98 protein-coding genes and 1 pseudogene (2 of these 99 only partly in view) are annotated in these 112,076 nt (G+C 67.4%); 56 read left to right on the forward strand and 43 right to left on the reverse strand.

All coding sequences use genetic code 11. The features are described 5' to 3' along the window. The 3 genes from ACSQ3D_RS15665 to ylqF form a co-directional block, all read right to left on the reverse strand. Positions 1-1,770: the 5' portion of a putative bifunctional diguanylate cyclase/phosphodiesterase gene (locus ACSQ3D_RS15665; protein ID WP_436127531.1), read on the reverse strand. The gene continues 513 nt to the left of window position 1, outside the view; 1,770 of the gene's 2,283 nt are visible here — the first part of the coding sequence; it begins with the start codon at positions 1,768-1,770; its stop codon lies beyond the left edge, outside the window. 214 nt (positions 1,771-1,984) lie between these two features. Then, positions 1,985-2,992: a Bug family tripartite tricarboxylate transporter substrate binding protein gene (locus tag ACSQ3D_RS15670; protein WP_396503987.1), complete on the reverse strand. Its 1,008-nt coding sequence runs from the start codon at positions 2,990-2,992 to the stop codon at positions 1,985-1,987. A 363-nt stretch (positions 2,993-3,355) separates the two neighbouring features. Continuing rightward, the gene (ylqF, locus tag ACSQ3D_RS15675) at positions 3,356-4,324 is read right to left on the reverse strand and encodes a ribosome biogenesis GTPase YlqF (protein WP_396503986.1); all 969 of its coding nucleotides are present in this window, start codon (positions 4,322-4,324) and stop codon (positions 3,356-3,358) included. A 179-nt stretch (positions 4,325-4,503) separates the two neighbouring features. On the opposite strand from ylqF, the gene ACSQ3D_RS15680 reads away from it, so the two are divergent. Then, positions 4,504-4,755 carry a hypothetical protein gene (locus ACSQ3D_RS15680; RefSeq protein WP_056419210.1) on the forward strand — a complete coding sequence of 84 codons (252 nt, stop codon included), beginning with the start codon at positions 4,504-4,506 and terminating at the stop codon, positions 4,753-4,755. 65 nt (positions 4,756-4,820) lie between these two features. Next, positions 4,821-4,994, forward strand: coding sequence for an oxidoreductase-like domain-containing protein (locus tag ACSQ3D_RS15685; protein WP_056419213.1), 174 nt, complete (start codon positions 4,821-4,823; stop codon positions 4,992-4,994). Between the two features lie 155 nt (positions 4,995-5,149). Here ACSQ3D_RS15685 and gshA read toward each other — a convergent pair whose 3' ends face one another. Then, the gene (gene gshA / locus ACSQ3D_RS15690) at positions 5,150-6,676 is read right to left on the reverse strand and encodes a glutamate--cysteine ligase (RefSeq protein ID WP_436127532.1); all 1,527 of its coding nucleotides are present in this window, start codon (positions 6,674-6,676) and stop codon (positions 5,150-5,152) included. Between the two features lie 71 nt (positions 6,677-6,747). Next, complete coding sequence (locus ACSQ3D_RS15695; RefSeq protein ID WP_056418955.1) at positions 6,748-7,656, reverse strand: SDR family NAD(P)-dependent oxidoreductase; 909 nt, start codon at positions 7,654-7,656, stop codon at positions 6,748-6,750. 382 nt (positions 7,657-8,038) lie between these two features. Here ACSQ3D_RS15695 and ACSQ3D_RS15700 point away from each other — a divergent pair, with 382 nt between their 5' ends. From ACSQ3D_RS15700 to tolA, 12 genes are all read left to right on the forward strand, one after another. Beyond that, the gene (locus tag ACSQ3D_RS15700) at positions 8,039-8,320 is read left to right on the forward strand and encodes a DUF427 domain-containing protein (protein ID WP_056418957.1); all 282 of its coding nucleotides are present in this window, start codon (positions 8,039-8,041) and stop codon (positions 8,318-8,320) included. 518 nt (positions 8,321-8,838) lie between these two features. Continuing rightward, a complete protein-coding gene (locus ACSQ3D_RS15705; protein ID WP_436127533.1) occupies positions 8,839-9,489 on the forward strand; it encodes a DUF938 domain-containing protein in 651 nt (216 codons plus the stop codon). A gap of 44 nt (positions 9,490-9,533) precedes the next feature. Beyond that, positions 9,534-9,827, forward strand: coding sequence for a 2Fe-2S iron-sulfur cluster-binding protein (locus ACSQ3D_RS15710; RefSeq protein ID WP_436127534.1), 294 nt, complete (start codon positions 9,534-9,536; stop codon positions 9,825-9,827). A gap of 124 nt (positions 9,828-9,951) precedes the next feature. Further along, positions 9,952-11,700 carry a DUF2235 domain-containing protein gene (locus ACSQ3D_RS15715; RefSeq protein WP_436127535.1) on the forward strand — a complete coding sequence of 583 codons (1,749 nt, stop codon included), beginning with the start codon at positions 9,952-9,954 and terminating at the stop codon, positions 11,698-11,700. A 145-nt stretch (positions 11,701-11,845) separates the two neighbouring features. Continuing rightward, positions 11,846-12,967, forward strand: a complete 1,122-nt coding sequence (gene ribBA, locus ACSQ3D_RS15720; RefSeq protein ID WP_056418965.1) for a bifunctional 3,4-dihydroxy-2-butanone-4-phosphate synthase/GTP cyclohydrolase II — start codon at positions 11,846-11,848, stop codon at positions 12,965-12,967. A gap of 15 nt (positions 12,968-12,982) precedes the next feature. Beyond that, positions 12,983-13,447, forward strand: a complete 465-nt coding sequence (ribH, locus tag ACSQ3D_RS15725) for a 6,7-dimethyl-8-ribityllumazine synthase (RefSeq protein WP_056170136.1) — start codon at positions 12,983-12,985, stop codon at positions 13,445-13,447. Continuing rightward, the gene (gene nusB / locus ACSQ3D_RS15730) at positions 13,444-14,034 is read left to right on the forward strand and encodes a transcription antitermination factor NusB (protein ID WP_436127536.1); all 591 of its coding nucleotides are present in this window, start codon (positions 13,444-13,446) and stop codon (positions 14,032-14,034) included. The genes ribH and nusB overlap by 4 nt, the downstream gene beginning before the upstream one ends. A 146-nt stretch (positions 14,035-14,180) precedes the next feature. Beyond that, the gene (locus ACSQ3D_RS15735) at positions 14,181-15,377 is read left to right on the forward strand and encodes a pyridoxal phosphate-dependent aminotransferase (RefSeq protein ID WP_056418969.1); all 1,197 of its coding nucleotides are present in this window, start codon (positions 14,181-14,183) and stop codon (positions 15,375-15,377) included. 28 nt (positions 15,378-15,405) lie between these two features. Further along, entirely contained in the window at positions 15,406-15,825 is a 420-nt protein-coding gene (gene ybgC / locus ACSQ3D_RS15740) for a tol-pal system-associated acyl-CoA thioesterase (protein ID WP_056170144.1), read from the forward strand. Then, the gene (tolQ, locus tag ACSQ3D_RS15745; RefSeq protein WP_056170148.1) at positions 15,822-16,538 is read left to right on the forward strand and encodes a protein TolQ; all 717 of its coding nucleotides are present in this window, start codon (positions 15,822-15,824) and stop codon (positions 16,536-16,538) included. Before ybgC ends, tolQ begins: the two co-directional genes overlap by 4 nt. A gap of 4 nt (positions 16,539-16,542) precedes the next feature. After that, entirely contained in the window at positions 16,543-16,971 is a 429-nt protein-coding gene (locus ACSQ3D_RS15750) for an ExbD/TolR family protein (protein ID WP_056418982.1), read from the forward strand. A gap of 34 nt (positions 16,972-17,005) precedes the next feature. After that, entirely contained in the window at positions 17,006-17,989 is a 984-nt protein-coding gene (tolA, locus tag ACSQ3D_RS15755) for a cell envelope integrity protein TolA (protein ID WP_056418985.1), read from the forward strand. 250 nt (positions 17,990-18,239) lie between these two features. On the opposite strand, the gene ACSQ3D_RS15760 is transcribed toward tolA, so the two are convergent. Then, entirely contained in the window at positions 18,240-19,580 is a 1,341-nt protein-coding gene (locus ACSQ3D_RS15760) for an MFS transporter (RefSeq protein ID WP_056418988.1), read from the reverse strand. A 250-nt stretch (positions 19,581-19,830) separates the two neighbouring features. Here ACSQ3D_RS15760 and cyoA point away from each other — a divergent pair, with 250 nt between their 5' ends. From cyoA to ACSQ3D_RS15795, 7 genes are all read left to right on the forward strand, one after another. Further along, positions 19,831-20,895: a ubiquinol oxidase subunit II gene (gene cyoA / locus ACSQ3D_RS15765; RefSeq protein WP_436127537.1), complete on the forward strand. Its 1,065-nt coding sequence runs from the start codon at positions 19,831-19,833 to the stop codon at positions 20,893-20,895. A gap of 24 nt (positions 20,896-20,919) precedes the next feature. Further along, positions 20,920-22,929 carry a cytochrome o ubiquinol oxidase subunit I gene (cyoB, locus tag ACSQ3D_RS15770; RefSeq protein ID WP_436127538.1) on the forward strand — a complete coding sequence of 670 codons (2,010 nt, stop codon included), beginning with the start codon at positions 20,920-20,922 and terminating at the stop codon, positions 22,927-22,929. After that, positions 22,922-23,566, forward strand: coding sequence for a cytochrome o ubiquinol oxidase subunit III (cyoC, locus tag ACSQ3D_RS15775; protein ID WP_436127539.1), 645 nt, complete (start codon positions 22,922-22,924; stop codon positions 23,564-23,566). Before cyoB ends, cyoC begins: the two co-directional genes overlap by 8 nt. Further along, the gene (gene cyoD, locus ACSQ3D_RS15780) at positions 23,567-24,013 is read left to right on the forward strand and encodes a cytochrome o ubiquinol oxidase subunit IV (RefSeq protein ID WP_436127540.1); all 447 of its coding nucleotides are present in this window, start codon (positions 23,567-23,569) and stop codon (positions 24,011-24,013) included. Continuing rightward, entirely contained in the window at positions 24,010-24,894 is an 885-nt protein-coding gene (locus ACSQ3D_RS15785; protein WP_436127541.1) for an SURF1 family protein, read from the forward strand. The genes cyoD and ACSQ3D_RS15785 overlap by 4 nt, the downstream gene beginning before the upstream one ends. A 12-nt stretch (positions 24,895-24,906) precedes the next feature. Continuing rightward, positions 24,907-26,256 carry an ATP-binding protein gene (locus tag ACSQ3D_RS15790; protein ID WP_436127542.1) on the forward strand — a complete coding sequence of 450 codons (1,350 nt, stop codon included), beginning with the start codon at positions 24,907-24,909 and terminating at the stop codon, positions 26,254-26,256. Between the two features lie 170 nt (positions 26,257-26,426). After that, complete coding sequence (locus tag ACSQ3D_RS15795; protein ID WP_436127543.1) at positions 26,427-27,029, forward strand: response regulator transcription factor; 603 nt, start codon at positions 26,427-26,429, stop codon at positions 27,027-27,029. A 115-nt stretch (positions 27,030-27,144) separates the two neighbouring features. On the opposite strand, the gene ACSQ3D_RS15800 is transcribed toward ACSQ3D_RS15795, so the two are convergent. Continuing rightward, positions 27,145-28,221, reverse strand: coding sequence for a purine-nucleoside phosphorylase (locus ACSQ3D_RS15800; protein WP_436127544.1), 1,077 nt, complete (start codon positions 28,219-28,221; stop codon positions 27,145-27,147). 167 nt (positions 28,222-28,388) lie between these two features. Further along, entirely contained in the window at positions 28,389-28,832 is a 444-nt protein-coding gene (locus tag ACSQ3D_RS15805) for an ankyrin repeat domain-containing protein (RefSeq protein WP_436127545.1), read from the reverse strand. Between the two features lie 93 nt (positions 28,833-28,925). Between ACSQ3D_RS15805 and ACSQ3D_RS15810 the strand changes: the two genes are divergently transcribed. The 4 genes from ACSQ3D_RS15810 (at position 28,926) to ACSQ3D_RS15825 (ending at position 35,328) form a co-directional block, all read left to right on the forward strand. Further along, a complete protein-coding gene (locus tag ACSQ3D_RS15810; RefSeq protein ID WP_436127546.1) occupies positions 28,926-29,606 on the forward strand; it encodes a TetR family transcriptional regulator in 681 nt (226 codons plus the stop codon). A 207-nt stretch (positions 29,607-29,813) separates the two neighbouring features. Further along, entirely contained in the window at positions 29,814-31,721 is a 1,908-nt protein-coding gene (locus ACSQ3D_RS15815; RefSeq protein WP_436127547.1) for a hypothetical protein, read from the forward strand. Further along, on the forward strand, positions 31,721-33,094 hold the full coding sequence (locus ACSQ3D_RS15820; protein WP_436127548.1) for an alpha/beta hydrolase family protein: 1,374 nt from the start codon (positions 31,721-31,723) through the stop codon (positions 33,092-33,094). The genes ACSQ3D_RS15815 and ACSQ3D_RS15820 overlap by 1 nt, the downstream gene beginning before the upstream one ends. Before the next feature lie 95 nt (positions 33,095-33,189). Further along, entirely contained in the window at positions 33,190-35,328 is a 2,139-nt protein-coding gene (locus tag ACSQ3D_RS15825) for a UvrD-helicase domain-containing protein (RefSeq protein WP_436127549.1), read from the forward strand. Between the two features lie 177 nt (positions 35,329-35,505). Here ACSQ3D_RS15825 and ACSQ3D_RS15830 read toward each other — a convergent pair whose 3' ends face one another. Beyond that, positions 35,506-36,291 carry a sulfite exporter TauE/SafE family protein gene (locus tag ACSQ3D_RS15830; protein WP_436127550.1) on the reverse strand — a complete coding sequence of 262 codons (786 nt, stop codon included), beginning with the start codon at positions 36,289-36,291 and terminating at the stop codon, positions 35,506-35,508. Positions 36,292-36,509: 218 nt separating this feature from the next. Here ACSQ3D_RS15830 and ACSQ3D_RS15835 point away from each other — a divergent pair, with 218 nt between their 5' ends. Further along, positions 36,510-37,415, forward strand: coding sequence for a LysR family transcriptional regulator (locus ACSQ3D_RS15835; RefSeq protein WP_436127551.1), 906 nt, complete (start codon positions 36,510-36,512; stop codon positions 37,413-37,415). Positions 37,416-37,572: 157 nt separating this feature from the next. Here the strand turns inward: ACSQ3D_RS15835 and sbmA are convergent, their stop codons facing one another. The 6 genes from sbmA to ACSQ3D_RS15865 all read right to left on the reverse strand — a co-directional run bounded on the left by sbmA (position 37,573) and on the right by ACSQ3D_RS15865 (position 46,987). Next, positions 37,573-38,568: a peptide antibiotic transporter SbmA gene (gene sbmA, locus ACSQ3D_RS15840; protein WP_056170194.1), complete on the reverse strand. Its 996-nt coding sequence runs from the start codon at positions 38,566-38,568 to the stop codon at positions 37,573-37,575. Positions 38,569-38,759: 191 nt separating this feature from the next. Continuing rightward, a complete protein-coding gene (locus ACSQ3D_RS15845; RefSeq protein ID WP_436127552.1) occupies positions 38,760-41,294 on the reverse strand; it encodes an ankyrin repeat domain-containing protein in 2,535 nt (844 codons plus the stop codon). Positions 41,295-41,482: 188 nt separating this feature from the next. Continuing rightward, complete coding sequence (gene acnB, locus ACSQ3D_RS15850) at positions 41,483-44,092, reverse strand: bifunctional aconitate hydratase 2/2-methylisocitrate dehydratase (protein WP_436127553.1); 2,610 nt, start codon at positions 44,090-44,092, stop codon at positions 41,483-41,485. A gap of 163 nt (positions 44,093-44,255) precedes the next feature. Then, a complete protein-coding gene (locus tag ACSQ3D_RS15855; RefSeq protein ID WP_436127554.1) occupies positions 44,256-44,885 on the reverse strand; it encodes a hypothetical protein in 630 nt (209 codons plus the stop codon). 39 nt (positions 44,886-44,924) lie between these two features. After that, on the reverse strand, positions 44,925-45,986 hold the full coding sequence (locus ACSQ3D_RS15860) for an HpcH/HpaI aldolase/citrate lyase family protein (RefSeq protein ID WP_396503965.1): 1,062 nt from the start codon (positions 45,984-45,986) through the stop codon (positions 44,925-44,927). A 14-nt stretch (positions 45,987-46,000) separates the two neighbouring features. After that, a complete protein-coding gene (locus ACSQ3D_RS15865) occupies positions 46,001-46,987 on the reverse strand; it encodes a malate dehydrogenase (protein ID WP_056419023.1) in 987 nt (328 codons plus the stop codon). A 215-nt stretch (positions 46,988-47,202) separates the two neighbouring features. Between ACSQ3D_RS15865 and ACSQ3D_RS15870 the strand changes: the two genes are divergently transcribed. From ACSQ3D_RS15870 to ACSQ3D_RS15905, 8 genes are all read left to right on the forward strand, one after another. Further along, a complete protein-coding gene (locus ACSQ3D_RS15870; protein WP_056170208.1) occupies positions 47,203-47,991 on the forward strand; it encodes a GntR family transcriptional regulator in 789 nt (262 codons plus the stop codon). Between the two features lie 134 nt (positions 47,992-48,125). Continuing rightward, complete coding sequence (gene sdhC, locus ACSQ3D_RS15875; RefSeq protein WP_056170211.1) at positions 48,126-48,560, forward strand: succinate dehydrogenase, cytochrome b556 subunit; 435 nt, start codon at positions 48,126-48,128, stop codon at positions 48,558-48,560. Between the two features lie 80 nt (positions 48,561-48,640). Further along, positions 48,641-49,006: a succinate dehydrogenase, hydrophobic membrane anchor protein gene (sdhD, locus tag ACSQ3D_RS15880; protein ID WP_056170214.1), complete on the forward strand. Its 366-nt coding sequence runs from the start codon at positions 48,641-48,643 to the stop codon at positions 49,004-49,006. 32 nt (positions 49,007-49,038) lie between these two features. Beyond that, positions 49,039-50,844: a succinate dehydrogenase flavoprotein subunit gene (gene sdhA / locus ACSQ3D_RS15885; protein WP_056419025.1), complete on the forward strand. Its 1,806-nt coding sequence runs from the start codon at positions 49,039-49,041 to the stop codon at positions 50,842-50,844. 28 nt (positions 50,845-50,872) lie between these two features. Beyond that, on the forward strand, positions 50,873-51,574 hold the full coding sequence (locus tag ACSQ3D_RS15890; protein WP_056170220.1) for a succinate dehydrogenase iron-sulfur subunit: 702 nt from the start codon (positions 50,873-50,875) through the stop codon (positions 51,572-51,574). A gap of 22 nt (positions 51,575-51,596) precedes the next feature. Continuing rightward, positions 51,597-51,917, forward strand: coding sequence for a succinate dehydrogenase assembly factor 2 (locus ACSQ3D_RS15895; protein ID WP_056419026.1), 321 nt, complete (start codon positions 51,597-51,599; stop codon positions 51,915-51,917). A gap of 66 nt (positions 51,918-51,983) precedes the next feature. Then, positions 51,984-53,294: a citrate synthase gene (locus ACSQ3D_RS15900; RefSeq protein ID WP_056419029.1), complete on the forward strand. Its 1,311-nt coding sequence runs from the start codon at positions 51,984-51,986 to the stop codon at positions 53,292-53,294. A gap of 188 nt (positions 53,295-53,482) precedes the next feature. Beyond that, positions 53,483-53,884 carry a hypothetical protein gene (locus ACSQ3D_RS15905; RefSeq protein WP_436127555.1) on the forward strand — a complete coding sequence of 134 codons (402 nt, stop codon included), beginning with the start codon at positions 53,483-53,485 and terminating at the stop codon, positions 53,882-53,884. A gap of 21 nt (positions 53,885-53,905) precedes the next feature. Here ACSQ3D_RS15905 and ACSQ3D_RS15910 read toward each other — a convergent pair whose 3' ends face one another. Beyond that, positions 53,906-54,949, reverse strand: coding sequence for a GlxA family transcriptional regulator (locus tag ACSQ3D_RS15910; protein WP_436127556.1), 1,044 nt, complete (start codon positions 54,947-54,949; stop codon positions 53,906-53,908). Positions 54,950-55,167: 218 nt separating this feature from the next. Between ACSQ3D_RS15910 and ACSQ3D_RS15915 the strand changes: the two genes are divergently transcribed. From ACSQ3D_RS15915 to ACSQ3D_RS15925, 3 genes are all read left to right on the forward strand, one after another. Next, entirely contained in the window at positions 55,168-56,283 is a 1,116-nt protein-coding gene (locus tag ACSQ3D_RS15915) for an S-(hydroxymethyl)glutathione dehydrogenase/class III alcohol dehydrogenase (RefSeq protein WP_436127629.1), read from the forward strand. 329 nt (positions 56,284-56,612) lie between these two features. After that, positions 56,613-57,479 carry an S-formylglutathione hydrolase gene (gene fghA / locus ACSQ3D_RS15920; protein WP_436127557.1) on the forward strand — a complete coding sequence of 289 codons (867 nt, stop codon included), beginning with the start codon at positions 56,613-56,615 and terminating at the stop codon, positions 57,477-57,479. A gap of 34 nt (positions 57,480-57,513) precedes the next feature. Then, on the forward strand, positions 57,514-59,271 hold the full coding sequence (locus tag ACSQ3D_RS15925) for a phosphoethanolamine transferase (protein WP_436127558.1): 1,758 nt from the start codon (positions 57,514-57,516) through the stop codon (positions 59,269-59,271). A gap of 472 nt (positions 59,272-59,743) precedes the next feature. Here the strand turns inward: ACSQ3D_RS15925 and ACSQ3D_RS15930 are convergent, their stop codons facing one another. The 7 genes from ACSQ3D_RS15930 to ACSQ3D_RS15960 form a co-directional block, all read right to left on the reverse strand. Continuing rightward, complete coding sequence (locus ACSQ3D_RS15930; protein ID WP_436127559.1) at positions 59,744-61,378, reverse strand: ABC transporter ATP-binding protein; 1,635 nt, start codon at positions 61,376-61,378, stop codon at positions 59,744-59,746. 1 nt (position 61,379) lies between these two features. Further along, positions 61,380-62,267, reverse strand: coding sequence for an ABC transporter permease (locus tag ACSQ3D_RS15935; protein WP_436127560.1), 888 nt, complete (start codon positions 62,265-62,267; stop codon positions 61,380-61,382). Positions 62,268-62,291: 24 nt separating this feature from the next. After that, positions 62,292-63,248: an ABC transporter permease gene (locus ACSQ3D_RS15940; protein WP_056419047.1), complete on the reverse strand. Its 957-nt coding sequence runs from the start codon at positions 63,246-63,248 to the stop codon at positions 62,292-62,294. Between the two features lie 36 nt (positions 63,249-63,284). Then, a complete protein-coding gene (locus ACSQ3D_RS15945; protein ID WP_436127561.1) occupies positions 63,285-64,904 on the reverse strand; it encodes an ABC transporter substrate-binding protein in 1,620 nt (539 codons plus the stop codon). A 77-nt stretch (positions 64,905-64,981) separates the two neighbouring features. Next, positions 64,982-66,274: an NAD(P)/FAD-dependent oxidoreductase gene (locus ACSQ3D_RS15950; protein WP_436127562.1), complete on the reverse strand. Its 1,293-nt coding sequence runs from the start codon at positions 66,272-66,274 to the stop codon at positions 64,982-64,984. Between the two features lie 55 nt (positions 66,275-66,329). Beyond that, positions 66,330-66,995, reverse strand: a complete 666-nt coding sequence (locus tag ACSQ3D_RS15955) for a haloacid dehalogenase type II (RefSeq protein ID WP_056419054.1) — start codon at positions 66,993-66,995, stop codon at positions 66,330-66,332. A gap of 240 nt (positions 66,996-67,235) precedes the next feature. Further along, entirely contained in the window at positions 67,236-68,717 is a 1,482-nt protein-coding gene (locus ACSQ3D_RS15960; protein ID WP_436127563.1) for an aldehyde dehydrogenase family protein, read from the reverse strand. Between the two features lie 230 nt (positions 68,718-68,947). On the opposite strand from ACSQ3D_RS15960, the gene ACSQ3D_RS15965 reads away from it, so the two are divergent. The 8 genes and pseudogenes from ACSQ3D_RS15965 (at position 68,948) to ACSQ3D_RS16000 (ending at position 76,779) form a co-directional block, all read left to right on the forward strand. Beyond that, positions 68,948-69,844 (forward strand): GNAT family N-acetyltransferase, encoded by an 897-nt coding sequence (locus ACSQ3D_RS15965; RefSeq protein WP_056419059.1) that lies wholly within the window; start codon positions 68,948-68,950, stop codon positions 69,842-69,844. 51 nt (positions 69,845-69,895) lie between these two features. Next, positions 69,896-70,849 carry a 2-hydroxyacid dehydrogenase gene (locus ACSQ3D_RS15970; RefSeq protein ID WP_436127564.1) on the forward strand — a complete coding sequence of 318 codons (954 nt, stop codon included), beginning with the start codon at positions 69,896-69,898 and terminating at the stop codon, positions 70,847-70,849. A 215-nt stretch (positions 70,850-71,064) separates the two neighbouring features. Beyond that, positions 71,065-72,468 carry an aminotransferase class III-fold pyridoxal phosphate-dependent enzyme gene (locus tag ACSQ3D_RS15975; protein ID WP_436127565.1) on the forward strand — a complete coding sequence of 468 codons (1,404 nt, stop codon included), beginning with the start codon at positions 71,065-71,067 and terminating at the stop codon, positions 72,466-72,468. 58 nt (positions 72,469-72,526) lie between these two features. Beyond that, on the forward strand, positions 72,527-73,021 hold the full coding sequence (locus tag ACSQ3D_RS15980) for an Lrp/AsnC family transcriptional regulator (protein ID WP_056419236.1): 495 nt from the start codon (positions 72,527-72,529) through the stop codon (positions 73,019-73,021). 26 nt (positions 73,022-73,047) lie between these two features. Further along, positions 73,048-73,401, forward strand: a pseudogene (locus tag ACSQ3D_RS15985) ((2Fe-2S)-binding protein); the annotation flags it as partial. A 116-nt stretch (positions 73,402-73,517) separates the two neighbouring features. After that, positions 73,518-74,966, forward strand: coding sequence for an FAD-dependent oxidoreductase (locus ACSQ3D_RS15990; protein ID WP_436127566.1), 1,449 nt, complete (start codon positions 73,518-73,520; stop codon positions 74,964-74,966). After that, the gene (locus ACSQ3D_RS15995; protein ID WP_436127567.1) at positions 74,963-76,129 is read left to right on the forward strand and encodes an NAD(P)/FAD-dependent oxidoreductase; all 1,167 of its coding nucleotides are present in this window, start codon (positions 74,963-74,965) and stop codon (positions 76,127-76,129) included. The genes ACSQ3D_RS15990 and ACSQ3D_RS15995 overlap by 4 nt, the downstream gene beginning before the upstream one ends. Positions 76,130-76,425: 296 nt before the next feature. Beyond that, entirely contained in the window at positions 76,426-76,779 is a 354-nt protein-coding gene (locus ACSQ3D_RS16000; protein ID WP_436127568.1) for a cupin domain-containing protein, read from the forward strand. 297 nt (positions 76,780-77,076) lie between these two features. On the opposite strand, the gene ACSQ3D_RS16005 is transcribed toward ACSQ3D_RS16000, so the two are convergent. After that, the gene (locus ACSQ3D_RS16005) at positions 77,077-78,252 is read right to left on the reverse strand and encodes a PA0069 family radical SAM protein (protein ID WP_436127569.1); all 1,176 of its coding nucleotides are present in this window, start codon (positions 78,250-78,252) and stop codon (positions 77,077-77,079) included. A gap of 101 nt (positions 78,253-78,353) precedes the next feature. Next, positions 78,354-79,253 carry a LysR family transcriptional regulator gene (locus ACSQ3D_RS16010; protein ID WP_200912445.1) on the reverse strand — a complete coding sequence of 300 codons (900 nt, stop codon included), beginning with the start codon at positions 79,251-79,253 and terminating at the stop codon, positions 78,354-78,356. Positions 79,254-79,319: 66 nt separating this feature from the next. On the opposite strand from ACSQ3D_RS16010, the gene mdlC reads away from it, so the two are divergent. The 4 genes from mdlC (at position 79,320) to ACSQ3D_RS16030 (ending at position 83,048) form a co-directional block, all read left to right on the forward strand. Then, the gene (mdlC, locus tag ACSQ3D_RS16015) at positions 79,320-80,915 is read left to right on the forward strand and encodes a benzoylformate decarboxylase (RefSeq protein ID WP_436127570.1); all 1,596 of its coding nucleotides are present in this window, start codon (positions 79,320-79,322) and stop codon (positions 80,913-80,915) included. Between the two features lie 90 nt (positions 80,916-81,005). Then, complete coding sequence (locus tag ACSQ3D_RS16020) at positions 81,006-82,004, forward strand: Bug family tripartite tricarboxylate transporter substrate binding protein (RefSeq protein WP_436127571.1); 999 nt, start codon at positions 81,006-81,008, stop codon at positions 82,002-82,004. 106 nt (positions 82,005-82,110) lie between these two features. Then, on the forward strand, positions 82,111-82,524 hold the full coding sequence (rnk, locus tag ACSQ3D_RS16025; RefSeq protein WP_056419082.1) for a nucleoside diphosphate kinase regulator: 414 nt from the start codon (positions 82,111-82,113) through the stop codon (positions 82,522-82,524). Between the two features lie 95 nt (positions 82,525-82,619). Continuing rightward, on the forward strand, positions 82,620-83,048 hold the full coding sequence (locus ACSQ3D_RS16030) for a hypothetical protein (protein ID WP_436127572.1): 429 nt from the start codon (positions 82,620-82,622) through the stop codon (positions 83,046-83,048). A 16-nt stretch (positions 83,049-83,064) separates the two neighbouring features. On the opposite strand, the gene ACSQ3D_RS16035 is transcribed toward ACSQ3D_RS16030, so the two are convergent. Next, positions 83,065-84,183 (reverse strand): acyltransferase family protein, encoded by a 1,119-nt coding sequence (locus tag ACSQ3D_RS16035; protein WP_436127573.1) that lies wholly within the window; start codon positions 84,181-84,183, stop codon positions 83,065-83,067. A gap of 234 nt (positions 84,184-84,417) precedes the next feature. On the opposite strand from ACSQ3D_RS16035, the gene ACSQ3D_RS16040 reads away from it, so the two are divergent. Genes ACSQ3D_RS16040 through ACSQ3D_RS16050 form a run of 3 tightly spaced genes read left to right on the forward strand, consistent with a single transcriptional unit; the run spans position 84,418 to position 87,404 of the window. Then, positions 84,418-85,002, forward strand: a complete 585-nt coding sequence (locus ACSQ3D_RS16040) for a GbsR/MarR family transcriptional regulator (RefSeq protein WP_436127574.1) — start codon at positions 84,418-84,420, stop codon at positions 85,000-85,002. A 4-nt stretch (positions 85,003-85,006) separates the two neighbouring features. Further along, positions 85,007-86,386, forward strand: a complete 1,380-nt coding sequence (locus ACSQ3D_RS16045; RefSeq protein WP_436127575.1) for a cytochrome ubiquinol oxidase subunit I — start codon at positions 85,007-85,009, stop codon at positions 86,384-86,386. Between the two features lie 16 nt (positions 86,387-86,402). Further along, on the forward strand, positions 86,403-87,404 hold the full coding sequence (locus ACSQ3D_RS16050; protein WP_396504135.1) for a cytochrome d ubiquinol oxidase subunit II: 1,002 nt from the start codon (positions 86,403-86,405) through the stop codon (positions 87,402-87,404). Between the two features lie 170 nt (positions 87,405-87,574). On the opposite strand, the gene ACSQ3D_RS16055 is transcribed toward ACSQ3D_RS16050, so the two are convergent. The 8 genes from ACSQ3D_RS16055 to ACSQ3D_RS16090 all read right to left on the reverse strand — a co-directional run bounded on the left by ACSQ3D_RS16055 (position 87,575) and on the right by ACSQ3D_RS16090 (position 97,224). Then, positions 87,575-88,711, reverse strand: a complete 1,137-nt coding sequence (locus ACSQ3D_RS16055; RefSeq protein ID WP_436127576.1) for an ABC transporter substrate-binding protein — start codon at positions 88,709-88,711, stop codon at positions 87,575-87,577. A 244-nt stretch (positions 88,712-88,955) separates the two neighbouring features. After that, the gene (locus tag ACSQ3D_RS16060; RefSeq protein ID WP_396503946.1) at positions 88,956-89,909 is read right to left on the reverse strand and encodes an NAD(P)H-dependent flavin oxidoreductase; all 954 of its coding nucleotides are present in this window, start codon (positions 89,907-89,909) and stop codon (positions 88,956-88,958) included. 158 nt (positions 89,910-90,067) lie between these two features. Continuing rightward, on the reverse strand, positions 90,068-91,858 hold the full coding sequence (locus ACSQ3D_RS16065) for an acyl-CoA dehydrogenase (RefSeq protein ID WP_436127577.1): 1,791 nt from the start codon (positions 91,856-91,858) through the stop codon (positions 90,068-90,070). Between the two features lie 77 nt (positions 91,859-91,935). After that, positions 91,936-92,868, reverse strand: coding sequence for an electron transfer flavoprotein subunit alpha/FixB family protein (locus ACSQ3D_RS16070; protein WP_056170308.1), 933 nt, complete (start codon positions 92,866-92,868; stop codon positions 91,936-91,938). A gap of 12 nt (positions 92,869-92,880) precedes the next feature. Continuing rightward, complete coding sequence (locus ACSQ3D_RS16075; protein ID WP_436127578.1) at positions 92,881-93,630, reverse strand: electron transfer flavoprotein subunit beta/FixA family protein; 750 nt, start codon at positions 93,628-93,630, stop codon at positions 92,881-92,883. A 207-nt stretch (positions 93,631-93,837) separates the two neighbouring features. Further along, a complete protein-coding gene (locus ACSQ3D_RS16080) occupies positions 93,838-95,175 on the reverse strand; it encodes a mechanosensitive ion channel family protein (RefSeq protein WP_436127579.1) in 1,338 nt (445 codons plus the stop codon). A gap of 5 nt (positions 95,176-95,180) precedes the next feature. Then, a complete protein-coding gene (locus ACSQ3D_RS16085; protein ID WP_436127580.1) occupies positions 95,181-95,972 on the reverse strand; it encodes an enoyl-CoA hydratase in 792 nt (263 codons plus the stop codon). A 298-nt stretch (positions 95,973-96,270) separates the two neighbouring features. Beyond that, positions 96,271-97,224 carry a histone deacetylase family protein gene (locus ACSQ3D_RS16090; RefSeq protein ID WP_396503942.1) on the reverse strand — a complete coding sequence of 318 codons (954 nt, stop codon included), beginning with the start codon at positions 97,222-97,224 and terminating at the stop codon, positions 96,271-96,273. Positions 97,225-97,277: 53 nt separating this feature from the next. On the opposite strand from ACSQ3D_RS16090, the gene ACSQ3D_RS16095 reads away from it, so the two are divergent. The 4 genes from ACSQ3D_RS16095 (at position 97,278) to mltB (ending at position 102,499) form a co-directional block, all read left to right on the forward strand. Continuing rightward, the gene (locus tag ACSQ3D_RS16095) at positions 97,278-98,198 is read left to right on the forward strand and encodes an AAA family ATPase (RefSeq protein ID WP_056417005.1); all 921 of its coding nucleotides are present in this window, start codon (positions 97,278-97,280) and stop codon (positions 98,196-98,198) included. A gap of 3 nt (positions 98,199-98,201) precedes the next feature. Further along, positions 98,202-99,245: a DUF58 domain-containing protein gene (locus ACSQ3D_RS16100; RefSeq protein WP_056417004.1), complete on the forward strand. Its 1,044-nt coding sequence runs from the start codon at positions 98,202-98,204 to the stop codon at positions 99,243-99,245. 102 nt (positions 99,246-99,347) lie between these two features. Next, positions 99,348-101,381, forward strand: a complete 2,034-nt coding sequence (locus ACSQ3D_RS16105) for a transglutaminaseTgpA domain-containing protein (protein WP_436127581.1) — start codon at positions 99,348-99,350, stop codon at positions 101,379-101,381. Between the two features lie 17 nt (positions 101,382-101,398). Then, positions 101,399-102,499, forward strand: coding sequence for a lytic murein transglycosylase B (mltB, locus tag ACSQ3D_RS16110; protein WP_436127582.1), 1,101 nt, complete (start codon positions 101,399-101,401; stop codon positions 102,497-102,499). Here the strand turns inward: mltB and ACSQ3D_RS16115 are convergent. From ACSQ3D_RS16115 to ACSQ3D_RS16155, 9 genes are all read right to left on the reverse strand, one after another. Beyond that, positions 102,439-102,699, reverse strand: coding sequence for a hypothetical protein (locus ACSQ3D_RS16115; RefSeq protein WP_436127583.1), 261 nt, complete (start codon positions 102,697-102,699; stop codon positions 102,439-102,441). The two genes, mltB and ACSQ3D_RS16115, sit on opposite strands and share 61 nt — an antisense overlap. A gap of 186 nt (positions 102,700-102,885) precedes the next feature. Further along, positions 102,886-103,830, reverse strand: coding sequence for an ABC transporter substrate-binding protein (locus ACSQ3D_RS16120; protein WP_436127584.1), 945 nt, complete (start codon positions 103,828-103,830; stop codon positions 102,886-102,888). Positions 103,831-103,854: 24 nt separating this feature from the next. Then, positions 103,855-104,790: an ABC transporter substrate-binding protein gene (locus ACSQ3D_RS16125; RefSeq protein WP_436127585.1), complete on the reverse strand. Its 936-nt coding sequence runs from the start codon at positions 104,788-104,790 to the stop codon at positions 103,855-103,857. Between the two features lie 162 nt (positions 104,791-104,952). After that, on the reverse strand, positions 104,953-106,839 hold the full coding sequence (locus tag ACSQ3D_RS16130) for an amino acid ABC transporter permease/ATP-binding protein (protein ID WP_436127586.1): 1,887 nt from the start codon (positions 106,837-106,839) through the stop codon (positions 104,953-104,955). Between the two features lie 76 nt (positions 106,840-106,915). After that, positions 106,916-107,500: a GNAT family N-acetyltransferase gene (locus ACSQ3D_RS16135; protein WP_436127587.1), complete on the reverse strand. Its 585-nt coding sequence runs from the start codon at positions 107,498-107,500 to the stop codon at positions 106,916-106,918. Positions 107,501-107,526: 26 nt separating this feature from the next. Beyond that, positions 107,527-108,732, reverse strand: coding sequence for a M20 aminoacylase family protein (locus ACSQ3D_RS16140; protein WP_436127588.1), 1,206 nt, complete (start codon positions 108,730-108,732; stop codon positions 107,527-107,529). Continuing rightward, complete coding sequence (locus ACSQ3D_RS16145; protein WP_436127589.1) at positions 108,732-110,090, reverse strand: LLM class flavin-dependent oxidoreductase; 1,359 nt, start codon at positions 110,088-110,090, stop codon at positions 108,732-108,734. The genes ACSQ3D_RS16140 and ACSQ3D_RS16145 overlap by 1 nt, the downstream gene beginning before the upstream one ends. A gap of 36 nt (positions 110,091-110,126) precedes the next feature. Continuing rightward, positions 110,127-111,128: an LLM class flavin-dependent oxidoreductase gene (locus ACSQ3D_RS16150; RefSeq protein ID WP_436127590.1), complete on the reverse strand. Its 1,002-nt coding sequence runs from the start codon at positions 111,126-111,128 to the stop codon at positions 110,127-110,129. Positions 111,129-111,259: 131 nt separating this feature from the next. Next, on the reverse strand, positions 111,260-112,076 hold the 3' portion of the coding sequence (locus ACSQ3D_RS16155) for a branched-chain amino acid ABC transporter substrate-binding protein (protein WP_436127591.1). The gene runs 530 nt beyond the window's last position; 817 of the gene's 1,347 nt are visible here — the last part of the coding sequence; its start codon lies beyond the right edge, outside the window; it ends in the stop codon at positions 111,260-111,262.

Consider the following 112,076-nt stretch of genomic DNA (forward strand, 5'->3'; position numbering starts at 1 on the left):
CCGCTCCTGCATCGCAGGCTGGGCCAGCAGCGCGCAGGCGTGGGTGAGCACCCAGGTGCCCAGCCCCACGATCAGGTCGGACTCTTCCGCGATGGAGATGAAGGCCGCGGGCGACAGCAGGCCGTCGCGCGGATGCTGCCAGCGCACCAGCACCTCGGCCCCGGTCAGCCGGCCCTGCGCATCCACCTGCGACTGCAGGAACAGGCGCAGCTCATCGGCCGCAATGGCCTGGCGCAGCGACCGCTCCACCTGGAACCGTTGCTCCGCCGCCTCGCCCATGCCTTGTTCGAAAAAGGCGGATCGCCCGCCCCCTGCCTGCTTGGCGCGGTGCAGCGCCGTGCCCGCGCGGCGCATGGCCTCGTGGGGCGAGTCGGCGGCGGTTTGGGGGTACAGGGTGATGCCGATGCTGGCCCCGAGCTGCGCCTCTTCGGCGCAGCCTTCGAGCCGCATGGGCTGCAGCAGCAGGGCCTGCAACTGTTCGGCAAAGGCCAGCGCGCGGCGGCTGGCCTGTGGCGGCAGCAGGCCCAGGTCGTGCAGCACGATGGCGAATTCATCGCCGGCCACGCGCACCAGCAGGCCGTGCGCGGGCAGCATCTGCGACAGGCGCAGCGCCACGGCGCACAGCAGGCGGTCCCCCATTTCGCTGCCGCGCGCATCGTTGAAGATGGTGAAGCGGTCCAGGTCCAGCAGCACCAGCACATGCAGCGGCTGCGACCCCACACCGCCGCGCCAGCGCAGTGCGGTGAGGCGCTCGACCAGCATGGTGCGGTTGGGCAGGCTGGTCAGGGCGTCGAAATGCGCCAGGCGGTGGATCTCGGCGGCCGCGCGGCGCCGCTCGGTGACGTCCTGCTTGATCTCCACATAGTGGCTGATGTGGCCGTCGGGCTGGCGGATGGGGGCCACCACCACGGCCTCGACGATTTCGGCGCCGTCCTTGCGGCGGTTGACCTGCTCGCCCACCCAGTTCTCGCCGCGTGCCAGGGTGTCGCGCAGGCTCACCCACTGCACCAGCGTCATGCCGTTGTTCGACACGTACGACGAGGACTGGCCGATGACCTCGTCCTGTGCGTAGCCGGTGCGGGCCAGGAAGGCCGCGTTGACGTATTCGATGCGGCCTTCGAGGTCGGTGATGGCGATGCTCTCGGGGCTTTGCTCCACGGCGCGCAGCAGCTTGCGCAGCTCTGCGTCCCGCGTGGCCAGGCTGGAGGCCGTCTGCTGCGCCTCGCGCACGCGGCGCAGGTAGCTGCGGCGCGACAGCAGCGTGGCGGCGGCCGTCACTGCCAGCACGCCGCTGAGGTAGGCCACGTACGCGGCCAGGTTGCCGTAGCGGGCCGGGGGCATGTAGTTGTTGAGGTCGGCCCACACGAACACGATGAACAGCAGGCCCGTGGCCCCCGTGAGCCACAGGGTGTAGCGCGCCCCCAGCACCCAGCCGGCGACCACGATGATGACCGGGAAGTTCAGCAGGCTGGGCCCGCGCAGGCCGCCGTTGCTGGCCGACAGCGCCGCCACCACGGCCCATACGCCCCACACCAGCACCAGGCCCGCCTGGTGCCAGCGCCGCAGATGGCCCAGCAGCACAGCCACCGCGCCCATGACGCCCACGCCCAGGTTCAGCAGCACGCGGGCCCAGGGCAAGGGCTCGTCGAGCAGCAGCAGCGCGGCGATCATGGTGCCTGTGATGGCGACCGTCCACGAGCCGGCCCGCACCAGCTGCTGGCTGGTGACGTCGTCGTGGGCGCGGGTGGAGGAATGGGCGGCGGGGGGCATGGTCAATACAGTGACAACCTGTGCGGCATGGTAACGCTATCCATGGGCCGCAACGAGTCAGCCACCGCCGTCAGATTTGAGAGGTACCGCGTCGGCCTCCCTGGGCCCGCACGCCTCCGCCGCGTCATGCGCCCGTGCGGCACGGCCGCACTGCGGCAAGGGAAAACCCTTGATGCACCAGGCACCACGGGGCCTTGAAACACATTCCAGGGCGCTACGGGGGCGTCTGAACGCCCGCCACCTTCACCACCCGGCGCCAGCGCTCGATTTCCTTGCGGATGAAGTCGGTGTAGTCCGCAGACCGCGAGACCACCACCACCAGGCCCTGCGCCTCCAGTTGCTTGCGGGTCTCGGACGCCTTGAAGGCGTTTTCCATTTCTTTCTCGAGCCGCGCCACCACGGCGGCAGGCGTGCCCGTGGGGGCCGAGATGCCCACCCACGACACGGCCTTGAACCCCGGGTAGCCCACCTCCGAGATGCTGGGCACGTCGGGCAATTGCGGGTTCCTGAACAGGCTGGTGACCGCCAGGGCACGCAGCTTTCCGCTGCGCACATGGGGGGCCACGGCGTCGAGGTTGGTGAACATCATGCCGGCCTTGTTGTCCATCACCGCGTCCAGCGCGGGCTTGGCCCCGGTGAACGGCACCCCGGTGAGTCCCAGCGTCGTGCAGTTGCGGCTGCCCGAAGCTCCGCCCACGCAGGTGCTGATGGTTTGCTTGAGGAGTTCCATCGCCAGGTGCCCCGACGAGGCATGCACCTGCGCGTAGGTCAGCTTGCCCGGCTGGGCCTTGCCGACCGCAATCAGCTCCTGCAGCGACTTGAGCGGCGAGGCGGCGCCCACCACCAGCACGTTGGGGCCTTCGGACAGCTGGGAGATGTGCACGAAGTCCTTGAGGGAGTCGTAGTCGAGCTGCGGGTTCAGCGCGTGGCTGATGGCATTGGTCCCGACGCCGGACAACACCAGGGTGTACCCATCGGGCGTGGCGCCGGCGGCGGCCTTGGTGCCTTTGGCGTCGGTGTTCTCCACCTGCACCGGCTGGCCCAGCTTTTGCCCCAGCTCCTTGGCCATCAACCGGCCAAGCTGGTCGCTGCTGCCGCCGGCCGGAAAGGGAATGATCAGGCGCAAAGGCTTGGTGGGCCAGTTCTCCTGCGCCAGGGCCGGCGCCGAAAAACACAGGGACAAAGCGGCTGCCACGCACGCCACGGCACTCGAAGTTCGCATGAAAAAATCCCGGTCGTTGTTATCGTCACCGCGGCCGCATGGCCTGCGGGTCGGCGGTGCACACCGCTGCGGCACCGGCGCGTGGCGCCCCTGGTCCTCAGCGCAGGAGTCAGGGCATCACGCGGCGGGCGAGCAGATGTACGATGTCATATCTCATGACCAACGACCAGCAGGTTTTCCCTATATCGGCTGGTGCGGGAGTGAATGCAGAGGTTCAGGGGTGGAGAGGACAAGCACCGCCCTGCCCTGGCTCACCACCGGTTTGACCGGCCTTGGGCGGCTGAGGCAGCTGCCCCGTGGAAGTCCTGCGGACCGGCCCCATCCGCTACAGGGCCTTCGCAGCCTCTGCGCGGTGCAACCGCTTCAAGGTGCATCGCCCGAAGACGGCTCGCGCACGCCCGAGCCTTTGCCCTTGGCCTTGGCACGCGCGTCCTTCTTGGCCTGGCGCTTGGCATCTTCCGCCAAGCCCGCGGCGCGCCAGGCCTCGAACTCGTCGGGCGTCTCCAGCGTGATGCGGCCCAGGATGGCGGTGCGGAAGTCGGTCATCACGATCTCGGCGGTCTTTTGCAGGTTCACGCGGCCCCCGCCCAGCATCGCGCCGCGCTTTCGGCCGATGGCTTCGAGCAGCTCGTCGTCCTGCATCGTGGCCATGGTGCCGGCGGGCAGCCCGAGCTTGTAGCGCGCCTCCAGCAGCGGCGCGTAGTGTGTCTGCAGGCGGCGCAGCAGCTCCAGCGCCACCAGTTCCTCGTCGTAGGCATTGCGGCCCACGGCGCCGCTGGCGGCCAGGTTGTAGCCGCTCTCGGGCACGATGATGCGCGGCCACAGCATGCCCGGGGTGTCCCACAGGTAGAAGTCGTCGGCCAGCGTGATGCGCTGCTCGATCTTGGTGATGCCGGCCTCGTCGCCCGTCTTGGCCTGGCGCTTGTTGGACAGCGTGTTGATGAGCGTGGATTTGCCCACGTTCGGCACGCCGCAGATCAGCACCCGCATGGGCTTGGCCATGCCGCCGCGGTTGGGGGACAGCAGGTGGCAGGCATCGATGAGCTTGCGCGCGGGGGCTGGATCGGACGCATCGAGCGGCACGGCGCGCGTGTCGCTCTGGGCGTTGTACCAGTCCACCCACAGCGGGGTGCGCGCCGGGTCGGCCACGTCCTGCTTGTTGAGCACCTTGACCGTGGGCTTGTGGCCGGTGAGCTCGGCCAGCAGCGGGTTGCTGCTGGAGCCCGGCAGGCGCGCGTCCAGCACCTCGATCACCACATCGATGTCCTTGATGCGCTCGGTGATGGCTTTCTTGGTCAGGTGCATGTGACCGGGGAACCACTGGATGGCCATGCGGGTTTCTTTCTTCTCTGGGGTTGTCTGTCAGTGCAGCGGGGGCGATTGCCCGGGGCTGCCACTGGGGAATTGTCGGGCCGCGCCGGGGCGGTCTGCGCCCTGCCCACGCGGTGGGCGCCAGGCGCCAAGGATAATCGCGGTCTTTCCTGCTTCTGGCCGCCGCGCTTTTGACCACCATGTCCGCCCCCACACCCGCTCCCCGCAAAGCCCCCGTCAGCAAGGCCGACAAGGAAGTGCTGTTCAAGGGCGTGACCTGCGCCCTGATCGGCCTGGTGATCCTGCTCGCGCCCTATGTGGCCCGCGCCAGCAGCGTGCGCGACCTGATGTCCCAGGCGTCGCTGGTGGGCTGGTTCGCCTTGGTGCTGGGACTGGCGTTCATCGCGCAGTACGGCCTGCGCCGGGCCAAGGCCAGCCGCCACCGGCCGTGACGCAGCGCATCACCCCGCCGGCCGCCCTGCCCGCCCGTGCGGTGGACGGCGCCTCTGCCCAGGCCATGTTCCAGGCGCTGCAGGAGCAGGCCCAGTCTGCCGGCATCACCCTGCGCAACCCGCCGCCGGAGCCCACGACCTGCTGCGGCCGGGGCTGCAACGGTTGCGTGTGGGAGGGGTTTCTGGAAGCCGCCGAGTACTGGCGGCAGGAGGCGCTGCTGCAGCTGCCGGGTGGATGAACCGATGGACCGGTGGGGTGGATGCGATGGGGCGGATACAAAGGTTTTGAGCCCCTGCCGCTTGCTGGACGGGCGCCAGCAGCTATCGATTCAGGAGCATCCGTTCCCAGACCGGGCCGCTGCACACGCTGCAGCGGCGCAGCGCTGCCGCCGTATCAGCCCAGTTCCTTGACCGCCATGTACTGCTCGCGCCACGCCTCGAACGGCAGCGTGTCGGCTGCCTCGATGGCCTTTTGGGCGGCCACGGATTCGTCGGCCAGCGCCAGGTAGCGCGCCTGCTGCTCGGCCGTCCAGGGCAGGCTGAGCAGCGCATCGCGGGCGGCCACGGACTGCTCGCGCGCAAAGTTCTCGAAGCTGTTCTGGTGCACCGAGCGGATCGCGTCGAGCACACGGGCCGAAGGCGTGTCGGCCGGCGCGGCCATGAGCGCCCGCGCATCCTGCAAAGCGGCGCTGTAGTCACCCGTGCCATGCGTGGCATCGAGCGCGGCGGCCAGCGGCACGCACTCGGCCAGCACCTCGGCACCCCAGTCGGCCAGGGCCACGCTCCGGCCGTTGCGCGCCAGTTGCAAGCCCGGCTCGCGGCCCCGCTCGGCCGTAAGGTGCTGGTTGTGCTTGAGCTCGGCGATCTCGGCCGGCGTGTCGGGCGGGCTGTCGGACAGCAGGCAGTGCAGCAAAAACACGTCCAGCAGGCGCATGGTGGACGCGGTGATGCCCACGGGCACGAACGGGTCCAGGTCCATCAGGCGCACTTCCACGTACTCCACACCACGCTCGCGCAGCGCGTGCAGCGGGCGTTCGCCGGTGCGCACAGTGCGCTTGGGGCGGATGGTGCCGTAGAACTCGTTCTCGATCTGCAGCAGGCTGGTGCCCAGCTGGTTGTAGTCGCCGCCGGGGTTGCGCACGCCCAGGGTTTCGTAGGCGGGATAGGGTTTGGTCAGCGCCTCGTGCAGCGAGTTGGCGTAGCCCTTGAGGCCGTTGTAGCTCACGGCCAGCGTGGCCTGGGCGTCGCTCTGGTAGCCCAGGCGGCCCATGCGCAGCGAGGTGGCATGCGGCAGGTACAGCGCCTGCCCGCCCGGCAACTGCTGCAGGCCGTGCTCGCGCCCCGCCACGAAGCAGGGGCACAGCGCGGGTGACGCGCCGAACAAATACAGCAGCACGAACGCGTGGCGGCGGAAGTTGCGGATGAGCGAGAAGTACTGCTCGCTGTCCACCCCCGGCAGCGACCAGTTGTAGTGGATGCCCGAGATGGTCTGCATGCGCCGGCCATAGCGGTGGCCCAGGCCCATGCGGTAGATGCTCTTGGCCCGGCCCACGTTGGAGCTGCCGTAGCGGCCGATGGGGATGGTCTCGTCGGTGGGCAGGCCGCAGGGCATGCTGGAGGCCCACAGCAGCTCGCCGCCGCTGTCGGTCAGGGTGCGGTGCACGAACTGGTGCACTTCGGTCAGCTCGTTCAGGCATTCATCCACGCCCTTGCGGGCGCTGGTGATGAGCTCCAGCTGCGACTCGCTGTAGTCGGTGGTGATCAGCGGGTGCGTGAGCGCCGAGCCCAGCGCCACAGGGTGCGGCGTCAGGGCCAGGCCATCGTGGGGCAGCACCCGAAGGCCTTCCTTTTCGATGCCGCGGCGAATCCCCCCCAGGGCATCCGCCGGATAGGCGGCCAGTCTTTCGTGCAATTTGCTCATATGTTTATACCGATCCAACTTCTGTCGGCCCGGAACTTAGCACGGAGCAGGCTGGCGTGCCCGGACACAACTCAAGCCCTTGCGGCCAAAGCCTTTCCTACTTCGTTGGTTCCCTGTGCTGCGCCGCTTTGTGGTACCTGCTCGCCGGCGCGCTCCGTCACCTCGGCCAGGCGGGCCGCCAACTGCTCGGGCACGTCGGCGCCGATGCCCACATGGATGCCCTCGGTCAGGGTGATGTGGGCCGCCTCGAACGTGCCCGCACCGGCGCACAGGATGGTGCGGGTGGGCGCGCTCTCGTGCGCCAGCACCAGCATGGCGGGCACCACGGCTTCGGGCTTGAGGGCGTCGAGCACTTCCTGCGGCATCAGGCCTTCGGTCATGCGCGTGGCGGCCGTGGGGGCCAGGGCGTTGACGCGGATACCGTACTTGGCGCCTTCGATGGCCAGGGTCTGCATCAGACCCACCTGGGCGAGCTTGGCCGCGCCGTAGTTGGCCTGGCCGAAATTGCCGTACAGGCCGGTGGACGAAGTCGTCATCACGATGCGGCCGTACTGCTGCGCCACCATGTGCGGCCACACGGCCTTGCAGCAGTGGGCGGCGCCCATCAGGTGCACATCCACCACCAGGCGGAAGTCGGCCATGTCCATCTTGGAGAACGACTTGTCGCGCAGGATGCCGGCGTTGTTGACCAGGATGTCCACCCGGCCCCAGGCATCGATGGCCTGCTGCACCATGGCTTCGACCGCGGCGAAGTCGGTGACGGACGCGCCATTGGCCAGCGCCTGGCCGCCCGCTGCGCGGATCTCGTCCACCACGGCCTGCGCGGCCGACACCGTGCTGCCGCTGCCGTCCACCGCGCCGCCCAGGTCGTTGACCAGCACCTTGGCGCCGCGCGCTGCCAGGGCCAAGGCATGCTGGCGGCCCAGGCCGCCGCCCGCGCCGGTCACGATGGCCACGCGGCCGTTGAAGTCGATAGCCATGAATGGGTCTCCTGTGGTGTCTGAAAGATGAAGGAAGGAAGGACGGAAGGAAAGTAGGAAAGAAAGGCAGGGAAAGACGGCCCGCGCCCCGGATGGAGCCACAGGCGCTGCGCGTGGGACTTTAAGCCAGATGCGGGTGGGCGACGGTTGCGCACGCGACTGGCATGGCGCAGCGCCGCCCCTCACAAAAACACGCACAGCAGTGGGCCCCAATCAGGTATCGTGCCGAGGCCCGCGCCCGGCCGTGAACCCGGCGGCGCCGGCACTCCCGCACAACACCGCATTCAGCACCGACCCGCAGCATGGCGCAACGCTCTCTTTTTGATAGCTACTGCCGCTTGTCAGTTGAGCGCTGCGGGCCTATTTGACTCAAGGAAACCCCATGAAAGCAACCTGGAACGGCGTCACCGTCGCCGAAAGCGACGACACCGTGGTGGTCGAAGGCAACCACTACTTCCCCGAAGCCGCGCTCAAGCGCGAGTTCTTCACCTTCAGCAACCACAAGACCACCTGCCACTGGAAGGGCCAGGCCAGCTACCTGTCCCTGCTGGTCGACGGCGAGATGAACACCGATGCCGCGTGGTTCTACGCCGACCCGAAGCCCGAAGCCGAAGAGATCCGCGGCCGCGTGGCCTTCTGGAAAGGCGTGAAGATCGAGGCCTGACCACCCGCCCTGCGGGTTATCCCTGCAGGCACTGGACAATCATGTGGATAAGTGTGGACAAGCCCTGTATGACAACCTCAAGTGCTTGATTCATAAGGAAAGCCACTGCGCTGCACAATTTCTAAGCAGTCCGGAAAAAACGCCCCCCGGTTATCCCTGCCAGCACTGGACAATCCTGTGCATAAGTTTGAACAAGCTTTGTATGGCATTGCCAAGTCATTGATTTCAAAGGCTTATCCTTGCATTGCTTAAAAATGATGCAGGCCTTTCATGGTTCTGCGACCGCCCGGCCCACCCCGCGCAGCCGGCCCCCAAAGCCCCGGTTATCCAGCCCCGCACTGGACAATCATGTGGATAAGTCTGCACAACCCTTGTATGACAGATATAAGTCATTGATTTACAAGGCATATCCTTGCATTGCTTAAAAATCAGGCAGTTCGGGGGGCCACAGACCACCGGGAACCGCCTCCTGATCGATAGCATTGCGCATTGCCCCACCGGCTCTTTCCTTTCACACAATGCTTCTTCCTGCCCTTCAGCACAGCCCTGCCGCCGAACGCAACCGCGCGCCCATCCTGGAGTGCCTGCGCAGCCTGCTGGCCACGCAGGGCCGGGCACTGGAAATCGCCAGCGGCACCGGCCAGCATGCGGCACACTTCGCGGCGGCCTTGCCGGGCTGGAGCTGGCAACCCACCGACCTGCACAGCACCCACTTCGACTCCATCGCAGGCTGGGCCGCGCAAGCGGGCGCCACGCAGGTACAGCCTGCGCGGCGGCTAGACGTGCTGCAGCCGCACTGGCCGGACGAAGGCCAGACCTGGGGCGCAGAGTTCGACCTGATCTACTGCGCCAACATGCTGCACATTGCCCCATGGGCATGCTGCGCCGGGTTGATGCAGGGCGCAGCACGGCACCTCGCCGCAGGCGGGCGGCTGGTGACCTACGGGCCCTACCTGGAAGACAACGTGCCCACGGCCCCCGGCAACCTGGCTTTCGACGCCAGCCTGCACGCCCAGGACAGCACCTGGGGCATCCGCCGCCTGGAGGACGTGGCCGCCACGGCGGCCGACGCCGGGCTGGCACTGCAGGCGCGCCACGCGCTGCCGGCCAACAACCTGCTGCTGGTGTGGGCGCGCGCTGATTCCACGGCGGGGACCGCGGCGCCCTGAGCCATCCACCGACCGACCCGACTGACCGACTCCCTCTCCTTCCCATGAACACTCCCACCGTCCCCTTCTTCATCGCCAGGATCGATCCCGACGGCCAACAATGCGACGCCTGGCCCGAGCAGCCCCTGCTGTTGTCCATCGAGCAAGGCGGCATCGACTGGCCCAGCTCCTGCCGCAACGGCACCTGCCGCACCTGCATCGGCATGCTGGCCGAAGGCGAGGTGCGCTACGCCATCGAGTGGCCCGGGCTCACTGCCGAAGAAAAGGCCGAGGGCTGCGTGCTGCCCTGCGTGGCCTACCCGATGAGCGACGTGCGCCTGGAAGCACCGGGCATCTGATACCGGCTGCAAAGGCCTGACCCCACGCCGGGCCGGCGCCACGCATGGCACTTTCGCGCTTGCTGCGCCCGGCGGTCCTCCCCAGAATCCCGTGCACATCGATTGCCCAGGGAGGAAGGACACCATGACCACCACTGTCGCGCCGCCAGCGCCTGCCGCCGCCGCACCCAACGCCACCGCACCCAACGCCACCGCACCGGACGCCACCGACCGCACCCCCACCCGAGCGGACATCCTGGCCCAGTGCATCGCCGCAGACGCGCAATGGGCCGAGAAGCCCGGCCGCAACCTCGTGCTGCTGTTCGACGGCACCGGCAACATCCTGGGCAACCAGCAGGACACCAACGTGGTCAAGCTGCTGCGCATGCTCGGCAAGGGGCGAGACCCTGCGGGCCGCGAACCCACCCAGCTCGTCTACTACGACCCCGGCGTAGGCACCACCAACGAATTCCCGGCGGACGGCATCGTGTCCAAGGCCAGGAACCAGCTGCGGCAGCTGGCCGGGCTGGCGCTGGGCAGCGGCGTGTTCCCCAACATCGCCGAGGCCTACCGGTTCCTGGTCAACACCTACCAGCGGGGCGACCGCATCTACCTGTTCGGCTTTTCGCGCGGCGCCTTCACCGCGCGGGCGGTGGCCGGCATGCTCAACATGTACGGGCTGATCCACACCGAGGGCCTGCCGCTCATCGAAACCCTGGTGCGTACCTACTTCGCGCCCAGCGACCACAAGAACCAGGCCGGCACCAAGAGCCGCAAGGCCTTTGCGCAGGACGTGATCGACAACTTCTCGCTGGGCCGCACGCCGCTGGTGCACTTCGTCGGGGTGTGGGACACGGTGGAGGCCATCGGGCTGGGCGGGGTGGGCGGCATCAAGATCAGCAACTCCGCCGACTTCGACCGCAAGCGCTTCGCCCACGTGCGCCATGCCATGTCGCTGTTCGAATCGCGCAGCAAATACGCACCCCGCCGCTACGAGGACCCGCACTTCACCGGCGAGGAACAACCCTGGCGCAGCTACGACCAGCGCTGGTTCCGCGGCGTGCACAGCGACGTGGGCGGCTCGTACGCGCGCGACGGGCTGTCCAACCTCACGCTCGCCTGGATGGTGGACGAGGCCCAGGCCCACGGCCTGCGCGTGGACAAGAGCCGGCTGCAACCCGGCAACCCGCTCACCGCCATGCACGACCAGGCCTACGACTGCCCCTATTGGGTGTGGACGGGCCTGAACGCTCGCAAACGCGAGGCCAGCGACTTCATCGACCCTACGGCCCGCCCGGTGGACGGCGCCGTGCCCGCAGAGACCGTGCCGCGCACGCAGCCCTGGCACCGGCTGGGCATCGCGCTCGCGATCACCACGGCCGTGCTGTTCACCATCACCGCCCTGGCGGGCCGGGCCGCCTGCGACCTGGGCGCCGCGCCGGGGTGGCTGCAGGGCCTGCCGTCGGGCTTTCAGGCGTCTGCCCACTGGCATGCCACATGGGGCGTGACATGCAGCGACACCGATGCCGTGCGCCGCGCCATCGCCTGGGACTGGGCCCTGCTCGCCAGCTACGCCCTGTGGCTGGCCTACCCGGTGGCCTGGTCCCTGCGGCGGCTGGTGGCGCGGGCCGTGCCGCCGGGCCGGGGGCTGGGCTGGCTCTATCGCCATGCGCACTGGGTGATGGGCCTTCTGGTGGTGTCGGACATCGTGGAGAACTGCATCACGCTGCATCTGCAATCTCCGCATCACCCGGACTGGCCCACGGTGCTGACGGTGGCCACCAGCAGCAAGCTGCTGTCCCTGCTGCTGCTGGGCTGGGTGATGGTGGCCGGAGCCCTGGCCGGGCGCGAGGGCGGCCGCGCGCGCGCGTCGCGCGCGCCCCAACTGCACTAAAATCGCTGCTTTTGGGGCGCAGAGCGCTCCCGCACCGTGCGGCCAACGCCGCGCTGCCCGCTCTTTGGAATCGGCCCTACCGGGCCGTGGCCGGATCAGCGTGCGGTGCCCGCCACCCGCGCTGCCCACCGAAAGCCAGCCTTCCATGACCTCCCCCCTGACCCCCGTGCCGATCTCGCCCGTCGAGGACATCGTGGCCGAGATGCGCGCCGGGCGCATCGTCATCCTGGTGGATGAAGAAGACCGTGAAAACGAAGGCGACCTCGTCCTGGCCGCCGACCACGTGACCCCCGAGGCCATCAACTTCATGGCCCGCTTCGGCCGCGGCCTGATCTGCCTGACCCTGAGCCGCGAGCGCTGCGAGCGCCTGCGCCTGCCGCCCATGGTGGCGAGCAACGGCACCAAGATGGGCACGGCCTTCACCGTGTCGATCGAAGCCGCCGAAGGCGTGACCACCGGCATCTCCGCCGCCGACCGGGCGCGCACCGTGCAGGCCGCCGTGGCGCCCAACGCCGTGGCCGCCGACCTGGTGCAGCCCGGCCACATCTTCCCGCTGCAGGCCGTCGAAGGGGGCGTGCTCATGCGCGCAGGCCACACCGAAGCCGGCTGCGACCTGGCGGTGATGGCCGGCTGCAGCCCCGCGTCAGTGATCTGCGAGATCATGAAGGACGACGGCACCATGGCGCGCCTGCCGGACCTGCAGATCTTTGCCGCCGAACACGGCCTCAAGATCGGCACCATCGCCGACCTCATCGAATACCGCAGCCGCAACGAATCGCTTGTCGAAAAGGTGGGCACGCGCGTGCTGCAGACCGCCTTCGGCGCCTTCACCGCCCACGCCTTCCGCGACAAGCCCAGCAAGGAGCTGCACCTGGCCCTGGTCAAGGGCCAGTGGGGCGCCGACGACGTGGTGCCCGTGCGCGTGCACGAGCCGCTGTCGGTGCTGGACGCGCTGGAGGTCAACCGCTCCATGCATTCGTGGAGCCTGGACACCAGCCTGCAGTACCTGTCCGAGCAGGGCAAGGGCGTGGCGGTGCTGCTCAACTGCGGCGAGACGGCCGACCAGCTGCTCGCCCAGTTCGAAGGCACGGCCCGCGCGGCGCAAGCCCCCGAGCGCGGCCGCATGGACCTGCGCACCTACGGCGTGGGTGCACAAATTCTGCGCGAGTGCGGCGTGCACCGCATGGCCCTCATGGGCCAGCCGCGCCGCATGCCCAGCATGGCAGGCTACGGCCTCGAGATCACCGGTTTCATCCCCAAAGAGTAAAAGTACAGGATCACTATGTTTGGCGCAGAAAAAGGAACGGCGGACAAGCTCGATGGCAAGAAACTGCACATCGGCATCGTGCAGGCCCGCTTCAATGAAGGCATCACCAACGCCCTGGCCGCCGCATGCCGCGCCGAGCTGCTGGCGCTGGGCGTGCAGGAAAAGAACATCAAGCACGTGCTGGTGCCCGGCGCCCTCGAAGTGCCCGTGGCCCTGCAGGCCATGGCCGAGGCCGACGAGTACGACGCGCTGATCGCACTGGGCTGCATCATCCGCGGCGAGACCTACCACTTCGAGCTGGTGGCCAACGAGTCCGGCGCGGGCGTCACGCGCCTGACGCTCGACTACCAGATCCCGATCGCCAACGCCATCATCACCACCGAGAACATGGAACAAGCCATCGCCCGCCAGACCGACAAGGGCGTGGACGCGGCCCGCGTCGCGGTGGAGATGGCCAACCTGCTGGACGAACTGTCATGAGCGAAAGCAACACCCCCTCCAGCAGCCGCCCGCCCAAGCAGGTGCGCACCGGCCTCAAGACCACGGGCGCGCGCAAGGCGGCCTCCAAGTCCAACCGCAGCCGCGCCCGCGAATTCGCCCTGCAGGCGCTGTACCAGCACCTGGTGGGCGGCAACGACGCCCATGCCATCGACGCCTTCACGCGCGACCTGGCGGGTTTTCACAAGGCCGACTCGGTGCACTACGACGCGCTGCTGCACGGCTCCATCGCCACCGCGGCCGACATGGATGCGCTGATCACCCCGCTGCTGGACCGCAAGATGGCCGAGATATCGCCCATCGAGCATGCCGTGATGTGGATCGGGGTGTACGAGTTCCAGCACTGCCTGGACGTGCCGTGGCGCGTGGTGCTCAATGAATGCATCGAACTCGCCAAGGAGTTTGGCGGCACCGACGGCCACAAATACGTGAACGCGGTGCTCAACGGCCTGGCGCCCAAGCTGCGCGCCGTCGAAGTGGCCGCCGACAAGGCTGCAGGCAAAGGCAGCAGCATCGCCGCCGACGACGACACCGGCAACCACACCGACGACGAAACGCCCGCGGCCTGAGCGCCCGGCCTTCATCGCGCACCACTGCCGGCACCTGCATTGCACGCTGTCGGCGGACGCCACCCTGGCGCTCTTTCTTTTGGCGGCAGAGCATCGCCGCTGCCCAGGACCGACGGGCACCACGGACCTTTTGCCATGAGGTTTCCATGAAGTTTTCCACGCGCGCCGAGCGCATCGAACCGTTCTATGTGATGGAAGTCGCCAAGGCCGCACAGGCCCTGGCACGCGAGGTGGCGGGCACGCGCGAGCCCATGATCTTCTTGAACATCGGCGAGCCCGACTTCACCGCACCGCCGCTGGTGCAAGAGGCCGCCGCCCGCGCCGTGCACAGCGGCGCCACGCAGTACACCAACGCCCTGGGCCTGGACGCGCTGCGCGAGCGCATCAGCGGCTGGTACCAGAGCCGATTCGGTGTTCAGGTCCCCGCACGCCGCATCGTGGTCACGGCGGGTGCATCGGCCGCGCTGCAGCTGGCGTGCCTGGCGCTCATCGAGTCGGGCGACGAGATCCTCATGCCCGACCCGAGCTACCCCTGCAACCGCCACTTCGTGAGCGCGGCCGAGGGCAAGGCCGTGCTGCTGCCCACCACGGCCGCAGAGCGCTACCAGCTGAGCGCGGACAAGGTGCGCGCCGCCTGGACCGACAAGACCCGCGGCGTGCTGCTGGCCTCGCCGTCGAACCCCACGGGCACGTCGATTGCGCCCGGCGAGCTGCGGCGCATCCATGAGGTGGTGCGTGCGAACGATGGCATCACGCTCATCGACGAGATCTACCTGGGCCTGTCGTACGAGGAAGAATTCGGCCACACGGCCCTGGCCATCGACGACAGCATCATCAGCATCAACAGCTTCAGCAAGTACTTCAACATGACCGGCTGGCGCCTGGGCTGGATGGTGGTGCCCGACGCGATGGTGCCGGTGGTCGAACGCCTGGCGCAAAACTTGTTCATCTGCGCGAGCACGGTGGCGCAGCATGCGGCGCTGGCGTGCTTCGAGGCCGAAAGCATTGCCGAGTACGAACGCCGCCGCGCCGAGTTCAAGGCCCGGCGCGACTTCTTCATCCCGGCACTGCAGTCACTGGGCCTGGCCGTGCCGGTGATGCCCGACGGCGCGTTCTACGCCTGGGCCGACTGCACCGAGGCCGCGCAGCGCCTGGGCGTCGCCTCGGGCAAGAACTGCAGCTGGGACTTCGCCTTCGAGGTCATGCGCCGCGCCCACATCGCGGTGACGCCGGGGCGCGACTTCGGCACGGCAGAGCCCGAGCGCTTCATCCGCTTCTCGACCGCCAACTCCATGGCGCAGCTCGAGGAGTCGGTGGAGCGGCTGCGCAAGCTTCTCGGCTGAACGATGACAGACAGCGAGCGGACCCACGATGGCGTTTGAATTTCCGATCCGCATCTATTGGGAAGACACCGATGCAGGCGGCATCGTGTTCTATGCCAACTACCTCAAGTTCTTCGAGCGCGCCCGCACCGAGTGGCTGCGCTCGCTGGGCGTGGGCCAGCAGCTTCTTCGGGAACAAACCGGCGGCATGTTTGTCGTAACCGATGCGCAGCTGCGCTACCACCGCCCCGCACGGCTGGACGATGAACTCATTGTTACCGCCGGCCTACAGGCCGCAGGCCGGGCATCGTTGACAATAGTGCAGCGCGCGCTCCTGAAACCAGAGCAGATGACCGACCCGAGCACCACCTTGCTGACCGAAGGCACCATCCGCATCGGATGGGTGGATGCTGCCACCCTGCGCCCTGCAAGAATACCGAGCACCCTTCTGGAACAACTCACACCATGAACTCCCAAAACATGTCCATCATCTCCCTGGTGCTCCACGCCAGCTGGGTGGTGCAACTCGTCATGCTGCTGCTGCTGGGCGTGTCGGTGGCCAGCTGGGCGGCCATCTTCCGCAAGCTGTTTTCCTTGAAGCGCGTGAAGACGCTCAACGACGACTTCGAGCGCGAGTTCTGGTCGGGCACCAGCCTCAACGACCTGTACGCCAGCGCGGCCCAGAACGCCAAGCAGGCCGGCCCCATGGAACGCATCTTTGCCAGCGGCATGCGCGAATACCAAAAGCTGCGCGAGCGCCGCATCGTGGACCCCGGCACCCTGCTCGACGGCGCACGCCGCGCCATGCGCGCGAGCTTCCAGCGCGAGATGGACGTGGTCGAATCGAGCCTCTCCTTCCTGGCATCGGTCGGCTCCGTGTCGCCGTATGTCGGCCTGTTCGGCACGGTGTGGGGCATCATGCATGCGTTCACCGGCTTTGCCGGCATGGAGCAGGTGACGCTGGCCACGGTGGCACCCGGCATCGCCGAAGCCCTGGTGGCCACCGCCATCGGCCTGTTCGCCGCCATCCCCGCCGTGATCGCCTACAACCGCTTCGCCCGCGACATCGACCGCGTGGCCACGCACCAGGAAACCTTCATCGAAGAGTTCTCCAACATCCTGCAGCGCAACCTGGGCGCCCAGCCAGCGCCCACCACCGGCCACACGGCCTCGGGGCACTGACACCATGCCCGCCATGGCATCCCGCGGCCGAGGCCGCCGCACCATCAACGAGATCAACATGGTGCCCTTCATCGACGTGATGCTGGTGCTGCTCATCATCTTCATGGTGACGGCGCCCATGCTCACGCCCGGTGTGGTCGACGTGCCCAGCGTCGGCAAGGGCAAGAACATGCCCAAGGTGGTGGCCCAGGTGATCGTGAACAAGGACGGATCGCTCCAGTTCAAGACCCCCGAGGCCACGCGCAGCCTGAGCCAGCGCGAAATCGGCGACGCCGCCAGCCGCTGGCAAAAGGCCCAGGGCACCGACAGCGCCAGCGCGGTGGTCATCAGCGCCGACAAGGGCGTGCAGTACGAAAACGTGGTGAAAGCGATGGACGCTCTGCAGAAGGCCGGCGTGCAACGCGTGGGCCTGTCCGTCAAGCAGGGCGGTTGAACCGAACCCGCTCCAGACGCTCTCACCTACGCCCATGCAAGCCCACAACGACCGCGACCAGTTTGCCCCGCCGCGCCCGCCCGCGCGGCTGCGCGCCATCACGCTGGCGGTGCTCGTGCATGCGGCGCTGATTGGCGCCCTCACCTGGGGCGTGAACTGGAAGAACACCGCAGACCAGCCGGCGGTGGAAGCCGAAATCTGGGCTAACGTGCCCGTGCAGGCTGCGCCCCGCGCCGTGGAGCCCCCACCGCCGCCCCCTGCACCGCCTGAAGTCCGCCCGCCAGCCCCGCCGCCACCCCCCGCCCCGCCGCCACCGCGGGCGGTAGAGCCGCCCGACACGCGCGAGGCCGACATCGCCATCGAACGCGAGAAGAAACGCCTGGAGCAGGAGAAGAAGGCCCGCGAACAGCAGCAGGAGCGCGACAAGCGCGAACGCGAGCGCAAGGAAGAAGAACGCAAGGACCGCCTGGAGCAGGAGAAGAAGGACCGCCTGCAGAAAGAAAAAGAACGCGAGAAGGAAAAGGAACAGCGCGAGAAGCAGTTGGCCGAGCAGAAGAAGGCCGAGCAGGACAAGCAAAAGAAGCTGGCCGAGGACAAGCGCAAGGCGGACGAAGCGGCCAAGCGAAAGGCCGAGGCGGAAGACAAGCAACTGGCCAAATTGCGCGAAGACAACCTGCGCCGCATACAAGGCATGGCGGGCGCTACCGGCGGTGAAACCGCCACCGGTACCGCACAGCGCAGCGCAGGCCCGTCGGGCAGCTACGGCGGCAAGGTCGCGGCCAAGGTCAAGCCCAACATCGTGTACCCCGATGCCATATCGGGCAACCCGCGTGCCGAGGTGGAAGTGCGCCTGTCGCCCGACGGCACCATCGTGGGCAAGCGGCTGGTGCAATCGAGCGGCAACAAGGCCTGGGACGACGCGGTGCTGCGCGCCCTGGACAAGACCGAGACGCTGCCGCGCGATGTGGACGGTCGGGTGCCCTCGTCCCTCACGATCGGTTTCCGGCCCCAGGACTGACGCCTGGAACTGAGAGCAAGGGTCCAATCAAGCCCGCGGCTTCATCGGACTACCGCTTGTCCTCTGCGTGCCACCCGTGCCACCCGTGCCAGCGTACCGACTGCGGCGGCGCCATGGATCTCAGGACCACGCAAACCCATAGCGCCCCATGTCAAGCAAAAAACCCGGTGGCTGCGCAGGCAGCCACCGGGTTTTTGTTGTGCATCAGGTGGGCTGAGCGCAGGTCGCGCACCACCTGCCCACAGGTCGCCTACCGATCCCGCCGCTCCATCCGGCGGTTCAGGTTCAGCGCCCCCAGCGTGCAGGCCACACCCGAGAGCAGGTACACCGTCAGGGCCAACAGCCCGAACTGCGACGACAGGTACAAGGCAACCAGAGGCGCGAACGCGGCGCCGATGATCCAGGCCAGGTCGGCCGACAGCGCAGCGCCCGTGTAGCGGTACTGCGGCGAGAAGTTGGCCGTGACCGTGCCCGAAGCCTGGCCGTACGACAGGCCCAGCAGCACAAAGCCCAGCAGCAGGAACATGGTGCTGCCCACTTCGCCCGAGTTGAGCAGCACGGGCGCCATGAAGCTGAACACACCGATCAGCACCGCCATGCCGCCCAGCAGCTTGCGGCGGCCCAGGTGGTCCGACAGCCAGCCCGACACCATGATGGCGCCAGCGGCCAGGAAGGCCCCGACGATCTGCACACCCAGGATCTGCGTCACCGGCTGGTCCGAGTACAGCGTGATCCACGACAGGGGAAACACGGTGACCAAGTGGAACAGCGCAAAGCTGGCCAGCGCCGCAAACGCACCCAGCAGCACGTTGCTGCCCTCGTCGCGCATCACGCGGCTCACGGGCACGGGCTGCAATTCACGCTCTTGCAGCAGCTCGGCGTAAGACTGGCCCACCACCAGGCGCAGGCGGGCGAACAGCGCCACCACGTTGATGGCAAACGCCACGAAGAACGGATAGCGCCAGCCCCAGGCCAGGAATTCCTGCACCGAGAGGTTGCTGTACAGGTAAGTGAACAGGCCGGCCGCCAGCACGAACCCGAGCGGTGCGCCCAGTTGGCCGATCATGGCGTACCAGCCGCGGCGGTCCTTGGGGGCCGACATCGCCAGCAGCGACGGCAGGCCGTCCCACGAACCGCCCAGCGCCAAGCCCTGGCCGATGCGCAGGATCAGCAGAGCGACGATGGCCACCACGCCGGCATCCTTGTAACCCGGCAAGAAGGCCATGCCGACCGTGCACACACCCAGCAGGAAGAGCGCAATGGTCAGCTTGGTGCCACGCCCCCAGCGACGCTGGATGGCCATCGAGATGGCGGTGCCGATCGGGCGGACCACGAAGGCCACCGCCAGCAGCGCAAACGCCATCAGGGTGCCGTCCAGGCGCGACAGGAATGGGAACAGGAACGACGGGAAGACGAGAACGCAGGCGATCCCGAAAACGAAGAAGTCGAAATACTCGGACGAGCGTCCGATGATCACGCCCACAGCGATTTCGCTGGGGGTGACGTCCTCATGCGTATCAGCCCGCGAGAGAGAGGCGGCGCTTTCTTCAAAGCCGGCCGCAGGGAAAGTGGCAGTGGCGGGGCTGCTCATGAACAGGGCTCCTTCGTTGTGTGAATAAGACAGCCTTGTTCTACACCCAAGTTCGGCTGCCGACAAGTGCGGTTTCACTATGACGGATGCAGGACAAAGCCGTAACCATGTGCTTTTGCACCAGTTTGGGGCAAAATTTTTTGACCTTGGACAAAATGTCCAATGTACAAAAAAGCTAGAGCTATTACATTCGACGGCACTCCGTTATCCGCGTTTACCCTTAAACAAACGCCCCGATTGCGCTCATCCCATGCCCAAAATCCCTCTGACCCGCGTGCCTGTCTGGCTCGCCGCGCTGGCTGCCGTGGGCAGCCTGGCCGGCTGCAGCAAGGCGGTCGTCCTCAACCCTGCCGGTGACATTGCCGCGCAGCAAGGCCACATGGTCATCCAGGCCACGCTGCTGATGCTGATCATCATCGTGCCGGTCATTGCGCTGACCCTGTGGTTCGCCTGGAAGTACCGGCACAACAATGCCGCCAACACCGAAGACGACTACGACCCCGACTGGCACCATTCCACCACGCTGGAGCTGGTCATCTGGACGGTGCCGCTGATCATCATCATCGCCCTGGGTGCGCTGACCTGGATCGGCACGCACAAGCTCGACCCCTACCGTCCGCTGGACCGCATCTCGTCGTCCAAGCCGCTTGATGCGCAATCGACGCCGCTGGAGGTGCAGGTGGTGGCCATGGACTGGAAGTGGCTGTTCTTCTACCCTGAACTGGGCATTGCCACGGTGAACGAACTGGCAGCGCCGGTGGACCGCCCCATCCTCTTCAAGCTCACCGCCACGTCCACGATGAACGCGTTCTACGTGCCTGATCTGGCGGGCATGATCTACGCGATGCCCGGCATGCAGACCGAGCTGAACGCCGTGATCAACCAGCCCGGCGTGTACAAGGGCATGTCCTCGCACTACAGCGGTTCGGGCTTCTCGGGCATGACGTTCAAGTTCCATGGCCTGAGCCAGGGCGACTTCGACCAGTGGGTTGCCAAGAACAAGTCCGAAGGCAAGCCGCTCACGCGCCAGACCTACCTGGACCTGGTCAAGCCCAGCGAGCGCGACCCCGTGCAGCGCTTCGCCAGCGTGGAAGACGGCCTGTACGACAAGGTGCTGAACCGCTGCGTCGAGGACGGCAAGATGTGCATGCACCACATGATGTCCATCGACGAGCGCGGTGGCGAGGCCTTCATGAAGGCCCAGGGCCTGAACCTGCCCCAGGAAGTCTGCACCGTGGGCAACGCCGCCCAGGTGGTGGCCGCCCTCGAAGCGCGCCACGCCGCGGTCTACGACCGCACCCTCTCCCGCCAATGATCCGCGCATAAGAGACCGACGAACATGTCCACCTCACCCGTTGTAACCGAACCGCACTGGGCCCTGGGCCGAATCACCTGGGACTCCGTGCCCATGGCGCACGAGCCCATCGTGCTGTGGACCTTCATCGCCACCATGCTGGGCGGCCTGGCCGTGATGGCCGGCATCACCAAATTCCGGCTCTGGGGCCCGCTCTGGCGCGACTGGATCTGCAGCATCGACCACAAGCGCATCGGCATCATGTACATGATCCTGGGCCTTGTGATGCTGCTGCGCGGCTTTGCCGACGCCGTGATGATGCGCCTGCAGCAGGCCATGGCCTTCGGCGACAACCTGGGCTACCTGCCACCGCACCACTACGACCAGATCTTCACGGCCCACGGCGTGATCATGATCTTCTTCGTGGCGATGCCGCTGGTCACGGGCCTGATGAACTACCTAGTGCCGCTGCAGATCGGCGCGCGCGACGTGTCGTTCCCGTTCCTGAACAACTTCAGCTTCTGGATGACCACGGCCGGTGCCGTGCTGGTCATGGTGTCGCTGTTCCTGGGCGAGTTCTCCACCGCCGGCTGGCTGGCGCTGTCCAACCTGGGGGCGCAGAACCCGGGGGTGGGGCTGGACTACTACATCTGGGCGCTGCAGATCGCGGGGGTGGGCACGACGCTGTCGGGCATCAACTTGATCGTCACCATCATCAAGATGCGCGCCCCCGGCATGAACCTGATGCGCATGCCCGTCTTCACCTGGACGGCCCTGTGCACCAACGCGCTGATCGTGGCGTCGTTCCCCGTGCTGACGGCAGCCCTGGTGCTGATGTCGCTCGACCGCTATGCGGGCACCAACTTCTTCACGAACGACCTGGGCGGCAACCCCATGCTCTACGTGAACCTGATCTGGATCTGGGGCCACCCCGAGGTCTACATCCTGATCCTGCCCTGCTTCGGCATCTTCTCCGAAGTGGTGGCCACGTTCTGCAAGAAGCGCCTGTTCGGCTACACCTCCATGGTGTACGCCACGGTCGTGATCACCATCCTGTCGTACCTGGTGTGGCTGCACCACTTCTTCACGATGGGCTCGGGCGCCAGCGTGAACACCTTCTTCGGCATCACGACGATGATCATCTCGATCCCGACGGGCGCGAAGATCTTCAACTGGCTGTTCACCATGTACAAGGGCCGCATCCGCTTCGAGCTGCCCATGATGTGGACCGTGGCCTTCATGGTGACGTTCGCCATCGGCGGCATGACCGGCGTGCTGCTGGCCGTGCCACCGGCCGACTTCGTGCTGCACAACAGCCTGTTCCTCATCGCCCACTTCCACAACGTGATCATCGGCGGCGTGCTGTTCGGCCTGTTCGCCGGCATCAACTACTGGTACCCCAAGGCCTTCGGCTACAAGCTCGACCGCACCTGGGGCCTGCGCTCCTTCTGGCTGTGGGTGGTGGGCTTCTGGGTGGCCTTCGGCCCGCTGTACGTGCTGGGCCTGATGGGCGTCACGCGCCGTGCCAACCACTTCGAGGACGCATCCCTGCAGCCCTACTTCGTGGTGGCCGCCTTCGGCGCTGCGATGATCGCCGCCGGCATCGCCTGCTTCCTGATCCAGATCGTGGTCAGCTACCTCAAGCGCGAAGAGCTGCGCGACGTGACCGGCGACCCCTGGGATGCCCGCACGCTGGAGTGGGCCACGTCCTCGCCCCCGCCCAACTACAACTTCGCCTTCACGCCTGTGGTGCATGAAATCGATGCGTGGTGGGACATGAAGAAGCACGGCTACCAGCGTCCTTTGAGCGGCTACGCGCCCATCCACATGCCAGCCAACACCAGCTCGGGTGCGGTGATATCGGCACTGTCGCTGGTGCTGGGCTTTGCGCTGATCTGGCACATGTGGCTGCTGGCCGGTGCGTCGTTTGCCGCCGTGATCCTGGTCGCCATCATCCACACGTTCAACTACAAGCGCGACTTCTACATCCCCGCCTCTCAAGTGACGGAGACGGAAAACCTTCGCACCCAACAACTGCGCGCCAGCCATGTCTGATATCCGTACCACCCCCGGCGCAGCAGGCGCCGCGACCGCAGCGCTCCCGCTGCGCCAGTACCACCCCGCGCACGAGCCGCATCCCGAAAACGGCACGGCCCTGGGCTTCTGGCTCTACCTGATGAGCGACTGCCTCATCTTCGCCGCCCTGTTCGCCACCTACGGCGTGCTGGGCCGCAGCTACGCGGCGGGCCCCACGGGCGCGCAGTTGTTCGACCTGACGCTAGTGGCCATCAACACGGCCTTCCTGCTGCTGTCGTCCATCACCTTCGGCTTTGCCATGCTGCGCAAGCAGGTGGGCGACGTCAAAGGCACGCTGGTGTGGCTGGCCGTGACCGGCTTGTTCGGTCTGTGCTTTCTGGGCCTGGAGCTGTACGAGTTCCACCACCTGATCCACCAGGGCGCCACGCCCCAGCGCAGCGCCTTCCTGTCGGCCTTCTTCACGCTGGTGGGCACGCACGGCCTGCACGTCACCTTCGGCCTGATCTGGCTGGTGGTGCTGATGGTGCAGATCGGCAAGCACGGCCTGATCCACGCAAACCGCCGCCGCCTGATGTGCCTGTCGATGTTCTGGCACTTCCTGGACGTGGTCTGGATCGGCGTCTTCACCTTTGTGTACCTGATGGGAGTGCTGTAAATGAGCGCACAACACACACACGCACAAGCAACTGCACACCCTGCGCACGGCGATCATGGCCACGGCCATGACGACCACCATGGCGATGTGGGCCCCCACAGCAGCCTGCGCGAATACGCGATCGGCTTCTTGCTGTCGGTCATCCTCACCGCCATCCCCTTCTGGCTGGTCATGGCCAAGGTGATCGCCGACCGGAACACCGCCGTGCTGGTGCTGGGCGCCTTCGCGGTGGTGCAGATCCTGGTGCACATGGTGTACTTCCTGCACATGAACGGCAAGGTCGAAGGCGGCTGGACGCTGCTGTCCACCATCTTCACCGTGGTGTTCGTCGCCATCGCGATCAGCGGCACCTTGTGGGTCATGTTCCACATGAACAGCAACATGATGCCCGACCACCCCACGCCCACGCCGCCCAAGCACGAGGCGACCGGGCACAACACGCCTTGACGACCGCCGCGCCGCCCGCCACCGCACGCCCTGCCGCCCACCGCGCGCTGCGCCGGGCAGTGCTGCTGGTGGTCGGCATCGCGCTGTTCGTCGGCTTTGTGTCCCTGGGGACGTGGCAGGTACAGCGGCGGGTGTGGAAGCTCGATCTCATCGAGCGTGTGGACCAGCGGGTCCATGCCGCACCGGTGCCCCTGCCCTCGGCAAGCGAATGGCCCGGCATCGACGCTGCGCGCCATGAGTACCTTCCGGTCACCGTCCGCGGCCAATGGCTTCCTGGCAAGACCGTGTTCACCCAGGCCGTGACGGCCCTGGGGTCGGGCTTCTGGGTCGTCAGCGCCCTGCAGCAGGACGACGGCACCGCGGTGCTGGTGAACCGCGGCTTCATACCGCAAAAGCAGCGCGCCGAGTGGGCCCCGCCTGCCCCCGCGGCGCCGACCACAACCCCTCTTGCACCGCCCTCCCCCGTCACCGTGCAGGGCCTGATCCGCATGACCGAGCCCAAGGGCGGCTTCCTGCGCACCAACGACCCGGCACAGCAACGCTGGTTCTCCCGCGATGTGGCGGCCATCGCGCAGGCCCTGCAACTGAACCACGCGGCACCCTTTTTCATCGATGCCGGCCTGCCCACCGCCGGCACGCGAGCGCTGACCGCCGAGGCCGTCGAGGTGGCAGGCGCCGCGGCAACGGCCAGCACCCCATGGCCCCGCGCAGGCATGACCACCATCCGCTTTCCGAACAGCCACCTGGTCTACGCCATCACCTGGTACGGCCTGGCCCTGATGGTCGTGGGCGCAGCCTGGCTGGTGGTGCGCTACGAGCGCCGTGCAGGCCTGAACGGTGGCGACGCCGCCCACGCAGGCCCGGGCGGCACAGGCCGGTAGACTCCGCCCACCATGCCCCTGCAACGCATCGCGAAAGGCGGTGGACTCCTGCGCAGCAGCCCGCGCGCTGCCGATGCCGCCGCCGGCATCAAGAACCTGCAGCAGCTCATCCAGCTGCGCTGGATGGCCGTCATCGGCCAGATCTTCACCATCGAGGTGGCGCACCACAGCCTGCGGCTGAGCATTCCGCTGGTGCCGATGCTGCTGGTGGTGGCCTGCCTGGCCGTGTTCAACGTGGTCAGCCTGCTGCGGCTGCGCATGGGCGTGCAGGTGCGCAATGTGGAGGTGTTCCTCGCGCTGCTGGTGGACGTGGCCGTGCTCACCACCCAGCTGTACCTGAGCGGCGGCACCAGCAACCCGTTCGTCTTCTTGTACCTGCTGCAGATCGCGCTAGGCGCCATCCTGCTGCGCGGCGCCTACATCTGGACCATGGTGGCGATCACGGCCGTGTGCTTTGGCGCGCTGGCCACCTACCACCTGCCGCTGGAGCTGCCGCAGGACCTGCACCAGGGCCTGTCCAGCCTGTACGTCATCGGGCTGCTGGTGTGCTTCGTGCTCAACGCCACACTGGTCGTGGTGTTCATCACCCGCATCAACCTGAACCTGCGCGAGCGCGACGCCCGCCTGGCCGCCGCGCGCCGCCGGCGGGTGGAAGAGGAACACATCGTGCGCATGGGCCTGCTGGCCTCCGGCGCCGCGCACGAGCTGGGCACGCCCCTGTCCACGCTGGCCGTGATCCTGGGCGACTGGCAGCACGACGCAGAACTCATGGCCGACCCGGTGCTGCGCGAAGACATCGACGAGATGCGCACCCAGGTGCAGCGCTGCAAGGGCATCGTCAGCGGCATCCTGCTGTCGGCCGGCGAGGCGCGCGGCGAGCATTCGGAGCAGACCACGGTGTGCAAGTTCGTGGACGCGCTGGCCGAAGAATGGCGCACCACGCGCTCCATCCCCGCGTTCTCGTACCGCAACGACTTCGGCGACGACACGCCCATGGTGTCGGACACCACGTTGAAGCAGATGGTTTTCAATGTGCTGGACAATGCACGGGACGCCTCGCCCCAGTGGGTGGAACTGCTCATCACCCGCGACGACGCAGCGGAAGCGCCCGCGCTGTGCATCACCGTCAACGACGCAGGCCCCGGCTTTGCACCCGGCATGCTCGACCACCTGGGCGAGCCCTACCAGTCCACCAAGCAGCGGCCGGGCAGTGGCCTCGGCCTGTACCTGGTGATGAACGTGGCCCGCACGCTCGGCGGCAGCGTAGCGGCCCGCAACCGCACGGCTGCGGGCGGCGCGCAGGTGAGCATCCGCCTGCCCCTGGCAGCCATCGCGCTGCCCAAGGCGCACCGCCCCGCCTGAGCGGCAAATACGCCTGCGGCCAGCAGCCACTGCGGCGCGGGAGGACAATGACGGCTGCACCAGCCAACGCCTCCAGAGCCCGCCCAGACAAGACCGCAGAGACGCAGACAGACACCACAAAGAAACAAAGAAACAAAGAAAAGAGAGGAAGGACCACCCGGACCACCGCCATGGACACCAGCAGCCCCCGCCCCCCCCCCAGCGCCCCCGCCGCCCCACCTGGCGCCAACGCCCAGGCCGCCGACAAGCCCCTGCTGCTGATTGTGGAAGACGACGAGGCCTTTGCGCGCACGCTGGCCCGCTCCTTCGAGCGGCGCGGCTACCGCGTGCTGCAGGCCGCGAGCCTGCCCGAGGTCGAGGCCGTGCTGACCCAGCACACGCCGGGCTACGCCGTGGTGGACCTGAAGCTCAAGGGCGACGCCTCAGGCCTGGCCTGCGTGCAGAAGCTGCACGCCGCCAGCGCAGGCATGCTCATCGTCGTGCTCACCGGCTTTGCCAGCATCGCCACCGCCGTGGAGGCCGTGAAGCTGGGCGCCTGCCACTACTTGGCCAAGCCCTCGAACACCGACGACATCGAGGCCGCCTTCGGCTTGAAGGCGGGCGACACCGAGGTGGACGTGACCAACCGCTCCAGCTCGCTCAAGACGCTGGAGTGGGAGCGCATCCACGAAGTGCTGGCCGAGACGGGGTTCAATATCTCGGAGACCGCGCGGCGGTTGGGCATGCACCGCCGCACGCTGGCGCGCAAGCTGGAGAAGCAGCAGGTGAGCTGAACAAGACGTCTACAGTTTCCCAGTCCGTTCTGTCGCCGCGCCGGAACATTGAGCAAGGGAGGCCGCGCAGTCATAGCCAGCCCTCCAAGCTGGTTGAGAACATACGGCACGGGCCTTACCGCGCCGGCACCCCACCCTGCCACTGCCCCCAATTCCGCACGATGTGGTCCACCACCCGCGTGCCCACCAGCGCGACGTTCTCCACCGTCTCGGCAAAGCCCCCTGCCGTCTCCCCCGGCGCAGGGTCCAGGTGCTGCAGCGTGGTCTCGTTCGGGTTGCCCTGGTCAAAATTGACCGCCCCGCGCAGGCTCATGATCCGGTCGGTGCCGTGGGTGCGCTTGACCACCAGGGCAATGGCGGCGGCCTCCATCTCGGTGATCACATAGTCATCCGCCCCATAGAGCTTGGCGATGTACTGGGCTTGCTTGGACATGCCGGGGCCGTGGAAGAACGTGTCGCCCGTCATGTGGGTGCCGCTGGTCACGGCGGGGCTGCGGCGGGCCGCTGCGTCGGGGTAGCGCAGGCGGTAGGTGCGGGCGCTGTCCGAGTCCTTGAGGGGCATGTCCACCGTGAGGTTCATGGCCCAGTCCACCAGCAGCGGGTTCAGCTGAAAGCGGCGGTATTCCTCGTAGCCCTTGCGCGGCATGAAGGTGGGGGCGCCGGGGGTGTTCTCTTCAGGCGCCCAGCGGTGGCCCAGGTCGTAGTCCACCAGCCAGGTGCCCCAGCTCACATCGGCGATGGTGCCGCGCTGCGGCGGTGTGCCGGCCACGCCGGAGATCACGTAGTACGACTGCGCGAAGTCGAACTTCGGGTTCAGCAGGATGGCCTGCATGGACGATGACGAGTTGACCTTGCCCATGCCCAGCACGGCACCGCAGACACCGTCGGTGTTGCAGTACACGGGGCCGAGGGCGCCGGGCACGGTGATGGGGGTGGCGTCTTTCCAATACCGCTCGTACCAGTGCTGGAACTCGCCCGCGCGGTCGCCGGTGTTCTTGCCGATCTCGAACATGGCGGCGACGAAGACCTTCACGCGGATGGGGGCGCTCCCCGCATGGGCGCCGGTGGTGGCAGACGAAGGGGGCGCGCTTGCGCAGCCTGCCAGGGTGGTGGCGGCCAGCACCGGCAGCAGCCAGCGCGTGGGTTGGAAAGAGGGGCGGGAGGGTAGGGAGAAAAGGGAGATGGAGCGCATCGAAGACACCTTGGCAAGAAGAGAGAACGTTGCCGCGCCGGGTTTGGCACGCACATGGATGGCTACTTGCAAGCAAGCAATCAACAAAGCAGGCCACCCGGCAGCGCAAGAAATGCGCCATTGTGCGCCGCGATGCGACGGCATTGCCGTGCTGGTGCAGTGTGGGATCAGCGGGGCCGGTAGCGCAGGAGCAGGGCTGCAATCGCCTTGCCGTCTTCGTCCTGGCGGCGCTCTGCACGCATGCGGGCGGTGTGACCCATCCAACCCGTGATGTCGGGGTCGGCACCATGGGCGAGCAGCAGTTCCACCATCTCGGGGTATCCGCGCCGCACCGCCAGGCACAGCGGGGTCTCGCCAATCGTGGGCTCGTCGTTGGCATTGACGACCGCGCCCTGCTGGATCAGCCACTCTGCCGCGCGGTAGTGGTCGCCCTCCACCGCGTAGTGCAGCGGGGTGCGGCCCAGGTCGTCGAAGGTGTGCAGCGCATGGCCGTCCGCGGCCAGCAGGCGGCGCATTTCGTCGTGGTTGCCTTCGGCGGCGGCGCGGTGCAGGCGTTCACGCTCGAACCAGGCGTCGTCTTGGTCGTGGTCGTTGTGGTTCAGGTGGCCCATGGTGAAGCGTACCGGGTGAACGGGGGTGTGCTGGCACTCCATTGAGGGCAAGCCCTAATGCATGTGAATTAATTCAAATGCATTATCCACCCCATGAACTCTGTCCTTGTCTCGGCTGTTACCCATCTGCCAGCCCCATCCGCCACCGACCCGCAAGCCACCCGCACCCGCCTGATCGAAGAGGCCCTGCAGCTCATGGCGCGCGAGGGGATGAATGCGGTGTCGCTGCGGCGCATCGTGATCGCGGCGGGGGCGCAGAACCCTTCGGCGCTGCACTACCACTTTGGTGGGCGCGATGAGCTGGTGGCGGCCATTGCCAGCTATCTGCAGCAGTGGCTGGAGCCTCGGGCCTGTGCGCGGCTGCAGGCCCTGGAGAGCCAGGCGCAGCCCTACACCGTGCGCGATGTGGTGGAGGCCGCCTTCGGCCCTGTGATCGCCATGCTGAGCGCGCCCGCGCTGGGGCGCGATGCGGTCAACTTCATCGGGCGGCTGGGGTGGGACTATGGCGAAAAGGGGCAGGAGATCTCGGCCGCCCTGCACCGCCGCACGCTGGAGCTGACGCTGGCGCGGCTGCAAACGCTGATGCCCGCCGTGGGGCCCGAGACGATCCAGTTCCGCCTGCTGCTGACCATGAACGCCGTGTACTACGGCATCTCGTACCGCAGCTACATGCGGCGCTCGCCCTTTGGTGCCATGGACCTGTCGCTGCCCGGCAACGAGGCGCGCGAGCAAGAAGAATTCCTCGACTACCTGGTGGCGGGGTTGAGCGGCTAACAAAGCCTCCCTGGCGCCGTTGCTCTGCCCTGCAGTACGGGCAGCACTGTCTGCGGCACAAGCGCCTGGCCAGAGAGGCTTTCTTAACGGCTTTGACCCCCCTGTGATGAACCACGCGTGTGCGTTGCCTGGGCAACGCACCTGCAGCGCCAGCCTGCGCCCATTTTTTCCTTGCCAGTTTCAACCACCACCACGGAGACAACAACGATGACAAAGAACCAATGCAACAGCACCACCCCTGCCCGGCCCGGCATGCCCGCGCGCCGCACCCTGCCGGGCTTGGCCCTGGCCACCGCCCTCACCGCCCTCACCGCCCTCACCGCCCTCACCGCCTGCGGCGGTGGCGGTCAGGCGCTGGTGAATGGCGGTGTCACCACCACGGGTGATTTCACCATCAGCACGCACGAGCTGGCCAGCCGCGCCAAGGCGGCGCGCACACCGGGCACGGCAGGCGTCACGGTAGCACCGGGCAGCAAACTGGCCACGCAGTTCGGCGCGGCGGGGCCGGACCTCAACCGGGTGCGCTACACGCGCTACGGGCTGGCGGCCAATGCCGGCAAGCCGGTGGATGCGGTGCTGGTGGCCATGCCGGGCACCCTGGCCGCGTCGCACAGCTACCTGATCCTGGCCGAGAACCTGGTGCGCCGCATGTGGGCCGATCACCAGGCGGTGGTGGAGGTGTGGGGCGTGGACCGCCGGTCCGTGGCGCTGCAGGACATGGAAGGCCTGCAGACAGCAGAGCGCGAGCGCGATGCGGCGCTGGGCCTGAATTTTCTCTACGGCGCCGAGCTGGGGCTGCCGCTGCCGGCCCAACTGGCGCGGCGCGCGGTGTTCCATGAAAGCCGCGAGATCCCCTTCCTCGCGGACTGGACGCCGCAGGTGCACTCGCTGGACCTGGACGCGGTGGTGACGCAGGCGCACACGGTGGCGCGCCATGGCAATGTCTTCTTGGGCGGGCATTCGGCGGGCACGGGCTTTGTGGCGCGCTATGCGGCCACGGACTTCAACCTCACGGGCACGGGGCCGGCGCAACCGGGCTACGCCAAGCTCCGGGGGCTGGTGCTGTTCGAGGGGCCGGGCGGTGCGCTGGCAACCAGCGCGCCCACGGCGGCGCAGCTCGATGCAGTGGTGCGCGCGGCCGATGGCGGGCTGTATGCAGCGGTGGCCTCGGGGGCCGAGCCTGGCTTTGTCTCGCGCCCCGGCCTCACGCCGCGCGTGAGCGCATCGACCGAGATCGCGGGCATGCAGATGGCCTTCGAGGGCACGATCAACGGCACGCAGGCCCTGCTGCAGGCAGACCAGGGGGGCGTGGCGGGCAACAACGTCTACAGCCGCGTGGCGGACTTCACCAAGCGCGAGTTCCCAGTCACGGCGGGCGCGGCCATCGGCACCTTCATGGACGATGACACCCTGCAGCGCACGGTGTTCTATTCCGTGTCGATGGGCTACCTGGGCCCGGCGCGCGCTGATGGCCTGCGCACCTGGCTGGACAATACCGACCCACTGCCACCCGCAGCGTTCCGCGACTTCGGCCCGCAGCCGGCCACGCTGGTGGCCAACCCACCCGCCTGGGGCAAGGAGGTCGAGCCCACCAACCTCCAACGCCTGTCGCGCGCGCTGTACCTGGGCAACACCACCTACAGCGACTGGTACTACCCCAGCTCAGGCCTGCTGCTCGCCAATGCCGAGGGCAGCGGAGGCGCCAACCTGGGGCTGGACACCAGCGCGCTGTCGCTGCCCGTGGCCCATGGCGGGCGTGGCCGCGCCGACATCGTGAACCAGACGCAGGCCAGGAAGATCGACATCCCCGTCATCGCCTTCGGCGGCACGAATGGCCTCACGCCCGTGGCCGGCATATGGCGCGGCTTTGCCGAGGCCATTGCGCCCTGCGCCGCAGCCAGTTGCAAGGCCGGCATGGCGCGCACGCCCGCCGGCCAGCCCACGCTGGTCGCCAACCGCCAGTACGGCGGGGTGGAGGGCGGCTTCGAAGTGCACATGAGCGAGGGTTATTCACACGTGGACATCGTGACGGCCGATGACGACGCGACGAACAACGTGATCCGGCCGCTGGCGGCCTTCCTGCAGCGCAACGCGAGCGCCGGGGGTGCCAAGTGATGCGCAGCAGTTGCCTTGCCACCGCAGCGCTGCTGGCCCTGGGCAGCCTGGGCGCCACGGCCCATGCGGCAGAGCCCGCGCCGCTGGACTGCCTGGGCCCGGTGCAGCACGAATCGCCCGCCCCCGGCTCGGCCGAGTGGAAGCAGCGCGATGCCGGCAACATGGCCTGCGCGCGCCAGCGCATCGACGACTTTGCGCAGCAGCCCGCCGCGCTGTTCACCCCCGGCAAGACGCCCGCGCTCGACGCCTACCGCAACCCGGCCAGCCATGCGGACAGGCGCTTTCGGTACACCAAAGCGAGCACGCCATCCGCATCGGGCAAGCCGATTGCGGTGGAGATCTACCGGCCCTGCGCCGCGGGCACGTGCACGGGCATGCGGGCCGGGCTCAAGACCTACGAGCCGCCCTACCCTGCGGTGGTGATCGTGCACGGGGGCTACAGCTCCAAGCGGTTGCACCGCTCGGCCGCGCAGGTGCTGGCCGAGGCGGGGTACATGACGATTGCTTTGGAAACCACGGCGCCCATGGGCACGCACGGGCCCGATGCGCAAAGCGTGGTGGACTGGGTGTTTGCCACGCCCAAGCCGCCGCTGGCGGGAGATGCCACACCATTCTTCCCGCACTGGGACCAGCTGGATGTGCGCATGGTGGGCATTGCCGGGCATTCGCAAGGCGGCAGCACGGCCAGCCTGATCGGCCAGGCGGACAAGCGCATCAGCGCCATCGTGGCCTGGGACAACCTCACGGCGCTCAAGACCGGCTGGGTCGACAAGATCGGCATGGACCCACCGGCCGACCTGCCCCTGCGCACGCCAGCACTGGGCCTGGCGGCGGACTACTACTTCAAGGTGGTGCCCACCACCGAACCGCCCGAGCCCGCCAAGGCCAACACCCAGGGCGGCCGGGGCCGCGGCGCCGAGCCCCACCCCAAGGACCCGGGCTACCAGGAGCTGAAGGCCGCCGGAGTGGACACCATGCTGGTGGTGCTGCGCGCGGGCACGCACCTGGACTTCTCGCTCTTCGGCGGGCCGGCCAGCCGCTATGGCGAGAGTGTCATCAACTACTACACCCTGGCCTGGTTCGACCGCTACCTGAAGGGCGCGCACGACCCGGCGCTGGCGGCCGATGCGTTCCGCCGCCTCACGGCCCCAACCTTCGATGATTCGGCCGACCGCCACAACATCAGCCAGGGGCTGTACGACCAGGCGGTTGCGGGGGATTCGGTCCTGAAGGGCAACCGGCCCTACCTGGTGGGCGGCACGCCGGTGCGCGACCGGCTGTCGTTCTACTACCAGTCGCGCTGCGCGATCACCCAGCCGGGCCGCAGCGTGCGGGTGGCGTCGGAGGACATGCGGGCGGCGGGCTGCCGGTGACCTGTGTGGCGGGCCCGCACCGCGGCAGGGGCTTGCGGCGCAGGGCCCCGCCGCCAGTCAAGGGACAATGGCACCCCGCCCCGCCCACCGACTCCATGCCCGCTCCACGCTCTCCCGCCTCTGCCTCCACCTCCGCCTCGTCTTCCACACGCAGCTGGGCCCACACCCGGATCACGGCCACCGCGGAGCAGCGGCGGGTGCTGGACTCCCAGGCCACGGCGTCCATCATCAGCGCGCTGGCGGGCACGGGCAAGACGACCACGCTGTGCATGAAGGCCTGCAACCTGCTGGCCACGCTGGGGGACCAGAAGGCCGCGGCGCGCATCCTGGTGCTGGCGTACTCCCGGGCCGGCGTCACGGCCATCCGCGACCGCATGCTGCAGCTGCACGGCGCCGTGCCGCGCAGCCTGGAGATCCTCACCATGGAGCAGCTGTGCGAGCAACTGCTGCGTGAGCAGGGCGACCCGGTGGAGATGCTGGACGACCCCGTACGCCGTCGCTTTCTGATCCTGCAGGCCCAGCAGGCGCTGCGCCAGGAGCTCGAGCGCAGCGCGGGCAGCGATGGCCTGGACGACGAACTGTTCTCGCACAGCGTGGACGTCGACGCGTTCCTGGCCTTCGAGGCGCTGGCCAAGAAGAAGCTCCTGGACCAGGAGGCGCAGGCCTCGGGGCTGTCGCTGCGCGCGTTTTGTGAAGACCGGGACATCGACCACGCCCTGTACCGCCTGTACGGCCAGTACGAGCGCATGCGCGTGGGCATGAACCATGAACCGCGCTTCTACGCCGAGGGCGACTGCACCTTCGAGCTATGCCGCCAGTTGGGCGAGCTGGACTGGGACCAGCCCTTCGAAGGGCTGCAGGGGCGCTACAGCGCTGTGCTGTTCGACGAGCTGCACGATCTGGACGAAGGCGCGCTCACCGTGCTGCGCGCGCTGGTGCGGGGCGACAACGGTTTCTTCGTGGGCGCCGGGGACTTCAACCAGCACATCCACGAAGGCTCGTTCTCGGTGTTCGGCGGTGGCATGCAGCACATCCTGGCCTGCCTGCCCGCGGGCACCGAGGTGTTCAACATCCACACCACGCGCCGCTTCGGCGCCGACATCTGCGCGGCGCTCAACCCCTTGTTCGGCGTGGAGTTCGCGCCGGTGGCGGGCAGCTCCGACGCCTTCCTGCACCTGGCCTATGACAGCGACGAACATTGCGCCCAGCAACTGGTGGAGCTGCACGCGCAGATCGTGAACGGCTGGGGCGCGCTGCAGGAGCAGAAAGGCCCAGTGGCGCGCAATGGCCAGACGGCTGCCCAGAACGCGCAGCACAGCTCGCTGAATGTCGTGCTGCGCAACCCGCAGGACAGCATCCTGCTGGAATGGGTGTTCGGCCACGAAGGCGTGCACTACGGCACCCAGGGCCTGAGCCCGTTCTACCTGCGGCGCGAGGTGGCGCTGGCGCTGGCGCTGATGTGGGCGCTGCACGGCAGCGAGGGCGACCAACCCCATGCCGATGCAGGGGAGCGCCATCTCACCCCCGGCATCGTGGGCGCCGCCATCGAGGGGCTGCTGCACTACGGCCGCCGCGCGCCCCGCACCGATGCGGTGGACACCGACCTGCTGGCGCAGGGCCAGTTCGACACCGCGGTCTGGGCAGGCCTGCCCGGTGCCGACGAAGGCCAGAAGCTGGCCGCCACGCTGCACAGCAGCAGCGCCCGCATGCGGCGCTTCATTGCGCATGGAGCGTTGGCCCCCACGGCGCCGGAGCTGACCGATGCCTGCGCGCGCATCATGGCGCTGGAGCCCACGGACAAGGCGGCCGTGCTGGCCGATGCGGGCGCGTTCTGCCAGCACCCGCTGGTGCAGCGCATCTTTGCCGATGCGCCCATCCAGGACCGCGAGCGGCGCGCCTGCCTGGCCAGCCTGGAAAGCCTGGGCCGGCTTGCGCGGCAGATCCCGGTGGCGGAGTTTCTGGGCCGCCTCACGCTGATCGCCACCGCCAGCATCGCCATGCACGAGCAGGGCGAACCCGTGAGCCTGCGCCTGCTGACCGTGGAGGCCTGCAAGGGCCGCGAGTTCACCTTCGTGGCCGTGCCCTTTGTGGAGCGCGGCCGCTTCCCCGGCCCGGCGCCCCAGCAAGAGGCCTACCGCGAGCGCAACATGCTGTACGTGGCCACCACCCGGGCCCGCGCCGCGCTGTGGGTGCTGGAGAGCGCGGCCAAACCGGTGTTGCCGGGCCCGGTCTGAGACGCGTTGGCAGCCAGACCGGGAGCCTCTCCAGCTTCCGCAACGACGCCAGTCCTCCGCCCTTCCAGCGGCTGGCAAAACTCAGCGCAGCGGTCCTGTCCAGGCGTTGGGTCGCAGACAGTACTGCAAGGACGGCAAGACCCGACAACGGCGCCAGGAGCGCTTTGCCAGCCGCCGTCACCGAGATGCAAAGCCGTGCCAGGCCACCACATCCGCCACCATGTACACCCCCAGGGCCAGCAGCCCCACCATCAGGCAGCGCCTGAACCACACGGCCGACATGCGCTGGCGGATGCGCGTGCCCAGGGCCATGCCCAGCAGTGCGGGCACCAGCATCCACGCGGACAACACCAGGGTCGAGACCGGGTAGCTCGCATTGAGCGCCAGCCCACCCGCCAGCGCCAGGGTGGACACGGTAAAGCACAGGCCCATCGCCTGCACCAGCGCATCCCGGTGCAGGCCCAGGGCCTGCAGGTAGGGCACGGCGGGCACCACGAACACGCCGGTGGCGGCCGTGACCCCGCCCGTGGCCAGGCCCACCAGGGGCGACAGCCAGGCCTCCGCCCGGGGCGGTACATGCAGGCGCGCCCCCAGCAGTCCCCACACCGCATAGGCGATGAGCGCCACGCCCAGCAAGGCGCGCGACCAGGCCCCGGCTGGCGCCCCCAGCAGCCAGGCGCCCAGCCACGTGCCCGCGCAGATGCCCCACTGCAGGCCACCCAGGCGGCGCAGCAGCGGCCACAGCGTGGCCCAGGGGCGCAGCTGCCAGAGGTTGGTGACCAGCGACGGCACGATGAGCAGCGCCGCCGCCTCGGCCGGTATCACCAGCAGCGCCAGCAAGGCCATCGACACGGTGGGCAGCCCCAGGCCCACCACGCCCTTGATGCAGCCCGCGAGCACGAACACGGCAGCCATCGCCACCAGCCACGTTTCGCCGTGGGCGCCCAGGCCGAGGCCCGTCATGGGTGCGGCTCCGCCGGCATGCGCCGGGCCTTGCGCGCCGCACGCCGGTATCCGGCAGGTTTCGTCTGATGCATCGCCAGTACTCCGCGGCCCGCACCATGCGGAGGGCCATGGGCGCATTGTTCGCAACACCGGCGCGCCTGGAAATGCGGAAGCCGCGCAGCCAGCCTCAGGCACAGCCGAAGCCTGCTGCAGTGGGCTGTGGTAGTTTTGCGCCCATGCGCTTTGACCTGACCGACCTGCGGCTTTTCGTGCACGTGCACGAGGCGGGCACCATCACCGGCGGCGCCGAGCGCAGCCACATGGCGCTGGCATCGGCCAGCGAGCGCATTCGCGGCATGGAAGACGCGCTGGGCGTGCCGCTGCTGGTGCGCGCCCAGCGGGGCGTGCAGCCCACGCCGGCGGGCCACACGCTGCTGCACCACGCCCGGCTGGTGCTGCGCCAGATGGAGCACCTGCGCGGCGACCTGGGCGACTACGGCAACGGCCTGGCGGGCCACGTGCGCCTGCGCTGCAACTCGTCGGCCCTGAGCGAATTTCTGCCGGCGGCGATGGCGGGCTTTCTGCAGCAGCACCCGCGCATCTCCATCGATGTGCAGGAAGCCCCGAGCGAAGACGTGGCAGATGCCGTGCGTTCCAGCCTGTGCGACATGGGCCTGGCGTCGGATGCGGCGGACCTGCGAGGGCTTGCCACCTGGGCGCTGCGGCCGGACCCGCTGGTGCTGGTCGTACCGCGCCACCATGCCCTGGCCAGCGCGCCGCGGCTGGCGCTGGCCGACGCGGCGCACCTGGACTTCATCGGCCTGGCCGAAGGCAGCGCACTGCAAAGCCATGTGGCGCGGCACGCCCAGCGCATGGGCCAGCGGCTGCGCTTTCGGGTGCGGCTGCGGCACTTCGAGGCCGTCTGCCAACTGGTGGGGCTGGGCGCCGGAGTGGGCATCGTGCCCCTGGCCGCCGCCCAACGGCACCGCCGTGCGCACGGCATCAAGGCTCTGCGGCTGACCGACGGGTGGGCCCATCGCAGCCTGGTGCTGTGCACCCGCAGCCCCGGCGAGCTGCCGCAGCATGCGCTGCAACTGCTGCAGCACCTGGTGGCGGGCGCGACGCCCACTGCACGCGAATGACCAGTGGGCGCTGCTGCAGCCCGAATATCGAATAAAAAATGGCGCTACCGCGCTCTAGAAAAGCGCCAGCAGCTATTAAAAATATAGCAAGTCACTGCCAGGCCAACGAATGGCCCGCGGTGCAGGTACCAGCCGGCGCCCGCCCTGCTCTGCCGCCTCAGCCCGCCAGCCCCTCTGCCATCGGCGCCGTCATCTGCCGCTCGAAGGCGCGCAGGCGCTTGTAGACCGAGATCTGCTCCACCACCGTGCTCCAGTTCAGCACCAGGAACTGGAACGACTCGAGCACCTTGTCGAACGCCCGCGCGATCTGCTGCATCACCCCCAGCGTGATGGCCCCGGCCACCAGCGTGGGCCCGAGCGCCACCAGCGGCACGAGCACGCTCACCTGCAGGTAGGACCATTTCACGACGTCGAAATACAGGTAGTGGAAGAACAGCCGGAAGTAGTTGCGCCGCACGTCCTGGAACAACGCGGCGGCAGTGGGCGGGGATGCGCGGGCCGCATCGTCCTCGCCCAGCACCAGTTCCTTGCGGTAGGCCGCCTCCACACGCTGGTTCTGGAATTCGAGCCCCGGCAGCTTCACGCCCACCAGCGCCAGCAGCAGCGTGCCGCCCAGCGACCACAGCAGCGCCACCCAGACCAGCGAGTGCGGCACGGCACCCAGCACCGGCAGCGCCGTGACCTTGTCCGAGAGCGTCCACAGGATGGGCAAAAACGCGGCCAGCGTCATCAGGCTGCGCATGAAGCTCAGCCCCAGGTCTTCCATGATGCGGGCGAAGCGCATCGTGTCCTCCTGCACCCGCTGCGCCGCGCCTTCGATGTGGCGCAGCCGGGGCCAGGCGGCCATGTAGTGCTCGTTCATGGCCTGTCGCCAGCGAAAGATGTAGTGCTTGGAGAAAAAGTCCACCAGCACCGCCGTGGTCACGTACAGCATGGCCACGTGCGTGAAGGTGGACAGCTGGCGCCAGAACTCCTGCATCGTGATGCTGCCGGGCTGGCTCAGGCCCTTTTGCACCAGGTCGTAGAAGCTGCCGAACCAGTCGTTGATCTGCACGTCGAGCTCGACGCGGTACCAGGTGGCCAGCAGGATGACGATGGAGCCGAGGATCGACCAGGCCCACCACCGGCGGGAGAAAAAGAAGGACTTGAACATCGTGGATGCCGAGTTGTTATGGTTCTGCGGAATGTGATCGCGGCGTCACGCGAACGTTCCGTGGCTGGCTCACGGTTCTTTCTGGCCGATGTCCCTGTCGTGGCCTCGCTGCCTGCACCTTCTCTCAGCCCGCATTTCCATCACGGCGCCCCACTCTCGCGTCGCGCCGCATCGAGCCGCAGGGAGCCGCGTCAGCGCTGGCGCTCCAGGAGCCAGCGCTCGGCGTCGGCCTGCTGGCCGAAGCGTGCCCAATCCAGGGCCGTCTTGCCGTGCGGGTCGCGGCGCCACAGGTCGATGCCGCGGCCCTCCAGCCACTGCAGCACCGCCACCCGGCCTTTGGCGGCCGCCAGCATGGCGGGCGTCTCGCCGCGGCTGGCGGGTGCGGGTTCGTCCAGCGGCTGGCCCTGGTCGGCCAGCCATTGCAGGCACGGCACGCACCCGCTTTGCGCAGCCATGTGCACGGGGCCCCAGTCCCAGCGGTTGCGGGCTTGCAGGCTGGCACCGGCCTGCACCAGCCGCTGCGCCACGGCCAGATGGCCGCCCCAAAAAGCGCGCAGCAGCGCGGTGTCGCCCCGCTCGCTGTCTTTCTGCGTCTGGCGCAGGTCCGGCTGCGCGCCCGCCTTGAGCAGCAGCTCCACGTGGGCCATCTGCCCCCGGTGCGCCGCCAGCATCAACATGGAAGACCCGTTGTCCGCCAGCAGGTTCGGGTTGGCGCCATCGCGCAGGGCCTGCTCCAGCGCAGCGGCATCGCCCGCGTTCTGCGCATCCATCAGCCGGCCGTCCGGGCCCGACCAGGTCCGGTGCGACGCGGCACCGCCGGCTGCGTTGATGGTGGCGACGCCCACGGGACTGCGTGGCGCCCACCACAGGGCCACAACCACTGCGCCGATGAACAACCAGCCCCAGGCGGGGCGCGACACGTCCTGGCGCTGCGAACGCCGTGCGCCCGGCGTGAAGCGGCCGCGGCGGTCCTGCCAGGCCTTGGCAATGGCCCGGCCCACGCCGGCCGCAGCATCGGGCCCGTTCAGCGCCGGCGTGAGCTGCACCAGCGTGCCCTGCGCGTTGCGGCCATACACCGCGTGGTGGTTGTTCTGTGCGCTGCCGCTGCCCGTGGCATACACGACCTTGTGCACCAGCGACTGGCTGGCATCGCCCGCCACCGATCTCACGGTGGTCCACATCCAGGAGCTGCAGCGCGCCACCACGCCATCGTCCTGCACCCGGGTCACCCAATTGCGCGTTGCCGCGTGCAGCGCCACGGCCAGCAGCCCTGCCGTCACGGCCAGCCCGCCCCACGACCGGGGCAGCACCACGCCATGCAGGCCGATACGGTCATTGACGAGCCATTCCATGGCCAGCGCCGCCAGCGCGATGCCGGCTCCCCAGCGCCAGGCCTGCTGCTCAAAGCTGATCTGCACGCCCTGCGGCAACTCCTGCAGGACAGCGCCTGCAGGCCACGCGGGGATGCTGCCCGCGATCTGCGCAGCTTCTGGCGGGGCAATGGGCTCCTCGCGCTTCCACACGGCGCGGGGGTCGAAGCGGTCCTCGGGCACCGAATCGCCAAAACCCACGGGGGCGGCCTTGACGGGCAGGTCGTAGGACAGCTCCACCGAACCATCGGCCCCCAGCAGTTCGACCCTCCAGTCGACCCGCTCCCGGCCCCGCTGCGCACCGTGGGCGGGTGCGTCTGGCGGCACCTCGAAGCGTGCGACCAGCCGCAGGCCGCCGTCGGGCGTGGGCTGCAGCGAAGCCGGGGCGTCCACCGCTTCGACCTGCCGCTCGGGCGAGCCGGAGCTCGATTCATCCACCCGGTACTGCGCCAGGCGCAGGCGCAGGGCCTGGGCGCCGGGCTGTGCAGCAGCACGGTGCGGCAACCGCAGCGTGACCTCCACCAAGCGGCCCGCCTGGGGCTGCTGGGGCAACGAGGTGAACGCCGAGCCCCGGTAGCGCCACACCATGCGGGTCTGGCGGATGGCCAGGCCCAGCATCAGCACACCGACCAGCACGAAGACGCCGATGAACCCCTGGGCCCAGCCCGACGCATTGCGGTCGGACCAGAGCAGCGCGGCCATGGGGAACGACAGGCCGCACCACAGCAGGCTGAAAATCCAGGCCCCGACCGCCGTGCCGTGCAGTGAATTGCGCGGGGCCGGCCTACTGGCTGGCAGCTCGCCCTGCGCGGGCTGCGCCAGGCCCATCGACTCGTCGCGACCGATGAGCAGCAGCACAAAGACACAAGCCGCCACCACCCCCACCGCGGTGAAGATCAGAGCAAACGGCAAGCGAAAGATCTGCAGCCGCCACCGGATGGAAGAATCGATCAGCGACTGGGCAGGGTTGTCCGGATTCACCCGTACCGTGATGGGCTGGTCGCGGGCCTGCGCCTGCTGCAGCCGGCCGTGCCACTGCTGGTGCCAGTCGCCGATGTTGTCGGACCCGCTCTGCGCATCGAGCCCCACCCGTGTTCCCTCGTGGCGCGCGCCGTTGAACTCGTAGCGGTAGCGGGCCTGCACTTCGTACGTCGTGCCGCCCTTGCTGCCCGGGTGCCGCTTCAGCTCGGCGCTGATCACCTGCGCAGGTACCTGCTGCCACTGCCCCACCTGCCAGGCGGTCCACAGTGTCTGAGCCAGAGGCTTCAAACCGAAGAAGTAGCCCCCCAGGCCGAAGGCGACGGCAAAAATCGCGCTGAACACCAGCGCCCCTGCGCGCCCCATTGTGTTTTTCATGAATCCCTCCCTTGTCGTGGTGGTTGTTGTTATGCCGCGAGCTTAGCTGCCTAACATATGACAAATCGGTGACTGTCATGTTGCCGACAAACCACTGTCACGAGCCCCCTCCCACAACTCGGGCACCCATAAAAAAAGCGGCCCCGAAGGGCCGCTTGGCAGGCAACGGTCTGGCCGCCGCCGCGGGATCAGCAGGCCACGGCCGCCGACACAGGTGCAGCCTTGGCGGCCTCCGCGTACTCTTCGATCTGATCGAAGTTCATGTAGCGGTACACGCTCGCCTTGTCGGCATCGATCACGCCCATTTCCTTGAGGTACTCTTCCTTGGAAGGCAGGTAGCCCAGGCGCGAGGCGATGGCGGCGAGTTCGGCCGAGCCGAGGAACACGTTGGTGTTCTTGCCCAGGCGGTTGGGGAAGTTGCGGGTCGAGGTGGAGATCACCGTCGCGCCTTCACGCACCTGCGCCTGGTTGCCCATGCACAGCGAGCAGCCGGGCATTTCGGTGCGCGCACCGGCCGTGCCGAACGCAGCGTAGTGGCCTTCCTTGATCAGCTCGCTCTCGTCCATCTTGGTGGGCGGTGCCACCCACAGCTTGACGGGGATGTCGCGCTGGCCGCCCAGCAGCTTGGCTGCAGCGCGGAAGTGGCCGATGTTGGTCATGCACGAGCCGATGAAGGCTTCGTCGATCTTGGTGCCCGACACTTCGGACAGGAACTTGGCGTCGTCCGGATCGTTGGGGCAGCAGACGATGGGTTCCTTGATGTCGGCCAGGTCGATCTCGATCACGGCGGCGTACTCGGCGTCCTTGTCGGCTTCGAGCAGGTCGGGCTTGGCCAGCCAGGCTTCGACCTTCTCGATGCGGCGCTGCAGCGTCTTGGCGTCGGCATAACCGTCGGCGATCATGTTCTTCATCAGAACGATGTTGGACGTCAGGTATTCCTTGATCGGCTCGGGGTTGAGCTTGATCGTGCAGCCGGCGGCGGAGCGCTCGGCGGACGCGTCGGACAGCTCGAAGGCTTGCTCGACCTTGAGGTCCGGCAGGCCTTCGATCTCGAGCACGCGGCCCGAGAATGCGTTGATCTTGCCGGCCTTGGCCACCGTCAGCAGGCCCTGCTTGATGGCGTACAGCGGAATCGCGTGCACTAGGTCGCGCAGGGTCACGCCGGGCTGCATTTCGCCCTTGAAGCGCACCAGGATGGACTCAGGCATGTCCAGCGGCATCACGCCGGTGGCAGCGCCGAAGGCCACGAGTCCGGAGCCCGCAGGGAACGAGATGCCGATGGGGAAACGCGTGTGCGAGTCGCCGCCGGTGCCCACGGTATCGGGCAGCAGCAGGCGGTTGAGCCAGCTGTGGATCACGCCGTCGCCAGGACGCAGGGCCACACCGCCGCGATTGGAGATGAACGCTGGCAGTTCGCGGTGGGTCTTCACGTCCACGGGCTTGGGGTAGGCAGCCGTGTGGCAGAAGGACTGCATCACGAGGTCGGCCGAGAAGCCCAGGCAGGCCAGGTCCTTGAGCTCGTCGCGCGTCATGGGGCCGGTGGTGTCCTGCGAGCCCACTGTGGTCATCTTGGGTTCGCAGTAGGTACCGGGGCGCACGCCCTGGCCTTCGGGCAGGCCGACAGCGCGGCCGACCATCTTCTGCGCCAGCGTGAAGCCGGCCTGCGTGGCCACGGGGGGCGTCGGCAGGCGGAACACGGTGGAGGCTGGCAGGCCCAGGAATTCGCGGGCCTTGCTCGTCAGCGAGCGGCCGATGATGAGGTTGATGCGGCCGCCAGCGCGCACTTCGTCGAACAGCACGTCGCTCTTGAGCTGGAACTCCGCCACGGTGGCGCCGTCCTTGACGATCTTGCCGTCGTAGGGCATCACGTCGATGACGTCACCCATCTCCAGCTTGGAGACGTCCACTTCGATCGGCAGCGAGCCCGAGTCCTCCTGCGTGTTGAAGAAGATGGGGGCGATCTTGCCGCCCAGCGTGACACCGCCGAAGCGCTTGTTGGGCACGAACGGAATGTCCTGGCCGGTGGCCCAGACGATGGAGTTGGTGGCCGACTTGCGCGACGAGCCGGTGCCCACCACGTCGCCCACGTAGGCGACCAGGTGGCCCTTCTTCTTCAGGTCGTCGATGAACTGCATCGGGCCGCGCTTGCCGTCTTCTTCGGGCTTGAAGGCCGCGTCGGGACGGGTGTTCTTGAGCATCGCCAGGTAGTGCAGCGGGATGTCGGGACGGCTCCAGGCATCGGGTGCGGGCGACAGGTCGTCGGTGTTGGTTTCGCCGGGCACCTTGAACACGGTGACGGTGATCTTCTTGTCGACCTCGGGGCGCGAGGTGAACCACTCGGCGTTGGCCCAGCTCTGCATGACTTCCTGCGCCTTGGCGTTGCCGGCCTTGGCCTTGGTCGCCACGTCGTTGAAGAAGTCGAACATCAGCAGCGTCTTCTTGAGCGCGTCAGCGGCCACACCCGCCACTTCGGCGTCGTCCAGCAGTTCGATCAGCGGGTGCACGTTGTAGCCACCCACCATGGTGCCCAGCAGCTCGGTGGCCTTGGACTTGGAGATCAGGCTCACCTGGATGTCGCCGTGCGCCACGGCGGCCAGGAAGCTGGCCTTGACCTTGGCAGCGTCGTCTACGCCGGGCGGCACGCGGTGCGTGAGCAGGTCCAGCAGGAAAGCGTCTTCGCCGGCGGGCGGGTTCTTGATCAGCTCGATCAGCTCGGCCACTTGCTTGGCTTCGAGCGGCAGCGGCGGGATGCCCAGGGCGGCGCGCTCGGCCACATGGTCACGGTAGGCTTTCAACATCATTTTTCTCCGGTTGCGTTCTAAAGTGGGGCGGCATGCGGCGGCTGGCACCGTCATCGTGACGGCACGGCCGGCTGCACGCAGTTCAGTCTGTCTTTATGTCTGTGTTGTTATGGGGTTGTCATGCGGGCGGTGTGCGGCAAATCCGGCCCGGCAGGGCTGGCTACTTGGCCGACATCGGCTCCAGCACGCTGACGGGCGGGTTCTTCTTGATGGCCTCGGCCACCAGTTGCTGCTCGGGGCTCATGCATTCGTCCGCCAGGCGCTGGCCGACCTTCTGGTTCATCAGCATGGACTTGTTGCCGATCTGCAGCCAGACCGCGCCGCCCTTCTGGTCTTCCAGGCGCACGGTGCCGGTGGTGGTGGCCACGGGCGACATGAAGTACTTGAAGCCCTTGCCTTCCACGTGGAAGTGGCCGGGCGATGCAGGCTCGGCAGTCACCGTCACGAAGGCGCCCAGCTCGCAGGGGATGCGGCCGGTGTGCACGCGATCGGCAATGGCCAGCTCGGCAGGCGACAGCGCAGCTTCAGCGGCAATGATGCCGGCGGCCACCTGGTTGGTCGCGCTCTTGAGCTGCGTGCGGCTGCTGGTGGGTTCGCTCTTGGCCACGGCCTTCTTGGGGGCCGCCTTCTCAGAGGACTTGGCAGACTTGGCTTCGGACTTCGCCGCCGGCTTGGCGGCAGGCTTGGCAGCGGCCTTGGTTTCAGACTTGGCCGCAGGCTTGGCGTCCGTCTGCGCCAGGGCGAGGGCTGGGGCCAGCAGCATCAAGGCAGAGGCGATAAGGAATTTCATGGAGGGTCCTGCGTGGGGGTGTGGGCGGGTATCTACAACTCAAGCGAAAGCCGGCGCGTCAAACCAATGGCGCACCGCCTGGGGAAGCGCGCGCCCGGTGCTGTGGGCGCGCTCGATGACCTGCCAGAAGAAACGGTAGCTGGCACGGTCGTGCAGCGTGCCGTCCATGCTGATCGGAGCCCAATCAGCATCGGCGGCAGCCGCTATTATTTTGGAAGCATGCTCGATATCGTCCTGCTGCGGCGCGAACGCTTGCAGGATGGGGCGGATCTGCGCCGGGTGGATGCTCCACATGCGGGTGTAGCCCAGCTCGTGGGCCGCCTGGCTGGCCGCACGTTGCATGGCCGCCGTGTCGGCGAACTCAGTCACCACACAATGGGACGGGACCTTGCCGTGCGCGTGGCAGGCCGCGGCGATCTCCAGCTTGGCGCGCACCACCAGCGGGTGCGTGAACTGCCCGGCCGACGTCATGCCATGGGCCGGGATCGCACCGGCATGGGCCGACACGAAGTCCATGAGCCCGAAGCTCAGGCTCTGCACGCGGGGATGGGCTGCGATCTCGAAGGCACGGTGCACAGCCGCCGGGGATTCGATCAGCACATGGATGGGCAGCTGCGAGGGCGACGCGCGGTCGATGGCGCGCTCGGCCAGCAGGACATCGTCCACCGACTCGACCTTGGGCACCATGATGTGGCACAGCCTGTGGCCCGCCTCGCCGGCGATCACGGCCACGTCGTTGGCGAATGCGGGATGGTCCACCGCATGCACACGGGCGGCCACGCGGGCGCCGGGGGCTGCGGCAACGGCCAGTGCGGCCACCAGCCGCGCGTGCTCGGACTCCAGACCGACGGGCGCCCCGTCCTCGCAATCGAGGGTGACATCAAAGACGCAGGTTCCGAACTCTTGCGTCATCTCGGCCTGCAATTGCAGGCTTTTGCGCATGCGCGCTTCCACGCCGCTGTAGTGGTCGCAGACCGGCAGAAAACCAGTCTGCGCCTGGGCGCCTAGAAGCACATCGCGCGGATGGGGTTGCGCAGCGCCCTGCCCCTGTTCAGGGGCTGGGGCGGCCCGAAGGCCCGATGCCTGTGGCGTCGGCTGCATGGTGCGGGCTGGGTTTACAGCAGGTGCTTGACGCCGTCCTGCTCGCCTTGCAGCTCGGCCAGGGTCTTGTTGATGGCTTCTTGCGAGAAGGCATCGATCTCCAGGCCTTCGACGATCTTGTACTCGCCGTTTTCGGTGGTGACCGGGAAGCCGAACACGATGCCGGCAGGAATGCCGTATTCGCCGTTCGATGGCACGCCCATCGTGACCCACTCGCCATTGGAGCCCAGGGCCCAGTCGCGGATGTGGTCGATGGCGGCGTTGGCAGCCGAAGCGGCCGACGACAGGCCGCGGGCGGCGATGATGGCCGCGCCGCGCTTGCCCACGGTGGGCAGGAAGGTGTCGGCGTTCCAGACCTGGTCGTTCACCAGGTCCTTGATCGACTTGCCGTTGGTGGTGGCAAAGCGGTAGTCGGCGTACATGGTGGGCGAGTGGTTGCCCCACACGGTCAGCTTGCGGATATCGCCCACCTTGGTGCCGGTCTTGGCCGCCAGTTGCGAGGCAGCGCGGTTGTGGTCCAGGCGCAGCATGGCGGTGAAGTTCTTCGCTGGCAGGTCGGGGGCCGACTTCATGGCGATGTAGGCGTTGGTGTTGGCGGGGTTGCCCACCACCAGCACCTTGACGTTGCGCGAAGCCACTGCGTTCAGGGCCTTGCCCTGGGCGGTGAAGATCTGGGCGTTGGCGGCCAGCAGGTCGGCGCGCTCCATGCCGGGGCCGCGAGGACGGGCACCCACCAGCAGGGCGTAGTCGGTGTCCTTGAAGGCCTGCAGCGGGTCGCTGTGGGCTTCGATGCCGGCCAGCAGCGGGAATGCGCAGTCTTCCAGCTCCATGATCACGCCCTTCAGGGCGTTCTGGGCCTTCTCGTCGGGGATTTCGAGCAGTTGAAGAATGACGGGCTGGTCCTTGCCCAGCATTTCGCCGGAGGCGATGCGAAACAGCAGGGCGTAACCGATTTGGCCAGCGGCGCCGGTAACGGCCACGCGAACAGGCTTCTTGCTCATGGTGAAAACTCCAGGAAGTGAAAAAACAGAAGGTGATGCAAACAAGCACCAGCCTCTGTTACCAGCAGCCCGTGCCCCGCAAAACAGCCTTGGAGTGTACCGCTGATTGGACACCCCGGTCAATTTGTCTTATGTCTTATATAAGATATGATTGAGGCCTCTTCGTCGTCCGCAAATCCCTGCCGCAACGCAGGGCTCCACCGCGCCCGCCTGCCATGTCCTCGCTTCCTTTCGCCGCCGACAACCCTGCTGCGCCACCGGGCACCGCGGGCGGTGCCACGCCGGCGTTCAGCCCGCTGTACCAGCAGATCAAGGGACTGATCCTGCAGAGCCTGCAACAGGGCGAATGGAAGCCCGGCGAAGCCATTCCTAGCGAGATGGAGCTGGCCGCCCGCTTTCGGGTCAGCCAGGGCACGGTGCGCAAGGCGATCGACGAACTGGCGGCCGAGAATCTGGTCATGCGCCGCCAGGGCAAGGGCACGTTCGTGGCCACACATGCCGAGCAGCATGTGCAGTACCGCTTTCTGAAACTACTGCCCGACACCGGCGACGCCCGCGTCGAGGGCCCCGCCCAGCGCCGCGTGATCGACTGCCGCCGCGTGCGGGCCAATGCCGAAGTGGCGCGGGCGCTGGCCTTGCGCAGCGGCGATGCCGTCATGCAGGCCCGGCGCATCCTCGCCTTTGCAGGCGTGCCCACCATCCTGGAAGACATCTGGCTGCCCGGCCAGGCTTTCAAAGGGCTGACGGCAGACCAGTTGGCCAGCTACCAGGGCCCCACCTACGCGATGTTCGAACTCGACTTCGGCGTGCGCATGGTGCGGGCCGAAGAAAAGATCCGGGCCGTGCTGCCAGACGCGGAGCAGGCCGGCCTGCTGGGCATTGCGCCCACCACGCCGCTGCTGAGCGTGGAGCGCATTGCCTACACCTACAACGACGTTCCGATGGAGTTACGGCGTGGCCTGTACCTGACCGACACCCACCACTACCGTAACGAATTGAGCTGACTTCAAGCTGGCACCCGAGTATTAACCTCGAATATTGCGACCCGCTTGAAACCCCGGTTGTTGCGTTGCAATAGAATTTTGCGTTCTTTGCATCTCCGAATTACAAAGAAGTTACATCCACGAAAGCACTCAACATGACCGAGCTCGCCAAAAAACGGCCTGAATTTCGCAACATCAACGCGTTCAAGGACCTGACCACCTACCGCATGACGCCTGCAGCGTGGGTGTCGATCCTGCACCGCGGCAGCGGGCTGATCATGTTCCTGCTGCTGCCTTTCATCATCTGGATGTTCGACACCTCGGTGTCGTCTGAATTCTCGTTCGCCCGGTTCACCGCGGCGTTCAGCATCGGCATCGGCTTCGTGCCTGGCTGGTTCATCAAGCTCGTGGCCCTGGCCCTGATCTGGTCTTACCTGCACCATTTCAGCGCCGGCCTGCGCCACCTGTGGATGGACGTGAGCCACAGCGCCGTGAACAAGGAATTCGGCAAGACCTCGTCCATCGCAGTCTTCGTGGTCAGCATCACGCTGACCCTCGCGCTGGGCGCCAAGCTCTTCGGCCTGTACTGATCGATCCACCACCCCCGATAAAAAAAGCGGTGACTGCTGCCATTCCGCAGCCAACACCGCCGCACCAGAGGAAAGCAGCGATGTCTGTCAATTACGGTTCCAAACGCGTCGTCGTCGGCGCTCACTACGGCCTGCGCGACTGGCTCAGCCAGCGCGTCACCGCCATCCTGATGGCCCTGTTCACGCTGGCCCTGCTGGCCCAGGTGATCTTCTCCAAAGGCCCCCTGGGCTACGACAAATGGGCGGGCATCTTCTCGGCCCAGTGGATGAAGGTGCTGACCTTCACCGTGATCATCTCGCTGGCGTGGCACGCGTGGATCGGCATGCGCGAAATCCTGATGGACTACGTCAAGCCCGTGGGCATCCGCCTGGCACTGCAGGTTTTCACCATCGTCTGGCTCGTCGGCTGCGCCGGCTGGGGCATCCAGGTTCTGTGGCGTCTCTGATACCGATCCCCCGCGACTGAAGGCAAACAACAATGAGCTACACCAAAGCTAACATCACCAAGCGCAAGTTCGACGTCGTCATCGTCGGCGCCGGCGGCTCCGGCATGCGCGCATCGCTGGAACTGTCCCGCGCAGGCCTGAACGTGGCCTGCCTGTCCAAGGTGTTCCCCACCCGCTCGCACACCGTGGCGGCGCAGGGCGGCGTGTCCGCATCGCTGGGCAACATGAGCGAGGACAACTGGCACTACCACTTCTACGACACCATCAAGGGTTCGGACTGGCTGGGCGACCAGGACGCCATCGAGTTCATGTGCCGCGAAGCACCCAACGTGGTGATCGAGCTCGAACACTTCGGCATGCCGTTCGACCGCAACCCCGACGGCACCATCTACCAGCGCCCCTTCGGCGGCCACACCGCCAACTACGGTGAAAAGCCCGTGCAGCGCGCTTGCGCCGCCGCCGACCGCACCGGCCACGCCATGCTGCACACGCTGTACCAGCAGAACGTGAAGTCCAAGACCAACTTCTTCGTGGAGTGGATGGCGCTGGACCTGATCCGCAACACCCAGGGCGACGTGGTCGGCGTGACCGCGCTGGAGCTGGAAACCGGCGACCTGTACGAACTTCACGCCAAGGCCGTGCTGCTGGCCACCGGCGGCGCGGGCCGCATCTTCGCGGCATCGACCAACGCCTTCATCAACACCGGCGACGGCCTGGGCATGGCGGCACGCGCCGGCATCCCGCTGCAGGACATGGAGTTCTGGCAGTTCCATCCCACCGGCGTGGCCGGCGCGGGCGTGCTGCTGACCGAAGGCTGCCGCGGCGAAGGCGCCATCCTGCTCAACAGCAATGGCGAACGCTTCATGGAGCGCTATGCGCCCACCCTGAAGGACCTGGCACCGCGCGACTTCGTGTCGCGCTCGATGGACCAGGAAATCAAGGAAGGCCGTGGCTGCGGTCCGAACAAGGACTACATCCTGATGAAGCTCGACCATCTGGGCGCGGACACCATCAGGAAGCGCCTGCCATCGGTGGAAGAGATCGGCCACAACTTCGCCAACGTGGACATCACCAAGGAACCGATCCCCGTGGTGCCCACCATCCACTACCAGATGGGTGGCATCCCCACCAACATCAACGGCCAGGTGGTCGTGCACGACGGCCAGCAGAACCACATCGTCAACGGCCTGTACGCGGTGGGCGAATGCTCCTGCGTGTCGGTGCACGGCGCCAACCGCCTGGGCACCAATTCGCTGCTGGACCTGCTGGTCTTCGGCAAGTCGGCCGGCAAGCACATCGTCAACTTCGTCAAGGGCTCCGGCGAACACCAGCCCGTGCCCGCCGACGGCGCGGAGCGCACCCTGGCCCGCCTGAACCAGCTGCAGGACTCGAACGAAGGCATCTACGCGCAGGACGTGGCCAACGACATCCGCGCCGGCATGCAGCTGCACGCCGGTGTGTTCCGCACGCAGGCCAGCATGGACGAAGGCACGGTCAAGATCAACGCCATCCGTGAACGCGTGAGCGGCGTGACCCTGAAGGACAAGTCCAAGGTCTGGAACACGGCCCGCATGGAAGCGCTGGAAGTCGACAACCTGATCGAAGTGGCCCAGGCCACGATGACCTCGGCCGCAGCCCGCAAGGAATGCCGTGGCGCACACACCGTGTACGACTACGAACACCCTGCCGACCACGCCGAGTTCCCGCTGGGCCGCAACGACAAGGAGTGGATGAAGCACACCCTGTGGCACAGCGCCGACAACAGCCTGACCTACAAGCCCGTCAACCTCAAGCCCCTGACGGTGGACAGCGTGCCTCCCAAGGTCCGTACGTTCTGAAGATCCAGCAGCCTCACGAAAGAACAACATGAAGCGCACCTTTCAAATCTACCGCTACGACCCGGACAAGGACGCCAAGCCCTACATGCAGACCATCGAGATCGAACTCGATGGCCACGAACGCATGCTGCTCGACGCCCTGGTCAAGCTCAAGGAGCAAGACCCCTCGCTGTCGTTCCGCCGTTCGTGCCGCGAAGGCGTGTGCGGCTCCGACGCGATGAACATCAACGGCAAGAACGGCCTGGCCTGCCTGACGAACATGAACACCCTCAAGGGCACCATCGTTCTGAAGCCCCTGCCCGGCCTGCCGGTGATCCGCGATCTGATCGTGGACATGACGCAGTTCTTCAAGCAGTACAACTCGATCAAGCCGTACCTCATCACCGAGGACCTGGCCCCCGAGAAGGAACGCCTGCAGAGCCCCGAAGAGCGCGAAGAGCTCAACGGCCTGTACGAGTGCATCCTGTGCGCCAGCTGCTCCACCAGCTGCCCCAGCTTCTGGTGGAATCCCGACAAGTTCGTGGGCCCCGCCGGCCTGCTGCAGGCCTACCGCTTCATCGCCGACAGCCGCGACGAAGCCACGGGTGCGCGCCTGGATAACCTGGAAGACCCGTACCGCCTGTTCCGCTGCCACACCATCATGAACTGCGTGGACGTGTGCCCCAAGGGCCTGAACCCCACGAAGGCCATCGGCAAGATCAAGGAACTGATGGTGCGCCGCGCCGTCTGACCTTGTCCAGAGCATCCATTTCATGTCCGATACCCCGAACCCCGTCCTGCCGTCGCCCTCCGATGTGCTGGACGACCGCGAACGCGCCAAGCTGCACTGGCGCTGCCGGCGCGGCCTGCTGGAGAACGATCTCTACATCGAGAACTTCTTCGCCAAGCACGGGGCGGGCCTGACCTGGCGCCAGGCCTACGGCATGAACACGCTCATGGACCTGGCGGACAACGACCTCCTGGACCTGGTGCTCGCCCGGCGCGAGCCCGAAGGTGAACTGGATACAGAAGAAGTGCGTGAAGTGCTCGGCATGCTGCGGCTCAGTGGTGGCGCAGTACGGCCACGGCCCTGAACCATAGAGACCTGAGACAAGGCCTGAACCCCCGGATTACCGGCAACCTACCCAAGGAAAGTAACAATGAAGCTAGCTGACAACAAAGCCACCCTGTCGTTCAGTAACGGCAGCCCCAGCGTGGACCTGCCGGTCTACCAGGGCAGCATTGGCCCGGACGTCATCGACATCCGCAAGCTGTATGCGCAAACGGGCATGTTCACCTATGACCCGGGCTTCCTGTCGACCGCAGCCACCCAGTCGGCCATCACGTACATCGATGGCGACAAGGGCGAGCTGCTGTACCGCGGCTACCCCATTGAGCAGTTGGCGCAGAACTGCGACTTCCTGGAAACCTGCCACCTGCTGCTGTACGGTGACCTGCCCAACGAAGCCCAGAAGACCGACTTCACCAGCCGCGTGACCAACCACACCATGGTCAACGAGCAGATGCAGTTCTTCCTGCGTGGCTTCCGCCGTGACGCGCACCCCATGGCCGTGCTGACCGGTCTGGTGGGCGCCCTGTCGGCCTTCTACCACGACAGCACCGACATCAACAACCCGCAGCACCGCGAGATCGCTGCCATCCGCCTGATCGCCAAGATGCCGACGCTGGTGTCCATGGCATACAAGTACGGCGTGGGCCAGCCTTACATGTACCCGCAGAACAACCTGTCCTACGCAGGCAACTTCCTGCGCATGATGTTCGGCACGCCCTGCGAAGAGTACAAGGTCAACCCTGTGCTGGAACGCGCACTGGACCGCATCTTCATCCTGCACGCAGACCACGAGCAGAACGCATCGACCTCCACCGTGCGCCTGTGCGGCTCGTCGGGCACCAACCCGTTCGCGGCCATCGCCGCCGGTGTGGCGTGCCTGTGGGGCCCTGCCCACGGCGGTGCCAACGAAGCAGCCCTGAACATGCTGTACGACATCCAGGCCCAAGGCGGCGTGGAGAAGATCGGCGACTTCATCAAGCAGGTCAAGGACAAGAACTCCGGCGTCAAGCTCATGGGCTTCGGCCACCGCGTGTACAAGAACTACGACCCGCGCGCCAAGCTCATGCAAGAGACTTGCAATGAAGTGCTGGCCGAACTGGGCCTGGAAAACGACCCGCTGTTCAAGCTGGCCAAGGAGCTGGAAAAGATCGCCCTGGAAGACGACTACTTCGTGCAGCGCAAGCTCTACCCGAACGTCGACTTCTACTCCGGCATCGTGCAGCGCGCCATCGGCATCCCCGTGAACCTGTTCACCGGCATCTTCAGCCTGGCCCGCACCGTGGGCTGGATCGCCCAGCTGAACGAAATGATCGGCGACCCCGAGTACAAGATCGGCCGCCCCCGCCAGCTGTTCACCGGCTCCGTGCGCCGTGATGTGCCGCCCATCGGCAAGCGTTGATTGGCAGCCTGGCTCCTTGAAGTCTGCGGTCTTCGAGGTACCTGCTCTGGAAAGCCCGCTTCGGCGGGCTTTTTTCATGGTGTACCGCGCCTGCCCATGCGCAAAGCAGCCGGCGACCCGGGAGGATGGCCCAGAGGACGGCGCCGCGGCTCCGGCCGATCGGTACCCATGAGCGACGGAGCCCACCCATGCATCCCCTCAAGCGCATCAATCACCTGGGCTCGGCGGTCCTGCTGGTCCTCGCCGTGCTGCTGGCCTTCGTCCTCGTGCTGCCCGAGCTGGGCATCGCGGCAGGTTGGAAGCCCAAGACCACGCCCTACCGGCTGGTCAACAACCCGTTCATCGGCTGGTCCCTGGTGGTTGCACTCGGCGCTGGCCTGGTGCTGATCCGCGCGGGATCGGAGCTTTCCCAGTGCATGGGCGCGCTGGTGCTTGTCGGCCTGGTCTTCGGCCTGGCCATCGTCAGCGGGCTTTTCTGGGACCCCTGGCTGTGCCCCGCCCTGGTGGCAGCCGTGCTACCGATCCAGAAGACGGCGATCCAACGGCTCCAGACGCTGGCACACCATCGGCCTGCAGGTTCGCGGAGATAGCGAGGGCGGCATCACAGCCCGTCAACGCCGCCCTTGCCCACCGAAACGCTCCCGATATGCCTGCGGCGCAATCCCCAAATGCCGCACGAACAGCTGCCGCAGCGCCTGCTCCGACCCCATGCCCACGCGCGCGGCCACGGTCTTGAGCGGTAGCGTGGACTGCGACTCGAGCAGCCGCCGCGCGCCTTCGAGCCGCGCGGCATCCACAAACGCCGAAGGCGTCTGCCCTGTCTCCTGCACGAACACCCGCCGAAAGTGACGCTCGCTCATGGCAGCGCGGTCGGCCAGCGCTGCCAGGGACATGGGCTCCTGCAAGTTCTCCAGCACCCAGGTCTGCACGGCCTGGATGTCGCGGTGGGCGGTGCCCTGGCTGGCCAGTTGCACGCTGAACTGCGACTGGCCACCGGGGCGCTTGAGGTACATGACCAGATCGCGCGCCACCTCCAGCGCCAGGGCGTGGCCAAAGTCGTCTTCCACCAAGGCCAGCGCCAGATCGATGCCGGCCGTCACACCGGCCGACGTCCACAGCGGGCCGTCGCGCACGTAGATGGCATCAGGGTCCACGTCGATGGCAGGGTAGCGCTGGCGCAGCAGGGCGGCCACGCTCCAGTGGGTGGCGGCGCGGCGGCCGTCGAGCAAACCGGCCGCGGCCAGGAAGAAGCTGCCTGAGCACAGGGCGATCATGCGGTCCACGCGCGGCGCGACGCGGGCGGCCCAGGCCACCAGGTCGGGCGAGGCCGCGAGCACCTGCTCGATGTTGCGGGAGCCGACCAGCACCACGGTACAGCCGGGGCCGTCACCATGCCCCTGCTGCTGCTCCAGCTCGGCCAGGGTGTGCGTGGCCGTGAGGGCCATCAGGGTGTCGGACTGCACGGCGCCGGCCTGGGCGGCGACCACGCGCACGGTGTAGCCGTCGGGCCGGCCGTGCTGCCGCAGGTGCACGTTGGCATAGTCGAACACGGACATGGGCCCCACGGCCTCCAGCGCCTTGAAGCCGGGGTAGACGACGAGATCGATGCGGTGGGGCTGGCCGGCGGGGTGATGGTGCGGAGGGTGGTGGTCCATGGGCGAACGGGTGCAGGAGAAAGGCGATGGACTATACGGGAGGTGATGTCCGACAAGGGCATGAACGATGGAATTCGGCCATACCCCCAAGGTCTGCGGCCATGGGTTTCTGCATGCGCTGCACATGGCCTACAGTCATGCGGTCGATCCGTGCCCGGAGGTCGCAGAACCTCTGGCCCCCTCCCCCCTTGACCAACCCATCCCCCAACACCATGACCATCAAATCCAAAGCCGCCGTGGCCTTCAAGGCCGGAGAACCCCTGCAGATCGTCGAGATCGACGTGGCACCGCCGAAAAAGGGCGAGGTGCTGATCCGCATCACCGACACCGGTGTGTGCCACACCGATGCGTTCACCCTGAGCGGCGACGACCCTGAAGGCCTGTTCCCCGTGGTGCTGGGCCATGAGGGCGCGGGCATTGTGGTGGAGGTGGGCGAAGGCGTGACCAGCGTGAAGCCCGGCGACCATGTGATCCCGCTGTACACCGCCGAATGCGGCGAGTGCCTGTTCTGCAAGAGCGGCAAGACCAACCTGTGCGTGTCGGTGCGCGTCACGCAGGGCAAAGGCGTGATGCCCGACGGCACCACGCGTTTCAGCTACAACGGCCAGCCGATCTACCACTACATGGGCTGCTCGACCTTCAGCGAGTACACGGTGGTGGCCGAGGTCTCGCTGGCCAAGATCAACCCCAAGGCCAACCCTGAGCAGGTGTGCCTGCTGGGCTGCGGCGTGACCACCGGCCTGGGCGCGGTGAAGAACACGGCCAAGGTGCAGGAGGGCGACACGGTGGCCGTGTTCGGCCTGGGCGGCATCGGCCTGGCGGTGATCCAGGGCGCCAAACTGGCCAAGGCGGGCCGCATCATCGCCGTGGACACGAACCCCTCCAAGTTCGACCTGGCCCGCACCTTCGGCGCCACGGACTGCGTGAACCCCAAGGACCACGACAAACCGATCCAGCAGGTGATCGTGGAGATGACGACCTGGGGCGTGGACCACAGCTTCGAGTGCATCGGCAACGTGAACGTGATGCGTGCGGCACTGGAATGCGCGCACCGCGGCTGGGGCCAGTCGGTGATCATCGGCGTGGCGGGTGCGGGGCAGGAGATTTCCACCCGCCCCTTCCAGTTGGTCACGGGCCGCAAGTGGATGGGCACGGCGTTTGGCGGCGTGAAGGGCCGCAGCGAGCTGCCCGGCATGGTGGAAGACGCCATGGCCGGCAAGATCCAGCTGGAGCCGTTCGTGACGCACACGATGGGCCTCAAGGACATCAACGAAGCGTTCGACTTGATGCATGAAGGCAAGTCGATCCGCTCGGTGGTCAAGTACGCTGCCTGATCGATCGGGTGAACAAGGGGGTGGCGGAAGCAGGTGCCGGGCGTCGGTCTTAGTGCACATGCCCCAGCTGGCATGCCAGCACGCGTGCAACGATGCGCGGACGCCTTCCTCCGCCCTTTCGGGTCGAGCTTGGCGACGCCTCGCCGTATGGCCTGACGAGCCCGCAACCCGTTCGGGCTGAGCCTGTCGAAGCCTCGCGCTACCCATCGACAAGGCTCAGCGTGACCGGGGTTCTCGTTTTTGACTGTGCAGCGGCCTGATTTCAGATAAAAACAGCCCCTACCGCTTGCCTATCAAGCGCATCCAGCTATATTTTTGAGAGCAAAACCATGACAACCTCCCTGGAACTGCTCAGCAGCCATGCCTGCTTTGGCGGCGAGCAGCACTTCTACCAGCACGCCTCCACCGAGATCGGTCTGCCGATGAAGTTCTCGGTCTTTCTGCCGCCCGCGGCGCAGCAGGGGCCCGTGCCGGCCCTGCTGTACCTGGCGGGGCTGACCTGTACCGAAGAAACCTTCATGGTCAAGGCCGGAGCCCAGCGCCTGGCGGCCGAACTGGGGCTGGCGCTCATAGCGCCCGACACCAGCCCGCGTGGCGCCAACCTGCCGGGCGAGGCCGAGAGCTGGGACTTTGGCGTGGGTGCGGGGTTCTACCTCGACGCCACGGCAGAGCCCTGGGCGCGCCACTGGCGCATGGAAAGCTATCTGATGAAGGAACTGCTGCCCCAGGTGGGGGCGCAGTTGCCGGTCGATGGTGAACGGCTGGGTATCTTCGGCCATTCGATGGGCGGGCATGGCGCGCTGACGCTGGCCCTGCGCCATCCGGGGCGGTTCAAGAGCCTGTCGGCGTTTGCGCCCATCTGCGCGCCCACGCAGTGCCCCTGGGGAGAAAAGGCCTTCGCCGGGTACCTGGGCGCGGACCGCACGGGCTGGATCGAGCACGATGCCACCGTGCTGATGCAGCACCAGCCGGTAGCGCCCTACCCCGCGGGCATTCTCATCGACCAGGGGCTGGCCGATAAATTCTTGGCCACGCAGCTGCACCCCCACCTGTTCGACGCCGCCTGCAAGGCCATCGGCCAGCCGCTGACCTTGCGCCAGCACGCCGGCTACGACCACGGCTACTACTTCATCCAGACCTTCATGGCCGACCACCTGAAGCACCACGCCGCTCACTTGCAGCTCATTCCACGTTAATGCGGCCTTAAGTCTCGGGCGCCACAGTGCGCCCATGCCTTTGATCCTGCAGCGCCTGCTGCTCTCCCCCGCGGCCGTGGGCGTTGCCCCCCGGCCTGGCGCTGCCGCCGCGCCCCGTGCCTTGCACCCTGCCTGGGTGGTGGTGTTCATCAGCGTCTGGCTGGCCGCGGCGTGCAATGTGCCGCTGTGGCGCGAAGTGGCCCAGTTGCCCGGCCATGGCAGCCTGCGCGGCTGGTTGTTTGCGGCGGCATTCTTCGTCATCGTGGCGGCGGGCAATGCAGCGCTGCTCAGCCTGCTGGCGTGGCGCCTCACGCTCAAGCCTGCCGCTGCGGTGCTGGTGGTCATGGCGGCCTTCGGCGCGTATTTCATGCTGGCCTACGGCATCACCATCGACGCGAGCATGCTGGTCAACGTGCTGCAGACCGACGCCCATGAGGCCGCCGACCTGCTCAGCTGGCGCATGGCCGGCACCGTGTTCGCGCTGCTGGCGCCGCCCCTGGTGTGGCTGTACCGCACGCCGGTGCGGCGCTTGAGCACGGTGCGGCAGGTGGCGCACAACGGCGCGCTGCTGCTGGGTGCCATCGCCGTCATCGTGGTGTGCCTGCTGATGGTGTTCCAGGACTTTGCCTCCACCATGCGCAACCACACCAAGCTGCGCTACCTCATCAACCCGCTCAACACCGTGTATGCGCTGGGCAACATCGCCACCCGGCCCTTGCGCATCGACGGCAGCAAGCTGCTGCCGCTGGGCCGCGATGCGCAGCTGGGCGCGAGCTACCTGGGCCAGAAAGCACCGCCCCTGCTGGTGCTGGTGCTGGGCGAAACCGGCCGCAGCGGCAACTTCGGGCTCAACGGCTATGCGCGTGACACCACCCCGCTGCTGTCGGCGCGCACCGACCTGGTCAGCGCGCGCAATGCCTGGTCCTGCGGCACCAGTACCGCAGCCTCCGTGCCGTGCATGTTCTCGCACCTGGGGCGCACCGGCTACGAGGCGCGCGCCGCCAATTTCGAGAGCCTGATCGACGTGCTGCACCATGCCGGCCTTGCCGTGCTGTGGGTGGACAACCAGTCGGGCTGCAAGGGTGTGTGCGACCGGGTGAGCAACGACATCAATACCTCGTCCCTGAAAGACACCACGCTGTGCGCAACCCGCGGCGAATGCCTGGACCGCATCATGCTCCAGGACCTGGACGCGCACATCGCTGCGCTGCCTGCAGAGCAGCGCCAACGCGGCACGGTGGTGGTGCTGCACCAGTTGGGCAGCCACGGCCCCGCGTACTCCAAGCGCTCGTCGCCCGAGCTCAAGAAGTTCTTGCCCGAATGCGCATCGACCGCGCTGCAGGAATGCGAGCGCCAGCAGGTGGTGAACGCCTACGACAACAGCATCCGGGAGACGGATGTGTTCCTCGACTCGGTGCTGAAATGGCTGTCAGCGCGCTCCGGGCAAGCGCAAGCAGCTATGATTTACGTAGCAGACCATGGGGAATCGCTGGGCGAGAACAATATCTACCTGCACGGCCTGCCCTACGCCATCGCGCCCGATGTGCAAAAGCATGTGCCCTGGGTGACCTGGCTGTCGCCTGCCATGCAGTCCCGCACCAGCCTGCCCACAGGCTGCCTGCAGCAGGACCTGGCGCAGCGGCGCATCACGCACGACAACTACTTCCACTCGGTGCTGGGCCTGATGGATGTGAAGACGGGTGCCTACAACCAGGACCTGGACATGTTCACGCCATGCCGGCAGAAAGCGCAGTCGGTGGCTGCTGCGGGTACCGCCGGCAGCCGGCCGTAGGCTGCGCTCCGGCAGCGCCATCGGAATCGGTCGATGCCCAGGTTGCCGCAGCGCAGCCAGCGGGCCCAGGGTCTGTCTGTCGGTCTGTCGGTCTGTCGGTCTGTCGGTCTGTCGGTCTGTCGGGCTCGAAACGTAGCGCGCCTGCAGAGGGTCGAGTCCTCCAGCCGGCCAATACCGCCCCTCGCATCGACAGCCCGATCCTTGGCGCCACCGAACTGCACGACCTCGCCAGAATGGCGCACGCCACCCCCGATAGAGCCCACTCAGGTTGGGCCGCCGTGCGGTCGGGGCAAGCGGGTGGAAGGTCTGGAACGAGCCATTGCCGGCATCCCGGGACTGTCACCAGATCACCCATTGGAATGAAATTGGCCCCTGCCGCTGGTGTGTAGAACGCGAACAGCTATAAAAACAGGAGCACGCGGGCGATCGCTGGACGCCGGCATTCGCGGCCCTGCGCCAACCCCCGGGGCTGTCAGCCAGGGGCCACCGCCGCGCCGCGTGCGGCATCCTGCTCGTCCAGCCATCCCTGGCGCAGCTCTGGCACCGACCGCGCCAGCAGCTCGAAGTAGGGGTGGTGCGGCCGTCGGTCGAAGTCGGCACGGGCCACCTGGTCCAGCTTGCAGCCGTGCTGCATCACGATGATCTCGTCGCACACGGCGCGCACCGTGTGCAGGTCGTGGCTGATGAACAGATAGGACACCCCCAGCTCGCGCCGCAGGTCGGCCATCAGGTCCAGCACGGCAGCCCCCACCACCGTGTCCAGCGCCGACGTCACCTCGTCGCACAGGATCAAATCGGGCTCGGCGGCCAGGGCGCGCGCCAGGTTGACCCGCTGCTTCTGGCCGCCCGACAGCCCGCCCGGCAAACGCTGCGCCACCGAATGCGGCAGGCGCACCAGGTCGAGCAGCTCATGGATGCGGTGCTTGAGCGCATCGCCGTGCAAGCCTTGGTAGAACTGCAGCGGGCGCGCCAGGATGCGCTCGATGGTCTGCGACGGGTTCAGGGCGGTGTCGGCCATCTGGAACACGATCTGGATGCGCCGCAGTTCGTCCTTGCTGCGCTGGCGCAATTCGGGCTGGAGCTCGCGCTGGTGGAACAGCACGCTTCCCCGGCACGGCGCCATCAGCCCTGCGATGGCACGGGCGAGCGTGGTCTTGCCCGAACCGGACTCGCCGATCACACCGATGGCCTGGCCCCGGTGCAGCTGGAAGCTGATGTCCTTGAGCACCAGCGTGGCGGGCTGGCCCTGTGCATCCAGCGGGCCGTAGCCGGCCGACAGGCCCCGCACATCGAGCAGCAGTTCGCCCTCGCCCTTGCAGTGCCCGGCCACGCGGGGTGCGGGCCGGGCGGCCGCCAGCAGGCTTTGCGTGTACGCGTGCGCAGGTGACTGCAGGATGCGCGCCGTGGTGTTCACCTCCTGCGTCTGCCCGCCGCGCAGCACCAGGATGTGGTCGGCCATTTGCGCCACCACGGCCAGGTCGTGGCTCACGTAGACCGCGGTGGTCCGCCGCTCCCGCACCACACGGCGAAACGCGCGCAGCACCTCGATCTGGGTGGTCACATCCAGCGCCGTGGTGGGCTCGTCCAGGATGACCACCTCAGGGTCGGTGATGAGTGCCATGGCGGCCATCAGGCGCTGCAGCTGGCCGCCCGACACCTGGTGCGGATAGCGCTGGCCTATGGTGTCAGGGCTCGGCAGGGCCAGCTCCTTGAAAAGCTGCACGGCCTTGGCTTCGGCCTCGCCGCGGCGCAGGGTGCCGTGGATGCGGGTGGGCTCCACCACCTGGTCGAGAATGGTGCGAGACGGGTTGAACGACGCCGCGGCGCTCTGCGCGATGTACGACACGGTGCGCCCTCGCAGCGCCCTTTGGCCTGCAGGCGACAGGTGGAGCACATCGGTATCGCCGATGTGCACGCTGCCCCCCGCGATGGTGCAGCCGTACCGGGCATAGCCCATCAAGGCGAGCGCCGTGGTGGTCTTGCCCGAGCCGGACTCGCCGATCAGCGCCAGCACCTCGCCCGGCTCGATGGCAAAGCTGAGCCGGTCCACCAGCGTCTGGCCACCGGCGGTGATGTGCAGGTCCTTGACCACTACAGAAGCGCCCATGTCAGCACCTTCCCCGCGAACGGGCAGACCGGCCGGGCAGGTTGTCGATCACCAGGTTGACGGCGATGGTGAGGCTGGCGATGGCCAGCGCCGGCGCGATCACCGACGCGCCCGCATCTGGCAGGGCGCCGATGTTCTCCCGCACCAGCGAGCCCCAGTCGGCGGCGGGCGGCTGAATGCCCAGCCCCAGAAAGCTCATGCTGGCCAGCAGCAGCACCACATAGACGAAGCGCAGCCCCAGGTCGGCCAGCATGGGGCCCAGGATGTTGGGCAGTATCTCGCGCAGCATGATGTAGAGCGTGCCCTCGCCCCGCGCGCGGGCCACGGTGACATAGTCGAGCTCATTGATGTTGATGGCCAGCGACCGCGCGATGCGGTAGGCGCCCGGCACATAGATGAGCGCAGCCGTGAACACCAGCATCCCGACCGAGGACCCGAACCCGGCCACCAGCACCAGCGCGAACATCTTGCTGGGGATGGACGTGAGCGTATCGAGCAGGCGGCTGAGCACGCTGTCCACTACCGTACCGCTGGCAGCCGCCAACAAGGCCAGCACTGTGCCCGTGGCGCTGGCCAGCAGCGTGGCGACCAGCGCCACACCCACGGTGTAGCGGGCCCCCTGCACCACGCGCACGAGCATGTCCCGGCCCAGGTAGTCGGTGCCCAGCCAGTGGGTCGCGTTGATGGGGCCGTACACCACCGACGCCTGCAGGTCCACCAGATGGCGCGGCAGCAGCCAGGGGCCCGCCAGCGCGGCCACCAGCCAGAACAGCAGGAGCAGCAGCCCCAGCGAGCCCGCCCAGCCGAAGCTGCCCAGCCGGCGCAGCAGCCCGTTGCGGTGGCGGTCGGCGGTGGCCTCGGGCGTGGCGGCGGGGGGACAGGTCTGCATGGTGCGATCCTCGCTCGACAGGTTTCAGCGGTGGCGCAAGCGCGGGTTGGCGACGATGCCGCACACATCGGCCAGCGTGACCAGCAGCAGGTAGCCGGTGCAGAAGATCATGGAGCAGGTCTGCACCAGCGGCATGTCGCGCTGGGTCACGCCATCGACCATCAGCTTGGCAATGCCCGGGTAGTTGAAAATGGTCTCGATCACGATGACGCCGCCCAGCAGGTACGACAGCGACAGCGCCACCGCATTGGCGATCGGGCCCACCGCGTTGGGCAGCGCGTGGACCATCACCATGCGCAGCGACGATGCGCCCTTGAGCCGCACCATCTCGATGTAGGGCGCCTGCAGTTGGTCGATGACGGCCGCGCGGGTCATGCGCATCATCATGGCCACGATCACGCAGCACAGGCTGAGCACCGGCATGGCAAAAGCGCGCAGCAACTGCCCCACGGATTCGATATCGTTCACGTACGACAGGGCGGGCAGCCAGCGCAGCTGCACGGCAAACACCAGCACCGCCAGCGTGGCCACCAGAAACTCAGGCACCGACACCACCGCCACGGACAGGTTGGAGGCAATCCGGTCCAGCCAGGACCCCCGCCACACGGCCGATGCAATGCCCAGCGCCAGCGCGATCGGCACGGAAAAAAGTGCGGTCACTGCCGCGAGCAGCAGCGAGTTGGGCAGCCTGCTGGCCACCAGGTCGCCCACGGGCATCTGGGTGGTGGCCGATTGCCCCAGGTCGCCGCGTACCACGCCCCACAGCCAACGCAGGTAGCGCGCGGGCGCGGGCACATCAAGGCCCATCTGGGCGCGCAGCGCGGCCAGTGCGTCGGGCGTGGCGTCCTGACCGAGCTGCTCCTGCGCGGCATCGCCCGGCAGCACCGCCGTGATCGCGAACACGATGACCGACACCGCCAGCAGCGACAGGATCGCGAGCAGCAGGCGCTTGGCCAACAGCGAAAGGATCACATGGTTCATGCGAAGGCTGGGATGACGATTGCCGGGCGCGGCGCCTCAGGCGTCGAGCCAGACGTGCTCGGCGAAAGAGTAGCCCATCAGCCCGCCCAAGGGAATCGGCGACAAACCCTTGAGCTTGCTGGAATGCCCGTCGATGCTGGCCAGGAACAGGGGAATGCCGATGCCCGCCTCGCCATGGATCATGGTCTGCATGTCGGCATACATCTGCTTGCGCCTGGCCAGATCGGTTTCGGCGCGCGATGCGAGCAGCAGCTGGTCGAACTGCGCGCTCTTCCAGCGCGATTCGTTCCAGGCCGCATCCGACTTGAAGAACTGAGTGAGGATGGTGTCGGCACTCGGACGGGGGTTGACGTTGCCGAACCCGACCGGGCTGTTGAGCCAGTGGTTGGACCAGTAGCCGTCCGCCGGCATGCGCTTGATGTCGAGGTCGAGCCCGACGCGCTGGGCCGACTGCTGCAGCAGCAGCGCGATTTCGACCGAATACATGGCAGCAGGGGACACCACCACCGGGATCTTGCCCGTCACGCCGGACTTCTGCAGGTGGAACTTGGCCTTGTCCAGGTCGTACGCGCGCTGCGGCAGGCCTTTGAAGTGAAAGCGGTTGGTGGGGTCGATGGGCTGGTCGTTGCCCAGCACCGCGTAGTCCAGCGCGATCGTCTTCTTCATCTGCTCGCGGTCGAACAGGTATTTCATGCCGAGCGCGAAGTCGGGGCTCATGCCCGGCCCCACATCCTTGCGCATGATGAGGTCGGAGTACTGGCCCGACTGGGTGGTGAAGACGGCGTAGCCGGGCGTGCCGCTCACGCGCGCCACCGCCCGCGGGTTGATCGAGGCCACCAGGTCCATGCCGCCCGACAGCAGCGCATTGACCCGCGCACTCTCGTCGCTGATGCCCACGAACTCGATCTCGTCGAGGTAGGGCTTGCCGGGCTTCCAGTACGCATCGTTGCGCACCACCAGGGAGCGCACCCCCGGCTTGAACTCCTTGAGCTTGTAGGGGCCGGTGCCGATGCCCGCATTGAAGTCGGTCGTGCCGTCCTTGACGATGTGGAAATGGAAGGTCCCCAGGATGACCGGCAGGTCCGAATTCGGCGCCGACAGCACGATGGTGACTTCGTTCGGTCCGCTAGCGCGCACCGTCTCGATCTGCTCTGCCAGCACCTTGGCCTTGGAGGCCGTGGCCGGGTCCTTGTGGCGCTGGATGGAGAACACCACGTCGGCCGGCGTCAGCGCCTTGCCATCGTGGAACACCACGCCCTTGCGCAGGGCGAAAACCCAGGTCTTGGCGTCCTGCGAGGCAAAGGACTCGGCCAGGGCGGGCTGGGGCGTGAGCGAGCCATCGAGCGCCGTGAGCCCGTTGTACAGCATGGTCCCGCGCGAGTAGTCGGTCTGGTTCGACTGCTTGGCGGGGTCCAGGGTGTCGGTGGCCGCCGCCGTCGCCCCGGCCACACGGATGCGACCACCGCGCCTGGGTGTCTGCGCGTGCGCCGTCATGGCCAGCCCGGCGACGCTGCCGGCCACCGTGGCTTGCATGCCGCACGCCGCCAGCATGGTCAGCACATCGCGGCGCGAGGCGCCGCGTCGCAGCGCGTTCATCACGCGGAGGCTGTCACGGGAACCGACTAATTGCTCGAACAGTGGATGGTTGTCGCTCATGGTGCAGCTCCTGGTTGAAAAGCACGGGGGGAGTTGATCGAATGGAAAGCTTCGTCGGTGGCAGGTCGCCCTGGGCCTCAGGTCAGCCGGTCTTTCAGACGGTAGTACAGGCCCACGGCCGGCAGAAACCACGGCGGGCCGAAGTGGCCGGCAATGGCCGGCCAATCCCGGCCCTGCCACGGATTGGCACTGGCATTGCCGGCCATCACAGCGGCCATGCACTGGCCCATGTGCACGGACATCTGGGTGCCGTGGCCGCTGTAGCCCATGGAATAGAACAGGCCGGCGCGCTCACCCGCGTGGGGCAGACGGTCCCGCGTCATGTCCACCAGGCCACCCCAGCAATAGTCGATCCCCACAGGCCCCAGCCTGGGAAAGGTTTCGGCCAGCCCGGCCCGCAGGATCTCGCCGCTGGCGGCGTCCGACTGAGGGCTCGACACCGCAAAGCGGGCGCGCCCTCCGAAGACCAGCCGGTGGTCCGCGGTGAGACGGAAGTAATGGTGGATGTTGGCAATGGTCGTATAGGTGCGGCGTGCGGCGAGCAGTGCGTTGGCGCGGTCGGCACCCAGGGGCTCGGTCACCACGATGAAGCTACCGATGGGAACGATGCGCCGCCGCAGCCAGCCGAAGCTGCCGTAGCCCCCGTGGCGCGATGCGCCCGTGGCCAGCAGCACCTGACCAGCCTTGACCACGCCGTGGGCCGTGTGCAGCTTGTGCGTGCGCCCCTGCACCCGCTCCAGCCGGTCCACCAGCGCGCCGGTATGGATTTCGGCACCCCTGCGCTGGGCGGCGCGCGCCAGTCCGAGCGCAAAGCGGCCCATGTGCATCTGCGCACTGCGCTTGTACAGCAGCCCGCCGTGGAATCGATCGCTCTGCACCTCGCTGCGCACGCTGGCGGCACTGAGGACTTCCACGTCGGTGTCGACACCATCGTCCGCCAGCCGCTGCGCACTGCGGTGCAGCGCCTCCATCTGCTGGGGCCGCGTGGCGAGCTTGAGCTTGCCGTGGCGCAGGAAGTCGCAGTCGATCGACTCCTCCCGCACCAGCCTGGCGACGGTGTCCACGGCGTCGTCGTACGCGTGGTACCAGGCCCGGGCCTGCTGCACGCCCACGCGCGCTGCAACATCGGCGTAGTCGACGGCCAGCCCGTTGTTGACATGCCCTCCGTTGCGGCCCGAGGCCTCCGGCGCGACCGTCGGGCCGGCTTCCAGCACGGCCACGGTGGCCCCCTTGCGGGCCAGCTCCAGCGCTGCGGACAAGCCCGTGAATCCGGCACCGACGATGGCCACATCCACCTGGGCGGGCAGGCTGCGCCGCGTCCCTGTCGGCCACACGGGCAGGGCGTCGTTCCAGTAGGAGTCGAGCTTCATATCAGGCGGGGTGTCGTGGCGGCGATGGAAAAGCTCGGTGGCGGGGGTCGATGGCTCAGAGCCCGACCACGCTGGGCAGTCCGCCGATGTCCTGGATCTCGGTGTAGCGGTACGCGGGGTTGCCCGGGCCATGGCCGCGGTTGACGAACACCTTGTGGACGATGCCGATGTCGTCGGCGGACATGAGGTCATAGCGCAGGCTGGACGAGACGTGCAGCACATCCTGCGGGTTGCAGCCCAGCGAGTCCAGCATGTACTCGAAGGCCTTGAGGCGCGGCTTGTAGGCCTGGGCCTGCTGGGCGGTGTACACCCGGTGGAACGGCGCGCCCAACATGGCGACGTTCTTCTGGATCTGATCGTCGGATGCATTCGACAGGATCACGAGCGGAATCTCTTTGGCCACCTTGGCCAGGCCTGCGGGGACGTCGGCATGGGCGTCCCAGGTGGGGACGGCGTCATAAATCTTCTGTCCGTCAGCGTCCAGGTACTGGATCTTCCACTTCTTGCACAGCCGGCGCACCGCATTCTTCAACACCACCTCATACGGCTGCCAGTCACCCAGCACTTCGTCAAAGCGATAGGCGGTGAAGTCGGCAATGAACTGGTCCATGCGCTCGGCCGGAATCCGGTCGGCGAACAGTTCGCGCGTCATTTCGCCCATGCGAAACCTCGTCAGCGTGCCGTAGCAGTCGAAAGTCACGTACTTGGGACGAAAAGTCATGGTGTGTGTCCTTGGGGTCTTGCGGTCACAGCCCGGGGTGGGACGCCTGCCTGTGCGGGGTTTGCGACAGTGTCATTACGAAATGGGGTGAAGCAATTGAAGCATGCAGCTTCGACCGACTCGTAGGGAAATGCGGGCACACAGCACGAGAATGCCCCGTTTGACGGCACCACCGCAGCATGCAATGCGGTCTGCACCGTCCCCGTGCACCCGCGCACCGAGAGAACGCACGAACTGCCGCTACAGAGCCGCAGAAAAATCTATCAACACGCTCTTGAAACGCAGGTTGGCTTCCACCGCCTGGCGCCCCAGGTCCTTGCCGATGCCCGATTGGTGGTAACCGCCGGTCGGAATGACGAAATCTGCGCTGCGCCCGTACCGGTTGACCCAGACGGTGCCGGCAGAAATACCGCGCATCGCGCGCAGGGCGCGACCGAGGTCTGCCGTATGAACCCCCGCCGCCAAGCCGTACTGACCGTGTCCGGCGAGCGCCAGTCCCTCCGCTTCGTCATCGAAGGTCTGCACCGTGAGCACCGGGCCGAAGATCTCCTCCCGTACCGCGGGGTTATCTGCTGCCACGCCTTCAATGATGGTCGGCTGAAAATACGCTCCGCCCGGGCCGTCGTCAAAAAGCCCCCCTCCACACCGCATCTGCCCGCCCGCGTCGCGTGAACGCTCCACGATGTCGAGGATGCGTGCCGCCTGTGGCGACGAGATGATGGGCGGCAGCGTAGCTTCGGCATCCCAGGTGGCGCCGGGCCGCAGCGCGGCAAACCGCGCTGCGATGCGCTCCACCAGCGCTTCGCCGATGCCGCGCTGCACGATGAGCCGCGAGCCCGCCACGCAGACCTGGCCCGCATTGCCCGCGATGGCGCCGGCAATGATGCCGGCCAGCCGGTCAAGGTCTGGCGCATCGTTGAACACGAGTTGCGGACTTTTGCCGCCCAGCTCCAGTGTCACGGGCTTCGGGCCCTGCAGGGCGCAGGTGGCCATGATCGCCGCGCCCGTGCCGGTCGAGCCGGTGAAGGTCATCTTGGCGATCAACGGATGGCGCGTCAGCGCATCCCCCGTGACACGCCCGTCGCCCTGCACCACATTGAACAGCCCGGGCGGCACGCCCGCCTCGACCGCCAGTTGCGCGAGCCGCACCGCAGAAAATGGCGTCAACTCCGACGGCTTGAGCACCACCGCATTGCCTGCTGCCAGCGCCGCCCCCACCTTCCAGGACACCATCACCAGCGGAAAATTCCACGGTGTGATCGCACCCACCACGCCGTAGGGCTCGGCCACCACCATGCCCAGATGATCATGCCGTGTCGCGGCCACCTCGCCACCCAGTTTGTCAGCATATTCTGCGAAGAACCGCAGCCCCTCTGCCGTGAAGGGCACGTCCCACGACAGGGCATCGCGCAGAGGGCGGGTAGAGCACACGGCTTCCATTGTTGCCAGCAATGGCGCATCGGCCTCCACCAGGTCGGCCCACCGCCGCAGCACGCGGGCACGGTCCCGCGGGGCACGGCGAGCCCAGTCCGAATGGCGCCAGGCCCGCGAAGCACTTGAGACCGCGGCATCCACCGTGCCCGTATCTGCCACGGGCAGTTCGGCGTGGGTCTGACCGTCGGAGGGACGCAGTACTGTCCGGCGGGGAGCGTCGGAAACAAGCCGGCCATCGATGAAATGGCCGAAGGGAACAGCGACGGCATGGGGGTCGAAAACAGGCATGGTCGGGAACGCGGGGGATGACCCCGCAACGGTGGACGGTTGCCTGATGCTAGGCAGTAAGCCCCAGCATTTGTGCCCGTAAGAGTGGAATATGCCGCAGCGAATTGCAAAACCCTGGTGCTACACAGATGATGCTTGCAAGTTGCGCGCAGACCTCGATTCAAGCTGGTAGACAAAGGCGATGTCGTCCAAGATGGGCGCCAATTTCCATTGACACGAGGTTGATTTTCATGTCTTCGACGCACCCCACTACCCTGCCTCCCGGCACTTTCACTGCCGACGACGGCGTTGTGCTGCGCGCCATGACACCGGAAGATCTGCCAGCAGCGCATGCCCTGTCGGCCGAACTGCGCTGGCCCCATCGCGCCTCTGACTGGGAGCAGACGTTCGCGCACGCCGAGGGCATGGTGGCAGTGCGCGACGGGCACATCGTCGCCACGGCCCTGCGCTGGCTGTGGGGCGATGGCCACGCCACCATTGGCCTGGTCATCGTGTCCCCGGCCTGCCAGGGCCGCCGCATCGGCCACCGCCTCATGAGCGCGCTGCTGCAGGACCTGGAAGGCCGTACCGTGCTGCTGCATGCCACCGCCGAGGGGCGTGGTCTGTATGAAAGGCTGGGCTTTGTGCGCACCGGAGAAGTCCGCCAGCACCAGGGCATGGCTTTGCCGACGCCGCTGATCGCGCTGGCACGGGGCTGCCGCCTGCGCCCCGCGGGGCTCAACGAGTCGCAGGCGCTGCACCGACTGGACGCCCAGGCGCGCGGCATGCCGCGCCCCGCCTTGATCGACGACCTGCTCAAGCAGTCCGAAGCCTGCGTGGTGCTCGACTGCGAGGGCGAACAGCTGGGCTTTGCCATGCTGCGCCGATTCGGCCGCGGCCATGCCATCGGCCCGGTGATCGCACCCGATGTAGAGGGCGCCAAGGCGCTGATCGCCCATCTGGCAGGCATGAATGCCGGCCGCTTCACGCGCATCGACGTGGACTTCGACAGCGGCATGACCGAATGGCTGGAGAGCATCGGCCTGCTGCGGGTGGATGCGCCCACCACCATGGTGCGTGGCGAGCCCCTGCAGCACCCAGCTGGTGCCTCCAGGCTCTACGCCCTGGTCACACAGGCTGTGGGCTAGCAAGTTGCGCCGACCCGGCCACGCCACACACCGCAGTACCGGATGGCGCCCATGAATGGCCCCGCCGCCCCCTCCCTGGCCACCTTCGTCTACAAGGCAGACCCCGTCCGCGGGCAGCAGTGGGCGGAAGTTTTCCGCAAGCATGCGCCGGACATCGAATTTCGCATCTGGCCCGACATCGGCGCCCCTGCCAACGTGCGCTTTCTGGCGGCGTGGGAGCCTCCCGATCGCATCGGCGAACGGTTCCCTCAGCTGGAGGTACTGTTTTCTTCCGGCGTCGGGGTGGACCAATTCGACCTGCAGGCCCTGCCCGCCCATCTGCCCGTGGTCCGCATGGTGGAGCCCGGCATCGTCCAAGGGATGGTCGAGTACGTGACCCGCGCCGTGCTCGACCTGCACCGCGACATGCCCCAATACCGGCGCCAGCAGCAGCAGGGTGTGTGGCGCCCGCTGCCGGTACGCCCCGCCAACCAGCGCCGTGTCGGCGTGCTGGGCCTGGGCTCGCTGGGCCAGGCGGTACTGCGGCAGTTGCAGGGCCTGGGGTTCGCCTGTGCGGGGTGGAGCCGTTCCCGCCACACGCTGGCAGGCGTGGATTGTTTTGCCGGCCCGGGTGGTCTGAGCCAATGTCTCGCGCACCTCGACATCCTGGTGTGCCTGCTGCCGCTGACGGACGCCACGCGGGGACTTCTGAACGCCGATCTCTTCCGCCAGCTGCCCAGAGGAGCGTCTTTGGTGCACACGGGCCGCGGACCGCAACTGGCCACGGACGATCTGCTCGCGGCGCTGGACAGCGGCCAGCTGGCCGAGGCGGTGCTGGACGTGACCGACCCCGAGCCCCTGCCTGGCGCCCATGCGCTGTGGCGCCATCCAAAAGTCCAGTTGACGCCCCATATCGCCAGCATGACCCAGGCCCACAGCGCGGCGCTCGCCACCATCGACAACGTGCGCCGATTCCAGGCCGGCCAACCCATGACTGGGCGGGTGGACCGAAGCCGCGGCTACTGAGGCGGCCCGTCCGCAATGGCCCGCCTGCGGCCTGCCCGGCGCACCACAGCAGAACGATGTGCCGTCCAACCCCAAACAACCGCAGCCTGCCGCACACAAACGCACCAAAGCAGCACAACCTTGTCAAGAGTGACGTGTAACCTTGGCGTCATGAGCGGTCGATGGAAAGGCCTCTTGCCACCACCCTTTGTGCCTCGCTTTCACGGATAGCCGCCATGACCCACGCCGAAGCCCTGCCCCACATCGCCGCCCTGGATGCCATTGACCGCGCCCACCTGATCCACCCGGTAGCTGCATGGCGCACCCACGAGCACAGGGGCCCCACCATCCTGTCCTCCGCGCAGGGCGCCTGGCTGACCGATGCCAAGGGCCATCGCCTGCTGGACGCCTTTGCCGGCCTGTGGTGCGTGAATGCCGGCTACGGGCAGGAGAGCGTGGTGCAGGCGGCCGCCGACCAGATGCGCAAGCTGCCTTACGCCACGGGCTACTTTCACTTCAGCAGCGAGCCAGCCATCCGGCTGGCAGAAAAGCTGGTGCAGATCACGCCAGCGCCATTGCAGCATGTCTACTTCACGCTCGGCGGGTCCGATTCCATTGACGCGGCGGTGCGTTTCATCGTCCAGTACTGCAACGCCATCGGCAAACCCGACAAGAAGCACTTCATCACGCTGGAGCGCGGCTACCACGGCTCGTCGTCCACCGGCGCGGGCCTGACGGCGCTGCCGGTGTTCCACCGGGGGTTCGACCTGCCGCTGGCCACCCAGCACTACATCCCTTCGCCCCACCCTTACCGCGCGCCGGACCCGCAAGACGGGGCAGCCATCATTGCCGCATCGGTGGCTGCGCTGCGCGCCAAGGTGGCCGAGCTGGGAGCCGACCGGGTCGCGGCCTTCTTCTGCGAACCCGTCCAGGGCTCCGGCGGGGTCATCGTGCCGCCCAAAGGCTGGCTCAAGGCCATGTGCGATACCGCGCACGAACTGGGCATCCTCTTCGTGGTCGATGAGGTCATCACCGGGTTCGGCCGCACCGGCCCGATGTTCGCGTGCGACGCCGAGGGTGCGGAGCCCGACCTCATGACCGTTGCCAAAGGCCTGACGTCCGGCTACGTACCCATGGGCGCCACCCTCATGTCGGATACGGTCTATGCCGCTATTGCCGATGCGGCCCCCGCTGGCGCCGCTATCGGTCATGGCGCCACCTACTCGGCCCACCCCGTCAGCGCCGCCGTGGCGCTGGAGGTGCTGCGGCTCTACGAAGAAGGCGGCATTCTGGTCAATGGCCGGCGCATGGCCGGCACCTTCGCCCACGGGCTCGACGCGTTGCTGGACCACCCGCTGGTCGGGGACTCCCGCCATCTCGGCCTGCTGGGAGCCCTTGAGCTGGTGAGCGACAAACGCACCAAGACCGGCTTCGCGCCAGCATTGGGGCTGCCAGACCGCATCGCCGCCGCCAGCTACCGCCAAGGCGTTGTCTTCAGGGCTTTTGGCGACAACATCCTGGGGTTTGCGCCAGCGCTCACTTACACACGGGATGACTTCGCACTCCTTTTCGAGCGGGTGCGCGCCACATTGGACGAGGTGCTGGCCGCGCCCGACGTGCGCGCCGCCCTCAAAGATTGACCTCAACCGCCCGCCGCCGAGCAAAATCGACGCACTCTCTCCTCGCTTGCATACCATGATGAACGAAGCTTTCAAGATCGACCGCCTGGATTTGCGCATTCTGGCGCAGCTTCAAAAAAACGGCCGCATGACCAATGTGGACCTGGCAGATGCCGTGGGCCTCTCGCCCAGCCCTTGCCTCATCCGCGTCAAGCGCCTGGAGCAGGCGGGGTACATCGCAGGCTATGGCGCACATCTGCGGCTGGAAAAGCTGGGCGATACGCTCACCGTGTTCACCGAAATCACGCTGGCCGACCACCGCCGCGAAGATTTCACGCGGTTTGAAACGACCTTGCGCGAAGTGGACGAAGTCCTCGAATGCCATCTGGTCAGCGGCGGCTACGACTACCTGCTGCGCTTTGTCACCCGCGGGGTGAACCACTACCAGGAAATTATCGAAGACCTGCTGGAGCGCAACCTCGGTATCGCCAAGTACTTCAGCTACATCGTCATCAAGTCGCCGTTCATCAAGACGCACTGCCCCATCGAGCGGCTCTTCCCCAATCAGCGCTGACGCCCCACACCCGCCCGATGGCCCGCATGCACGCCCCAGCCTCCATGCCACCAGCGCGCTTTGTGCGGCTGGCTGAAACCGACCGCTCGACCATCCCGCTCACTGTTGACGGCGCACCCTGCTGGGCCTTGGAAGGCGACACGCTGCTGGTGGCATTGATGTGCCACGGGCGCAGGGTGCGCGACAGCGAGTTTGGCGACGGGCCCCGCGCCGGCTTTTGCCTGATGGGGGCCTGCCAGGACTGCTGGGTGTGGACGCCAGCAGGCGAGCGGCTGCGGGCATGCTCTACTCCGGTGCAGGCTGGCATGGTGGTGCTGACCCGCCCTCCAGCGCAATACTGGCCGTTCACTCCCGACCTGCAGGAGTCTCTGGCACGGCACACTCGGGCAATTTCCGGGACAGTCGCCGATGACGCCGCAGATGGCGCCGCCGCTGCGGCCGCATTGGGCGTTGAGCGCGCGGCCGCCACACCCGCAGAACCTGCCAGAGGTTCTGCATGAGCACGCTGGCTGCGCGCGCGCCTGGGCGGCCTGCCCCCTCCCCCGACTTGGCACCAGATGCCGCGCCGCGCATCGTTATCGTCGGCGCAGGCCCCGCAGGCGTGCGCGCAGCCCAGGCGGTGGTGAGTGCGGGGCTGCGACCCACGGTGGTGGACGAAGGCCAGCGCGATGGCGGCCAGATCTACCGCCGCCAGCCCGATGGATTCCAACGCCCCTACGCCAAGCTGTATGGCGCCGAGGCATCCAAGGCGGAGTCTCTGCACAAAGACTTTGCCGCCCTGCGCGCGCATATCGACTACCGCCCCGACACCCTGGCCTGGAACGTGACCGCCGGCGAGTTGCACGTGGTGCGCGCGGGCGAGCCCGACACCTTGCCCTACGACGCCCTGCTGCTGTGCCCAGGCGCCACCGACCGGCTCATGCCGGTGCCCGGTTGGCAACACGCGGGCTGCTACAGCCTCGGCGGTGCGCAGATCGCGCTGAAGGCACAAGCCTGTGCCATCGGTTCGCAGGTGGTCTTTCTGGGCAGCGGCCCGCTGCTGTACCTGGTGGCTTCTCAGTATGTGCAGGCCGGCGCGCGCGTGGCCGCGGTGCTTGACACCGCGCCGACCGTCAAGTCATGGAAAGCGCTGTCTGGCATGCTCGCCCGGCCCCTGTTGGCCCTCCGGGGCCTGGGCCTCATCCGCAGCTTGCGCGCTGCCGGGGTACCGGTGCTGCAGGGCGTGACCCCTTTGAACATCGAGGGCGACAGCGTGCGGGGCGTGCAGGCGGCGACCGTGCGCACCGACCGGGGCCTGGAGCGCCGCTTCGAATGCGATGCCGTCGGCCTGGGCTGGCATCTGCGCGCCGAGACACAATTGGCCGACCTGGCACGGTGCGATTTCTACTTCGAGCCCATCACACGGCAGTGGCTGCCCCGCATCGATGCCGACGGACGCAGCAGCACGCGGGGCGTGTACCTGGCGGGCGACGGCACACGCATCCTGGGTGCAGACGGTGCCGAAGCCGCAGGCCGGCTTGCGGCACTGGCTGCGCTGGCAGACCTGCACCATGCGGCGGGTAAGGCCGCGCACCTCCAGCAGGCGCCTGCACTGCGCGGCCAGCTGGCACGCCTGGACCGCTTTCGACAGGGCCTGGCGCACGCCTTTCCATGGCCCCACGCACAGGCCGCAGCACTGCCCGACACAGCCGTGGTGTGCCGCTGTGAATCCGTCACGGTGGGTGAATTGCGGCGCTGCGTGACCGAACTGGACAGCCAGGAACTCAACCGCGCCAAGGCCTTCAGCCGCGTGGGCATGGGCCGGTGCCAGGGGCGGTTTTGCGGGCATGCAGCCGCAGAGATCGTGGCGCAGGCCTGCGGCATTCCGGTGGAACAGGTGGGCCGTATGCGCTCGCAAGCCCCGGTCAAACCCCTGATGATGAACACGCGCGAGGTGCAGCCATGACCGCGCCCCCCACCACGACCCACGGGGCCGACGTGCTGGTGCTGGGTGGGGGCCTGATGGGCGCCACCACTGCTTTCTTCCTGCGCCAGCACGGCCTGTCGGTGACGCTGTTGGAGCGTGAACTGGTAGGCCGGCAGGCCAGCGGCACCAACTTTGGCAATGTGCGCCGCCAGGGGCGCGAGCTGCACCAGATGCCGCTGGCCAACCGCGCCCGTGCCGTGTGGGGCCGCATCCGCGAACTGCTGGGCGAGGACGCCGAATTCGTGCCCTACGGCCACCTGCGGGTGTGCTACACCGAAAAGCAGGCCGCCGCACTGGAAAAGCACGCGCACGATGCAAAGCCGCTGGGGCTGGATCTTGAGCTGTACACCGCGGCGCAATTGCATCGGCGCTGGGGCATCTTTGCGCCAGGGGTCGTGGCGGGCTCGTACTCCCCGCAAGATGGCCACGCCAACCCCCGCATTGCCGGACCGGCGTTTGGCCGGGCGGCGAAGCGCGCAGGGGCGCAGATCATCGAGCACGCCGAAGTCCTGCAGGTGGAGCACGATGGCCGCGGCTTCACAGCCCACACGGCCGACGGCAGGCGCTTTCATGCACCGCAGATGCTGGTTGCCTGCGGGGCCTGGTCCCACCATATGGCCGAGCAGTTTGGCGAACGTGTGCCGCTGGAGGCCCGGGGCCCCCAGATGGGCGTGACCGAGCCGCTGCCGTATGCCCTCGGGCCGTCCATCGGGCTGTCGTCACCCGTGGAGCATGAGGGGCTGTACTTTCGCCAGATCGCGCGCGGCAACATTGTCTTCGGCGGTGGACTCAAGGGCCCGGCGCACGCCGACCACGTGCGCGCCTACGTCCAGCCTGACAACGTGCTGCGCCAGATGCGCGAGCTGCGACGTTTCGTGCCGGCCTTCGGCAACGTGCAGCTGATCCGCGTGTGGAGCGGCATCGAGGGGTACACCCCGGACTGGCAGCCCGTGATGGGCCAGAGCGCCAAGGTGCCGGGGCTGCACTATGCGTTCGGCTTCAACGGGGAAGGCTTCGCCATCAGCCCCGGAGTGGGTGAAACCATGGCCGAGCTGATGGCCACCGGCACGACCAGCATCCCGCTGGAGCACTACGCGATCGGGAGGTTTGCCACGCACAGCCGCCTGACCACAGAGTCTTGAGCCAGGCGCCCCGCCAGTGCCACGAGCGCTACCCGCGCTACCCGCGCCACCCGCACTACCAGCGCCCCCGGCCGTCCCTGGCAGATCAACCATGCAGACCGAAGCGGATTCCCCCACCACCCCACAAATCCAGACCACTACCGACCGCGTCCATGCCCAGCAGCCAGCCGCCCGGTTGTTGATGCCGACCGAGCTTTCATGGGATGGCACCCGCTGAAGCAGCTGCACAGGCATCCCAGCCACTGCCCCTGCGCCCCTTGTCACCAGCCTCTACCCCTCAAAACAAAGGTCTTCCCATGACACGCCATCTCGTCACCTTCAACTTGCACGACCTGGGCGAGCCCCGTGAGTACCGCCCGCCGACTGACCGCGTGATCGACGGGGACATCGTCGTGCGCAACTGGGATGTGGACAGCGCCAAGGAAGGCACCGTGCGCGCCGGTGTGTTCGAGTCCACGCCCGGCACCAACCGCTCCATCAAGGGCGAGACCTGGGAGTTCTGCTACATCCTCTCCGGCGAGGCAGAAATCACCGAAGACGGCTACGCACCGATCACGTTCCGGGCAGGGGACTGTTTCATCATGAAGCCGGGCTACACCGGGACGTGGCGCACCGTGCAAACCGTCCGCAAGGTGTGGGTGGTTGCGTAGCCAGCCCAACGCCGTGCGGGCGCTGCCCTGAGGTCTTGGCGCCCACACGGGACAGGGACAGGGACAGGGACAGGGACAGGGACAGGGACACGGGACACGGGACACGGGAACGGCGCGCGGCGCGCGGCACACGGGGCGCGGGCAGCCGTGCAACACAACGTGGGCCCTGTAGCACTGCATCGTGCCATCGGCACATTTTTTCGCCACCCCCTTGGCGGTTCGAGCCGGGCAGAGGGCGAACCGCATCCACCCGCACCGCAAACTCGGCCCGCATCCCGTGGCCGTGCATGCGCAGCCTCAGAACAGACTGCCCTGCCCCCGCGCCAGTCCAGGCCTGAACTGCGACAGGTCCAGCTCGACCCGTGCGCGGTTGAGCCCCAGCCGCCGGCACGCGCCCGCAAAACGCTGGCGCAACAAATCCGCCCAGAGCCCGCTGCCCTTCATGCGGGTCGCAAAGTTGCTGTCGTAGCTCTTGCCCGCACTGCGCTGGGTGGGGTCGATGCTGTGCAGGTCCTGCACACGCGCCATCACCCGCGCCGCGCGCTGCGGGTAATGCACTTCCAGCCACTCCCGAAAGACGGCGTCAAGCTCCCAGGGCAGGCGCAGCACCGTGTAGAACGCGCTCTGCGCGCCGGCATCGCGCGCGGCTTCCAGCACCTGCTCCATGTCCTCGGTGATGAACGGGATCTGCGGGGCCACGCTCACGCCCACCGGGATGCCGGCCTCGGCCAGCGTGCGCAGGGTGCGCAGGCGTCGGTGGGGCGCGGCAGCGCGGGGCTCCATGCGGCGGGCCAGCACGGGGTCCAGCGTGGTGATGGTCACGTACACGGCCGTGAGCTGCTGCGCGGCCAGCGGCGCGAGCAGGTCCAGGTCACGCTCCACACCACTCGACTTGGTGATCAGCGAGAACGGGTGGCGCGCATCCCGCATGACTTCGATCAGGCTGCGGGTGAGCTTGAGCTCGCGCTCCACAGGCTGGTAGCAGTCGGTGGCCGAGCCGATGTTGAGCAGGCGCGGCACGTAGCGCGGCTGCGCCAGCTCGTGGCGCAGCACCTCGGCGATGTTCTGCTTGGCCACGATCTGGGTCTCGAAATCGAGGCCGGGCGAAAAGTTGAGGTAGCTGTGCGTGGGCCGCGCGTAGCAGTAGATGCAGCCATGCTCGCAGCCCCGGTAGGGGTTCACCGACAACTCGAAAAATATGTCGGGCGAGTCGTTGGCGCAGATGGCGCTGCGCGCGGTCTCCAGGTGCACGGTGGTGGAGGGTGCCGATGCGCCGCCCTCCCCGTCGTCTCCCCACCCTTCGCCGCTCTCGCCGATAGGCCCCCAGCCATCGTCCGCCACCTCCCGCACATCGCGCGTGAACCGGTGCGGCATGGCGGTGGCGGCACCCCGGCCGCGAATGGCCTGGATGGGGACGCGCACCTCCACCGGTCCCTCGGGCAGGTCGGGGTCGAAGTCGGGTTTCTGCGTCATGACTGTACAAATATACAGTTATTCGAAGCACCCTGCACGCAGTGATGTGCCCAGGCACTCAAGGCCCGCAAAACCATCGGCCACCGGATCGCCCTGCCACCCTATTCCCTGAAGAGGGTCTCGATCTGTCCGCGCAGCCACTGGTTGCCAGGGTCGCTTTCGAACCGGCGGCTCCAATGCAGCGACACGGTGAAGTCGCGCAGGGGGAAGGGCGGCTCGATGAGGGCGTAGCCGCCGTCGGCAGCAAAGGTGCGCGCGATGTTGCGCGGCATGACCACCGCAAGGTCGGTCGCCCGCACGATGGCAGGCAGCACCATGAAGTGCTCGGTGGTCAGCCGCAGCCGGTCTTGCAGCTGCAGCATCTCCAGGATGCGCAGCGTGTCCGAATGCGTGCGCACGCCCACGAACTCCAGTTGCCGCAAATCCTTGAGCAAGGCCGGCCCGCTGCGCCTGCGTGCCGCAAAGGGGTGGCCCGCGCGCAGCAGCACCACGTAGCGGTCCTTGATGAGCTGCACGCGCTGCGTGTCCTTCACCGTGGGCAAGAAGCCAAACGCAAAGTCGATGCGGCCGCTGTCCAGCCGCTGCGCGATCTCGCTGCGTGGCACGGGCAGCGTCTCCAGCCGCACACCGGGAGCCTCCCGCCGCAGCGCCACCATCAGGTCCGGCAGAAAGCGGCCCTCGCCGATGTCGCTCATGTGGATGCGGAACACCTTGCGCGATTCGTGGGGGTTGAACAGCGCGGACTCGTTGAGGGCTTCCTCCAGCAGGCCCAGCGCGCTGCGCACCGCATCGGCCAGCCGGTCGGCCTTGGGCGTGGGCTCCACGCCGCCGCCTGCGCGCACGAACAGCGGGTCCTTGATCAGCAGGCGCAGGCGTGTCAGCGCCTGGCTGGCCGCAGGCTGCGTCAGGTCCAGCAGCTCGGCGGCGCGGCTGACGTTGCGCGTGCGGTAGACGGCATCGAACAGGCGCAGCAGGTTGAGGTCGATGTCCTTGATATGCATTGGATGAATACCGCTTAGTCACTTCATTGTATTGATGGATGAACAATGCACGCCGAAGATCGGGGGATGCCTTCAGAAAACTTGCTCCCCACCGTGCGCGAGGCCGTGCTCGACCTGCTGCGCGGCCTTCGCATCGACACCATCTTCGGCAACCCGGGCTCGACCGAGCTGCCTCTGTTCCTCGACTTCCCTGCGGACTTCCGCTACATCCTGGGCCTGCAGGAATCGGTGGTGGTGGGCATGGCCGACGGTTATGCCCAGGCCACGCACAACGCGGCCTTCGTGAACCTGCACTCCGCCGCTGGCGTGGGCCACGCCATGGGCAACATCTTCACGGCGCACAAGAACCGCACGCCCATGGTCATCACAGCCGGGCAGCAGGCGCGGTCCATCCTGCCGTTCGACCCGTTCCTCTTTTCGGGCCAGGCCACCGAGCTGCCCAAGCCCTATGTGAAGTGGAGCATCGAGCCTGCCCGTGCCGAAGACGTGCCCTTGGCCATCGCGCGGGCCTACTACATCGCGATGCAGCAGCCGCGCGGGCCGGTGCTGGTGTCCATTCCTGCGGACGACTGGGACAAGCCCTGCGAGCCGCTGCAGGCGCGCACCGTGAGCACCGAGACGCGCCCCGAGCCGCGCGTGCTGCAGGCCATCGGCGACGCACTCGACGCCGCGCAGCGCCCGGTCTTCGTGGTCGGCGCCGCCGTGGACCGCGACCGCGCCTGGGACGATGTGCTGGCCCTGGCCGAGCGGCACAACGCCGCCGTGTGGATCGCACCCATGTCCGGCCGCTGTGGCTTTCCGCAAGACCACCGCCTGTTTGCAGGCGTGCTGCCCGCCATGCGCGAGAAGATCGTGGCGCTGCTGGGCGGGCACGATCTGGTGTTTGCGCTCGGTGCTGCGGCCTTCACGTACCACGTGGAAGGTTTTGGACCCCACGTGCCGCCGGGCGCGCAACTGGTGCAGCTGATCGACGACCCGGGCACCGCCGCCTGGACGCCCGAGGGCACCTCGGCCGTGGGCAGCGTGCGCCTGGGCGTGCAGGACCTGCTGGCACGGCCTGCCCCCGCAGCGCGTGCCCTGCCCCCGCACCGCGCAGCCCGCCCGCGCGCCGAGCCGTCAGCACCGGGCGCGCTGATGAGCGTGCCCTACGTGATGCAGACCCTGGCCGAGGTGCGCGATGCAGCCTCCATCGTCGTGGAAGAGGCGCCCAGCTCCCGCGCCGCCATGCATGCCCACCTGCCCATCCTGCAGAGCGAAACCTTCTACACCATGTGCAGCGGCGGCCTGGGCTACGGCCTGCCAGCCGCGGTGGGCGTGGCGCTGGCAAAGCCCGACCGCAAGGTCATCGGGCTCATCGGCGACGGCTCGGCGATGTACTCCATCCAGGCGCTGTGGAGCGCGGCGCAACTCAAACTCCCCATCACCTTCATCATCCTGAAGAACCGCCGCTATGCAGCGCTGCAGGAATTCGCACCCACCTTCGGCTTCCACGAAAACGACAAGCTCGAAGGCACCGACCTGCCCGACCTGGACTTCCTCGCGTTGGCACGGGGACAGGGCTGCGACGCCGTGCGCGTGAGCGATGCGGCCCAGTTGGCGCATGCGCTGCGGCAAGCCCTGTCCCATCCCCGCCCGATCCTCGTGGAGGTGGACGTGGCCTGACGACACCCACCCCGGCACGGCATGAACCGTGCGGCTTTCTGGATACCTCGCACAAGACCCGGAACACCTGGGCACCCACCGGAGACAAACATGCATTCCTTTCCCCTTCGCACCACCCGCCGGCTGCTGGGCACGCTGGCACTGGCCGGCACCGCAGCGGGCCTGCTGCTGCCCGCCACGGCACTGGCCGAGACCTGGCCCGCCAAGCCGATCAAGGTCATCGTGAACTTCCCGGCGGGCGGCGCCGCGGACCAGATCGCCCGCGCGGTGACGGTGCCGCTGCAGGCGGCCCTCGGCCAGCCCGTCGTGGTCGAGAACCGCGGCGGCGCTGGCGGCAACATCGGCGGCGAGGCCGTGGCCAAGTCGCCGGCAGACGGCTATACGCTGCTCATGAGCTCGGGCGGCATGGTGTCGGTCAACCCGCACCTGTACCCCAAGATGCCGTTCGACCCGACCAAGGACCTGGTGCCCGTGGCCGCCGCCGCGCGGGTGCTGGTGTTCCTCGAGGTTCGGCCCACACTGCCGGTCAACAACATCGAAGAGTTCATGAAGTACCTCCGGGCCCACCCGGGCAAGCTGAGCTTCGGCACGCCCGGCAACGGCAGCTCGCCGCACCTGGCGGCCGAGATGCTCAAGGCCCAGGCCAACGTGTTCGCGGTGCACGTGCCGTACCGCGGCGCCGCCCCCGCCATGCAGGACCTGCTGGGCGGGCAGGTGGACTTCATGTTCGACCCGGGCATCGGACTGCAGCATGTGAAGGCGGGCAAGCTCAAGCTGCTGGCCGTGGGCAGCTCCCGGCGTTCACCGCTGTTCCCCGATGTGCCGACGCTGGAAGAGGTGGGTCTCAAGGGCTTCGATGCCGACACGTGGTTCGGCTTCTACGCCCCTGCAGGCACACCGCCCGACGTGGTGAGCCGGCTGAACCGCGAGATCAACAAGGTGCTGGCCACGCCGGCGGTGAAGGAGCGCATCCACGCGCTGGGCGGCGTGCCCGCGCCCATGTCGCCGGCCGACTTCAATGCCCGCGCCGCCATCGACAGCACGCGCTTTGGTGCGCTGATCAAGGCGCGCAACATCACGGGCGATTGACGGTGTGCGCCGCGGCGCACGCTCTCGTTGAATGTCCGCGCGCGGCAGTGCGAGATTGCGGATGGTCTACAGTCCCGCGCTTTGCCACAACCCCAGAGGTACCGCCATGGCGCGCAAGCCCCAGATCATCCTGTCGTCGCTCGACGTTGACCGCATCGAGGCCTTGCTGGCCGTGATTCCGGCCAGCGTCTTTCCGGGCAAGGCCGAGCTGCAGGCAGAGCTTGACCGGGCGGACGTGGTGGCGCCCGAAGACATGCCGCCGAACGTGGTGACCATGAACTCCACCGTGCAGTTCTCCATCCTGGAGACAGGCAAGGAGTTCTGCCTGACGCTGGTCTACCCGCGCGACACCGATGGCAGCGCCGACCGGCTGTCGATCTTCGCCCCCGTGGGCAGTGCCTTGCTGGGCCTGTCGGTGGGCGACGAGCTCGCCTGGCCGGGCCCGGGCGGCAAGTCCATGACGGTGCGGGTGAAGGACCTGCTGTACCAGCCCGAAAGCGCTGGCGAACTGCACCGCTGAGGCACCGCGGCTGCGCGGATGGTGCCCCGCCCCCGGGCGCCGGCGCCACACCCGGCTTGGCGCTTGCCGTGCGAGCAGTGACAATGGCACCCGCCATGACCACGCCGCCCCAGCAGCCCCGGCCGCCCGCGCCAACGCCCACACGGCCCACACCGCGCCCGCCGGAGATTCCTCCGTCGATCGACGCGTTCGATCCGGACTCGACCCTCGCATTCCAGCGGCGCATGGAGCGCGCCCCCGAGTGGTTCTGCTCTTTCCTGGCCGGCAACAGCCGCGAGAAGAGCCGTCTCAAGCGCGAGATGGCGACGATGCGGGGATCGGTGGTGTGGCTGGTGCAGCAGCGCCGCCAGGGCAACTGGACGGCCGACGAGCGCACGCACCTGCGCGACGTGATGCGCTCTGCATCCTCCGTGAGCCCCTATCTTTTCATCTGGGTCATTCCCGGATCGATGCTGATCCTGCCCTTCATGGCCTGGTTTCTGGACCGGCAACGCAAGCGCCGGGAACGCCTGCCGCCCGCCTGAGGGGCCACGCCCCGCGCTAGGCCCAGTTGCTGGACACCGCCACCAGCATGCCCGCCCCCACCAGCCCCACCTGCCAGCGCAGGGCCGTGGTCCACGAAGGGACATGGCGCTCCACATGCAGATACAGCTGCCGGCCCGCGGCCAGCGACAGCGCGAACGCGAGCAGCATGCCCAGGGCATTGAGCACCGGCGACTCCGGCCACAGGCGGCTGATCACCGCATTGACCAGCAGGCACACCGCAAAGTGCACCAGGAACACCGAGTACGACATTTGCCCCAGTTGCACCAGCGGCGCCACGCCCCGCCACGACCGAACGCTGTCGGAGCGCAAGGCGGCCACCAGGCACAACGCAGTGGCCAGCGCCACCAGGATGCGGCCACGGTGGTCGATGGCCAGGGCAACGCCCCCCAGCACCACCATCAGGGCCACCCAGCCCTGCGCACGCGGCGCCTGCACCGCCCAGTAGGCCAGCATGCCCAGACCGTAAGAGCCAAAGAAGTACACCGCCCACATGTCGAGCTCGGGCATGCGGTTCAGAACCCACAGCGACGCCGCCATGCCGGCCACGATGGCGCTCTTGGCCAGCAGCGCCGCATGCTGCTGTGCCCGGGCGCCCGGAAACGCGCGCGCGCCGGCCCACACCAGCACACTCAGGGCGAACAGCTGAAAGTCGATGGCCACGTACCAGACGCCAGCCGACAAGGCACTCTCGCCCACGATGTCCTGCAGCAGCAGCGCATTGGCCAGCAGCTGCGCGAGCGTGGGTTCGTCCGGCACGGAGGCGTGGTCCAGGCCGGGCCGTACCAGCGCGGCGACGATCACCGTCAGCAGCAGCGCCACCGCATAAGGCACCACCAGCCGCACGAAGCGTTTGGCGATGACGTGGCCCGCGTGGTCAAAACGCGGCACACCCTGCGGCGCCAGGCTGGCGGCAGCCAGATAGCCGCCCAGCACCAGAAACACCTGCACCGCCATGCGGCCGTAGTCGTACAGCCAGGCGATGAGTGCGGGGGCTAGGGGCTGGGCGATGTCCGACATCGGCCCGTAGAACGCGAGGTGGTGCCACACGATGGCGATGCACGCCAGGCCTTTGGCCATATCGATGACTGGCGTGCGGGATGTGGGTGGAGACATGGTGTTTGCAGGGCGCAGGGTAAAGGTGCCGCAGGCCCCGCACCGACAAGTGCACAGGCCAAAAACCTTCTATTGTCTCCTGACGCAGTACAAATGCTCGTCACCTAGGTGTCTGCAGTCCACCCCCACACCCCATCGCGCAGGGACCACCGATAACCCCGCACGCAACTCCAGCATATTCTGAATTTTCAGTAAATACTGAAAATTCAGAAATTACAGGCACAATGCATGGCCATGACGTACATCAACCATCTGCCCCCCCTCAATCGCCAGTTCGTCGCCCACTTCGGCGAGATGGGCAGCCGGTGGGGCATCAACCGCACGGTGGGGCAGATGTATGCGCTCATCTTCCTGTCGCCCCGCCCGCTCAATGCCGACGAGATAGCCGAGACGCTGGAGTTCTCGCGGTCCAATGTGAGCATGGGCTTGAAAGAGCTGCAGGCCTGGCGCCTGGTCAAGCTCAGTCACCAGCCCGGCGACCGGCGCGAGTATTTCGAGGCGCCCAAGGACGTGTGGGAGATCTTCCGCGTGCTGGCCGAGGAGCGCCGCCGCCGCGAGATCGAGCCCACGCTGTCGATGCTGCGCATGGCGCTGCTCGAAGAACCCGGGACCGACGCGGAGCGCCACGCCCAGGAGCGCATGCGCGAGATGCACGAGCTCATCGACCGGCTCATGACCTGGTTCGACGACGTGCAGCGCCTGGCGCCCGAGACTGCCATGCAGCTCATGGGCATGGGCACTGCGGTGACCCGGGTGCTGGAGTTCAAGGACCGGCTGACGGGCAAGGGCTCGCCGGCCAAGGACAACAAGGGGGCCTGAGGCCATGGACACCTTCATGCTGTCGCGCATCCAGTTCGCGGCCAACATCAGCTTTCACATCCTGTTCCCGACCATCACCATCGCGCTGTGCTGGTTCCTGGTGTTCTTTCGCCTGCGGTACACCGCCACGCGCGGCACGCCGGCGGCCAAGGGCTGGGAGCAGGCCTATTACCTGTGGACCAAGGTGTTTGCGCTCACCTTTGCACTGGGTGTGGTGTCGGGCATCACGATGAGCTTTCAGTTCGGCACCAACTGGCCGGGCTTCATGGAACACGTGGGCAACATCGCCGGGCCGCTGCTGGGCTACGAGGTGCTCACGGCCTTCTTCCTGGAGGCCACCTTCCTCGGGATCATGCTGTTCGGCCGGGGCCGCGTGTCCGAGCGGGTGCACCTGGTCGCCACGCTGATGGTGGCGTTCGGCACCACGCTGTCGGCGTTCTGGATCTTGAGCCTGAACTCCTGGATGCAGACACCGCAGGGCTACGAGATCATCGACGGCAAGTTCCATGCGGTGGACTGGCTCGCCATCGTGTTCAACCCCTCGTTCCCCTACCGCCTGGGGCACAAGCTGCTGGCCTCCGCGCTGACGGCGGGCTTCCTCATCGCAGGCGTCAGCGCGTGGCAGTTGATCAAAGGGGCGGCCAACGAGGGCACGCGCAAGGCGCTGCGCACCGCGGTCACGGCCGTGGCCATCGCCATCCCGCTGCAGATCCTCATGGGCGACATGCACGGCCTGAACACGCTGCAGCACCAGCCCGCCAAGATCGCGGCCATCGAGGGCATCTGGCACACCGAGAAAGGCGCGCCCCTCACGCTGTTCGGCCTGCCCAACGAGAAGGAAGGCCGCACCGACTACGCGCTGCAGATCCCCAAGGCCGCCAGCCTGATCCTCGCGCACGACATCGACGCGGAACTGAAGGGCCTGAACGAGTTCGCGGGCGCCCACCCGCCGGTGGCGCCGGTGTTCTGGGCCTTCCGCGTGATGGTGGGCATGGGCATGCTCATGCTGGCAGTGGCGTGGGCCAGCGCCTGGGTGCTGTACAGCCGCCGCAGGCAGGCCACCGCCGCCCTGCCCCGCGTGTTGCTGTTCACGCTGGTGGGCATGACATTCTCGGGCTGGGTGGCCACGCTGGCCGGCTGGTACGTGACGGAGATCGGCCGCCAGCCGTACCTGGTCTACGGCCTGTTCAAGACCGCGGACGCCGTGGCCACGCACCCGCCGGGCATGGTCGCGACCACGCTGGCGGCCTACCTCACGGTCTATGTGCTGCTGCTCGTGGCCTACATCGGCGTGATCAAGTACATGTCCGAGCACCCGGCCATGCCCGTACCGGCCGTGCCGCCGCCGGCGCAGGCGCCGCTGCCCACACCCCCTGCCGCTTGAGGAGAACCCCATGGAAATGACCCTGGCCCATACGCTGCCCCTGGTGTTCATGGCCGTCATGGGGCTGGCGCTGCTGGCCTACGTGATCCTGGACGGCTACGACCTGGGCGTGGGCATCCTGCTGCCCCTGGCCACCGATGCCGAAAAGGATGTGATGGTCTCCAGCATCGGCCCCTTCTGGGACGCCAACGAAACCTGGCTCGTGCTGGGCGTGGGCGTGCTACTGATCTGCTTTCCGATGGCGCACAGCGTGGTGCTGTCGGCGCTGTACCTGCCCGTGGCCGCCATGCTGCTGGGGCTGACCCTGCGCGGCGTGGCGTTCGACTTTCGGGTGAAGGCGCGCGATGCGCACAAGGCCACCTGGAACAAGCTGTTTGCCGGTGGGTCGCTGGTCACCACGCTGGCGCAGGGCTGGATGCTGGGCGCGTATGTGACCGGCTTCCAGAACGACGCCTGGGGCCTGCTGTTCTCGGCGGGCATCGCGCTCACGCTGCCGGCGGCGTACGCCATGCTGGGCGTGGGCTGGCTGCTGATGAAGACCGATGGCGACCTGCAGACCAAGGCCGCCAAGTGGGGCCAGCGCGTGCTGTGGCCCATGGGCCTGGCGCTGCTGGGCATCTCGCTGGCCACACCGCTGGTCAGCCACACGGTGTTCGCCAAATGGTTCGTGCTGCCCGAGCTGTTCGCGCTGCTGCCGATTCCGCTGGCGTGCGTGGCGGCGTTCTTCGCCATCCGCCACGTGCTGGGCACGCCGCGCGTGGTGCAGGCCGGCTACGGCTGGATCGTGTTCGTGGCCACCGTGCTGATCTTCATGCTGGCGTTCCTGGGCCTGGCCTACAGCATCTACCCGTACATCGTGATCGACCGCCTCACGGTGTGGGACGCTGCCAGCGCACCGGAGTCGCTGGTCGTGATCGGCATCGGCATGGCCATCACGCTGCCGGCGATCATCGTGTACACGGTGTTCATGTACCGGGTGTTCTGGGGCAAGGCGCGGGAGCTGACGTATGGGTTGTGAAGGGTCAGCGATGCAGGCCGCACACCACCAAGGCCGTTCGGGCTGAGCCCGTCGAAGCGCTGCGCAGGGCTTCGACAGGCTCAGCCCGAACGGATGGAGGCTGCAGAAGTTGCTCCATCTCGCTACCTCATAGACTCGCCCAACACCCCACCGCTGCAGCCAGCTCAATATCAATACCGCAAGCTCCCCTCCGCATCCACGATGGCCAGCTCCACATAGGTAGACCCGTTGTGGCGCCTGGGCGAGTACTTCACGTTGAAGCGCCCGAACGAGATCTCGCCTGCGTCTTCCATGGTCTTGGTGAACGACTCGGTGGTCAGGTTGCGGCCGGTGCGGCGCAGGCCCTCCACCAGCAGCCGGGCGTGCACGAAGCCCTCGAACTGCGAGGCCGACGGCTGGGCGTTGGGCGATTTGGCGCGCAGCAGGGCCAGGTACTCGGCCACCACCGGCACGGTGGTGTTGCGCAGCGACGGCATGATCTGCGCCAGGATGATGCCGCGCGCCTTGTCCTTGAGCTCGCGCTGGATCACGTCCATGCTGGCCACCGAAAATCCGTAGTACGCCGGCCGCGCCGCCGTGCCCTGCACGGCCTTGACGAAGCTGGTGAACGTGGTGCCCGCCGTGGCCACGATGACGGCCTGGGGCTGCGCCTTCTCGGTGGCCTGCGCGGCGGCCGCGAAGTCGGGTTGCTTGGGGTCGACCTTGATCTCGGCGGCGAAGGCGAGCTTTTCTTCGTCAGAGGCTTTTTTCAGCTCGGCCAGCAGCGTCTTGCCCAGGCCGTCGTCCTGGTAGAAAACCGCCACGCGGCTGATGCCCTGCTGGCGCAGTTGGGACACGATCTTGGTGGCCTCGCTGGCGTAACCTGCGCGCACGTGGAAGACCAGCGGGTTCAGCGTCTCACGGAACGCGGATGCCCCCGTGACCGGGCCGAACAGCAGCGTGCGGTGCTCCTTGATCAGCGGCAGGATGGCAGCGGTCTGCGCCGTACCGGTGCTGTTGTAGATCATGAAGACCTTGTCGGTCTCCAGCAGCTGGCGCGTGTTCTCCACGGCCTTGGCGGTGTCGAAGGCGTCGTCCAGCGTGGTGTAGCGGATCATGCGGCCATGCACGCCGCCCTGCGCGTTCACGGCGTCGAACATCAGCCGCGAGCCTTCGCCGTATTGCGCCGTCTGCGGGCCCAGGGGGCCGGAGAGCACGGCCGAGGCGCCCAGGCGGATCTCGTCGTTCGTCACGCCCTCATTGCGGGCGTGCGCGCCCTGGCTGGCACCCAAGGCCATCAGCAGCCCCAGCAAACACGAACGAAGCATGGCATGTCCCCTCACGGCGATGACGACCAGCGCTGCAGCATGCTGCGCTGATCTGGTTATTTATCATCATCATTCACCACGCCACGCAGCGCCGTCTATTGGGGGTTTGCCCTGTCGCGACCGGCCCACACACCTCCTGCCAGGGCGTGGCGCGAACGACAACGCCCGCAGCGCGTGACACGCTGCGGGCGCAAGACAGTGATCAACAGGCCGACCCCACAGCCGGCCAGCAGGGATGCAGAACTCAGAGCTTGAGGCGGGCGCGGGCGGCCTGGTACTCGGTGCGCAGGCGTGCCACCAGGTCGGCGGTGCTGGTCACGGCGTCGATGGCACCAATGCCCTGGCCGCAGCCCCAGATGTCCTTCCAGGCCTTCTTGGCGTCGCCGCCGAAGTTCATCTTGCTCGGGTCGGACTCGGGCAGGTTGTCGGGGTCCATGCCAGCCGCGCGGATGGACGGCGCCAGGTAGTTGCCGTGCACGCCGGTGAAGAGGTTGCTGTAGACGATGTCGTCGGAGTTGCCGGCCACGATGGCCTGCTTGTACTCGTCGCTGGCCCGCGCCTCGTGCGTGGCGATGAAGGCCGAGCCGATGTAGCCGAAATCCGCGCCCATGGCCTGCGCGGCCAGCACCGCATCACCGCTGGCGATGGAGCCGCTGAGCGCGACGGGGCCGTCGAACCACTGGCGGATTTCCTGGATCAGCGCGAACGGACTCTTCACGCCCGCATGGCCGCCCGCACCGGCCGCCACGGCGATCAGGCCGTCGGCGCCCTTCTCGATGGCCTTGTGCGCGAACTTGTTGTTGATGATGTCGTGCAGCACCACGCCACCCCAGGCGTGCACGGCCTGGTTCACGTCCTCGCGTGCGCCCAGGCTGGTGATGATGATCGGCACCTTGTACTTGGCACAGACCTGCATGTCGTGGTCGAGCCGGTCATTGCTCTTGTGCACGATCTGGTTGATGGCGAAGGGCGCAGCGGGTTTGTCCGGATTCGCCTTGTTGTAGGCGGCCAGCGTCTCGGTGATCTCGGCCAGCCATTCGTCGAGCAACTCGGCCGGGCGGGCATTGAGCGCGGGCATGGAACCCACGACACCCGCCTTGCACTGCTCGATCACGAGCTTGGGGTTGCTGATGATGAACAGCGGCGACCCGATGACGGGGAGCGAGAGGTTCTGCAAAACAGGAGGCAGTGTGGACATGGCAGCGACTTCCAGGACAAAGAATTTGATTCAAAACAGCCCCTACCGCTTGATAGACAAGCGCTAGCAGCTATTATTTTTATAGCAATCGCCTTGAGTCATCACCCAAGGCGAGTCTCCTCACCATCGACGGCAGGGCCCGGGTGGGCCGGTGCCGGTCAGAACGCGTCGAGCGCCAGTTCCGTCACGCTGGCCGCACCTTCGACAATGCTGTCGCGCAGGCCGGGGGCCTTGACCAGGATGTGCTCCGCGTAGAACTGCGCTGTCGTGATTTTTGCCTGCATGAACGCGGTGTCCTGTCCCTTGTGCAACAGCTCCTGGGCCACCAGCAGGCTGCGCGCCAGCTGCCAGCCTGCCACGACGTTGCCTGCCAGCATGAGGTAGGGCACGCTGCCCGCGAACACGGCGTTGGGCTGGGTCTTGGTGCCGCCCGCCACGAAGTCGATCACGTCGAGCAGCGCCTTGCGCGCCGCCGTGAGACGCTTGGCCACGGCCAGGGCGGCCGGGGTGCCGCTGGCCAGCAGCTCGCCTTCGGTGGTCTCGATCTGCGCGGCAATGCCCTTGGCCACCTGGCCGCCATCGCGCGCCGTCTTGCGGCCCACCAGGTCGTTGGCCTGGATGGCGGTGGTGCCTTCGTAGATGGTCAGGATCTTGGCGTCGCGGTAGTACTGCGCGGCGCCGGTTTCTTCGATGAAGCCCATGCCACCATGCACCTGCACGCCCAGGCTGGTCACTTCCAGGCTGGTCTCGGTGCTGTAGCCCTTGACCAGCGGCACCATGAATTCGTAGAACGCCTGGTTCTGCTTGCGCGTGTCGGCATCCGGGTGGTGGTGCGCGGCGTCGAACGCGGCCGCCGCCACGGTGGCCATGGCGCGGCAGCCTTCCACCGTGGCGCGCATGGTCATGAGCATGCGCTTCACATCGGGGTGGTGAATGATGGGGGCGCTGGCGGCCATGGAGCCGTCCACCGGGCGGCTCTGCACGCGGTCCTTGGCGTACTGCACGGCCTTCTGGTAGGCACGCTCGGAGATCGCGATGCCCTGCATGCCCACCGCGTAGCGGGCGGCGTTCATCATGATGAACATGTATTCGAGGCCGCGGTTTTCCTCGCCGACCAGGTAGCCCACCGCACCGCCGTGGTCGCCGAACTGCAGCACCGCCGTGGGCGATGCCTTGATGCCCAGCTTGTGCTCGATGCTCACGCAGTGCGCGTCGTTGCGCGCGCCCAGCGTGCCGTCCTGGTTGACCATGAATTTGGGCACCACGAACAGGCTGATGCCCTTCACGCCTTCGGGCGCGCCCGCCACCCGTGCCAACACCAGGTGGACGATGTTCTCGGCCATGTCGTGTTCACCGTAGGTGATGAAGATCTTGGTGCCGAAGACCTTGTAGCTGCCATCGGCTTGGGGCTCAGCGCGTGTGCGCACCAGGGCCAGGTCCGAGCCCGCCTGGGGTTCGGTCAGGTTCATGGTGCCGGTCCACTCGCCGGTCACCAGCTTTTCAAGGTAGGTGGCCTTGAGCTCGTCGCTGCCGGCCGTGAGCAGCGCCTCGATGGCGCCGTCGGTCAGCAGCGGACACAGCGCAAAGCTCATGTTGGCGCTGTTGGTCATCTCGATGCAGGCCGCGCCGATGGTCTTGGGCAGGCCCTGGCCGCCAAAGTCGGCCGGGTGCTGCAGGCCCTGCCAGCCGCCCTCGGCGTACTGGCGGAACGCGCCCTTGAAACCGGGGGTGGTGGTGACCACGCCGTCTTTCCAGCTCGACGGGTTCTTGTCGCCCTCGAAGTTCAATGGCGCCAGCACGCCCTCGTTGAACTTGGCGCATTCTTCCAGCACGGCCTGCGCGGTGTCGAGCCCCGCGTCTTCAAAACCGGGGATCTGCGCGATCTGTTCAATGCGGGCCAGGTGCTCGATGGCGAACAGCATGTCCTTGACGGGGGCGATGTAACTCATGAAAGTCTCCGAGATAGCGGAAAAAACTCAAAAAAAAGGCACCGCAAGCGATGCCTTTTTGCGGGCCAGCGGCGTGCTCAGAGCGCCTTGACCAATTCAGGCACAGCCGTGAACAGATCAGCCTCCAGGCCATAGTCGGCCACGCTGAAGATCGGCGCTTCCGGGTCCTTGTTGATAGCAACGATCACCTTGGAGTCCTTCATGCCGGCCAAGTGCTGGATCGCCCCCGAGATGCCGGCAGCCACGTACAGCTGCGGCGCCACGATCTTGCCCGTCTGGCCCACTTGCAGGTCATTCGGTGCGTAGCCCGCATCCACCGCGGCGCGCGATGCGCCGATGGCCGCGCCCAGCTTGTCGGCCAGGGGCGTGATGACTTCGTCGAACTTTTCCTTGCTGCCCAGCGCGCGGCCACCGGAGACGATGATCTTGGCGGCGGTCAGCTCGGGGCGGTCGTTCTTGGCGATCTCGCTGCCCAGGAAGGTGCTCTTGCCGGCGTCGGCGGTTGCAGCTGCGGTTTCCACCGCGGCGGAGCCACCGGTGGCGGCCGCAGCGTCAAAGCCCGTGGTGCGCACGGTGATGACCTTCACGCTGTCGGCGCTTTGCACCGTGGCGACGGCGTTGCCCGCGTAGATGGGGCGCTCGAAGGTGTCGGCAGCGACGACCTTGGTGATGTCGCTGATCTGCGCGACATCGAGCTTGGCGGCCACGCGGGGTGCCACGTTCTTGCCGCTGGCGGTGGAAGCGAACAGGATGTGGCTGTAGCTCGACGCGATGGCCAGCACCTGGGCGGCCACGTTTTCTGCCAGGCCGTGCTCCAGGCCCGGGGCATCGGCATGGATGACCTTGGCAACGCCGGCGATCTGGCCCGCAGCGGCTGCGGCGGCGCCTGCGTTGTGGCCGGCCACCAGCACGTGCACGTCGCCGCCACACGCCACAGCGGCGGTCACGGTGTTGAGGGTTGCGCCCTTGATGGTCGCGTTGTCGTGTTCGGCAATAACGAGTACGGTCATTTCTTGTTCTCCTTAGATGACTTTTGCTTCGTTCTTGAGCTTGTCGACCAGGGCGGCCACGTCAGCCACCTTGACGCCGGCGCCGCGCTTGGCGGGCTCGGTCACCTTCAGGGTCTTCAGGCGCGGCGCCACGTCCACGCCGAGGTCTTCGGGCTTGACGGTATCGAGCTGCTTCTTCTTGGCCTTCATGATGTTGGGCAAGGTGACGTAGCGGGGCTCGTTCAGGCGCAGGTCGGTGGTGATGACCGCTGGCAGCGTCAGGGACAGCGTCTCAGCGCCGCCATCGACTTCACGGGTCACGCTGACCTTGTCGGCGGCGAGGTCCACCTTGCTGGCGAACGTGGCTTGCGGCAGGTCGGCCAGGGCCGCCAGCATCTGGCCGGTCTGGTTGGCATCGTCGTCGATGGCCTGCTTGCCCAGGATGATGAGGCCGGGCTGTTCCTTGTCGACCAGGGCCTTGAGCAGCTTGGCCACGGCCAGGGGCTGCAGCTCGGCATCGGTCTCGACCAGGATGGCGCGGTCGGCGCCGATGGCCATGGCGGTGCGCAGGGTTTCCTGGCACTGGGCCACGCCGCAGGACACAGCGATGACTTCGGTCACCAGGCCCTTTTCTTTCAGGCGCACGGCCTCTTCGACGGCGATCTCGTCAAAGGGGTTCATGCTCATCTTCACGTTGGCGATGTCCACACCCGTGTTGTCCGATTTGACGCGGACCTTCACGTTGTAGTCCACCACGCGCTTGACAGGGACCAAGACCTTCATTGCTGCGGCTCCTAGAGTTGGTTGAATTGACGTTTACGTAAACTAGAACATTCTATGCCGCGCTGCAGCGAGAGTGCTACGGAGCCGGGACACAGCGTGCAGGATCAGAAAAAAGAACGATCGTGCTTTTTACGGATTATAGGCGACTGCAGCGGCCACTTGTCCAGTCTGGCTGTCGCATGCGGCAACCGGGGTCTGCGTCAGGGCCTACGGAGCCGCATCGGACGGCGTGGCAGGCGCAGCCGCTGGCGCCAGAGCCGGAGGCAGTGCCCCATCGACCTGCACATGCATGACCCGCTGGGGGTAAGGGATTTCGATCTTGTGGGCGCGCAAAGCCTTGAGGATGGCGCGGTTGATCTCGGACCGCAGCCCCAGCGAGCCGTTCTCCGGGTCGGCGATCCAGAAGCCCACGGTGAACTCCAGGCCATCGGCCCCGAACGCCGACAAGGCCACGCTGGGCGCAGGGTCGCGCAGCACGCGGCTGCTGGCCAGTGCCGCCTCGGCCAGCAGGCCGGTGACCAGCTCGACATCGGTCTCGTACGCCACGCTGACCACCGTGGAGAGCCACACCCGGGTGTCGGCCAGCGACAGGTTCTCCACACGCTGGATGATCAGCATCTCGTTGGGCACGATCGATTCCCGGCCCGTGGACGAGCGCACCACGGTGTAGCGCGCCCTGATGTCGGTGATGCGGCCTTCAAAATTGTCCACGCGCACGTTGTCGCCGATGCGCATGCTGCGTTCGGCCAGGATCACGAAGCCACTCACGTAGTTGGACGCGAGTTTTTGCAGGCCGAAGCCCAGCCCCACGCCGATGGCCCCGCCCAGCACCGACAGCGCCGTCAGATCGATGCCCACGGCCGAAAGCGCCATGATCAGGCCCACGAAAATCAGCAGGGCCCGCACCGCATTGCTCACCGCCTTGCGCAGCGACAGCTCGGCGCCCGTGGCCGCGCGCAGCAGGCGCGCCTCGATGGCGGCCGATATCCACAGCGCAATCAGCAGCACGGCGCCTGCGGTGAGCGCTCCTTCGATGAGGGTGCGCACCGACAGGTTGGAGCCACCCACCTTCCAGTGGATCTGGTCCAGCTCCTCCAGCACCATCGGCAGCAGGCCCGTGACCCACAGCACCATCCCCAGCCACGCCAGCCACGAGATCGACCGCTCGATGGGCCGCACCCAGGCGGCGTCCGGGTACGCGGCCTGCAGCACCTTCACGCCGATGCGGATCACCACCAATGACACCAGCACCGGGATCGCCACGCGGAACACCGCCAGCGGCATCCAGTGCATCAGCGAGGTGCGGGCCACGTAGGCCAGGCTCAGCAGCGCCAATGGGAACAGCGCGCCGTCGATGACGCGGGCACCGAACAGGATCGAGCGGGAGTCCCCGTGGTGCAGCCCGCGCTGCAGCAGCGTGACCAGCCACCAGGCCAGGCCCACACAGGCCACCAGCGCGGCCAGTTCCACCAGTACCGTGGGCCGCACAAAGGCTTCGGCCCAGCGCCCCAGGTCGTCGAGCATCAAGGTGGGGTCGGCAGCCATGGCGTTCATTGTTTCCATGCAGGCTGGCGCTTGTCGGCAAAGGCGCGCGCGCCTTCCTGCGCAGCGGCGTCCATCATGTTCGTGGCCATGGCCTGGCCCGCCAACTGGTAGGCAGCGTCCATGCCCAGTTCGCGCTGCTGGTACACCAGCGCCTTGCCCATGGCCACCGCCACGCGGGGCTTATTCACAATCGACTGCACCAGCTTTTCCACTTCGGCCTCCAGCGCTTCGGCCGGTGCGACGCGGTTGACCAGCCCCTGGGCCAACGCCGTGTGCGCGTCGATGAAGTCACCCGTCAGCAGCATCTCCATGGCCCGCTTGGCCGGCACATTGCGCACCAGCGGCACGCTGGGCGTGGCGCAGAACAGACCGTAGTGGATACCGCTGGTGGCAAAGCTGGCGGTGTCGGCCGCCACGGCCAGGTCGCACTGCGCCACCAGCTGGCAGCCCGCCGCCGTGGCCATGCCCTGCACGCGCGCAATCACCGGCACGGGCAGCTTGTGGATGGTGAGCATCATGCGGCTGCACTGGGCAAACAGCTTCTGGTAGTAGGCGGGCTCGGGGTTCGCCGCCATGTCCTTCAAGTTGTGGCCCGCGCAGAAGGCCCTGCCCGCTGCGGCCAGCACTACCACGCGCACGGACTCGTCACGCCCCGCAGCGTCCAGCGCCTGCTGCAGCGCGGACAGCATCTCGGTGCCCAGCGCGTTGAAGCGCGCAGGGTCGTTCAGGGTCAGGGTGACCACGCCGCGCGCATCGCGGGTGACCAGCAGCAATTGTTCAGAGTTCAAGGTCGTCATATCTTTTCTATTCATAGACAGCGAGCGTCAAACCAAGCACGCTGCCATGCCAGCGCCACCGTGGAACTGGCTCCGCCAGGCCACGGGTGGCGTCCCCCTCAGGGGGAAGACGCCGCAGGCGGCTCAGGGGGAGCCAGGGATGCTCTGCACGAATCAGCGCGTCGTGGGCATCTGCGGGCTCGGGCAGTCTGCAGCGTTGCAAATACTCGCAATAGCTCCAGCTATTGCTGCGTTTTGCGCCTTGCAGCCCCTCCCGATCCGCAGCGCCCACTTTCCGCTTGATTCGTGCAGAGCATCCCTAAAGATCCGCAAGGACCCGCAGATGCGCCTCCACGCTGCGCGCGAGCGGCCCCATCACATAGCCGCCTTCCAGGCACGACACGATCCGCCCCTTGGAGAACCTGCGCGCCACATCCTTCACCCGCTGGGTGATCCAGGCGTAGTCCTGCTCGGTAAGGCCCAGCTGGCCCATGTCGTCCTCGCGGTGGCCGTCGAAGCCCGCGCTCACAAAGATCATCTCGGGCTTGAAGGCCTCCAGCCGGGGCATCCACATCATCTCGATGATCTCGCGGATGTCCATGCCGCGGGTGTACGCCGGCACGGGCACGTTGACCATGTTGGGCGCCGGATCCTGGTCGCCGCTGTAGGGGTAGAAAGGGTGCTGGAAGATGCTGACCATCAGCGCACGCGGGTCGCCGGCCAGGATGTCCTCGGTGCCGTTGCCGTGGTGCACGTCGAAGTCCACCACCGCCACCCGCTGCAGGTTGTAGCGCTGCAGCGCGTACTTGGCCGCCACCGCCACGTTGTTGAAGAAACAAAATCCCATGGCCTTGTCGCGGCAGGCGTGGTGGCCGGGCGGGCGCACCGAGCAGAACGCGTTCTCGATCTCCCCGGCCATCACCGCATCGGTCGCGGCCAGCGCCGCACCGGCGGCACGCAGCGAGGCCTTCCAGGTGTGGGCGTTGATGGAGGTATCGGTGTCGATCTGCGCGTAATGGGGGCCGCCCGCCATCAGCTCTTCGTTGAGCCGGTCGGACAGTCCTCGCAACGCGGCAATGTGCATGCGGCCGTGGGCCAGTTCGATGTCGGCGAGCGACGCCTCGGGGGCGTCGTAGCGCTCCAGCGCATCGCCCACACCGGTGACCAGCAAGCGGTCTTCGATGGCATCCAGCCGTTCGGGGCATTCAGGGTGGCCCGGGCCCATCTCGTGCTTCCAACAGTCCCGGTGGGTGAAATAGCCCGTCTTGCTCACAGTCTTGTCCCCGCGTATCGCAATTTTTGGTGTTTTTCGGATAACGTCGCGCTATGAATGCACAGCACAAGATCAAATCCTTACTGGATCAGCTTAACACGGTGATCGTGGGCAAACAGGCCCAGGTACAGGACTGCGTGGCCTGCCTGCTGGCCGGCGGGCACCTGCTCATCGAAGACGTGCCCGGGGTGGGCAAGACCACGCTGGCGCATGCGCTGTCACGCACCTTCGGCCTGCAGTTTTCCCGCGTTCAGTTCACGGCCGACCTCATGCCCAGCGACCTGACCGGGGTGTCGGTGTACGAGCGGGGCAAGGAGTCCTTCGTGTTCCACCCCGGCCCGGTGTTTGCCCAGGTGCTGCTGGCCGACGAGATCAACCGCGCCAGCCCCAAGACCCAGAGTGCCCTGCTCGAGGCCATGGAAGAAAAGCAGGTGTCGGTCGAGGGCGAGACGCGCGCCCTGCCCCACCCGTTCTTCGTCATCGCCACGCAGAACCCGCATGACCAGCTGGGTACCTTCGCGCTGCCCGAGTCGCAGCTCGACCGCTTTCTGATGCGCATCTCCATCGGCTACCCCGACCGCGCGGCCGAACGCGTGCTGCTGGCCGGCGCCGACCGCCGCGACATGGTGGACACCATGCTGCCCCTGCTGTCGGACGAGGAACTGGCCGAACTGCAGCGCCAGGTCGTGGCCGTGCACACCGCCGACCCGCTGCTGAACTATGTGCAGGACCTGATCGCCGCGACGCGATCGGGCCGCTGGTTCTTGCAGGGCCTGTCGCCACGCGCGGGCATTGCCCTGGTGCGCGCCGCCAAGGCCCAGGCGCTCATCAGCGGGCGCGACTACGTGGCCCCCGACGACGTACAGGCCGTGCTGCCGCAGACGATCGCCCACCGCCTGGTGCCCGTGGGGGATGCGGGGCGCGGGGCGGTGGAGCAGGTGCGGGCCATGGTGGAAGCCGTTCCACTGCCCTGACCCATGGACTCCGCCGCATCGCTCCCCCCATCGCCCCTGGCGCGCTGGCGCGCCCTGGCGGCCCGGCTGAGCCCCCTGGCCCCGCTGCGCCGGCGCTTTCAGCACTGGTGGCAGGGCCGGTTGCCGCTGAACGACACGCTGACCCTCACCCAGCGCAATGTCTACATCCTGCCCACGGGGGCCGGCTGGATGCTGGCGCTGACGCTGATCGTCCTGCTCATCGCCTCCATCAACTACCAGCTCAACCTGGGCTATCTGCTGACGTTTCTGCTCGCAGGCAGCGCGGTGATCGGCATGCACATCTGCCACGCCAACCTGCGCGGCCTCACGCTGCACCTGAAAGCGCCGGATCCGCATTTCATGGGCACCAGCACGGCGTTCGACATCCAGGTGTCCAGCGAGCGCAAGACGCCCCGCTACGGCATTGCGCTGTCGGTGCACGGCACGGGCAAGGAGCCGCACCACTGGGCCTGGACGGACGTGCCGGCGCAGGGGCAGGCCAGCGTGCAGGTGGCCTTCAAGCCAGAGCGCCGGGGTCTGCACCGGGTGCCCACCCTCACCGCCGAGACCCGGTTTCCGCTGGGCACCTTCCGGGTGTGGACATACTGGCGCCCCGCCGCCCAGGTGCTGGTCTACCCCATGCCGGAAACACCCGCCCCACCCCTGCCTGCGGGGGAGCCGCGCGCGGGCGGCTCCGGCAGCACGCCGACCCAGGGCATCGGCGAGTTCGACGGTGTGCGCGCCTACCGGCGCGGCGACCCTTTGAAGCTGGTGGTCTGGAAGAAGGCGGCCAAGACCTTGGGCACGGGCACGGATGACCTGGTCAGCCGGGATGCGCAACAGGCCCAGCGGCAGGAGCTGTGGCTGGACCTGGCGCGCGCCACGCTGCCCGACCATGAGGCACGCATTTCGCGCCTTGCGGCCTGGGTGCTGCAGGCCGACCGGCTGGGGCTGGAATATGGACTGCGCCTGCCGGGCGTGGAAATCCACCCCGACACCGGCGTCGCGCACCGCAGGCGTTGCCTGGAGGCGCTGGCGCTGTGCTGACCACAGCACCGGATCAGCCCCCTCCGCAACACCCATCCGCCCCAAAAGCTATGTTTTCAATAGCAAACCATTCATCGGAACGCCGAGCGTGACCCTTTCGCAATGACCCTGCGCCAAACGCTGACCTCCCTGCCGCGCGACGCGCGCGACACGCTGTTCCTGTTGTTCGTGATCGTCTGGGTCATCGCCCCGCAGGTCCCTAACCTTCCGGTGTGGACCACCGTGCTTGCGGGCGGGCTGCTGCTGTGGCGCGGCTGGCTGGCCATCCAGGGCAAGGCCCTGCCGGGCCGCTGGACGGTGGCCGCGCTGCTGGCGCTGGCGGTGGTAGGCACGCTGCTCACCCACCGCACCATCCTTGGTCGCGACGCCGGGGTGACGCTGATCGTGTTGCTGCTGGTGCTCAAGATGCTGGAGCTGCGCGCCCGGCGCGACGCCATGGTGGTGTTCTTCCTGGGCTTCTTCACGATGCTCAGCAATTTCTTCTTCTCGCAGTCGCTGCCCACGGCGGCGGCCATGCTGGTGGCGCTGATGGGCCTGCTCATGGCCCTGGTCAATGCGCACATGCCCGTCGGGCGCCCTGCCCTTGCGCAGACCTTCCGCATCGCAGGCGCCATGGCATTGCTGGGTGCCCCGATCATGGTGGCGCTGTTCATGTTGTTCCCCCGCATGGCGCCGTTGTGGGGCATGCCCAGCGAGAACCTCACCGGGCGCAGCGGCCTGTCGGGCACGATGAAGATCGGCGACATGGCCGAGATCGCGCTTGATGAGCGCGTGGCGATCCGCTTGCGCTTTGAAGGTGAAGCTAACGAAGGACTTCCGCAGTCCATGCTGTACTTTCGCGGTCCGGTCATGACGGCATTCGACGGCAGGCAATGGCAGGCCGAGCCTTTCCGCGAAGACAGCGCCTGGGCCGCGCGCGCCGTTCTACCTGCCAACCTACAGGTGAGCGGTACGCCGGTGAAGTATGAGGTCACGCTGGAGCCTCAGCGCCAGCCGTGGCTGATGGTGCTTGAAGCAACACCCGAAGCGCCCAGCCTGCCCAACATGCAGGCGTACATGACGCAGGACCTGCAGTGGCTGACCACAAGACCAATCACCGATGTCTTGCGCTACCAAGCGGTGAGCTACCCCAGCTTTAGACATGGCCCGCACCAGTCCGTTCGGCAGTTGCGGGTCTACACCGAGCTGCCACCGGGCTTCAACCCCCGCACCCTGGAGTTGGCCGCGCAGCTGCGTGCCGACCCCGCGTTGGCAACAGGCGGTCCGCAAGCTCTGGTGAATGCAGCCCTGCAACGCCTGCGCACCGGCGGATACAGCTATTCCCTGGACCCGGGCGTCTTTGGCGAGCACACCGCCGACGAATTCTGGTTCGACCGCAAGGAAGGCTTTTGCGAGCACATCGCCTCCGCTTTCGTCATCCTGATGCGCGCCATGGACGTGCCTGCGCGCATCGTCACCGGCTACCAGGGCGGCGAGCGCAACCCGGTGGATGGCTACTGGACCGTGCGCAACGCCGATGCCCATGCCTGGGCCGAAGTCTGGATGGAAGGCCGCGGCTGGGTGCGCGTGGACCCGACCGGCGCCGTGTCGCCCAACCGGGTGGGCGCATTCCAGCGCCTGCGCGCGCCGCAAGGCGCATTCGAAGCTGCCATCGGCACGATCAGCCCTGGCATGGCGCAAAACCTGCGCGCCGTCTGGGAAGCCGTCAACAACAGCTGGAACCAATGGGTGCTCAACTACACCCAGAGCCGCCAGATGGACCTGCTCAAGGCCCTGGGGTTCGAATCACCCAGCTGGCAGGACCTGACCACGGTGCTCGGCTACCTGATCATCACGGCTGCGGTGGTGGCCGGGGCCTGGGGCCTGTGGGAGCGCAGCCAGCACGACCCGTGGCTGCGGCTGCTGGCGCGCACGCGCCAGCGGCTGGCGAAGGCAGGGCTGGCGTTGCCGGACAACCTGCCGCCCCGCGCGATGGCCGAGCGTGTGCAGGCACAATTCGGCACCCCGGCCGCCGCGGTGGCCGACTGGCTGCTGCGCCTGGAGCGCCTGCGCTATGCCCCCGACCCCGGCGCTGAACTCGGCACGTTGCGCAGCGAGTTCCGCAGCCTGCCGTGGCCCAAGCCCGCACCCCATTGAATCCACCGACATCGGACATGCTGAACCCCTTGAGCCGGACCGCCCTTGCAATTGCTATCACATTGGTAGCATTTCTCTCCATCCCAGCCAGCGCTAACACGCAAAAAGCCCCGAAACCCACGGGCAAGAGCAGCGCAGCGCCCGCCCGGCGGCCCGCCGTCCTGTACGCCACCCGCCCGGAAGCGCTGCAGTTTGCCGACGACCTGGCCGCGCGCCGCGACCTGGACCGCGAGTGGGTGCGCCAGGCTATCGGCCAGGCCCAGTTCCTCACGCAGGTGCCCCGCCTGATGCTGCCACCTGCCAAGGGCACGGCCAAGAACTGGCGCGTGTACCGCAGCCGCTTTGTCGAGCCCATCCGCATCCGCGCGGGCGTGCGGTTTTGGCAGCAGAACGAGGCAGCGCTTGCGCGGGCCGAGCGCGAGTACGGCGTGCCCGCAGAGATCATCGTGGGCATCATCGGCGTGGAAACCATCTACGGCCAGCAGATGGGCAACTTCCGCGTGATGGACGCCCTGGCCACGCTGGCCTTCGACTTCCCCTCGGCCCACCCGCGCGCCAAGGAGCGCACCGAGTTCTTCCGCCGCGAGCTCGAGCAGTTCCTGAGCTTCACCAACCGCAGCAACACCGACCCGTTCGACGCCCGCGGCAGCTACGCCGGCGCCATGGGCCTGGGCCAGTTCATGCCGTCGAGCTGGGTGCGCTATGCCATCGACTTCGATGGCGACGGCCGTGTGGACCTGTTCAACAGCCCGGCCGACGCCATCGGCTCGGTCGCCAACTACTTTCGCGGCCACGGGTGGACGCCGGGCATGCCCACGCACTTCGGCGTGCAGTTCGATGCCGCACGCCTGCAGCTCGATGACCTGATGGCCCCTGACATCCTGCCCACTTTCAGCGTGGCCAGCATGCAGGCCAAGGGCGCGGTGCTGGACGCCGCGGGCGTGCAGCACACCGGCCCGCTGGCGTTGATCGAACTGCAAAACGGCGGCGATGCCGCCAGCTACGTGGCAGGCACCGAGAACTTCTACGCCATCACCCGCTACAACTGGTCGAGCTACTACGCGATGGCCGTGATCGAGCTGGGCCGCGAAGTGTCCGCCGCACGCGCCGGGCAGTGACCACAGGGGGCCCCGGGCTCCGCAGCAGCCGGTGACCAGCCGAGTTCTGGTGCGATGTACCGCGCGGTGTCGCTCAGGATCTGCGCATAGTTGTCGACGCTGAAGTCGTACGGCAGCTCCAGCCGCAGCGCCTGCACCTGCACCTGCGGCACGACGGGGTCCTGGCGCAGGCGCTCCAGAATCTCGTGCGACGTGCCCACAGCACTCGCAACCCGCGCGCCCCAATACCAGCGCACCCGTGGATCTGGCTCCGCCAGTCCACAGATGCGCCCCCTCCCGGGATACCCATACCGTTCGGGCTGAGCCTGTCGAAGCCTTGCGCGACGCTGGGACAAGCTCAGCGCGAACGGTTTTGTATTTTTTAAAGCAATGGGGGCTCCAAGGGCTCAAAACTTCGGTAGGCCGGGCGGATTGGTTTCCGATTTGGGCAAGGCCTCCTCCAGCAAGCTCCAGCGCTGCAGCGCCTGCGTGTACTTGCCGTTCTTGATGAGCCCGTTGGTGGCCAGCGTCAGCGCATCGGCCAGGCCCGATCCCTTGCGCGTCGTGATGGCCACGTCGGACTTGAGCGGCCAGCCCGCGTTCACCGTGCCCACGAGCTTGATCTTGCCGTCCTTGGCCGCGTGGTAGGCCTGCGGCGCGTTGGGGTTGAAGTTGGCGTCGGCCCGGCCCGACACTACGCCCAGCAGCCGTGCGGCATCGTCGTCGAAGTACACGGGCTCCACGGGCTTGAGGCCCGCGGCGACGTTCTGCTTGCTCCACTCCAGCAGGATGCGCTCCTGGTTGGTGCCCGATCCGGTGATGACCTTGAGCCCCGCAATGTCCTTGGGCTCCTTGATGGAGGTGATCTTGCTTTCCGCCCGCACATAAAAACCGTGCAGCCCCAGGCGGTAGGTGGAGAAGTCGTACTTCTCCTTGCGCTGCTCCGTCACACCCACGTTGGAGATCACCGCGTCGTACTTGCCCGAGGTGAGCCCGAGCGGCCAGTCGGCCCAGGCAATCGGAAGCAGTTCGAGCTTGAGCCCCAGCGCGTCGGCAATGAGCTGCGCGTAGTCCGGATCGAACCCCACCACCGTCTTGGCGTCGCTGGCATAGGTGGCGATGGGCGGCGCAAACGGTGCGATCGCCACGGTGAAGACGCCCTCCTTCACGAACTTGAAATTCTTCGGAATGGCCTGGACGGCCGCTGCGTCTTTCTCGGCGCGGATGCGGCCTTTTTGCTCGGGGCTGAAGTCGAACGCGGCGGCAGCACCGGCCACGGTCCACGCGCAGGACAGCGCGCACGCGGAAGCCAGGGCCACGACGCTGCGGCGCGACAGGGAATGCAGAGTCATGAACAGTCCTTGAAAGCCGCAGCCTTACTTCTTGGGCAGGCCGGGCGGGTTGGTGCGCGAGACCTGAATCGCCTCGGACTGCAGGTTCCAGCGCTCGAGCGCCTTGGCGTAGTTGCCGTTCTTGATCTGCGCGTTCAGCGCCGCAGTGATCGCGTCGGCAATGCCCGAGCCCTTGCGCGAGGTCACGGCAATCTCGGCCGCCTGCGGCCATCCGCCCGAGAAGGTGCCGACCAGTTTGGTCTTGCCATCGCGCGCGTTGTGGGCGGCAATGCCGTTGGGTGCTAGGTACGCGTCGGCGCGGCCCGAGGCCAACGCCAGATACAGCACCACATCGTCGTCGTAGTACTGGATGTCTACGGGCTTGAGGCCTGCTGCGATGTTCTGCTGGTTCCAGCGCAGCAGGATCTGCTCCTGGTTGGTGCTCGCGCCCACCACCACCTTCAGGCCCGCCACATCCTTGGGCTCCTTCACCGACGTGATCTTGCTGTCGGCCTTCACGTACACACCCAGCTGATCATTGCGGTAGGTCGAGAAGTCGAACTTCTCCTTGCGCTCCTCGGTCACGGTGACGTTGGAGATCACCACATCGAACTTGCCGGACTGCAGGCCCAGCGGCCAGTCGGCCCAGGCCACGGATACCAGCTCCAGCTTACGTCCCAGGCTGTCGGCCACCAGCTGCGCGATGTCCGGCGCGTTGCCCACGGGCGTCTTGTTGTCGGTGGCGTAGGCACCAAACGGCAGGCGGCCGGTGGTGGTGCCCACGGTGAGCACGCCGTCCTTGGCGAACTTGAAGTCCTTGCCGACGAGCTTGATCGCCTCGTCCACCTTCTGCGAACGCGGACGGGTGGGTTGCTCGGGGCTCAGGTCGATGGCCTGCGCAGCCGCGTGGATGGGCGCCAGTGCGGCGATGGACGCAGCGGCCAGTGCCAGGGCTGCGAGGGTTCTGTTCACAAGGGTCATGGGTCGGCTCCGGGGATGAGATGGATGGGTCACGAAAACAGAAACAGGAAGAACAAATCGCGCAGATCACAGCGGCGCCCATGCCGCAGCCCGGCCTGGGCTACAGGCCGATTGGCCCAGAAAGGCCGCTGCGGGTGGGGGAATGTGAGGTGTGCCGGCTGCTCAGAGCACCTTGGCCAGGAACTCCGCCGTGCGGGGGTGGTCGGGCTGGCTGAACACCTTGGCGGGGGTGCCGGTCTCCAGCACGCGGCCCTGCTCCATGAACACGACCGTGTCGGCCACCTCGCGGGCAAAGCCGATCTCGTGCGTCACGATGATGAGCGTGGTGCCGGTGCGCGCCAGCTCCTTGATCACATCGAGCACCTCGCCCACCAGTTCGGGGTCGAGCGCAGACGTGGGCTCGTCGAACAGCAGCACCTTGGGCTTGAGCGCCAGGGCCCGTGCTATGGCCACGCGCTGCTGCTGCCCGCCGGAGAGCTGCCGCGGATAGCTGTGTGCCTTGTCGGACAAGCCCACGCGCGCCAGCAGTTCCAGCGCCAAGGCTTCGGCCTCTGCACGGGGCAGCTTGCGCACGGTGACCGGGGCTTCGACGATGTTCTCCAGCACCGTGAGGTGCGGGAACAGGTTGAAGTTCTGGAACACCATGCCCACATCCACCCGGCGTTGGAGGATGTCCTTCTCGCCCAACTCGAACAGCGTGTCCGCGTCCTGGCGGTAGCCGATCAGCTCGCCATCGATGGCAATGAAACCATCGTCCACGCGCTCCAGGTGGTTGATGGTGCGCAGCAAGGTCGACTTGCCCGAGCCCGACTGACCCAGGATCACCGTGACGCTGCCGGGCGGCACGGTCAGCGTCACGTCCTTCAGTACGCGCAAGGCGCCGTAGCTCTTGGACACGCCGTGAATGGTGACTTCGCCACCGCGGTTGCGCTCGCCCGTCCAGCGTGGCACGGTGGCGACGGCGGGCGTGGGCGCTGCTGCCGGTGCGGCCACTGCCGTATCAGCTTGAGTAGCCACGCGCCGCGCAGGCCACAGGCGCTGCGCAATGCCGCTGAAGATCGATGGCGGCGGGCTGCGCAGCGCGCCTTTGGAGAAATGCCGCTCGATGTAGTACTGCAGCAGCGAGAGCACAGTGAGGATCACCAGGTACCACACGGTCGCCACCATCAGCAGCGGGATCACCTCCAGGTTGCGGCGGTAGATGATCTGGATGGTGTAGAACAGCTCGGGCAGGGCCAGGATGTACACGTTGGACGTTCCCTTGGCCAGTCCGATGATGTCGTTGAAGCCCGCGGGCAGGATGGACCGCATGGCCTGGGGCAGCACGATGCGAAACGCCTGGCGGCGGCGCGGCAGGCCCAGGGCGGCCGCCGCTTCAAGCTGCCCCTGGTCCACTGACAAAATGCCGCCACGCACGATTTCAGACGCGAAGGCTGCCTGGTTCAGCGTGAGACCGATCAGCGCCGCCACGAAGGGGCTGATGAGCTGCGTAGTGGGGTACGAGAAGAACGTCCAGCCGGTGAATGGCACGCCCAGGCTCACGGTCTCGTACAGGTAGCCCAGGTTGTTGATGATGAGCAGCAGCACGATGACCGGGATGGACCGGAAGATCCAGATGAAAGTCCACGACAGCCCCGCCAGCAGCGGCGAGCGCGACACGCGGGCAAGCGCCAGGGCCGTGCCCAGCGTGAAGCCGAACAGCGCCCCGAGCGCCGTGAGCAGCAGCGTGCGGCCCAGGCCCACCAGCACAGGCTCCGAGAAGAAATACTCGCCGAAGATGCTCCAGCCCCAGCGCGGGTTGGTGAACACCGAATACAGCACCAGCGCGATGACCACCGCGGCAAACACCGTGCCGGCCGCCCGTGCCCGGTAGCGCGCGGGCACGACTTTGTAGTGTGAATAGTCGCCCTTCACCGGCGCAGGGGCCGGGGAAGACGAGGGTGTGAGGGCAGGCGCGCTGGGTGCATGGCTATGCGCACCAGGCGGTACCGCATGACCGGGGCCCAGCGGCAGACCGGCAGCAGCGTCCAGGGTGGTGGAGGTGGACATGGTGGTGAGGTCTCGCAGGCTGTCGGGGTTCGTGGAAAAGAGCGGGGGCAGGCGGGGCCGGTGTCCGTGGCGGCTTTCAGGCCGCTTGCGCAACGACCGCGGCGCGTCCTACGCCCAGGGCTTGCGGTGTGGCGGGCGCCGTCAACGTGGCGGTGGACTCCAGGCCCTCCACGGCGCGCAGAGTCTTCTCGAACGGCAGATGGCGGTACGTCTCGTGCGGCAGCGATGTGTCGAACAGCGCTGTGTACCCATGGCCCAGATACAGCCCGACGGCCTCGGGCTGGCGAAAGCCGGTGGTGAGGTACAGCCGCGCATAGCCCTGGCGCAGCGCCTGCGCTTCGAGCTCCAGCAGCACCTTGGCGGCAACACCATGGCGGCGGTGGGCCGAATGCGTCCACACACGCTTGAGCTCCGCCGTGTGCGCGTCGCTGTGGCGCTTGAAGGCGCCGCCGCCAATGGCCTGCCCGCCGCGCAGCAGCAGCACGAAGCTGCCGCCGTGCTCCGGCGTGAACAGCTCGGGCGGGTACTTCTCCATCTCGCGCTGCCCGCCCTCGCGGTCGTAGAACTCGCCGTAGCGCGACTCGTACTCGTGCGACAGCTCGTCGATGAGCGGGCGGGCCAGGGGGTCTGCAGGCGATGTATAGATGAAGCTGTCACTCATGGGAAGGCTTTCTCAGGAAAGTGGTCTCAAGCGAGAAACCGCTCGGCCAGCCGCACCCAGTACGTGGCCGAGGGCGCCAGGATGGCGTCGTTGAAGTCGTAGTACGGGCTGTGCAGCGATGCCCCATCGCCATTGCCCACGAACACGTAGCTGCCAGGGCGCTTGAGCAGCATGAAGGCGAAGTCCTCGCTGGCCGTGCGCGGGCGAAAGCCTGCGTCCACGCGGGCTGCGCCAAAGGTGTCGATGGCCACGCTGCGCGCCAGGTCAGTCTCTGCCTCGTGGTTGAGCACGGCCGGGTAGCCGGGCCGGTACAACACGTCGGCCGTGGCGCCGAAGCTCTCGGCCTGCGCGCGGGCGATGGCCGGAATGCGCTCTTGCAAGACCGCGCGCACCTCGGGTTTGAAGGCGCGGGCGGTGAGCTTGAGCTCCACGCTCTCGGGCACCACATTGGGCGCGTTGCCGCCATGGATGGAGCCCACGGTGACCACGCCCATGTCCAGCGGATCGACGTTGCGCGAGACCACCGTCTGCAGCGCGGTGATGATGTGCGCGCTGGCCACCACTGGGTCCACCGTCTCGTGCGGCGCGGCGCCGTGGCCGCCCTTGCCGCGCACGGTGATGGTGATCTGGTCCACCGAGGCCATGGCAGGCCCGGTCACGCAGCCGAAGTGCCCCGCGCCCACGCAAGGCCAGTTGTGCAGGCCGAACACCGCGTCGCACGGAAAGCGCTCGAACAGGCCGTCGGCGATCATGCGGTTGGCACCGCCGCCGTTCTCTTCGGCGGGTTGGAAGATGAGGTTCAGCGTGCCGTCGAAACGGCCCGACTCGGCCAGAAAGCGCGCGGCCGCCAGCAGCACCGTGGTGTGCCCGTCGTGCCCGCAGGCGTGCATCACCCCGGCGTTCCGGCTGGCATACGGCAGGCCCGTGGCCTCGGTGATGGGCAGTGCGTCCATATCGGCACGGATGCCCAGGGTCTTGGTGCCCTGCCCCTTGCGCAACGTGCCCACCAGGCCGGTGCCCGCGATGCCGGTGGTGACTTCGTAGCCCCAGGACGCGAGGCGCTCGGCCACAATGGCCGAGGTGCGATGCTCCTGGAACGACAGCTCGGGGTGCTGGTGCAGGTCCCGGCGCAATGCCTGGAACTCGTGGATGAAGGCGGCAATGCCCTCTTCCACGCTTTTCACCCGCTGCACGTCATGCGCCGAAGCCGCTGCTGGCAATGCGGCGCCCATCACGCGGCTTTCTTCTCTGGCGCTGTGGGTGCGTCCGCATCGGCCTGTGCATACCGGCTGGCCTTGCGCGGCAGGCCCAGGTGGTCGCGCAGCGTGTGGCCCGGCAGCGTGCGCTGGTAGCGGCCGCGCGCCTCCAGCACGGGGATCACGTGGGTGATGAAATCATCAAGCCCCTGCGACAGCACGGGAAAGCCCAGTATGAAGCCATCGGCCGCGCCCTCGTCCACCCAGCGGATGATCTCGTCGGCCACGCGCTCACCCGTGCCCACGAACTGCGAGCGCGGCGTGGCGGCCTCCAGCGCCACTTGGCGCAGCGTCAGGCCGCGCGCCGTGGCATCGGCCTTGATGCGGTCGGTGGTGGAGCGAAAACTGTTGCGGCCGATCTCGCCCAGCTCCGGAAAGGGCGCGTCCAGCGGGTACTGGCTGAAGTCGTGGTGGTCGAAGTAGCGGCCCAGGTAGGCCAGCGCCTCGTCGACGGTGAGCAGTTCGCGGATGGCCTGGTACTTGGCGTCCGCCTCTTCCTGTGTCGCGCCCACCACGGGGCCTATGCCGGGGAAGATCTTCACATCATCAGCCTGGCGGCCATGCACCACGGCGCTGGCCTTGACCTTGCGCAAAAAGCTGCGCGTCTCCTCCACCGACGGCGAGTGGGTGAACACCGCATCGGCGTACTTGCCCGCCAGGCCGATGCCCGCATCCGATGAACCCGCCTGGAAGATCACCGGCTGCCCCTGCGGCGACCGGCCGATGTTGAGCGGTCCCGCCACCTGGAAGAAGCGGCCCTTGTGGTTCAGCGTGTGCAGCTTGGCGGGGTCGAAGAACTGGCCCGTGGCGCGGTTGCGCACCACCGCGTCTTCGTCCCAGCTGTCCCACAGGCCTTGCGTCACCTGCAGGTATTCGTCGGCGATCTCGTAGCGCAACGCATGGTCGGGGTGGTTGCGGCTGTAGTTGCTGGCCGTGCCCTCCAGCGGCGTGGTCACCACGTTCCAGCCTGCGCGCCCCTGGCTGATGAGGTCCAGCGACGCGAACTGCCGCGCCACCGTGAAAGGCTCGCTGTACGAGGTGGAAATGGTGCCCGCCAACCCGATCTTCGACGTCGCCACGGCCAGCGCCGACAGGATGGAAATGGGCTCGAAGCGGTTCAGGAAATGCGGGATCGACTTCGCGTTGATGAACAGCCCGTCGGCCACAAAGGCGAAGGCGATGCCGTTGGCCTCGGCCTTCCGCGTGGTCTCGATGTAGAAGTCGAGGTTGACGCTCGCGTCCGCGGGGCCTGCGGGGTGCTTCCACGAATTCATGTGGCCGCCTGCACCGTGCAGCATGACGCCGAAGCGGATGGATTGTGGGATGTTGCTCATGGTGTCTGTTCCTGGGAAAAGGGGGCGGCCAGCGGGTCAGGCCTCGGCGGTGGCGTAGGCACCCGCCAGCAGTTCGACCGAGGCCAGGCGCTCGGCAAAGCCTGTGACGGGCGTGTCGACCACGAACTCGTCGATGCCGTAGCGCTCGCTGAGCGCATCGAGTTGCCCGCGCACATGCTCGGGCGAGCCGGCGATCACGTGGGGCCGGGTCTCTTCGAGCCGGTAGTCCACCACGCCGGCCTGGCGCGCAAACTCCGCAGCGGCCTGGGCGCTGGGCAGGTTCACGCTTTGCCCGGTGGACAAATGCAACTTGAAGACGCGCAAGGCACCCACCAGGCTTTCGGCCTCGGCCTGCGTGGGGGCCACCAGCGCATAGAGCGCCAGCGAGGGGGCCCGGCCCGCAGCCTCGCGGTATACGCGCACCGTGCGCTCGATGTTCACCGGGTCGCCGTTGAAATGGCCCGCGTACGTGAAGTGCCAGCCATGGCGCGCCGCCAGCGCCGCGCTGTCGGGGCTGCCGCCGAGCAGATGGCACTCGGGCAGGCTGGGCGGTGCGGGGTAGGCCACGGCGCCCGCCAGAGCGTTGTCCGGGTCCAGCGTGCCGTGCAGGAAGGCGTCCAGCTCCGCAAAGCGTGCGCTGAAGTCGGATGGCCTGGATTTGTCGTGCAGCGCCTGCAGCGCCCGGGTGGACAGCGGCAGGCCGCCGGGCGCCTTGCCCACGCCCAGGTCCACGCGGCCGGAGGCCAGGCATGCGAGCACCTTGAACGCCTCGGCCACCTTGAACGGGCTGTAGTGCTGCAGCATCACGCCGCCAGAGCCGATGCGGATGCGCGAGGTGCGCGCCAGCAGGTGGGCCACCAGCACTTCGGGCGCCGAGCCGGCCAGGCCCGGGTTGCCATGGTGCTCGGCCACCCAGAAGCGGCGGTAGCCCAGTTGCTCGGCGCGCTGGGCCAGCGCTACGGTGCGCTGCAGCGCCTCGGCCGCCGTGGCCCCTTCGGGGATGGGACTTTTGTCGAGCAGGGAAAGGGCGTAGGACACGGTGGAGGCAGCGATTCGCGCATGGGTGATCAATGCGACAAATTCTGTGGCCCGACGGCCTGCACCGGTTGCGCTAACTTTTCATATCGATATGCGGCGCGCGCTGCGCCGCATACCGCCCACGCCGTGGGTCAGGGTCGCTGCATGGTGCAGCTGTGCGGCTGCTGTGCCTTGGCGGCGGAGATCTGTCGCACCACGCGAAAGCCGTAGCCCGAGCCTTCCACGTCGAACTTCACGCCCGGTGCGCCCTTCTTGTCCATCACGCCCACCACCAGCGCCTGCTGGAACTGGTGGTCCGCCGCGCGCATGCTGCCGCCCTGGCCCGACAGCTGCACATTCGCGCTCTCCATCTGCCGCGCCACAGCCACGGCGTCGGTGCTGCCCGCGCGCTCGATGGACTGGGCCAGCGCCTCGACCATGAGCTGCATGCGCATGTGCACGTAGTCATCCTGCGGCTTAGGGAAGCGCGTGCGGAACGACTGGTAGAACGCCTCGCTCTGCGCGCCCGGCACGTTGGGCAGCCAGTCGGCCACGGCCACCACCTTGCCGATGCCCGCGTCGCCGATGGCGGCGGGCGCACCCAGTGCGTTGCCGTAAAAGGTGTAGAAGCTGCCTTCGTAGCCCACTTCGCGCGCGGCCTTCACCAGCAGCGTGAGATCGTTACCCCAGTTGCCGGTGACCACGGCCTGCGCGCCGCTGGTCTTGATCTTCACCGCATAGGGCGCGAAGTCCTTCACGCGGCCGATGGGGTGCAGCTCGTCGCCCACCACGGCCACATCGGGGCGCTGGGCGGCCAGCTGCTTCTTGGCCTCGCGCAGCACGGCCTGGCCGAAGCTGTAGTCCTGGCCGATGAGGTAGACGCTTTTCAAGGCCTTGTCTTCGCGCATCACTTCCATGAGCGCGGCCATGCGCATGTCGGCATGCGCGTCGAAGCGAAAGTGCCAGAAG

Origin of the sequence: Acidovorax sp. LjRoot117 (assembly GCF_964252695.1) — a bacterium.
In the GTDB taxonomy this organism is placed as follows: domain Bacteria; phylum Pseudomonadota; class Gammaproteobacteria; order Burkholderiales; family Burkholderiaceae_C; genus Acidovorax.

What these genes read in the sequence shown, in the direction of transcription:
- ACSQ3D_RS15670 (WP_396503987.1), bottom strand. Translation starts at nt 2,992, where the DNA reads ATGCGAACTTCGAGTGCCGTGGCGTGCGTGGCAGCCGCTTTGTCCCTG.
- ylqF (WP_396503986.1), bottom strand. Translation starts at nt 4,324, where the DNA reads ATGGCCATCCAGTGGTTCCCCGGTCACATGCACCTGACCAAGAAAGCC.
- ACSQ3D_RS15680 (WP_056419210.1), top strand. Translation starts at nt 4,504, where the DNA reads ATGTCCGCCCCCACACCCGCTCCCCGCAAAGCCCCCGTCAGCAAGGCC.
- ACSQ3D_RS15685 (WP_056419213.1), top strand. Translation starts at nt 4,821, where the DNA reads ATGTTCCAGGCGCTGCAGGAGCAGGCCCAGTCTGCCGGCATCACCCTG.
- gshA (WP_436127532.1), bottom strand. Translation starts at nt 6,676, where the DNA reads ATGAGCAAATTGCACGAAAGACTGGCCGCCTATCCGGCGGATGCCCTG.
- ACSQ3D_RS15695 (WP_056418955.1), bottom strand. Translation starts at nt 7,656, where the DNA reads ATGGCTATCGACTTCAACGGCCGCGTGGCCATCGTGACCGGCGCGGGC.
- ACSQ3D_RS15700 (WP_056418957.1), top strand. Translation starts at nt 8,039, where the DNA reads ATGAAAGCAACCTGGAACGGCGTCACCGTCGCCGAAAGCGACGACACC.
- ACSQ3D_RS15705 (WP_436127533.1), top strand. Translation starts at nt 8,839, where the DNA reads ATGCTTCTTCCTGCCCTTCAGCACAGCCCTGCCGCCGAACGCAACCGC.
- ACSQ3D_RS15710 (WP_436127534.1), top strand. Translation starts at nt 9,534, where the DNA reads ATGAACACTCCCACCGTCCCCTTCTTCATCGCCAGGATCGATCCCGAC.
- ACSQ3D_RS15715 (WP_436127535.1), top strand. Translation starts at nt 9,952, where the DNA reads ATGACCACCACTGTCGCGCCGCCAGCGCCTGCCGCCGCCGCACCCAAC.
- ribBA (WP_056418965.1), top strand. Translation starts at nt 11,846, where the DNA reads ATGACCTCCCCCCTGACCCCCGTGCCGATCTCGCCCGTCGAGGACATC.
- ribH (WP_056170136.1), top strand. Translation starts at nt 12,983, where the DNA reads ATGTTTGGCGCAGAAAAAGGAACGGCGGACAAGCTCGATGGCAAGAAA.
- nusB (WP_436127536.1), top strand. Translation starts at nt 13,444, where the DNA reads ATGAGCGAAAGCAACACCCCCTCCAGCAGCCGCCCGCCCAAGCAGGTG.
- ACSQ3D_RS15735 (WP_056418969.1), top strand. Translation starts at nt 14,181, where the DNA reads ATGAAGTTTTCCACGCGCGCCGAGCGCATCGAACCGTTCTATGTGATG.
- ybgC (WP_056170144.1), top strand. Translation starts at nt 15,406, where the DNA reads ATGGCGTTTGAATTTCCGATCCGCATCTATTGGGAAGACACCGATGCA.
- tolQ (WP_056170148.1), top strand. Translation starts at nt 15,822, where the DNA reads ATGAACTCCCAAAACATGTCCATCATCTCCCTGGTGCTCCACGCCAGC.
- ACSQ3D_RS15750 (WP_056418982.1), top strand. Translation starts at nt 16,543, where the DNA reads ATGCCCGCCATGGCATCCCGCGGCCGAGGCCGCCGCACCATCAACGAG.
- tolA (WP_056418985.1), top strand. Translation starts at nt 17,006, where the DNA reads ATGCAAGCCCACAACGACCGCGACCAGTTTGCCCCGCCGCGCCCGCCC.
- ACSQ3D_RS15760 (WP_056418988.1), bottom strand. Translation starts at nt 19,580, where the DNA reads ATGAGCAGCCCCGCCACTGCCACTTTCCCTGCGGCCGGCTTTGAAGAA.
- cyoA (WP_436127537.1), top strand. Translation starts at nt 19,831, where the DNA reads ATGCCCAAAATCCCTCTGACCCGCGTGCCTGTCTGGCTCGCCGCGCTG.
- cyoB (WP_436127538.1), top strand. Translation starts at nt 20,920, where the DNA reads ATGTCCACCTCACCCGTTGTAACCGAACCGCACTGGGCCCTGGGCCGA.
- cyoC (WP_436127539.1), top strand. Translation starts at nt 22,922, where the DNA reads ATGTCTGATATCCGTACCACCCCCGGCGCAGCAGGCGCCGCGACCGCA.
- cyoD (WP_436127540.1), top strand. Translation starts at nt 23,567, where the DNA reads ATGAGCGCACAACACACACACGCACAAGCAACTGCACACCCTGCGCAC.
- ACSQ3D_RS15790 (WP_436127542.1), top strand. Translation starts at nt 24,907, where the DNA reads ATGCCCCTGCAACGCATCGCGAAAGGCGGTGGACTCCTGCGCAGCAGC.
- ACSQ3D_RS15795 (WP_436127543.1), top strand. Translation starts at nt 26,427, where the DNA reads ATGGACACCAGCAGCCCCCGCCCCCCCCCCAGCGCCCCCGCCGCCCCA.
- ACSQ3D_RS15800 (WP_436127544.1), bottom strand. Translation starts at nt 28,221, where the DNA reads ATGCGCTCCATCTCCCTTTTCTCCCTACCCTCCCGCCCCTCTTTCCAA.
- ACSQ3D_RS15805 (WP_436127545.1), bottom strand. Translation starts at nt 28,832, where the DNA reads ATGGGCCACCTGAACCACAACGACCACGACCAAGACGACGCCTGGTTC.
- ACSQ3D_RS15810 (WP_436127546.1), top strand. Translation starts at nt 28,926, where the DNA reads ATGAACTCTGTCCTTGTCTCGGCTGTTACCCATCTGCCAGCCCCATCC.
- ACSQ3D_RS15815 (WP_436127547.1), top strand. Translation starts at nt 29,814, where the DNA reads ATGACAAAGAACCAATGCAACAGCACCACCCCTGCCCGGCCCGGCATG.
- ACSQ3D_RS15820 (WP_436127548.1), top strand. Translation starts at nt 31,721, where the DNA reads ATGCGCAGCAGTTGCCTTGCCACCGCAGCGCTGCTGGCCCTGGGCAGC.
- ACSQ3D_RS15825 (WP_436127549.1), top strand. Translation starts at nt 33,190, where the DNA reads ATGCCCGCTCCACGCTCTCCCGCCTCTGCCTCCACCTCCGCCTCGTCT.
- ACSQ3D_RS15830 (WP_436127550.1), bottom strand. Translation starts at nt 36,291, where the DNA reads ATGACGGGCCTCGGCCTGGGCGCCCACGGCGAAACGTGGCTGGTGGCG.
- ACSQ3D_RS15835 (WP_436127551.1), top strand. Translation starts at nt 36,510, where the DNA reads ATGCGCTTTGACCTGACCGACCTGCGGCTTTTCGTGCACGTGCACGAG.
- sbmA (WP_056170194.1), bottom strand. Translation starts at nt 38,568, where the DNA reads ATGTTCAAGTCCTTCTTTTTCTCCCGCCGGTGGTGGGCCTGGTCGATC.
- ACSQ3D_RS15845 (WP_436127552.1), bottom strand. Translation starts at nt 41,294, where the DNA reads ATGAAAAACACAATGGGGCGCGCAGGGGCGCTGGTGTTCAGCGCGATT.
- acnB (WP_436127553.1), bottom strand. Translation starts at nt 44,092, where the DNA reads ATGTTGAAAGCCTACCGTGACCATGTGGCCGAGCGCGCCGCCCTGGGC.
- ACSQ3D_RS15855 (WP_436127554.1), bottom strand. Translation starts at nt 44,885, where the DNA reads ATGAAATTCCTTATCGCCTCTGCCTTGATGCTGCTGGCCCCAGCCCTC.
- ACSQ3D_RS15860 (WP_396503965.1), bottom strand. Translation starts at nt 45,986, where the DNA reads ATGCAGCCGACGCCACAGGCATCGGGCCTTCGGGCCGCCCCAGCCCCT.
- ACSQ3D_RS15865 (WP_056419023.1), bottom strand. Translation starts at nt 46,987, where the DNA reads ATGAGCAAGAAGCCTGTTCGCGTGGCCGTTACCGGCGCCGCTGGCCAA.
- ACSQ3D_RS15870 (WP_056170208.1), top strand. Translation starts at nt 47,203, where the DNA reads ATGTCCTCGCTTCCTTTCGCCGCCGACAACCCTGCTGCGCCACCGGGC.
- sdhC (WP_056170211.1), top strand. Translation starts at nt 48,126, where the DNA reads ATGACCGAGCTCGCCAAAAAACGGCCTGAATTTCGCAACATCAACGCG.
- sdhD (WP_056170214.1), top strand. Translation starts at nt 48,641, where the DNA reads ATGTCTGTCAATTACGGTTCCAAACGCGTCGTCGTCGGCGCTCACTAC.
- sdhA (WP_056419025.1), top strand. Translation starts at nt 49,039, where the DNA reads ATGAGCTACACCAAAGCTAACATCACCAAGCGCAAGTTCGACGTCGTC.
- ACSQ3D_RS15890 (WP_056170220.1), top strand. Translation starts at nt 50,873, where the DNA reads ATGAAGCGCACCTTTCAAATCTACCGCTACGACCCGGACAAGGACGCC.
- ACSQ3D_RS15895 (WP_056419026.1), top strand. Translation starts at nt 51,597, where the DNA reads ATGTCCGATACCCCGAACCCCGTCCTGCCGTCGCCCTCCGATGTGCTG.
- ACSQ3D_RS15900 (WP_056419029.1), top strand. Translation starts at nt 51,984, where the DNA reads ATGAAGCTAGCTGACAACAAAGCCACCCTGTCGTTCAGTAACGGCAGC.
- ACSQ3D_RS15905 (WP_436127555.1), top strand. Translation starts at nt 53,483, where the DNA reads ATGCATCCCCTCAAGCGCATCAATCACCTGGGCTCGGCGGTCCTGCTG.
- ACSQ3D_RS15910 (WP_436127556.1), bottom strand. Translation starts at nt 54,949, where the DNA reads ATGGACCACCACCCTCCGCACCATCACCCCGCCGGCCAGCCCCACCGC.
- fghA (WP_436127557.1), top strand. Translation starts at nt 56,613, where the DNA reads ATGACAACCTCCCTGGAACTGCTCAGCAGCCATGCCTGCTTTGGCGGC.
- ACSQ3D_RS15925 (WP_436127558.1), top strand. Translation starts at nt 57,514, where the DNA reads ATGCCTTTGATCCTGCAGCGCCTGCTGCTCTCCCCCGCGGCCGTGGGC.
- ACSQ3D_RS15930 (WP_436127559.1), bottom strand. Translation starts at nt 61,378, where the DNA reads ATGGGCGCTTCTGTAGTGGTCAAGGACCTGCACATCACCGCCGGTGGC.
- ACSQ3D_RS15935 (WP_436127560.1), bottom strand. Translation starts at nt 62,267, where the DNA reads ATGCAGACCTGTCCCCCCGCCGCCACGCCCGAGGCCACCGCCGACCGC.
- ACSQ3D_RS15940 (WP_056419047.1), bottom strand. Translation starts at nt 63,248, where the DNA reads ATGAACCATGTGATCCTTTCGCTGTTGGCCAAGCGCCTGCTGCTCGCG.
- ACSQ3D_RS15945 (WP_436127561.1), bottom strand. Translation starts at nt 64,904, where the DNA reads ATGAGCGACAACCATCCACTGTTCGAGCAATTAGTCGGTTCCCGTGAC.
- ACSQ3D_RS15950 (WP_436127562.1), bottom strand. Translation starts at nt 66,274, where the DNA reads ATGAAGCTCGACTCCTACTGGAACGACGCCCTGCCCGTGTGGCCGACA.
- ACSQ3D_RS15955 (WP_056419054.1), bottom strand. Translation starts at nt 66,995, where the DNA reads ATGACTTTTCGTCCCAAGTACGTGACTTTCGACTGCTACGGCACGCTG.
- ACSQ3D_RS15960 (WP_436127563.1), bottom strand. Translation starts at nt 68,717, where the DNA reads ATGCCTGTTTTCGACCCCCATGCCGTCGCTGTTCCCTTCGGCCATTTC.
- ACSQ3D_RS15965 (WP_056419059.1), top strand. Translation starts at nt 68,948, where the DNA reads ATGTCTTCGACGCACCCCACTACCCTGCCTCCCGGCACTTTCACTGCC.
- ACSQ3D_RS15970 (WP_436127564.1), top strand. Translation starts at nt 69,896, where the DNA reads ATGAATGGCCCCGCCGCCCCCTCCCTGGCCACCTTCGTCTACAAGGCA.
- ACSQ3D_RS15975 (WP_436127565.1), top strand. Translation starts at nt 71,065, where the DNA reads ATGACCCACGCCGAAGCCCTGCCCCACATCGCCGCCCTGGATGCCATT.
- ACSQ3D_RS15980 (WP_056419236.1), top strand. Translation starts at nt 72,527, where the DNA reads ATGAACGAAGCTTTCAAGATCGACCGCCTGGATTTGCGCATTCTGGCG.
- ACSQ3D_RS15990 (WP_436127566.1), top strand. Translation starts at nt 73,518, where the DNA reads ATGAGCACGCTGGCTGCGCGCGCGCCTGGGCGGCCTGCCCCCTCCCCC.
- ACSQ3D_RS15995 (WP_436127567.1), top strand. Translation starts at nt 74,963, where the DNA reads ATGACCGCGCCCCCCACCACGACCCACGGGGCCGACGTGCTGGTGCTG.
- ACSQ3D_RS16000 (WP_436127568.1), top strand. Translation starts at nt 76,426, where the DNA reads ATGACACGCCATCTCGTCACCTTCAACTTGCACGACCTGGGCGAGCCC.
- ACSQ3D_RS16005 (WP_436127569.1), bottom strand. Translation starts at nt 78,252, where the DNA reads ATGACGCAGAAACCCGACTTCGACCCCGACCTGCCCGAGGGACCGGTG.
- ACSQ3D_RS16010 (WP_200912445.1), bottom strand. Translation starts at nt 79,253, where the DNA reads ATGCATATCAAGGACATCGACCTCAACCTGCTGCGCCTGTTCGATGCC.
- mdlC (WP_436127570.1), top strand. Translation starts at nt 79,320, where the DNA reads ATGCCTTCAGAAAACTTGCTCCCCACCGTGCGCGAGGCCGTGCTCGAC.
- ACSQ3D_RS16020 (WP_436127571.1), top strand. Translation starts at nt 81,006, where the DNA reads ATGCATTCCTTTCCCCTTCGCACCACCCGCCGGCTGCTGGGCACGCTG.
- rnk (WP_056419082.1), top strand. Translation starts at nt 82,111, where the DNA reads ATGGCGCGCAAGCCCCAGATCATCCTGTCGTCGCTCGACGTTGACCGC.
- ACSQ3D_RS16030 (WP_436127572.1), top strand. Translation starts at nt 82,620, where the DNA reads ATGACCACGCCGCCCCAGCAGCCCCGGCCGCCCGCGCCAACGCCCACA.
- ACSQ3D_RS16035 (WP_436127573.1), bottom strand. Translation starts at nt 84,183, where the DNA reads ATGTCTCCACCCACATCCCGCACGCCAGTCATCGATATGGCCAAAGGC.
- ACSQ3D_RS16040 (WP_436127574.1), top strand. Translation starts at nt 84,418, where the DNA reads ATGACGTACATCAACCATCTGCCCCCCCTCAATCGCCAGTTCGTCGCC.
- ACSQ3D_RS16045 (WP_436127575.1), top strand. Translation starts at nt 85,007, where the DNA reads ATGGACACCTTCATGCTGTCGCGCATCCAGTTCGCGGCCAACATCAGC.
- ACSQ3D_RS16050 (WP_396504135.1), top strand. Translation starts at nt 86,403, where the DNA reads ATGACCCTGGCCCATACGCTGCCCCTGGTGTTCATGGCCGTCATGGGG.
- ACSQ3D_RS16055 (WP_436127576.1), bottom strand. Translation starts at nt 88,711, where the DNA reads ATGCTTCGTTCGTGTTTGCTGGGGCTGCTGATGGCCTTGGGTGCCAGC.
- ACSQ3D_RS16060 (WP_396503946.1), bottom strand. Translation starts at nt 89,909, where the DNA reads ATGTCCACACTGCCTCCTGTTTTGCAGAACCTCTCGCTCCCCGTCATC.
- ACSQ3D_RS16065 (WP_436127577.1), bottom strand. Translation starts at nt 91,858, where the DNA reads ATGAGTTACATCGCCCCCGTCAAGGACATGCTGTTCGCCATCGAGCAC.
- ACSQ3D_RS16070 (WP_056170308.1), bottom strand. Translation starts at nt 92,868, where the DNA reads ATGACCGTACTCGTTATTGCCGAACACGACAACGCGACCATCAAGGGC.
- ACSQ3D_RS16075 (WP_436127578.1), bottom strand. Translation starts at nt 93,630, where the DNA reads ATGAAGGTCTTGGTCCCTGTCAAGCGCGTGGTGGACTACAACGTGAAG.
- ACSQ3D_RS16080 (WP_436127579.1), bottom strand. Translation starts at nt 95,175, where the DNA reads ATGGCTGCCGACCCCACCTTGATGCTCGACGACCTGGGGCGCTGGGCC.
- ACSQ3D_RS16085 (WP_436127580.1), bottom strand. Translation starts at nt 95,972, where the DNA reads ATGACGACCTTGAACTCTGAACAATTGCTGCTGGTCACCCGCGATGCG.
- ACSQ3D_RS16095 (WP_056417005.1), top strand. Translation starts at nt 97,278, where the DNA reads ATGAATGCACAGCACAAGATCAAATCCTTACTGGATCAGCTTAACACG.
- ACSQ3D_RS16100 (WP_056417004.1), top strand. Translation starts at nt 98,202, where the DNA reads ATGGACTCCGCCGCATCGCTCCCCCCATCGCCCCTGGCGCGCTGGCGC.
- ACSQ3D_RS16105 (WP_436127581.1), top strand. Translation starts at nt 99,348, where the DNA reads ATGACCCTGCGCCAAACGCTGACCTCCCTGCCGCGCGACGCGCGCGAC.
- mltB (WP_436127582.1), top strand. Translation starts at nt 101,399, where the DNA reads ATGCTGAACCCCTTGAGCCGGACCGCCCTTGCAATTGCTATCACATTG.
- ACSQ3D_RS16120 (WP_436127584.1), bottom strand. Translation starts at nt 103,830, where the DNA reads ATGACTCTGCATTCCCTGTCGCGCCGCAGCGTCGTGGCCCTGGCTTCC.
- ACSQ3D_RS16125 (WP_436127585.1), bottom strand. Translation starts at nt 104,790, where the DNA reads ATGACCCTTGTGAACAGAACCCTCGCAGCCCTGGCACTGGCCGCTGCG.
- ACSQ3D_RS16130 (WP_436127586.1), bottom strand. Translation starts at nt 106,839, where the DNA reads ATGTCCACCTCCACCACCCTGGACGCTGCTGCCGGTCTGCCGCTGGGC.
- ACSQ3D_RS16135 (WP_436127587.1), bottom strand. Translation starts at nt 107,500, where the DNA reads ATGAGTGACAGCTTCATCTATACATCGCCTGCAGACCCCCTGGCCCGC.
- ACSQ3D_RS16140 (WP_436127588.1), bottom strand. Translation starts at nt 108,732, where the DNA reads ATGGGCGCCGCATTGCCAGCAGCGGCTTCGGCGCATGACGTGCAGCGG.
- ACSQ3D_RS16145 (WP_436127589.1), bottom strand. Translation starts at nt 110,090, where the DNA reads ATGAGCAACATCCCACAATCCATCCGCTTCGGCGTCATGCTGCACGGT.